The sequence below is a fragment of the Pseudoalteromonas sp. UCD-33C genome, assembly GCF_001306895.1.
Lineage (GTDB): Bacteria > Pseudomonadota > Gammaproteobacteria > Enterobacterales > Alteromonadaceae > Pseudoalteromonas.
In genome coordinates this window covers 57,672-173,014 of the sequence record NZ_LJTB01000007.1, presented here as the reverse complement: position 1 = coordinate 173,014, position 115,343 = coordinate 57,672, and the positions used below count along the sequence as shown (strand labels likewise).

Sequence of the window (115,343 nt, the reverse complement as noted above, 5' to 3'; positions counted from 1 at the left end):
CGGTGGTCGAGTTATATTGAATCGAACCATAGGCACAGTGATGATTTGTGACAACTAAGCCTTTTGGTGAAACAAACGAAGCAGTACAACCACCAAGGCTAATTACCGCGTTCATTGGGAACTCTGTTAATTTTGAAATTGACTCTACATCAATGCTCAAGCCTTTCGCTTTTAACACTGACTCAAGCTCTGGTAACTGGTGAGGTTGCCACATGCCTTCGTCGGCAACAGCAACATTTGCTACAGCGAGACCCACTGCAGCAGCAATAAATTTAAAACGCATAGTCGTCCTTTATATTTGTTATGTTTATCTTTTTAGCGCTCGTATCATTATCATTGTGCTAGCCAATAGCAATAATTTGCGACCGCTAATGTCAAAATTTGTAAACCATTTTAGGTTCATGGCCTAATACTTAGACTCATGAGCTTAATATTTAGATTCATGAACCACAGCATTGTGGCCATGTAAGCTTTCTTGGTGTTCAACCTTAAACTGGTAATCAGCAATACTCGGCATGGTTTCGAAGCACTGCTTCAATCGCCTTGCTGCATCTTCACAAAACAGTAAGTTTTTAGCGTTAAGGGCGGCAAATGCTTGCTCATCTTCACGTTTAACAGCGGTTTGGACTGGAGTGCCAATAGCTTGTTCACATTCTGTGATAAAGCCGCCAATATCTGGCAACTTCCCACTACTAAACGTGACATCAATATACGCATATGAACGCTGGCTATGAGGGGTTGCAATAGAACCTTGTTCACTTGCAAGCCAATTGAGTAAAGATGCTTTATCTATATTCACATCACTAAATTGCTTATCGACTGCTTCGCTCAAAAGCTGCCTCGACAATGCCGCTGAACACGGGCAGGTGCTACTGTAGGCAATATCGACTTTTAAGTTAATGGCAAGCGTTTGCTGCTTTGTAATAGTTAAAACGACAGGGTAAGCATTGTATCCGGCATGGTCGCTAAGTAACGCTGGTTTTAGCTCGGGTAAATCAAAATGCAGCACCAGTTTTGCGCCTTTACTTAAGCCTTTTTGTGATGCTAAAACAGCCTCCATAAACTCATTAACACGCTGAGTCGTTAAACTTTGTTTAGCCAGTAGCTGATTAAGTAGTAAATAAAGACGCGACATATGAATGCCTTTAGCATTGCTATCAAGGCTAACGAACACATCAGCTTTGGCGTTCAGGTGCACATCAACATGAGTTTGTGCAAGCTTCAAAGGCAATGCTATTTTTTCCATACCAACCCATTTTAAAGGCGACTGAAAATCTACATTAGAGTGCGAGGTAATATCGGGTAATTGCATATCGACTTCTTTTAACGATTGAATGTTAAGGCCATAGCGGCCTGTTTGTACGGGGTTACGTGCTGCCCATCAAAGACACACTCACCATTAACAAAGGTATGTGTGATTCGGTTTGAAAAAGTGGTGCCATTAAATGGCGTCCATTGGCATAAATAATGTGTGTTTGTATGCTCGACGTGCTTTTCTGCGTTTGGGTCAACCAGGACTAAATCAGCAAAATAACCTTCTCTGATAAACCCCCGCTCTTCGATAGCAAATCGCTTTGCCACGTTATGCGCTGTTTTTTCAACGACTTGCTCAAGGCTCAACGCACCACGTTTTACCTGCTCAAGTAACGATAGTAATGCATGTTCAACTAGAGGGAGGCCAGCTGGTGCAGCGCTGTATTGTTGCTGCTTTTCTTGCCAAGTATGAGGGGCATGATCGGTGGCAATAATATCAATGCGACCATCGCGTACTGCTGCGAGTAGCGCTTGGCGGTCTTGCTCTGATTTTATGGCGGGGTTACATTTAATTTGATTGCCATAGTTTGCGTAATCGTCTTGGTTAAACCACAAATGATGTACGCAAGCTTCGGCGGTTATGTGCTTTTGCTCTATGGGTGCGTTACTAAATAGTTCTAGCTCTTTTGCTGTTGTTAGGTGTAAAACATGCAGCTGTGAACCATAACGTTTTGCCAGCGACACGGCATACGATGATGATGCATAACACGCTAACTCATCACGAATTAACGGGTGATGTTCTATTTGTAACTCGCCATAACGTTTTTCTATACGGCGCTGATTTTGTTGAATAACCTCCCCTTGCTCGCAATGAGTGGCAATGAGTACTGGGCTTTCCCGAAAAATGGCTTCAAGGGCATGAGGGTGTTCAACTAGTAAATCGCCTGTTGATGCTCCCATAAACACTTTAACGCCACATACCTTTTTGGCATCAAGAGCCTTAATTTCATCGAGGTTGTCTGGGGTCGCGCCAAAGTAAAACGCATAATTCGCAGCGCTCGTTTGCGCTGCTATCGCGTATTTATCAGCAAGTGCTTTTGCCGTGGTAGTCGAAGGTGAAACATTGGGCATTTCCATAAAGCTTGTAATGCCACCGGCCACTGCTGCGGCAGATTCACTGGCAATCGTGCCTTTGTGGGTAAGGCCAGGCTCTCTAAAATGAACTTGATCGTCGATCATGCCTGGTAATAGCAACAAACCGCTTGCATCAATTACTTCATCATTGGCCTTAGCACTAATACCTTTGGCAATTTCAGCGATTCGATTGCCCACAATTCGTACATCGTTTATTTCGCGCTGCCCTTCATTAACGACGCAGGCGTGTTTAATTATGATAGCCATATGACTCCTTGCTTATTCAGCAACATTTGCAACTTATCGTAAAAAAATGCACTCCATGGCAAGATTGATTGCAGAATAAATTGTTACAATATAACATACCACAAAGTTTTTATTTGGACACTGTTATGAGTCAAAAAGATCAATTGGGTCGGGCTATTTAAGCTGTAAAGTTATAAGTGGCTTTCCGATCTTAGAGAATTTTAACGGCTTATCGCAGCCAATAATCACCTTATCGCAACGTATGAGGTCAATTGTAATAAGACACAGTATGCTGGGCTCATTGATCACATGGTGATACCTGCCTCATATAAGTGCTTTTTTAGCATCTTTTTGTAATCCGTTTTAACCGCTATGCAAATCAAGAGCTTATAAAACGTATGTGCAAGGTTATATCGACACAATTTAATTTTAAAAATGACAAGAGAAAAACTATGAAACACCTAATCGCAACCGCGATCTGTTCTGCGCTGTTACTCACAGCCTGTTCAGAACCGCAAACAACAACATCAACGCCTAAATCAGAGCAATCAGCACCTGTTGCTGCAAATGAGCAAGCTAACCCACTGTTTGTGAAAAGCGTATTACAATACGAAACGCCTGATTTCAGTGCGATTAAAGATGAACATTTCATGCCGGCATTTAATAAAGGCATGACTGAGCAAATGGCTGAAGTGCAAGCTATTATCAACAATCCAGCAAAGCCTGATTTTGCCAATACGATTGTTGCGCTTGAGAAAAGTGGTGAGCTATTAACACGCACACGCAGTATTTTTTATAACTTAGCGGGTACGGATTCAAACCCGGCACGTCGTGAATTACAAAAAGAATTAGCGCCAAAACTAGCTGCTCATAACGACAATATTTTCTTAAATAAAGCACTCTTTGAGAAAGTAGCGGCTATTCACAGCGAAGCTGACAGCCTTGCCTTAACTGCTGAAGAAAAGCGTTTATTAGACGTTTACTACAAACGTTTTGTGCGTGCTGGGGCAAAATTAAGTGCAGAGCAAAAACAACAAATTCGTGATATCAATACGAAGCACTCAAGCTTAACAACTCAGTTTTCACAAAACTTATTAGCGCTGACTAAAACAAATGTTGTTTTAGTGGATGACAAATCAGAGCTTGAGGGCTTACCAGCAGGTCAAATTGAGCAGCTTGCCAATGCCGCAGCAGAGGCTGGCCATCCAGGCAAATACCTAATTAAGATCACAAACACCACGCGTCAGCCTATTCTGGCAACACTGAAAAACCGTGATTTACGTGAAAAAGTATGGCGTGCATCGGCTGAGCGTGCATTATCGGGCGAAAATAGTAACCGTGATATCGTGGCAGAACTTGCTCAGTTACGTGCTCAAAAAGCGAAACTATTAGGTTACGACAGCTGGGCTGATTTTGGTTTAGAGTCACAAATGGCGAAAAAACCACAAGCTGTATTTGATATGTTTGCGAGTATGATCCCTGCATTAATGCAGAACGTCAACGCTGAAGCGGCGGCTATTCAAGCTAAAATTGATGAATCAGGTGAACAATTTAAATTGCAGCCATGGGATTGGTTATTCTACGCAGAGCAAGTGCGTAAAGATAAATACAACCTTGACGAAAATGCTGTGAAAGAATATTTCGAGTTCAACCGCGTTTTAGAAGACGGCGTATTCTTCACTATGAACCGTTTATACGGCATCACCTTTAAACCACGTAACGATATTCCGGTTTACCACCCTGATGTAAAAGCCTATGAGTTATTTGATGAAAATGGAAAGAGCTTAGCCATTTTCTTTGCTGACTACTTTGCTCGTGAAGGTAAGCGTGGCGGTGCATGGATGAGCTCATTCGTTAAACAATCTGGCCTTAAAGAACAAAAGCCAGTTGTCGTAAACGTTATGAACATTCAAAAAGGCGCGAATGGCGAACCTACGCTTATCAGCTATGATGAAGCGACAACGATTTTCCACGAGCTGGGTCATGGCTTACACGGCATGTTCTCAAACGTGAAGTACCCGACTCTATCTGGCACCTCAGTATCACGTGACTTCGTTGAGTTCCCATCAACTTTTGAAGAAGATTGGGCAATGTACCCTGAAGTTATCGCTAACTATGCAAAACACCATAAAACTGGCGAGCCAATTCCTGATGAGCTACTGAAAAAAGTAATTCAATCACGTAGCTTCAACCAAGGTTTTGATACTCTAGAATACGTTGCAGCTGCATTACTTGATATGGAGTGGCATTCACTTTCTGCTGATGCACCATTACAAGACATTGAAAAGTTTGAGCAACAAGCGCTTGCAAAACATGGTGTTGATGTACCGTTTGTACCTCCACGTTATAAGTCAGCCTTCTTCTCACACTCAATGGGCGGCGGTTACTCAGCGGGTTACTACGCTTACATGTGGAGTGAAATCTTAGCAGCAGACGCCTTTGCATATGTTCAAGAGCAAGGTGGTTTAACTCGCCAAATGGGTGATAAATACCGCAAAGAAATTTTAGAAGTGGGTAACTCGCGTGACCTAATGGAATCGTACAAAGCATTCCGTGGTCAAGAGCCAGACACCTCAGCGCTATTGAAACGCCGCGGCCTAAAAGCAACGGTTCAATAGCTTACCTTGAGCTTTAAGCTTTAAGCTCTAAGCTGTAAGTCAGAAATGTGGGGTTGTCGAGTGTTTATAACCCCACTACGATAGTAAAAGGAGCTGTCAGCTATCAGCGGTCAGACGCGCGAAACAAGTTTCACGCCTGCAAAAAGGCGCTAGGCTCTAGGTGTTAGGTTCTAGGCTCTAGGCGCTAGGACGCGATGTAAAATCGCTGTTACCTCGTATCTCGCATCTCGCATCTCGCATCTCGCATCTCGCATCTCGTACCTCGCATCTCGTACCTCGTACCTCGGAACTCGCTAACTTAAAAACAAAAAAGCCCTTACAGCGAACTGTAAGGGCTTTGTTATCACTATTTAAAAGTCTTATTTACGTTTACGGCGACGGCCGATAAGCGCTAGTGGTGCAAGTAGTAGTGTTAAGAAACCAAAGCTACCGTTGCTAGATTTAGTTACTTTCTTCTCTTCTACTGGCTCAGCTTCGTTAGTTACGGCAACAGTGAACTGCTCTGATACAGAGTCTGTACCATCGCTTACTGTTACTTCAAATACTAACTCGTCATCGCTTGAGATAGCACCTGGCGTGAAGCCTAGAGTTGCAGTGTCAGCACCTGTAAGTGTTGCTGTTGTGCCGCTTAGTTGCGTCCAGGTGTAGCTTAGCGTGTCATCACTGTTACGGTCTGACGCTGTTGCCGTTAATGTGCCTGAAGCAGACTCAGAAACAGACTCATCACCCGATACAGAAAGTAATGGTAGTGCGTTATCACATGCTAATGCATCACCAGCAATCACGTTTGAGAAGATTGGTGACGTTACATTGCTAACAGTTACGTTATCAATCCACCAGCCGAACTCACGTACTGCGCTGTCTGATGACATACGGAAACGTAATTTTGCACGGTTACCGTTTAGTTCAGTACCGAAACGAATTGTTTCGTAGTTACCATAAACACCGTTACCATCAACATTGTTACCTGTGAAGGTATCGCGATCTTGTAGCGCTTGTGCATCGTTTTCGATTAGTGGGCCATCGTAACCAACATCAAATGTGCCGCCCATTTCAGTAACATCTACCCAGTTACCACCGTTTACGCTGATCTCTACAACACCACCATCCCATTCGTTTTCGATTAGGTAGAAGTGCCAGAATGAAACTTCAAAATCACCAGCAAAACCGATATCAAACTCTCTTGATTCAACCGCAACATCTGACTGGAAGTCATTGTTGTTTAGGTACATGGTTTGCTCGCCAAGACCGAAGCCAAAGCTGTTGAAGAAGTTAACATTACCGCCAGTTGCCATGCTTTGTGTGCCAACAGCTAAGTCATCACCTGTCATTACGTTTTCTTTCCAGTCACGTAATGAAGCGCCTGCTACTTCCATATCGTCAGCAGTTTGTGAGCTAACTGGTGCTTTATCTTCAAAGTCCATGTTCACAAGGTAAGATACTGTATCGCTTGCTGCTTCAACAATCTCGTCATCTGCAGAAAGCTCTGGGAATGACACTTCGATTTCAAGTGTATCAGCAGTGCCTGCATCATTTAGTGTAAACGTGATAGGTGCGCTTGTTTGTGAAGCGTAAGGAGTTGTATCGTCAAAAGTGATTAAACCATCATTTTCGAACGTTACATCGTGACCACTAACAACCGTTAACTGTGCTTGAGTACCAGTTAGTACTTCACTACCTGTGTTCATGATGCTAACTGTTAACGTGCCTGTTTCACCTTTGTCTAGCACGTTATCGTTTGAACAATAACCTAGCTCTGCACCGTTGTAGTTTGGATCCATTGCCACATCTTTGAATGTGAAGCTAGCAAGTTTCATTTTGTCTGATTCAACAACACCTGTTAAATCTTCGCTGAAACGCTCTGGCGCTTTAGCACCTAAGCCCATACCACGCTTAGCAAATGCACCTAAGATTAGTTTGTAATCTTCTGGGTCAACTGCGTACGCAGCAGCCAAGATAGCATCACGTGCTTCTGTGTATAGCGGAGCAACTGGAGTTAGCTTGTAACCAGCAACTAAGTAGTTAGCCATACGGTTTTGAGCTTCTTCAAAGCCGTGCTCGTTGATAAGTGCTACATAGCTTTCCCAAAGCATAGTTGCCCAAATTTCACCTGCTGCGTGTGGTGAACCAACATTAGTTGGAGCAATACCTACATCAGCACCTTCATTTTCAGTAATGTGGCGGAAAGACAGCGGGTTTACTTCCATATTGGTTGAATATGGAACACGACGAATACCATAGTAGAAATCTTCTACGAATGTACCGCTACCGTAGGCTTTTTGGAACTTGTCGTTACCTGGGATGTTAATATCATCAGCTTTAGCAATGAACATCAATGAGTGGAAATCACCCCAACCTTCGCCCATCGCACGGCCTTGGAAGTTGATAAGACCTGATGAGTTACCCACTAAACGGTTACTGATATAGTGACCCCATTCGTGAGCAATAATACCGTTATCTAGCGTACCGTCTTTTAACGTTGCTTTGTTGAACATATTAACAGTAACAGTGTCGCCTGCAGCGATACCATCGTAAAGTGCGTGACCGTCAGCATAGTTCAGACCCATGTTAGGAATGATAACTGCATCATCTTCACCGCCCATTGGCGCTGGTTCATCTGTATCTGGGTTGTTGTTTACAACGATTGCACCAATTGCACCCGCTTCTTGAGCGTGTAGTACTTTTGCTGTGAAGTTACAAGAACCACGATCGACTAGCGCAATTTTACCAGCCAGTTCAGCTGCATTTGTTGCAGGTTCACAGCCGTCTGTTACGCTACCAGAATCTACGTCATTGCCGTCAACTAAACGAACAACTTCGCCTGCGATATCAGCAAATTGCATTTGACCAAAGCCAGATACTTTAGAAGACTCAAGTAGACCAATTGTTTCATCTGATGTTACAACCACACCGAAATCTACACCCACTTTCGCATCTTTCGAGTTGTATAAGTACATTTGCATACGTGGGCTTGCACCGTCAGCAGGTGTTGCCATATTAGCGTTATTTAAACCGCTATTATCTTGCGCTTGTGCTTCGATTGGGTCGCCTTCTACACCACCACGGCCGTAGTTTGATACTTGTGCAACATTTGATGTTTCGTCAAAACCATGGTCATAGAAGAAATCGTGTAAGAAGTTGTTCATGTAGAACAAGTTAACGATCGCCGCTTTACGGTTGTCGTAGCTGTTTGCTACTTGATCAACTTGGTAAGGGTAATCGAATGTGTAATCTGATGTAGTTTCAGCAGTGAAGTCACCTTCTGTGTAACCTTGAGGTGCAATTACATCAGCATAAGCAAATACGTTGTTACCTGATGTTGTTGTAGCGTCATCAGCAAGCCACGGATCCATCGTGCTTAGTTTTTTGTAGTAAGACAGGCTTACAAGTGGTGCATCTAGGATTTCAGTTTCATCAATTTGATCTGGACCATCAGCTGGGATCACGTCACCGTGTGGACCTTCCCACGGGTAACCATCTTCGTCAGCCCATACACGGTAGTTAAAGTCTGCCGCGTGTGCTTTTAAGTCTTTCTTGAAATAAACTTTGCTGTTTTGCGCGCCAATAACGTAGCTGAAGTAATCGCTTTCTAGGCTGTTTTTGTCAGCAACTTCTACTTCAACATAGTATGCAGACTGCAGCTCACCCGCTACTTCAAAGAATACTTTCTTAGCACGAGGCTGACCTAATACAACTTTGTCACCACTTTGGTTAGACACAGTGTACTTAACATAGTCACCTTGCTCAGTTGATTTAGTTAACGACACATTGATGTCAGCAAGTTCTTTAATCGCACGTTTAATGCTTTGCTCAGCACCAACAAACTCAGCAAGTGGCGCGAACGACTGCGTTGCATTTGAACTTGTGTTAGCGAAATAACCAGAACCAGCAACTAGGTTATATTCTTTATCCATGATCAGGTTGTATTCACGGTTGAATACTTCAATGTCATGAACTTTTTGCTTGTATTTAGCTGTAATTGAACCAAGCTTTTGCTCAGATAAATCTGCTAATACAGCGCTTGATACACCTTTTTTAGCTGTGCTAACACCTGTTAAGGCATTTAAATAAAAATCTGCAGCGTAAGCATTACGTTGCTCAGGAAGCACCATTGCCATATCAGGCTTAGCTTGACCTACTGCATTCCATAGGAAAGTAGCTTTACCTAATTGCGCATCGAAAATAGATTTGTGACCCGATACAGTGCGACGCTCAGCTAATGCACGTTGCTGAGATACTTGAGGATTAAATTGTACTTGAGAGCTAACGCTTGAAGCATTATAAAAGCGAGTTTGTTCACTTGCCTGTACTTGAGATGATGCCAAGATAGCCGTTACCATGGTAGCAACTGCTGTTACTTTAAATTGAGACATTCCTTACGTTCCCTATTGTTATATTTTTATTTTCGGTTAACAATCATAACCGCGGCCAATGTACCCAATATGGCAATTAAAAAACAGAATTAATTGTAAACAAAAGTAACAAATAAGCAGGAACATAATGAACCAAACAATTAAGATACAAGCACTTACACTAGCATTAGTACTAGTATCAGGCTGTCAAAAAAATGAAATAAGCGAGCAAAATACAACACAGCAGCCAACAACCAGTTCACAAAAAGAACAAGTTTCAGTTAAAGATGTTAAAAAAGCTGTCGAAATCAACAAGCAAAAATCGACGAACGCTTTTAGTAATAATGGCGAAAAAATTACCTTTGATGCACCGACTTTAACCAAGGGCACAGAAGTCTTTAATCACGCAATGCAAGAGCGCGGAATCGCAACGGGTGCAATTTACTTAACGCTAAAAGAAAACAGCTTACCAGTAGCGCTTAGCAGTCAATATACGCTGAAAAAAATGACCAACAAAAGCTATCGCTACCTTGCTGAAAAAGACACTGATTTATTAAAAGTGCAAAACGCTTTTAAACAAAATGCCAATGTCGATATTGTTGAAATTAAAGTTGATTATTCACCGATAAAAGATGTGATGTAGTAGAAAAGCTGTCAGCCTTCAGCTATCAGCCGTCAGACGCGCGAAACAAGTTTCACGCCTACTTGTAGCAGCGGGTTTATCCCGCGTCATCAGGTTCTGGGGGCTAGGCCCTAGGTTCTAGGACGCGATGTAAAATCGCTGCTACCTCGAACCTCGCTAACTTTACTCTTTCCCCTCGCTAACTTTACTCTTTCCCCTCGCTAACTTTACTCTTTCCCCTCGCTAACTTACTACTCCACCACAAAATCAAAATAGGTGGCGGGATATGCTTGCGGTTGGTAGGTAAAATGCCACCATTCCATTGAATAAGGAGCAAAACCGGCCTCTGTCATCAGGCTTTTTAATTTGTATCGATTGGCTTTTTGCTCTGCACTAATGCGCGGGTCCTCGGTATTAGAAAGAGTGTCGAACATATCAAACGGTGAGCCCATGTCGAGCTCTTTACCTTTCGCATCTACTAAGGTTAAATCAATCGTTGAACCACGGCTGTGACCCGATTTAGCGGCGATGTAATCACCAAGCAGCTTGTCTTTGCCTAAGTTTGGATAAAACTCAGCTTTAGTGCGGGTATCTTCTAAATCGTTAACCCAACGCACAAAGTGATCAACGGCGCGCTGCGGACGATAACAATCAAATATTTTTAAGCTCAGGCCTTGGGTTTGCGCTGCTATTTGCACATTTTTAAGAGCCTTAGCAGCACTGTTGTGCAATAAACATTTAGGTGCGTTGTAACCATCAACTGGTTTGCCAACAAAGTTATGATGACCAAAATAACGGATATCTAACACGGCATTAGGTAGCAAAGAACCTACATCCACAAATTCGCTACGTTTATCATCGCTAGGGTTTGCACAAGCAGCACTTGCACTCATAAGCGCAATACCTAACAGAGAAGTAGATTTAGTTAAACGAGCCAACAAAGTGAATGCCATTTTGATTTTCCATAAATAACTTAATAGCATCCACTATTGCACATTAAATAACTTATTCCAAGATTGAAAGCTCAGAAACTGGAGCAAGATCTTGGCTATATGTGGCATCGACAACTGAGCGGTTACGCCCTGTTTTTTTAGCTTGATATAAAGCTTGATCAGCAAGCTTAAATACTTCATCAATGTTTAATTGCTCAATTGGCCAGCCTGAAATACCAATCGATACATTAATGCAGCCAACGGGGTCTATGTAGCTTTCTGACACCCGCATACGCAAACGCTCAGCCAGTTGATACGCACGTTTTGCTTCAACTCTTGGCATGATCACAATGAATTCTTCACCACCTGTACGAGCAACCACATCACTATCGCGAGTGACATCTAACAAAATTTTAGCCAACGACTGCAGTACCACATCACCAATGTCATGACCAAACTCATCGTTTACCCGTTTAAAATGGTCGATGTCGATAGCCAATACAGCAAAAGGACAACGCTGAGCTATCAAATGGCTAATTTGCATATCAAGGCTTCGGCGATTATGAAGGCAAGTGAGGGGATCAGTTTGCGCTTCTTGACGCAATAGCCCTATTTTACTTTGTAATAGCCCGACCCCTTTTAACATGGCTTTTCTGAGTTCATTACTTTCAAAATACCATGAGCGAATTTGTGTCAGCTCAAGTGACGTTGAAGGGCGATCTAAAGTATTTGCAGTTTCGGCTAACTGCCTCAAAGGCTGAGCAATTAAACGTGCTAATACCCAAATGAATATAAAAGTCAGCAAACCAATTGGGGCAGTTTTTACAAACACTTGCCACATTAAATTATCAAGCGGAGCAAGTGTGTTTTCGAGTGGGCGCTGAGTGACGACCCCCCAAGAAGCGACCGTCATAGGTGCGTAGCCTGCAAGCATCTCAACGCCTTTGCTGTTGGTAACAAGCTGTGTGCCGGCGTTTCCTTTTAATACCTCTTCAATTACTTTGTTATCAAACACTTGCTCTCCAATACGGCTTTTATCTGGGTGATACAGTAAGCGATGATTTTCATCAACCACATACAAATAAGAGCCGTCTTGATAGTAATGAACTTGCAGCAGTTCATTTAAAATACTGGTACGTTTTAAGTATAAGGTGCCGCCTACATAACCAATAAAATTACTTTGTTTGTCGAATAAAGGGTGCGATATAAAGATCAGTAAATTGCCCGCCATCGAAATATACGGCTCGCTGATCATTGGGGTGCGATACGATAAAGCGGCTTTAGTGCCAAAGCTATCTACTTTACGGTTTTGTAGCTTCAATGACTTTGGAGAAACCCCTAGAATATCACCCTGCGCATTAACAATAATGGTCGAATTAAAACTATTAGTTTGTAGCCTTAGTCGGTCTGCCTCAGCATTAATTAAGCCTTGATTATTAAAATCGTCTTCAAGAATTTTTCCAACATAAGCAAGCTGTTGCTGAGCATTAAGTAAAAAATTATCGGTCGCTGACACCAACTTAGCGGCGTATGCTTTATGATTATTAAGGGTTTTATCTATTAGTTGTTGCTTTTGAACTTGGTAGCTCGAGTAATAACTATTTAGAAAGGTTATAAGCGTTGCTGAAAACGCTAACACTAAAATTAAGCGGCGTAGATTTAAACCACGACTAAGACTATTAAGCACGATACTTCTCACATACAGGCCCAAAGTCCATATTGGGAATATCTAATACCTTTATACTAGCAAGATGTTCTGTGTACCTCTATAAAACTTTTGTCATAATTTGATTTAGCGCAAACAAATGAGTGCAATTACTCTAATTAATTAAAGTAACTCTGTTTAATAACTTCAGCTACCAAGCACTCGTTAAACATGAACGGCATCAAAACCACTTACCAACAACCCTCGTTATTTAACATGTTGAATTTAATAAACTATAAAGCTTAGTTCTGTTAAAAGAACAGCTAACAAATAGGATTTCTATTGTTTAAAAAGCAGCTTGCTTTGATGTAATAATTTATTACACTGTAAAAACAAAAAAACAATAAAGTTTTCCTATGCGTCAACACTGTGCTGAAATCATCAACAAACTCCCTTCACATCGCCTCATGGCGTTAGATGTAATGCGGGGCTTGACTATTACTGCCATGATATTAGTGAATAACCCGGGTAGTTGGGGAGCGATGTATTGGCCTTTGAAACATGCACAGTGGCATGGTTGGACGCCTACCGATTTAATTTTTCCGTTTTTTATTTTTATTGTCGGCATGTCTATCACGCTTTCAGTAAATAGCTTGCGTGTTAAAGGAGTCAGTGATCAGAAAATACTAAAAGCGGGGGTTATTCGCACCATTAAACTCATTGCCCTCTGTTGGTTTTTAGCCTTGTTTTATTACAACTTTCGAGACCCTTCTTTTAGTTGGCTTAATGACAAGCTATTGCAGCTGCGCGTGTTGGGCGTGCTGCAACGTATCGGTTTGGTGTATATAATTGCTTTGTGTTGTTTTCTCTATTTATCGCCTAAGAAAATAGCCATTACTTGCATCGCTCTTTTATTGTTTTATGGCGCCGCCATGCTTTATATCCCGTATACCTTACCAAACGGCGAGGTAGTCAGTGGCTTGTGGTTACATGGCAATAACTTAAGTGCCTTCATAGACAATACCGTACTTGGTAGTCATCACCTGTATTATGCCAATGCTAAGCCACTGCCATTTGACCCTGAAGGGCTGTTCTCAACACTGCCAGCCATTGCAAGTGCGCTTAGCGGTATCTTGGCTGCGGTTTATTTAACTAAGCAAACCGACCTTAAAAAACAAGCCCGTACACTTATTTTTCTGGGCACTTTAGCTGTTCTTGTCGGCTATGCTATTTCGCCATTAACGCCTATCAATAAAGCCTTATGGACGCCGAGCTATGTGCTGCTCAGCTCAGGGCTGGCAGCGATTTTCTATGCACTGTGCAGTGCTATTTTAGATATTTATAAGCTGCGCAGCTGGGGCGCTCCGTTTATTGTATTTGGTGCGAATGCAATATTATTTTTTATATTCGCAGGCGTGTTTGCACGGCTATTAATTATGATCCCGCTCGGCGATAGCAGTTTAAAAGGCTATATTTATGGCCTAATACAATTAGTGTTCAGCAATGATTACCTCGCTTCTTTTAGCTTTTCACTGCTGTTTTTAGTGGTGTCTTATGGGGTGATGTACAGCTGCTACCGCAAAGGCATTTTTTGGAAAGTGTAAGCTTTAAAAATAGATGAGCCAGTCAGCAACTGGCTCATCAAATTAGCAATTAAGCCCTGTTATATTGCATGGCTTTGCTTATCGAGTAGATACAAAATTGACTGGTAGCTAATGCCACTGTGTTCAGTTAAACCAATTTCGCAACTACGGCTATTAGACACGCCACGACTACAGTTTTTTGGTACTTGTTGTTTAAGGGTTTTTAACGCGTTGCCATTGAGCGCTGGCAAGTTAAAACCCTTATCACCGGCAAAACCACAGCACTCAATATCAGCTGGAATAATCACCTCATTACTACATGCCTTGGCAAGTGATACTAGGCTTTGCTCTTTACCTAATCGCTTAGAACTACAAGTAACATGGAGCATTACCGGCTCATTCACTGGCGTTACTTGTAAATTAGGCAGTAAATGCTGGGCTGCAAAATCAGCACTTTCAAAAATTGTGAGTGCCGTATTTTGCGCGGCATTTAGAGTAGTAAGCGCACAAGGGCTGGCATCAAAAACAATGGGGTATTGGCCATTATTTGAAAGCCCCCAAAGCTCAGTAAGTAACTGCTCACTTTTGTTTTCAGACTCTTTATTAAAGCCTTTGCTAGCAAATGGCATACCGCAACAAAGTGAATCTGCTTGTGTCGGAAGTATCACTTCATAGCCTGCTTTGGCAGCGAGAGAATAGATAACATCAAGTAGTGGGCGCTTATCATCAGCAAGTTTATCGGCCGCAAAAATTCGGCTTGCGCAGCTTGGCATATACACCAATTTTTTCTCTTGTTGGGGCTGTTGAAGCTTTCTATTAATTGGCTGCTCAGCCCTTGGCCACGCCGAGTAATACAGCGGTGTACCAAGCAACTTATTCGCAGGTTTACTCAGGCTTTTAAGGTTATAACTACCAATTGCTTTTTCGAGCACCTGTATTACGGATAAGCCAAACCGTGCCCCTGTAGCAACAACCGCAAAATGCTTGCTAGCAAAGCGTGATAATGACCGCGAAACCTTGTTTGATGAGACTTGTTCTGCTCTGAGTGATTTTATAAATTCGCCCGTGTTTATCCCCACTGGGCATTTAAGACCACAAAGACCCGTTGCCGCGCACGAATCAATACCAAGGTATTTAAAGTCAGCCTCAATAACACTGAGCTTTTGATTTAACTTCTGTTTGCTTGCTACATCTTCGGTTGTAAGTAATTGATTGTGCAACTCTGTGCGGTGTCGCCATAAAGTAATACGCTGCCTCGGTGTTAAGGTAAGCCCTTTTGATGGGCAAACAACTTCGCAAAAGCCACATTCAATACAGGTATCGATAATATCATCACTTTTTGGCATGACTTTTAAATGCTGAGTGTGAGCATTTTTGTCGTGATTAATAATAACCCCAGGGTTAAGAATATTTTGTTTATCGAATAAGGCTTTAAGCGCAACCATCACCGCAAAGCCATCGTCTCCCCATTCGGTAGCAACAAACGGCGCCATGTTACGCCCAGTGCCATGCTCAGCTTTTAATGACCCTTTTAGTTCAACCGCCACTAAGTTCGCCACATCAGCCATAAATTGTTCGTATCGGCTTACTTGCTCTGGTGTATCAAAAGCTTGGGTGAATACAAAATGCAGATTTCCGGCAAGCGCATGCCCAAAAATAATGGCTTCATCATAACCATATTTAATAAATAATTGATGCAGCGCATTCACGCCCTCAGCTAATTTATCAAGAGCAAAGGCAACATCTTCAATAATTACAGTGGTGCCAGTTTCGCGCACTGCGCCAACCGCAGGAAAGGTGCCCTTACGGATATTCCAAAGTGCCGCATTACGGGCGCTGTCTGCTGAAAACTCAATCGCTGCCAGTTGACTTTGCTTAAACTCAGCAAGAAGTTGCTCGGTGACCTTTGTGAGCGCATCGAGAGCCTGAGCATTTTCAGCTCTTAACTCAATTAGCAGTGCCGCTGATTGCTCAGGGTAGCTGGCCACTTCTTTTGGCATTATAGCGTGCTCAGACACCGACATCAGAGCACGTTTATCGAGTAGTTCAACGGCCGCAACATCAAGCTCACTAAGCCTTTGTACCAGCTCACACACCTTGCTGATATCGTCAAAAATAAAGAAACCTGTGTGTTTGTACTTATGCTCAACCACGGTGTGGTAGGTGATATCGGCGATAAAAGCTAACGTACCCTCAGAGCCAATAATGAGGTGCTTAATGATTTCGATTGGATCAGAAAAATCCAGCAGTGCATTTAAACCATAGCCCGTGGTATTTTTTAAACGGTATTTATGGGCGATACGCTCACTCAAATCGAGGTTTTGCTTTACGCTATCAACCAGGTTCATTAGCTCATCAACCCAAGGGCTATGACTTTGCAAAAAGGCATTACAGCTTTGGCTATCAGCCGTATTAAGCACTGTGCCATCGGCAAAAATGAGGGTCATATCTTTTACTGTATGGTAGCTGTTTTGCGCTACCCCACAACACATGCCCGATGAATTATTTGCCGCCATTCCGGCTATTTTGCAGCTATTAATTGAAGCGGGATCAGGGCCAATTTTTTTACCAAACGGGGCTAATACTTGATTTACTCGAGCACCGATGATTGCCGGTTGTAAGCGTATTGCCTCAGCGTCATCAAGGATTTCAAACTTGCTCCAACTATCGCAAAGTAAAACCAATACCGAGTCGGTAATTGCTTGCCCAGATAAACTCGTTCCAGCGGCGCGAAATGTGATGGGTACGTGTTGTTCGTTGGCGGCAATGATCACTTGCCTTGCTTGATTTTGATTGCTAACTAATACAATTAATTCAGGGATTAATCGATAAAAGCTGGCGTCTGTTCCGTACGCATAGCGGCGCGAGTAATCTTCTATTAATGCTGACTCTGGTAAAAAAGGTTTAATTTGCTGTTTAAATGCGTGTAATCGAGTTAAAGCCATCTCGCCCCCAGGCTTGTCATATTTACGCTGATGATTATGGAATATATTATTACTTTAAATTGTACTAAAAAGCGACCCATTAAATTGATAAATTATCAACTTGCCACGCTTTTAATAAGCATAAAGGTTTGGTTATTTAAGCCTGTTAGCCCTATTTGGTGATCTAACTTAGCTTTTTGCAGTCGAACTCAAAAACCGCTAGGGTAGCAAAAAAATACTGTATTTATATTTAAAAACCCATTAACATCAAGAATAATTTATTCTAAAAACTAAATAAGCGTTTTGCTTTGGAGCTTGCTGTGTTAAATAAGTTTGCACTATCGTCACTGGTTATCGGATTAGGATGTTTCATGCCATTACAATCATCATTTGCTGAGTCTGCATTAACTTTAAAACAACAGTTAGGGCAAAAGCTCATGCTTGACCTACGTTATTACTGCGAGCAAGACCCGGGTGAACAAAAATGCCGTACACCGGTGACAGAGCTGCCAGCCGATTTAGCGAATATCATCACTAAACATAATATTGGTGGGGTGATTTTATTTGCAGAAAATATCGATACCGTGCCGCAAGTGATCAAACTTAATAATGACCTACAAAAAGCCGCTGCTAAGTCAGAGTTAGGCTTACCGCTGTTTATTTCGATAGACCAAGAAGGTGGCCGAGTTGCCCGAATTCCTCGTGATGTTGGTACGTCGTTTACCGGTAACATGTCGATTGGCGCAACCTATAAAGAACATGGTACCCACTTCGCGACTGAGTCTGCCCGCATCATTGCCGACGAGCTATTGGCACTGGGTGTTAATGTTAACTATGCCCCGACGGTCGATGTAAACATGAACCCGGATAACCCGGTTATTAACGTGCGTTCTTACGGTGAAGATCCGCAATTGGTTGCAAAACTGGGCGGTGCCCAAGTGGCAGGGTTTGAAAACAACGGCGTTATTTCGTCGTTAAAGCACTTTCCGGGGCATGGCGATACCAATGTAGATAGCCACACAGGCCTGCCAAAAGTAATGCATGATAAAGAAACCATTTGGCAGCAAGATCTCCCCCCTTTTAAAGAAATTATTAAAAACCAACAACCGGGTATGATCATGACGGCCCATATCCAATACCCTGCCCTCGACGACAGCACGTTTGTTAGTAAAGAAGGCAAAACCATGATCAAACCTGCAACGATGTCGCGCAAAATCATCACCGACTTATTACGTGATGAACTCGGTTATCAAGGTGTGGTGATCACAGATGCCCTCGATATGGCGGGGATCAGCCACTTTTTTGAACCAATTGAAGCGGTAGTAAATACCTTTGCAGCGGGTGTTGATATTGCCCTGATGCCAATCGAAATCAGAAGCCCTAAAGACTTAGCAGTACTTGAGGCTCTGATTGAGCGATTAGAGCAAGAAGTACAACGTGGCACGTTAAATGCCAACGAAATGAGTGCTTCTGCAACACGCATTTTAAAACTTAAAGAAAAGTTTAAACTTACCTCTTCACTTGATGACGAAGCAGCCATCAAAAAAGCGCAGCTTTTACTCGGTGATCAAAGCCATAGAAAAGTAGAAGCCGAATTAGCATTAGCTGCTATCACCGAGGTGAAAAACGAGAAAAACACCCTACCGCTTAACATTAAATCGGGCAGCAAAGTGCATATTATTATGCCTGATACCCGCAAGTGCTATGCTTTGCAGCAGGCGTTAATTGATAACACCGATAAGCTAATCAGCTTTAGCTGCACAAGTTTGCAAGGCTATGAGCCGCTTGCAACATTAAAAGAAATTAACGAAGCCGACATAATCATTGCCGCTAATGCGTCACCAAAACAAAGTGCTGTTGAAGTTGGCGGGATGGATGATTTAGCTGATAACCCTGAGTTTGCAATTGCTAAATCCGATCAATCAGCGGCATTAGAATCATTGCTAAAACAAGCAAAATTAGCTCATAAAAAGACCGTATTTGTAAGCTTGCGTGCCCCTTACGATATTGCCCAATTTGGAAAATTTGGCGATGCTGTACTTGCCACCTATGCTTACAATATAGATGTAGATACAGATGAAAAGATTGCTGGCCCTGCATTTACAGCGCTGGCAAACGTTTTACTAGGGAAAGCCCCTGCTAAAGGGCAGCTGCCCGTTACTATTAATGACCTGAACTGAGTGTTATTGTAGCAACAATGGGCAAGTGTTAATTTCAAGGAGAGTCACATGCAAAAAAATGCATCTTTAACCACTCCAGCGGCTATTCGTAAAATGGTACGCGAGGGTGACTACACTGGCAATACATCGGGCTTTGCACCGGGCTTTGTGCAAGCTAATTTAGTGATTTTACCTAAACAATACGCGTTTGATTTTTTGCAGTTTAGCCAAGCAAACCCGAAAGCTTGCCCAATCATTGCAACTAGCCGCATACCGGGCGTTACCGATATGCCAACGGTTGGTGAAGACATTGATATTCGTAGCGACTTACCTCGTTACCGCATCTTTAAACATGGCCAAATGGTTGAAGAAGTGACCGATATTTCGAGTCACTGGCGCGACGATTTAGTCACCTTTTTAATTGGTTGCTCGTTCTCATTTGAAGAAGCGCTGATTGCCGCGGGTCTTGAGATCAGAAATATCAGCGAGCAAAAAAATGTGCCTATGTATGTGACCAATATGGCTTGTCAGAGTGCGGGGATTTTCCACGCCAATATGGTTGTGAGTATGCGCCCAATGAAACCTGCCGATGCCATTCGTGCCATCCAAATTTGCAGCCGTTTTCCAAGTGTACATGGTGCACCAGTGCATTTTGGCGACCCTGCAGCAATTGGCATTAAAGATATCAACAAACCTGAGTTTGGTGATGCGGTGACCATTAAAGAAGGCGAAGTGCCCGTATTTTGGGCCTGTGGTGTGACTCCACAAGTTGCAATTGCCAACGCGGCACCTGATTTTTGCATCACGCATAGCCCAGGGCATATGCTGATCACCGATATTCCAAATAGTAAAATGGCAGCGTTATAAATGACGATGAAACTAAACTGTGACCTTGGCGAAAGCTTTGGCATGTGGAAAATGGGCTTAGACGAGCAAGTTATGCCACATATTGATATGGCAAATATTGCTTGTGGCTTTCATGCTGGCGATGCCGATGTGATGGCAAACACCCTAGCCCTCGCCAAGCAACACAAAGTAATGGTTGGCGCGCACCCAAGTTACCCGGATAAGCAAGGCTTTGGTCGCCGCTCAATGGCAATGAGCGAAAAAGAGCTGACCAATTGCCTGCATTATCAAATTGCTGCAATTGATGGTATGGCTGCAGTACATGGTTTAACGCTTGAATACGTTAAGCCACATGGCGCATTGTATAACGACATGATGAGTGACGAACAAACGCTGAATATTGTTATGCGCGCAGTGGCAAGTTATGCAAAGCCATTAAAGTTGATGATTTTAGCTACCAACCAAGCAGCCAAACACAAAGTACAAGCAAAAGAGCTTGAACTAGAACTCATTTTAGAAGCGTTTGCCGACCGCCAATACACAGACGAAGGTAAACTTGTTGCACGTTCTTTAGCGGGCAGCGTACACGACAAACCGGCGTTAATGGACCAGGTAAAACAGTTAATTGCACATGGCACAGTTACAACGCGAAGTGGTCAGCAACTGGCACTTAATGCTGACAGCCTGTGTGTACATGGCGATAATGAAGCGGGTATTGCGCTCATTCAAGAGATCAAAGCACTATGTCAGCAAGTCTAAGCGACGCAGCGCTAAGCCAACAAATTGAAACCATGATGGTTGAACAAAACCCGCGTGGTATGCAGCATTTATACGAAAAACAACTAACGGGGACGTATTTACGCGCAGCAAAATACCTTTATAAAGCACAAGGCACTGTGTTGATAGGTACTGGCTTTGCGGTCAACAATACCTTCGAAACCGATGGTCCGGTTGGTGCAATTGCACTTTACAAGGTGCTCGAAAAGCTTGGTAAACAGCCTATTTTGGTTACTGGCAACCCCCTTTACAGTGCCCTAAAAAATGACTTTAACTGTTTTGAGTTACCAATTAATAGCATTGATAATGCGCATACTTTTAGCATTAAAGCCCTTGCGCAGCTAAAGCCTGATTGTGTTTTATCAATAGAACGCCCGGGGCTTAACGAGCATCAGCGTTATTATAATATGCGCGGTATTGATATTTCGGAGCATTGCGGCTGCTTTGATTTTTTTGTGACAGAAGCACCTTGCCCCACCATAGCGATTGGTGATGGCGGTAACGAAATAGGCATGGGTAACCTTGCACAGCATATGCAAGCGCTAAACATCACTCCTTGTTTAACAACCTGTGATGAGCTGTTACTCGCCGATGTATCTAACTGGGCAGCATACGGACTCATTGCCTTTTTAAGTCGCTGGCATAACACCGATTTGCTGGCTGATATTGAGCCACTCAACATTTTGCATTACCTAAGTGAGCGCGGTAGTGTCGATGGCGTCACCCATAAAAATGAGCTCACGGAAGACGGCCTGCATGCTATGCATGGTCAACAATTAATAACTCGGCTTCGCCAACTTGGCGGCTTTACGACAGAGAATGAGGTTTAACTATGGGCACGGTATACCTAAACGGTGAATACCTTGGCGCTGATGAAGCAAAGATTTCACCAATGGATCGCGGCTTCTTATTTGGCGATGGCATCTATGAAGTGATCCCATCATACCAAGGTAAAATGCTAGGCTTTGGCGCACATATTGAACGTATGAATAACGGTTTAAACGAGCTTGAAATTAAGCTCGATTACAGTGCCGATACATGGCGTAAAATCTGTAATGATTTATGCGAGAAAAACCAAGGTGACAACTTGGGGATTTATTTGCACGTGAGCCGCGGCGCCGACACTAAACGTGCCCACGGTTACCCAACTAATATTACCCCGACCGTATTCGCGTTTGCTTTTGAAATTCCAGCAGAGCCAAAAGGCGATATCGACAATGCAACAACTTACACTGTATCGCTTGAGCAAGACCGTCGCTGGCAACGCTGCCATATTAAATCAACGGCACTGCTTGGCAACGTGATCCATTATCAACATGGCGCAGCAGCGGGTAATAAAGAAACCATTCTATTTAACCGCTTAGAAGAAATTACCGAAGCTAGTTCAAGTAACGTGTTTATTGTTAAAGATGGTGTGATCAGTACGCCACCACTTGATAACCAAATTTTACCGGGGATCACCCGCTGGTTAATCCTCAATATTCTTCACATTTACAGTGACTTTAAAGTGCAAGAGCGCATTATTAGTAAAGATGAGTTACTTGATGCCGACGAAGTATGGATCACCAGCGCCACTAAAGAAGTTGGCCCAGTTGTAAAAGTAAATGGCAAGTTAGTTGGCGATGGTAAGCCTGGTGCAGTTTGGCAACAAGTGCAACGCTTGTTTACCAAGCATAAGTTTGATTACTAATTTAATCGTACTCAAAACAAACGCCTACTCAGAGTAGGCGTTTTTGTTTTAGCTTTTATTTGCTTTATAAGGCCAAGCTTGCAATAGGCCGTCACTGGTTTCTGAATATAGTTGCTTACCATCGTAAGCCACACTTAGTACTGACGTACGTTGGCGCTGTTGTTTAGCTTCGTATTCAGCGATTAATTCACCATCTGCAACGCGATATAAACGCATCTTCATTTTTGGTGAGCCCGTTAATAGCCATTTATCTTGATTGATAAATTGCGATGCAGTGAATTCAATAAAGTTAGAGTATGAGGCCACTTCTGATAGCTCTTTTTGATTGGCTAAATCAAAAAATACACGATCATCAACCGAGTCAATTGCAAAGCCCAAGCTTGCTGTTTTATTTAAAGTAACGTGATTCACTCTAGTCGCTAAACGCTCTTCAAAGCGAGTGCTACCATCACTTGTTGACCAAAGCTTAACGTACTTGTCGCTTGAGCCGGTAAACGCCCACTGACCATCAGCCGATAACGCCACGCTATTAATATCTAAACGATGAATATCAAAACGCTTAGTATCACCTGTGCGGGTGTTTATCACCTCAGCCTTGCCGCTACGATAAGCAATAACCAACGTATCGCCTACGGCTGAAATAGCGATGTCTCTAGCGATTTCTTGCCCGGTAAGCCAAGTACCAATACTACGCCCAGTGCGAGTATCGTATAAAGTCACCGATAATCGATTTGAAATGAAAAAACGAGATTTGTTAGCGCTAAAGCCCACAAGCTCAACATGTTCAGCGCCCTGCCCTGTTATACAATCGTATAAACGCGCTTTTAACTGATTATCCCAAACGCACACCTCAGATTGGGTTGCCACTAACGCATGACTAGCATCCTCGGTTAGCGCCGTGGCACTTAGTAGCTCATTGCCATGGGCAAACTCACTACTAGCAGGGGCAGTAAACACCTCACCTCCACCACAGCCCACAAGGCTCAGTGCAAATACACAAGAAAGGGATTTAAGCAGTTTCGACGTCATGATAATTCTCAATTTTTATAATTATTTTGTATAGAAGCAGTGTAATGAAAATAAGCGGAAGTTGGTAGGGGAACTAGCTGTCAGCTTTCAGCCGTCAGCCATCAGTTTTTGTAGGCGTGAAATTTACTTCGCGCGACTTTTTGCGAGTTGTAGGTCGTGCTTTAGCGCGTTTTCTAAAAAGTTCGCTTTGCTTACCATGAGATCTATTGTTCTAGTTAGTGTTTGAAACAGATTCACAATTAACAGTCGATTTTTTTGATGTTTCTCTAATCAGGTGAAAACTCAAAAGCAATGACTACTTCGTTATATTTTAGCTGACTTAAAGTATTAGTAAAAAGTTCTAAATCATCCTCAGTCCCTTTAATTAACGTTACATCATTTTTACTTAAAAAGATCAGTGTTTTAGAAAATAAAAATGCCATACATTCAAAACGAATAGAATTTGAACCAGCCTCCTGGAATGGGCAAAATTGATTAAATATCTTAGCCCCATAAACACCATTTTCATTTTTAGCGTTTAGCCAATCAAAATTTGCACAAATGCACCAAAACTTAGCAACTTTCTTTATTTCAACTGATTCAGCCCCTAAAATTAATGCACCCTCTGCTATATTTGCAGAAATAACTTTTGGACAAGGTCCATTAGTACCAAAATACAAATTGCTTCTCTGAATAACATGCTCTTGCCAACTTAATGATTTGATATCACTCTGCTTATACATCAACCCACCTCTTTGTTAATAAACACATGATATATATCCCAGTGCTCTGCTATTTGTTTCTAGCCCATTATATACGGCCCCAGCTCTTCAGGTATCGAGTTTAAAATATCGAATAAAGGACTTGGCTTACTGAATGTAGAATAGAAGTTGCCAGATATTACACGATGTTACTGGCACGCCATGTAAGCATAGAGCCAAAGTAAAGTTAAGAGTTACTCGGCATAAAGCTACATAAGCTAGGCCCTGTTTCCTAGAGCCTAGCGCCTATTCACTTTACTCTTTCTAACTTTACTCTTTCTAACTTTACTCTTTCTAACTTTCCCCTTGCTAACTTTCTTTACCCATGCGTAAAACAAAACACATTAAGTTTATTACCGTCTAGGTCTCTAAAGTATCCCGCATAAAAGCCGGGCATTTCACGTGGGCCGGGAGCGCCTTCGTCTGTGCCACCTAGTTCTATGGCTTTTTTATAAAAAGCATCTACTTGGGCTGGAGTTTCGACTGCTAGAGCAATCATAGTGCCGTTACCCACTGTAGCTTTTTCATCGTTATAAGGTTTGGTAACCGCAAAACCGGGCTTATCTTGACCTGTGCTCCATGCCACAAAGCGGTCAGTTTCTAAAAAGCGCTCGGCGTTTAGAGTGGCGAACAATTCATCGTAATACTTTACTGCTTTAGCTAGGTTGTTAGTGCCTAACATGATGTAACCTATCATTGTGTGCTCCTTACGTTTAAAAGTGTCTGTACTCAACATAAAAGGGAAATGACCATCTGTCTATTGATTTCTCCATTCATCGCAATGGACTATATTTCTGATGGTTGTTACTTTATAACAGGTTAACACGCCCTAATTACTGCTCACTAACAAGGAAATAAAATGAAGTTTAAAACGTCTTTAGCACTGCTTGCAGCAGCTAGCTTTTACAGCCATGCAGGAGCTAGCAATACCTTTCAACTTGAAAATGTTTTTGATCTTGAATATGCCAACCAAATAGAAATGACAAAAAATGGCGATACAATTTACTTTGTGCGTAATCGCATGGATATCAAAAGCGACCGTAAAGTCAGCAATATTTGGTCAGTAAACCCAGATGGTAAAACCATGCTCCCGCTAACGTCTGGCGTGCATATGGATTACTCTCCTGTATTGTCACCAGATGAAACTCGTTTAGCGTTTATTTCTACCCGAGATGGTAGCAGCCAAATCTATGTAAAATGGTTAAAAACCGGTAACGTAGCAAAAATTAGTAACTTAACGCAAAGCCCTGGCGGATTAACTTGGACGCCAGATGGTAAACAATTGGTGTTTAGCCAGTTTGTGCCTGCAAAATCAGCAAGCCCAGTGTCTTTACCGGGTAAGCCTGAAGGCGCTAAGTGGGCAGAGCCAGCTAAATATATTGACGATACCTATTACCGTGCCGATGGCGGTGGCTACTCTGAAAAAGGTTATCGTCACTTTTTTATCATCAGTGCAACGGGCGGCAATGCACGTCAATTAAGCGCTGGTGATTTTGATCATGGTGGTGCTATTAGCTTTAACGAACAAGGCGATGCGTTTTATTTTTCGGCTAATCGTTATGAAGATAATGAATTACACCCAACTGAATCTGAAATCTATAAACTTAGCTTAGCGGATCGTTCAATTACCCAAATAACAGACCGTAAAGGCCCAGATTCACGTCCTAAAGTCTCTCCAAATGGTCGTTACCTGGCATACACAGGCTATGACGACAAAAAGACTAACTATGAAAACAGCGACATTTATTTACTTGATTTAAAATCAGGTAAAACCTCAGTACTCACTGCTGATTTAGACCGCAGTGTCGAAAGCATTAAATGGGATGATAGCGGCAGAGGTCTTTATTTTAGCTACGATAGCGAAGGCAAAACACACTTAGCTTACCAGCCACGTAGTGGTAAACATAAAGTGATTACCTCAGAGATTGGTAGTGTTGCCTTTGGGCGCCCATATTCAGGTGGTGACTTTGATGTGAGCGAAGATGGTGAAGTTGCATTCACACTCGCAGATACCCAGCGTCCAGCTGATGTAGCATTAATTAAGCGCGGTAAAACCGCACGTTTAACGCAATTAAACGAAGATGCGCTGGGTGACAAAGAGCTGGCTAAGGTTGAAGAAATTTGGGTTAAATCAAGCCACGACGGTTTGGCTATTCAAGGTTGGATTGCTTACCCACCGGGTTTTGATAAAAACAAAAAGTACCCACTTGTTTTAGAGATCCACGGCGGTCCTGTTGCAAACTACGGTCCTCACTTTAGCCCTGAAGTACAATTATACGCAGCCAAAGGTAATGTTGTACTTTATATGAACCCGCGCGGCAGTGACTCATACGGCAAAGAGTTTGCGCAAACAATTCATCATAACTACCCAAGTAATGACTTTGATGACTTGATGACAGGTGTTGATGCTGTCATCAATAAGGGCTTTATTGACGAGAGTAAGTTGTTTGTTACCGGCGGTTCAGGTGGCGGTGTTTTAACTGCATGGATTGTGGGTCATACAGACCGCTTTGCAGCAGCTGTTGTTGCTAAACCTGTTATCAATTGGATCAGCTTTGTACTAACTGCTGACTTCTACCCTTTCTTTGCTGACTATTGGTTCCCAGGTAAACCATGGGACAATATTGAACATTATATGAAGCGCTCACCTATTAGCTATGTGGGCAATGTAAAAACACCAACTATGCTGTTAACCGGTGAATCAGACTATCGTACGCCGATTTCTGAAACCGAGCAGTTTTACCAAGCGTTAAAGCTACAAGGTGTTGATACAGCGATGGTGCGTATTCCTAATGCCTCACATGGTATTACCGCGCGCCCATCAAACCTGATGACCAAAGTAGCCTATATTCAATGGTGGTTTGATAAACATAGTAAGTAGTTGCGAGTTGCGAGTTGCGAGTTGCGAGTTGCGAGTTGCGAGTTGCGAGTTGCGAGTTGCGAGCAATAGTTTAGGTGCGGCTTTATGCCGCGCCATACACAAAACATAAAATAGTTTCACGCTTACCTGTAGCAGCGGCTTTATGCCGCGTCATTTAGTAAAACTATAACGCGGGGTAAACCCGCTGCTACTTTCCCCTTTCTAACTTTCCCCTTTCTAACTTTCCCCTTTCTAACTTTCCCCTTTCTAACTTTCCCCTTTCTAACTTTCCCCTTTCTAACTTTCCCCTTTCTAACTTTCCCCTCGCTAACTTTACTCTTGCTAACTTCTTCCCCTGTAAACCCCCTTTACAGTCAAAATGTGAGTAACTCCTTACATACATTTTTCAAATATCGGACATTAATCCAAAAGCAGTTAGTAAAAAATCGGTTTATAGCCAAAATCAGTAACTTGAGTTAGTAAAAAATCGGTTTGTGCCGCTAAAAACCTAGCTTCAGTTAGTAAAATTTTGGTTTGTGAGGATGTTGAGTTGGTAAAAAATCGGTTTATAGCTTGGGTGAGTTAATAAAAAATCGGTTTGTAAATCACAATATTTTACAAAACAGCATTAAATTGCCGTTTATATGACCTAATTTTAGCCATTCTAGAGGCTGTGCTCTGCCAATAAGCCCTAAATTAAGGCTTATAACACGAAGGTAGTTAAATCCTGATCTAAAATCCTTAGGCTGGTAAATGCGTGATCTGTATTTTTATAAAGCTAGTAAATGGCTGATCCAAGACTTGGTTAAAGAGTGATCCGAGGTGCGAGATGCGAACTGCGAGATGCGAGATGCGAACTGCGAGGTGCGAGTTGCGAGTCTGACGGCTGATGGCTGATGGCTGATGGCTGATGGCTGATGGCTGATGGCTGATGGCTGATGGCTACAAATGAAAAAGGGCCCGAAGGCCCCTAACAACATTATTGAATAGCTATAAAGGAAATTACAACTTGGTTAGAACTGGTTCATGGTATTTGCTTCACCACCGGCTTTAAGCGCATTTTCACCAGAGAAGTACTCTTTATGAGTATCACCAATGTTAGAACCTGCTAGGTCTTGGTGTTTCACTGATGCTTGCTCACGGCGGATTTCTTGACGTTGTACGTCGCGAACATACGCTAGCATACCTAGGTCGCCGAAATAGCCTTCTGATAGAATATCAGTGCTTAGCGCCGCTGTATGGTAAGTTGGTAGCGTGATTAGGTGATGGAAGATACCCGCTTCACGTGCACCATCTTTTTGGAAGTTTTGTACAAGTACGTCTGCTGCCGCTGCAAGCTCTGTGTCATCCATTTCTGGCGCCATTAATGCTTTGTTGTCATCGATGCTTGGGTAAGCAGATAGGTCTTTACCTTGTTCTTGCCACTCAGCATATACTTGCTCACGGAATTTAAGTGTCCAGTTGAACGACGGTGAGTTGTTGTATACCAGCTTAGCATTGGGTACTTGCTCTTTAACGCGGTTTACAAGCTCAGCGATTTGTTTAACGTTTGGCTTTTCTGTTTCAATCCACAGTAAGTCTGCACCTGATTGTAAGCTAGTTACACAGTCTAGAACTACGCGGTCTTTCTCTGTGCCTTCACGGAACTGGTATAAACCATTATCTAAACGTGTTGGTTTGCAAAGCTGACCATTCAGCTTCATTGCTGTGTCGCCTTCATTTAAGTCATCTACACTGTTTACTGGTGTTGTTTCAAGGAACGATGTGTATTGGCTAGCAAGGTCGCCAGGTGTTTTAGATACAGGCACTTTTTGAGTAAGGCTTGCACCTAATGAATCAGTACGTGCAACGATAATACCGTTATCAATACCAAGCTCTAAGAATGCGTAACGAACTGCATTAATTTTTGCTAAGAAATCTTCATGCGGTACAGTTACTTTACCGGCTTGGTGACCACATTGTTTTGCGTCAGATACTTGGTTCTCGATTTGGATAGCACATGCACCCGCTTCAATCATCTTTTTAGCAAGTAGGTAAGTTGCTTCTTCGTTACCGAAACCCGCATCGATATCAGCAATAATTGGCACAACATGGCTTTCGAAGTTATCGATTTTATTTAGTACAGCTTGAACATCACCACCGTTTGCTTTCGCTTCGTCTAGGTCTTTGTAAAGGTGGTCAAGTTCACGTGCATCAGCTTGCTTTAAGAAAGTGTAGATTTCTTCGATTAGCGCTGGAACAGATGTTTTTTCATGCATACTTTGGTCTGGTAATGGACCAAACTCAGAGCGAAGTGCCGCAACCATCCAGCCACTTAGGTAAACATAGCTGCGTTTAGTTGTTTTGTTATGACGTTTAATTGCCATCATCATTTGCTGTGCAGTGAAACCATGCCAACAACCTAATGATTGTGTGTATTGGCTGTGGTCAGCATCATAGGCTGCCATGTCTGCACGCATAATGTCTGCAGTGTATTGAGCAATGTCTAGACCCGTACGAAAACGGTTTTGTAAGCGCATACGGCTTGCGTATTCAGGGTTGATTGACTGCCACGTTTTGCCTTGTGTTTGACATAAAGTAGCTAGGTTATCGGTTTCGCGTTGATATGTTGTCATAATAAAAATCCTTCGAACGGGTTATCTATTTTTTGTTAGTGAGAGTGGCTACTTGGCGTTTGCTTCGTAGCGCTTAATTCAACATTAGGCGGATTTTTTGGATTTAGTAAATTTATAGTTGTTATTGCCACTATATCTTTAGTGAATGGTAAATAGCCTGCTTATTAGCCTTTTTTACGATATGGTTGAACCATGAATGATCAAATTAAGCTCGTTTAAAGGACATTATTATGACCACTCTCTCACTTAACGGTTTAAGCGTTGATCAACAACTTGCACAGTTTGTTGAACAGCAACTTTTACCTGGAACAGGCATTAGCACAGACACCTTTTGGCAAGGTTTTGCTGATATCGTCAATGAACTAACGCCAATCAATCGTGCGCTTTTAGAAAAACGCGAACAACTACAAGCTAAGATTGATGACTACCATAAGCAGCAGCCGGTATGGGATGCAGCTAACTATCAAGCATTCCTTGAAGACATTGGCTACCTCGTTCCTGAGCCAGCTAGCTTCAGCATAGAAACAGACCAAGTAGAGCCTGAAATCGCAAGCACTGCAGGGCCGCAGCTTGTTGTGCCAGTAAGCAATGCACGCTTTGCCTTAAATGCAGCAAATGCTCGCTGGGGCTCTTTGTATGATGCGCTATACGGCACTGATGTGTTGAGTGAAGACGACGGCGCTGAGAAAGGCTCTACATACAACCCTGTACGTGGCTTTAAAGTGATGGCTTATGCCCGCCAGTTCCTCGATAAAGCATTGCCTTTAGCAAATGGCTCACACATCGAAAGCACCAGCTATTCGGTGGTAAATAATGAGCTCTTAATCACATTACGTGACAGCAGTCAGGTTCGTTTAGCAAACCCTGAACAACTTATTGGTTATCAAGGTGAAGCGCAAAACCCAAGCGCTATCTTATTGAAAAATAATGGCTTACATATAGAACTGCAAATTGACCATCATCACCCAATCGGCCAAGCAGATAAAGCAGGTCTTAAAGATGTACTACTTGAAGCAGCCCTCACTACAATTATGGACTGTGAAGATTCTGTTGCTGCCGTTGATGCCGAAGACAAAGTAAACGTATATCAAAACTGGCTTGGTTTAATGCAAGGAAATCTTGTAGAAGCATTTAACAAAGGCGGTAAAACCATTGAGCGCCGTTTAGCACAAGACCGCCAATACCAAGCTTTAAGTGGTGAAACAATCACGCTAAAAGGCCGTAGCATGATGTTTGTGCGTAATGTTGGCCACTTAATGACTAACCCAGCTATCCAAGATAGTGAAGGCAATGACGTGTTTGAGGGCATTATGGATGCCATTATCACCAGCACTGCAGCACTTCATGACTTAAAAGGTACAAGCAGCCTTAAAAATTCAACAGCTAATAGCATTAATATTGTTAAACCAAAAATGCATGGCCCAGAAGAAGTGGCATTTACAAATACTCTATTTACGCGTGTGGAGCAGCTGTTAGGCTTACCAGCAAACACCATTAAAATGGGTATTATGGATGAAGAACGCCGTACATCAGCTAACTTAAAAGCCTGTATTTTCGAAGCTAAAAAGCGTGTTGTATTCATCAATACCGGCTTCTTAGACCGCACTGGTGACGAAATTCATACTTCAATGCAAGCAGGTGTAGTACTGCCAAAAGGCGCTATTAAACTTGAGCCTTGGATCAGCGCATACGAAGACCGCAACGTAGATATTGGTCTTGCAACAGGCCTTAGTGGTAAAGCACAGATTGGTAAAGGCATGTGGCCAATGCCAGATAAAATGGCGTTAATGATGGAACAAAAAAGTGGTCACCCGAAAAGTGGTGCAAATACCGCGTGGGTGCCCTCTCCTACTGCTGCAACACTGCATGCTATGCATTATCACGATATTGATGTATTTGCTTGTCAAAAAGCGCTTATGGACCGCAAAGAAGCAAGCCTTACCAGCTTGCTCACTCCACCGCTTATGAAAGATGCCAGCAGCTTAAGCAAAGAAGATATTCAAGCCGAACTTGATAACAACGCACAGGGTATTTTAGGTTATGTTGTGCGTTGGATTGACCAAGGTATTGGTTGCTCAAAAGTACCAGACATCAACCATGTAGGCTTGATGGAAGACCGTGCCACACTGCGTATTTCAAGCCAGCACATGGCCAACTGGCTATATCATGGCGTTTGTTCTGAAGAGCAAATTAGAAAAACCATGGCACGCATGGCGAAAGTCGTTGATGGTCAAAATGAAGGTGATCCGGCCTACAATAATATGGCTGATTCAGCCGAAACTTTAGCACAAAGCGTTGCTTATCAAGCAGCTTTAGCCCTTGTATTAGAGGGAGTTAAACAACCTAGTGGCTATACTGAACCATTATTGCATGCGTTCCGTATAAAGTATAAGTCGTTAAATTAGCCACTACACAACTCCCCTTCGAGTTTCATGTGTCGTTCATAGCAGCCCTAGGGCTGCTTTTTTTATTAAACTCATAACGACAGTGAATAGCCACCATTCATGGCATAATAAAAATCTATTAAAAAAGGGGCATTTGTTACCAAATGCCCCTTTTTACGTACTAATTCTTTAAAAATTAGTTTTTTACAACCGCATTGTGATAAACGTTTTGCACGTCATCACAGTCATCAAGCATCGAAATAAACTTTTCAAAGTTTGCGATATCATCTGGATCAGTGATGTCAGTATGAACTTGTGGAACAAACGTGATTTCGTCTACTTCAAAGTTAATACCTTCAAATGCTTCTTCAAGAGCAGTTTTTGCTTTGTAGTACTCTGTATGTGGAGCGAAAACTGACACTTTGCCATCTTCTACTTCTACATCCGTTACGTCTACATCAGCCATCATTAGCGCTTCAAGTACAACTTCGTCGTCATCACCTTCAAAGCCTAAAACAGCTAAGTGATCGAACATATGCGCAACGCAACCCGGTGTGCCAATTTTTGAATCTGTTTTAGTGAACGGTAAACGTACATCTTTGATAGTACGGTTAGGGTTATCAGTTAAACAGTCTACAATTACCATACAGTTACCAGGGCCATAGCCTTCGTAACGTGCTGGAGAATAGTCTTCCCCTGCTCCACCGGCTGCTTTTTTGATTGCATTATCGATTACGTGTGCTGGAACTTGGTCTTTTTTTGCACGCTCAATAATACGTTTTAGCGCTTGGTTAACTTCTGGATCTGGTTCGCCATTTTTAGCAACAACGTAGATTTCTTTACCGTACTTAGAATTTACTTTAGTTTTTGCATTGGCTGTTTTAGCCATGGCGTTTTTGCGGACTTCAAATGCTCTGCCCATCTTATGCCTCTATGAATACATTTGATAATTGCCGATATTTTAGCAACTCATGACGGCTTGGGCTAGTACTAGGACATTTTGAAAAATAAAAAACTAACAATTACTCAGGAAAAATTAAAAACAAGGCTATTTAACATAACACCTTATTTTCTTGGAATGAGTCAACCAAAGTAGGTAGTTCTGAAAAATGATGCATTACATAATCGGCCTGATTCGCATACTCAGGAATTTCATCTGGCGCGTACAAGCAAGCACGCATATTGGCATTATGTGCAGCCTGAATATCAAATAAGTAATCGCCAACATAAAGTAACTCTGATTGATCAAGTTCCCATAATGTCGCAATAGCATTTAAAGCACTTGGATCAGGCTTAGCTGGCGCATCAGAGCGAGTCAGCACAGTTTCTATTGGTAAAGGGTTATTCTTTAATTTAATAGCAGCTGCACGGTCGTAGTTACGAGTTACAATCGCCATCGGGATGTTATTTTCTTTAAGCCTAGTAATTGCATCAGCAACACCTGGCAATAAATGAGCGTGTTGTGCATCTATGAGTTCATGCTGATGAACTATGTTCATCGCCTCTTCACGCATGTAAGGCGAAGGTAATGATGCAATATAAGCAAGTAAGTCATTCTCAACAGGACAGCCTACCTGCGCTTTGATAAGCGAAAAATCCAACTCTGATGAAACCAAAGTACCATCTAAGTCAAAGATTACACCACGGATATTGTTGTCATGGATAGTCATATAAATCCCTGTATATGAGAATTGGGAAAATTTTGAAGCCCATTAATAAGATAGTTTACGAAATGGGTTAATTAAAGGATCAAAGGATTAAAAAAGGAACTTTTTTAATCCTTTAGGATTGGAATTACTCTGGATTGATCGACTCAAACCTTGCCTCAAGCCAGGTATCATCTTGGCTAAAGGTCAGTGTTTTTACCTTTCCTTTGCCTTCAATATTTACCATATTCACTTGTGCTGGCCATAGATCACGAAGTGCTCCGTTGCTCATACGAATGCCATGAATTCCCTCAGGTATCGTGACTTCTTGATAAACCCAAAAGAATTTACCATCAACTTGCGCACCCACATCTTTAAGTTCAAGTGGTTTGCCACCTAAAGTTTGTAGAGCAATATGTGACTCAACATAATCAGCAAAACGCTTTTGATCTTCTTTATTACTTAAGATATCAGCATTGCCGTCAAACAAATGTTCAACGGCGTGTTCTGTATCATGTAAATAAAAACGATGCATCAGCTCTATGTTGTTAGTGCGTTTGTTAAATAACACGGTAGTCACAGACGCTTTTAACTGGTGCGCCATGCTTGGCGCACTCAGTAATAAAGCAAAAATAATGGCTGCAAAGCGCATTATTGTTGCTCCTGGGCATCTTTATCGTCGTCTTTTTTCAGCTCAGTTTTAATATCTTGCATGATATCGCGGCTAACTTTCGCTTTACTCTTCTCACGTTTGTACACTTCAATGCGTGATGGAATAATGCGACGCGGGTAGTTGTTGTTTTCTACATCAACATCCGCTGTTTCCCAGCGTGGATCGACTGTAACAGACACTAGGTTTTTACCTTTTTCTGTAACAATTAGCTTTTGTACATGCTTGTGGTTACGACGCCAGATTTCAGCCGGAATGTACTGCTCTTCTTTCGTACCATCTTCATAAGTAAGCTCAAGTAAGATAGGCATGACTAAGCCACCTAAGTTTGAGAACTCAAGTACGTAGTAGTTTTTATCTTCTTTGATTGCACGCTCAAACGTTTTACGTTCCCAAGGCTCTAAACCCTTAAGGAATTTGTTATACGCGTTGCGCTCTTTGTTAGTTACTGTGAAACGGTCGTTTTCGTCGTAGAAGTCAGTTACGTCGGGGTTTTCTTCAACCCACAATTTTTTGCCTTCTTCTTTATTCCGTTTTACGAATAACGGCATTGGCTTGTCAGCTTCGATATCACGTAAACGATTAAAGTCGATATCAGGGTTTTTGGTATCTAAACGAAGTTGGTAAACCTTGTCTAGAGAGATATCAACGTGATCTGTTGTGTAGAACCAACCACGCCAGAACCAATCAAGGTCAACACCTGATGCTTCTTCCATAGTGCGGAAGAAATCAGCAGGAGTAGGGCGCTTGTACTTCCAACGCTGTGCATATTCTTTAAATGCAAAGTCGAATAACTCACGGCCAAGGATCACTTCACGTAAAATGTTAAGTGCAGCAGCAGGCTTAGTATAAGCATTAGGGCCTAAACGTAATACGCTGTCTGACTGTGTCATAACCGGCACTTGGTTTTCAGACTTCATGTATGCAACAACATCGCGAGGCTCAACACCCCAAGGAATTGTGTGGTCCCATTCACGACCAGCAACACCATCTAAGAAGCTGTTAAGACCTTCATCCATCCACGTCCATTGACGTTCATCAGAGTTAACCACCATAGGGAAGTAAATGTGACCTACTTCGTGGATAACAACGCCGATTAAGAAACGCTTTTCTGCTTGTGAGTAAGTACGTGTACCGTCGTCTTGTAGGTCAGTACGCGGGCCATTGAAGGTGATCATTGGATATTCCATACCACCTACAGGACCATTTACAGACTGAGCCACAGGGTAAGGGTAGTCAAACGAGAAGCGCGAATACACTTCCATTGTATGAACAACAGCTTCAGTAGAGTACTTTTTCCACAGGTCGCCACCTTCTTTCGGGTAGAAAGACATCGCCATTACTAACGGCTGATCTTTACCGCCTTGATGATAGCCTTTTGCGTCCCACATAAACTTACGTGAAGAAGCCCATGCAAAGTCACGTACGTTTTCAGCTTTAAAGTGCCATGTTTTAGTTTTGTTTGTGCCTTCTTTCTCGTTTTCTAACGCTTCTTCTTCAGTCACGATGAAAACAGGGCGCTTAGCATCTTCAGCTTGTTCAAGACGCTTACGCTGTGTGCTAGTCAGAACGCTGCTTGGGTTATCAAGCTTACCTGTTGCCGATACGATGTGATCAGCAGGTACTGTAATTTCTACATCATAATCACCAAACTCAAGCGTAAACTCACCGCTGCCTAAGAAAGCTTTGTTAGTCCAGGCTTCATAGTCAGTGTATGCAGCAAGACGAGGGAACCACTGCGCTAATAAGAAGATATCGTTACCATCTTCTTCAAAGTGCTCATAACCTGAACGTGCACCAACGGCGTCTTCTTCAACAATGTTAAAGGCGAAGTCCATGCTGAACTCAACGTCTTTACCCGGTTTAAGCGGCTCGTTTAAGTCGATACGCATTAAGGTATCTACTACAGTAACTTTAAGCTCTTTTCCGTCTTCGTCTTTAACATTGGCGATTTGATAACCCAGCTCGTTGTCGGCCATGAATTGCTGACGACGTAACTGACCTAGACTCAATTTAGTTGATTTTGGCTGAGGGTCACCTTGCAATGTTTTACCATTGAAAGTAGATGTCATTTCAGCAATTGAGTCAGATTTAAAGATATTTTGGTCTAGTTGTAACCAAAGATATTTTAAGGTGTGCGGCGAGTTATTTTTGTATTCGATAGTTTGGCTTGCTGTTAAGCGGCGTTTCTTTTCATCAAGCTTTACATCGATGTCGTAGTTTACTTGCTGTTGCCAATAATTTTCAGCGGGTGCCCCTGCGGCACTGCGGTAAACATTTGGGGTTGGGAGTGCTTCATCTAGCTGACGGAACTTGTCAACGAATGAGCCTTTAGTTTGCTCAACAGATGACGCCATCACAGCTGAAGATACTGCTAAAGGCAATACCAAAGCACTCAATTTGAGAACTGCTTTTTTCATTGTTAATCCTGTAATTAATTTGCCAGCGTACCATCGCAAACTGCTAACAAAGTTGCAATAAAATAACGATAAAGTGCGGGATTTTTCGGGTAGTATTCGATGTTTTAATGAAGACCTATTTCTCACAAAAAAATTGCCTTGATTAACACCATGTAAACCCCCTTTACAAAACACTGGTTAATTTTAGTTCAGCACTAATTCATCCCAAAGTATTACAGTTGATAAGTAGATACTCTGCTTAAATTCTAGTTAATGATGAAAGGGTGATTAGATGAAGTTTTATATTGTAAAAAAAGACTCTCGTTTAGCAGCCATTCCTGCTCAAGAATCAATTCTAAACGAGTACAAAGAACGCGGATTTGAATTTGTCGAAGTGATTGCAGCTTGTGATGAGTCAGATGCATTATCTCGCACGAACCCTAGTGTAAATGGGTCTAAAAAGTGGCTAATTTACCCGACTGCACTGGTAATTTTATCCTTAATTGCCATTATTTTTGCAATAAATTAAATTTTGCGACATTTGCTATTGAAATTTACTGCCATTTGTATTTAAAATCGCCCACTTTTTTGATTTTGGGGTCTGCGAAGCATGCATTTTAAACCCCAAAATGTTTGGTAATCAGCATAGAATTCGGTGAGCGTATGGATTTCTATATCCTAAAAAAACAACAAGAACTAATTGCAATTCCAGCGGACGAACAAAATTGTAAACAGTACCTAGATTCAGGGTATTTTTATATCGACAAAGTAGCGGCATGTAATGAAACAAATGCCCTTAAGATTTTACAAGCTAAGCAAACCAAAGCGCTTAAAGTTCCTATGATAATGGCATTGTTAGCATTGCCTATGGTGGTTTTTGCTTGGTATAGCTTAAGTTAACAAACCAGGCTGGGCATCTTGGCTCAGCTTAGGTATATTGACGCTCTTAATAAATAATAAGAGCGTTTAATGAAAGTCCTTCATACATCTGATTGGCATTTAGGCCAACAATTCTACGAGCATTCCCGATTCGATGAGCATCAAGCATTTCTAGCTTGGTTAACCGATACGCTTGTGTCAGAACAGATCGACTTACTACTGGTTGCGGGTGACATTTATCATACGGCAACGCCACCTGCCAGCGCAGAAAACCAACTCTACCGATTTATTAAAACCACTAAGCAACATTGCCCCGACTTACACATAGTGATTATTGCTGGCAACCACGATTCAGCAAATCGTATTATGGCAGCAAAACCTTTATTGGCTCAGTTTGATACCCATGTTGTTGGCCGCTTTGATAGCAACGCTCCTCATGAAGTGGTCCTGCCAATCAGCACAAAAAATGGCGATGCGAATGTTGTTGCTATGCCATTTTTACGTAGCAGTGATTTAAGCAGTTATAACCGCCAACAAGAGCAACCGTTAAGTTACAACCAAGCAGTTGCCCTTGCCTACAAAGATGCATTGCAAGCAGCAAGCGAATTACCAAGCGCGCCATTAATTGCCATGGGCCACCTGCATGCAAAAGGTGGAGACATCTCATCTGATTCTGAACGCAATTTAGTCATTGGCGGTGAAGATGCGATATCGGCAAGCATATTTACTGATCAGCCTGATTATGTCGCGCTAGGGCATCTTCATAAAGCTCAGACTGTCGCGAAGAAAGAGACCATTCGCTACAGTGGCACGCCAATGCCGATGTCATTTTCTGAAAGACGCTATCAGCATCAAGTTGTGATAGTAGAGATTAGTGACTCAGGTACATCTGTAAACCCCCTTTACATTCCTAGCTTTTGTAAAGTCATGTTGCTACCAGAAAAAGACTGTGTGCCTCTGAACGAACTCTGTGAGCTTATAAAGCAACTCGATTTAACGGATGAAGATTTAGCGCCCTATCTGCGGGTTAAATTGAGCGCCCACGACACTGACACCACTTTCAGAGAACAAATAGAACAAGCCCTTGAAGGTAAGCAGGTTAAGTTTTGTGGCATTGAAAGAGTACGTCAGCAAAGCAACCAGCAAGACGATGAACAAACCCTATTTGAAGATGTATCGCAGATTGAAGCGCTAAACCCACATTCACTTTTAGAGCAAGCATTTGCAAACAATAAAGATATGGCAGGGCAGGCGGTGCCAAAAGAATTAGAAAGCTTACTAAGCCAAGTGATCGATGAGTTGAATGCAGAGGACCTACTATGAAAATTTTAGCGATTCGTGTTCATCAACTAGCCTCTATCTTAGACGCCGAAGTCGACTTTAGCGCTTCACCGTTAAAAGAAGCAGGGTTGTTTGCCATCACCGGTGATACTGGCGCCGGTAAAAGCACATTACTCGATGCCATTTGCTTAGCGCTTTATAATAAAACCGCAAGGTTACGCGGCGATACAGGCAATAAAATTGACTTTAACGGCGACAATATAAAACTCAATGACTCGCGAAACTTATTACGCCGCGGGGCAGGGCAGGGCTATGCCGAAGTCGACTTTATTGGCCAAGATAAACAACAGTACCGAGCAAGGTTAAGCTTTAGCCGAGCGCGTAATAAAGCCGATGGCAAGTTACAACCTGCACAACATAGCCTGCACTCTTTACCTGATGAAACCCTAATCGCTGATAGGAGTGCTGCAGGTAAAGAAATCGAGCGTATTATTGGTTTGAGCTTTGAGCAATTCTCAAGAGCAGTACTTCTTGCGCAACATGAATTCGCGGCATTTTTAAAAGCAACAGGGGATGAGCGTGCGCAACTACTTGAATGCTTAACAGGCACCGATAAATTCAGCCGTATTGGTCAGCGAATTTTTGAACGCCATCGTGATCAGCTGCAAACATTAGAGCAGTTAAAGTTAAGTTTAAGTAATTATCAGGTTTTAAGCCCTGAACAGGTCGAAACGAAACAAGCAGAACAAAAAGCGCTTGAGGCAAAACTTGCTGAGTTGCAAAAGCAAATAAAACAATTTGAACAGTACCAAGGGTGGTACAAGCAAGCATCTCAGCAGCAACAACTGCTAAACCAGGCAGAGCAAGCAAAGCAAGAGTTACAGCAACAAATGCACGCGCTTGCTGAAAAAGCCACCGAAGCGAAACAAGCCCAGCAATGCCTAGAAATAAAAGATAACCGCGAACGCGTCACTTCGATTGCTGCTCAACATGGGCAACTTATTAAAAACCGTGAGCAGCTTTTAAATGTTGACCATGAAACACTGATCAAAGACGCTGAGCAAACACTTGAGAAGCAAACCGCACAACTAAACCAAGCAAAGCAAGCACAAAAAGACGCACAGCCTATTATTAGCCAGGCCCGAGAGTTAGATAAGCAACTTGCTGTATTAAACCAGCAAACAGCGGCGCAAAAAGTACAAGCAGAGAAAGCTAAGCACCATCATCAAGAGCTGACTAATACACTAAATAGCCATAAAGCAGAGCAGCAAAAACAGCTCGATCAACAAGCACAAATAAATAGCTATTTAGAAACACATGCACAATGGCAACCATTAGCAAAAGACTGGTCATTCTTTAAAAGTGAGTTAACCCGCTTTAGCCAGCAACAGCACACAATTAGCCAATCACAGCAAAACATAAAAGCTCTTCAACCTAAGATTGATGAGCAGCAAACAGCCGCGCAGCAGTGTAAAACTCAATACCAAGCCCTTGAGCAAGAAATTAAGCGCCTAAATGAGCAAGATACTGCCTTTAAATCGAGTTTAAACACCCAATCAATGGCGGATATTGATGCGGGGCTTGAGGCGATTAAACACCTGATTGAAAAGCGCCAAGTATGGCAAACTAATCATCAGCAGTTAAAAAATTGGCAAACCCAGCTAAACACATTAAGCCAAACTGAGCAGCAACTACAAACAGGATTAAAAGATGCGCAGCAAGGGGCAGAGCAAGCGCAGCAGCAGGTTTCGCTTTGTGAGCAAAGCTTACAACAAGTGCAATTAAGAGCTAGTGAAGGGGTCAGCCAGTTACGTGCCACTTTAAAAGCAGGGGAGCCATGCGCGGTATGCGGCTCAAAAGAGCACCCCTTTATGCATGAAGAAATGGTAAACGAGCAATTTAGTCAACTTATTAACGACTTTACCAACCAACTAACTAACGCCAAACAGCACTTAAAAGTTCAGCAAGCATTACAGCAAGCTAAAAGTAATGAGCTGGCGGCATGCAGCCAACAGATAAGCTCGTTAACTGGGCAAATCTCAGAACTGAGCGCTCAACAACAGAGCCTCAAAGAAACCATGGCAGCTAATCGTACGGAGCTAAATGATTTAACCGAAGATCAGTTAAACGAGCGTCAGCAACAGCTCAGCTTGCAAAAACAGCAATACTACAAAACCCTCGAGCAGCAACAGCAGCTGCAAAACACGCTTGCGACTAAGCAAGCTGAGTATAATCAGCAAGGGCAAGCGCTACATAGCAAAGAGCAGCAGTTAAACGAATTACAGCAACAGCTGAATAATCAGCAAACACGTTTAAACGAGCTCAATGATGAGCATCAGCAGCTTTATACGACACTGAATCAACAGTTCACTAGTGCACCTTGGTGGCAGGCACTCAATACACAAAGCATTTCTTTAGAGAACATTGCAGAACACGTTGAAGCTTATCAAGCTTCGCTGCAAACGGCAGATGAGCTTAAAACTAGCTTAAAAGCCATTGAGCAGCACCTTGCACATGTAACGCCGCAGCTTAACGAAGCACATACCTCTTTAACTCAGTGCAACGAGCAACTAAGCCAAACTCAAAACGAATTAACGCAGATACAATCAAAGCGCGAGGGCTTATTTAGTGACGCAGCAATATCGGTAGATGAGTTTATTGCAGAGCTTGAAAAGTCGATAGATTCAGCGCAGCAGGCACTGCAACTTGCCCAGACAAACCATAGTAATGCAGTGAAGGCGCGTGACGAACAAGCCATTCAAATCGCCAATATTGAAGAACGTGAAAAAGAGCTCACCGCTGAGCAAGCAGCGCTTAATGAGCGATTTAGCCTGTGGTTTAACGATTTTAAAGCGCAGCACCCAAGCTTGGATGAGCAAGCAGTTAGTCAGCTATTAACGATAAACCACGCTGAAATAAAACAAACTCTGGCAGATTATCACACCGCCGAGAGTAGCTTAAAAGACGCAGAGGCGCTTTTAAAACAACGACAGCAGGCTTTGGCTCAGCATCAAAATGATAAGCCAGCTCTCGGTGAAGATGAGCTGCAATTACAGCTTAATCAAGCCACAGAGCAACAAGTACAAGCGAATAACGCATTATTGCAAGTTGCGACTGAGCTTAAAACCCATCAACAAAATAGCGAAGCGCTGGCTGATAAGCAAAAGCAATTGGTTGAACAGCAAAAAAGCTATGAGCACTGGCATTTACTCAATAAGGTGCTCGGGGATGCCAGCGGTAAAACCATGCGTAATTTAGCGCAAACACAAACTTTAAAAATACTGCTGCACTACGCGAATAGTCACTTACAGACACTAAATAAACGCTACAAATTAACAGCCATAGGGCAAACGCTCGATATCGCAATTATCGATAAAGACATGGCCGATGAGCAGCGCTCTGTTAATACGTTATCGGGCGGCGAGTCATTTTTAGTGTCGTTAGCACTGGCATTAGGGCTTGCTTCGTTGTCGTCGAATAAAGTGCAAATAAACTCTTTGTTTATCGACGAAGGGTTTGGTACGTTGGACAGTGAAACGTTAAGCATCGCGATGGATGCTCTTGATTCACTACAAGCACAAGGCCGCAAAGTAGGGGTTATTTCTCACGTATCAGAAATGACCGAACGTGTTGCCACGCAAGTGCATGTAGCGAAAAAACCAGGTGGTTATTCGACCATCTCAGTTATTTAAAGGATTAGCATGCCAACTTTTAATCACGAAGAAGCAAATCACTACGACGAACGCATTTTGCGCCTAGTTCCAGGTTATGAGCTATTACATCAAGCAACCGCAGCCCAATTAGCAACCACGCTGAGCGATGATGCGTGCATTTTAGTAGTTGGTGCCGGAACTGGTAAAGAAATCATCGAATTAGCGGCGCTAAAACCAAGCTGGCAATTTATTGCTCAAGATATTTCACAAGACATGCTCGATATTGCCGAGCAACAGTTTGGCCAGCATAACATTAGCGATCGCGTAACAGTACACTGCGGTGATATCAAGGACATCGACACTCAATGTGACGCCGCACTGTGTTTACTGGTAATGCACTTTGTTGAAGATAACGGCGATAAAAAAACGCTATTAAAAGCGATTCACAGCAAGCTTAAGAAATCGAGCGACTTATACATTGCCGATTTAATGCGCCCAGAAACCACTTTTGAGCGCGAATCTCAACTACAGCTGTGTACACAGTTAGGTTTAACCGAAGTCGGCGTAGAACGCATGCGCCACAACCTAGAGCACGAGTTTTACCCATTAGACCGAATTCGTTTTGCAGAGTTAATGAATGAAACCCGCTTCAGCACCCCAAAACAGTATTTTAAAGTGCTTGGTTTTGCAGGGTATGTGGTTGGGAGTTAGGGAATAACCAGAGCTGTCAGCTTTCAACCGTCAGCTCTCAGATTGAAACCAACAAGTTAGCGAGCTACAAGGGGAAAGAGTAAAGCTACAACACGTAGGAGTGAAATTTATTTCGAGCGATGGTTCTTACTCTACACTTTGGACTCGCTAACTTAACTTAATAGTTGAGCTTAATCTTGCCTTGAATATCAGCTTTGTGCCTTGAGTCAACAACATATCTGAACTTTAGGTCGTCGGCTGTAATAGTTGAATTTCAATAAATTCCTATTAGCTAAAACCTCAAGCCTAGGCGCAACTTTGCTGCGCCCCTTGCCTTGACTTGTTAAGTTGCTTTGCTTTCTTTTTATCTCGAATCCATAAAACAGAGCCATTAGTTTTCTTCATTTCAAAGAGGTCTATAGCTTGAAACAAATCGCTTAACTTCTTATATCCATAATTTCGTTGATCAAAAGAAGCATGATTAGAAATGTGAGTGCCAATAGGCCCCAGCATAGCCCAACCGTCGTCTTCTTCTACTGCCTCAATTGCCTGTCTCAGCAAATTGATTAGCTTGGTGTCACTTTTTATATTCTTTCCTTGCTTTTGGATAGGCAACTCTTTGCCAGTGTCTTCGTCTAAGTATAAGAAGCGAGAGCAACTATTAACGAAAGCTAATGGTGCTTTACGTTCACCAAAACCAATCACGAACTTGCCATCTGCTAATGAACGAGTTACCAGCGGAGTAAAGTCACAATCAGATGATACTAGACAAATAATATCAATATCTTTTGTGTATAAAACATCCATGACGTCAATGACTAATGCCATATCAGTAGCATTCTTGCCCTTAGTAAGGTCAAACTGTTGAATGGGTTGGATTGCGAACTCGTGGAGTACATCCTCCCACGGTTTCAGATTCTGATTTTTCCAGTTTCCATACGCCTTTCGAATATTGACTACACCATAACGAGCCAACTCGGAAAGTACCTTTTCTATTTTCTGGGCAGGCGCATTATCAGCATCAATGAATACTGCAATTTTTTCTTTATCCTTCATAGTGCCTCCTTGCAACTTAACAGCGTATTACCGAGAATTCCCGTTAACACTCATGTGTCAATTTCCAGAATTATCAATATACGGTTATTAATAATCTAATTTTTAATAACTTACACATAGCCAAAAGGAATTACAATTGTTTAGGCTACTCTATACCCGTAAATTTACTTACTCGATAATGGATAGAATTACATTACGAGAAATAATTATTTATACATTTACACTTTGAATACCAGCTTCTCTCAAAGCTTATTTTTTGAGCAGCCACGTTAACTAATCTTGGGGCAAAAAAGTTTTAGGTCGTCTGTATTAGGTGAATTTCGCATAAGAATTTCAATGGAGCAACGCCGTTCCAAACCACACAAACGCTTGGCTAAAATTATCGAGGAACGAACGTAAACCAAGCTTTAGCCCCCCGCTTAAACGGCTTGTTATTATGGCTACTTACTCTTTGTTTTTATTAAATAGACTATATATCGATAACTGAAAAGCAGAGCAAATACTATTAAACCAAATTTAAATGGAAGCCACTCCAAGCCTGTTTCTGCAAGACTGGCTAAAATACATAGTCTATAAAGAGGCTCCCAAACGATACAAACTAGAGAATAAGCAAAAGCATCTGGCGCAAGTAAAATAGCAAATTTTAGCTTCTCTTTTAGTAAATTAAACATCAACTCTCGATATACACGCCCCCATAAAGGGCTAAAATTGTTGGCCTAAATTAGCGATGAAGCAGCGCCGTGTTTTTGTCCGTATGGCCGAAGGTAACGAATTCATACGTTTGTTATATGGCATTTTGTAAAAGTGCTCGTTTAATTTTGGCATGTATTTCAACACCTTTTGTGCAGGTTATTGAATAGGCAGAAGCTAACTCCCTATTTACCAAGCTATAGAGGTGTTGAAACACAAGAATAGCTAATTCGTCTTGAGTTATAATGCCTTTTTCCATGCAAATATAGCTTTCCCGGTTAACCAGAATTTCCGTTAATTTATCTACTACGTCGTTTGGTTTTGGCTTTGGAACACCTAAGTCTTCCGCAATCAAATTGCAACATTCAATAAGTGCTTTTTCTGAGTAACTGATAGAGACTTCCTCATAGCAGACAAAAATTTTACAATGTATGCATCTCGCATATTTCTAGCGACGTCACGCTAATGTATTTAGTAAATCTACTATAAACAAATAACGTAATACATTGCTAACTTTACTCTAGTAATTCGCTACCAAAGCCTCAAGAGGGGCCACTTTAAAGCCTGGCTAAAATACGGAGCTAAAAGACTGAGCCCAGGTGTTTATGTTCTTGGGAACACAGTGAACGGCACATTTGTTTGTTATATTTCGTCTTCAAAAAAAGCTAAAACAAATGGCTCAACTGTTTCATCCAGTTTGGCTAATTCAGCTTTACATACATGGTTTGCGAAGCCTGATTGTGCTACACCTCCATTTAATGCCAGCTCACGTAATACTTCTTTTACCATGCGTCGTTTGGTTAGACCACGAGAAAGTACGTTTAACCTGCGACTTATTGAACTATGAATTACTGGTCGATCAAAGCGAGAGTTTTCGAACAACTCGGAGCTCAAAACAACCTGATCGATAGCCATTTTCCACTCTTCAGGAACCAAAGAAAAAATACGTTTTATATCTTTTTTATTAAGAGAGTGAAAAGGTTCAATATTTAATTTTGCAGAGATAACTTTCATACCCTACCTCCAAAAAATATAACGTCGCAATATGGGCCATATTAAGCTTGGCTATAATTAGTTAAGAATGAGCGCCAACCAAGCTTAAGACGTTCATTAATTAATGCGTTTTTTTAGGCATGCTTACTATTCGGCAATTGCTTTGCGCCCAAATGTTAAACACAATTCGGTTTCCCACATTACAGAAATTTCGACGGAATAGTTTTCTTGCTCCATGATTTGAATCTCTCCTTCGTACAAATTATTATTTGATAGCCAGTCAATTGCCTTTTTCCAAGTGCTATTTAGAGTTAATTCTTCACGATTTTCTTCTTGAGGAAGACATAACAGTTGAGTTCCATCACTAAGAATTTTTTCTTTACAATCTTTGTCTAAATCATGAGAAGTATAGATCAACGTTACAGTTGGCCAACCACTAGAGTTTTCAATAACTCGAGGAATCGAGATACGATAACTGTTTTCACTCTCTAACTTTTCAAGTTTAATTAACGAATCATACTCTTCACCTTGATTCGGTAACATACAAGCGCAAACCAATCGAGGAAGAAACAAAAATAATAAAAAACTCAAACGTTTAGCCATCCGCACCTAACCCCTGTTAATATGCAAATTTTTTGGTTATGAACTGGAGCGGAGCCAAATCAGCCAACTGAATTTTGTTCACTATTAAACAGTTAGTTATATGCTTTCACATCGGAGTGTGCCAAATACTGAGGCTGGAATAACTTCGCATTTTTGTCCGTTTCTATTAACTCTTAGTGCATCTCCACATTGAGTTTCCTTTTTTAATAACTGCGAATTTTTATAGTTTTTTGAGCCACATATCTCTTTAGCTTTCCGATGCCAATATGGAACTAATTGTTTAGGATCACTAGCCGTAGCTCTTACGCTAAGACCGTAACTTGACTTGCTATTTGCTACTTCTGTTATTCGATATTCTATATCAATTGTCGCATTGCAAGCCCAGCTTACACTCAACAGCAAAAGTAAAATTAGGATACTATTCTTCATGACATAACGCCGTGTTAAGCATCACAAAACCCTTGGCTAAAATTTGCGACGAAGGAGCTCAAGCCAAGCTTAAGACATCCTTTCATGCGCTTGTTATAGGTTTTTACTACCGATAATGATGTTGCAAGCTTTAACAACATTAGCCCGATAATATTCGATAGTTTCTTCTAATTCTTTGTCAGCTTTGGCCAAAAACTCATCTGAACACTTCGATCTAACATGATTTATAGGCAGATGGTCTGTTTCAGATTCAATTTCACCAAAGATGTGAAATTCAGAATCCCAGCACTGACCATATTTTTGATTTCCAATGCGCCAAAGTGCAATTACGTTATCTAAGTAATTTTCATCGCTTTTCAGTAATTTTTCCGCAAGCATAATTGCTTCTTCAGGCACTTAATTCACTCCTACTCTAGAAACTTATATCCCCGCATAACAGGCAACGAGTGTTTATAAGTTTGTTACGTGACGTTTTCACAAATGGGTGCTTGTCCAAGCTTGAGTATCATTTCCTTTTTATCAGTTAACACTACTAGAGTTTTATCAATTTCATTCCAAGCAATGTCTATAACACCATTTATTAGGTCGTCATCGTAGTCTTCATCCACTGTATTTTCAGAATATGAAAGAACGGATTTACAGACAAATTTCAACAATGGCTTGAAGTCATTCACGTTATTTACAAATTCAATCGTAAAAGTTCGGTTATCGATGTCATAGAGCATTCTCGATATGTAAGGAGAACAGTTTGGAATCCAATAGTCTAGGTTGTTCATATGACACTCTTAGCCACCTAACAATTTTATTGTGCGCTTCGCGCGTATTTCAGCTGATATCACGCTCATATACTTAATAAATCTATTATTAACAAATAACGGAATGCATTGCTAACTGTAAGTTTTTATTGATACTAAAGATGTTCAGAAAGAAAAATGGCTCAGCGCTGATTTTTATCATATTTGCAGGGTATGTGGTTGGAAGTTAGCGAGCTATGAAGCATCGCGCGAAATAAATTTCACGCCTACGCGATGTAAAATCGCTGCTACCTCAAAACTCGCTAGCTGATGTTTTTGAGTCTGAGAGCTGACGGCTGATAGCTGACAGCTCTTTTAACTCGCTAACTTTACTCTTGAAACTCGCTAGCTTGTTGGGTTTCGCTTCGCTCTATCCAACCTATGAGCTATTAACCATCGCGCGAAATAAATTTCACGTCTACGGTAACTAATCCATGTCAGCAGCGAGTAGGCATCAACGACTTAAAGCTTATGACTTACAGCTTAAAGCGCCTTTACTCTTTCCCCTTGTAACTCGCTAACTTTACCTAAGTTTGTTGGGTTTCGCTCCGCTCTACCCAACATACGGGCCATAAACCATCGCGCGAAATAAATTTCACGCCTACGCGATGTAACTTTACTCTTTACTCTTGAAACTCATTAGCTGATGGTTTTGAATCTGAGAGCTGACGGCTGATAGCTGACAGCTCTTTTAACTCGCTAACTTTACTCTTGAAACTCGCTAACTTCCGAGAGCCTAATACCCCGCGGCCTGTCCGTCTTTACGGGTTTCTGATGCGCCGTAATAAACGCCGGTTTTTGGGTCTTTCAATATAGCTTGATAACCACCGTATGGGCCAACGGCGTCTTGTAAGGTGTGACCTTTTTTCATTAACTCACGGCGGGTTTCCATTGAAAAACCTGACTCTAAGCTAACAAAACCGCCGTCTTCCATGATCTCACCGGTTGGCTGCGATGAACCTGTGTGCAGAATACGTGGTGCATCACCAGCTTCTTGCAGGTTCATGCCAAAATCAATCATGTTGATAAGTATTTGAGCGTGCATTTGTGGCTGTGTTGCGCCGCCCATTACGCCATAACTCATATATGGCTTACCATCTTTGGTAACAAACGCAGGAATGATTGTATGGAATGGTCGTTTGCCTGGCTCATATTGGTTCATGTGGCCTTTTTTAAGGGCGAACATTTCGCCACGGTTTTGCAATACAAAACCTAATTTTGCAGGTGTCATACCTGAGCCCATGCCACGGTAATTACTTTGAATAAGCGAAACCATGTTGCCGTCTTTGTCGGCGGTCGTCATATAAATGGTATCGCCTTCTACTGGGCCTGCGTGGTCACGTTTTGCAGCTTTGTTAGGGTCTATCAGTTTGCGTCTTTGGTCAGCATATTGCTGCGAAATAAGTGTTTGTACGGGAATGGTGTTAAACGCTGGATCGGCGTAATACTTTGCACGATCTGCAAACGCGAGTTTTTTCGCTTCAACAAAGGTGTGTACGTATTCTGGGCTATCAAAGCCCATAGCTTTGATATCGTAACCTTCAAGAATATTCAGAATTTGCTGTGCAGCAATACCTTGGCCATTTGGTGGCAATTCCCAAAGCGTATACCCTCTATAATCGGCGCTCACAGGCTTAACCCATTCACTATAGTGCGCAGCTAAATCTTCATACGATAAGTAGCCGCCGTTTTCTTTCATATAGCGACCAATTTCTTTAGCAATATCGCCTTTGTAAAAGGCATCGCGGCCGCCTTTGGCAATTTTGCGATAGGTGTTTGCAAGGGCAGGGTTCTTAAAGATTTCCCCTTTTTCTGGCATTGCCCCATCAGGCATATAAACATCTTTAAAGCCTGGGTATTTACCTCGTGCAGCCACACTTTTTTGCATGTAATAAGCAATCAGTTCAGACACAGGGAAGCCATTTTCAGCGTAGTCGATAGCAGGTTGGAGTAAGGCTTTCATTGGTGTTTTGCCAAACTTTTTATGTAACTCAAACCAACCATCTACTGCACCTGGTACCGACACAGGCAATGGCCCATAAGCAGGAATGTAGTCACCTTGTGCTTTTAAAGTATCAAAAGACAAGCTTTGTGGTGAACGACCAGAGGCATTTAAACCGTAAAGTTGCTTGCTTTTGTTATCCCAAACAATGGCAAATAAATCGCCACCAATTCCACACCCAGTCGGTTCAACCAGACCAAGCACTGCATTTGCCGCAATAGCTGCATCAATGGCATTACCACCGTCTTTTAATACTTGTAAGCCCACTTGCGTAGCCAACGGCTGTGATGTTGCAACCATACCTGATTGTGCGATTACTTCAGAACGACTAGCAAAGTTATGGCCTGTGATTCGATCGTAAGCTTGAGAGGCGCCTGTTGCGCCTAAGCATACTGCTAGCACTAAGCTTTTAAATAGTGGAGTTGGTTTCATAATTTTTTGCCCTTTTTGTTATTTTTATCACTATAAAAAGCAATTAAAGATGAGGCAATGGCTTTGCGTTCTAGCGCGAAAAATCACGATTGACTTCAAGTATAAGAAAAACAGCGGCTAACTTACCTAAAACCACTCCAATTTAGTAAATAGCAGAACCATTTAAGCACTGCTGTGCAACTGTCAATGTTTCGCCGTGAGAGTGCATATCCTCTGCTACAAACTGATCAACAAGAGAGTCAATCAGGTTTTCTTCCTTCATGGTATCGAGGGCGTGTTGCAGCTTAGTTACCACCTCTGGCGATGTGTTTTTGTTAAGTGCTAAGTAATTACCCACTAAGGCAGGATGCTTTAACTCAAATACCGGCGTGACTTGGTCTGGGTTCATACCTACATTCATCAACTGTGATGAAAGAGTGAGAGAGGAGCCAATCAGCAAGTCATGCTTACCTTGCTTAAACATTTTTAGCTCTTCAAACTTTTTTGAGTAAGTTAAAAATTGCTGGCCTTCAGCAAGGTTAAAATCAGCAAGAACTGTTTGATAAACATCACCACGAGATACGCCAATGGTGTAGTTTTGCAACGACTGTGTACTCGTTACTTTAATGTCGTTGCGATTATTTAAACGGTATAAACATGAATGCCCAGATACCAAAGGGCCAACCCAGTAAAATTGAGTTTCTCGCTTTGCGGTGCGTGAAGTAGAATAAATTCCAGCATTGGGTTGGGCGAGTGTTAGTGACATGGCGCGCTTCCAAGGCAATACACTAAACGTACAGCTCAACTTGGCTCTTTCACACAAGGATTCCATGATTTTGGTGTTAATACCGGTGAGTTGATTGTGCTGCACAAAGTTATAGGGAGGGAATACTTCGGTATATAAAGTCAATTGTTCAGCACTCGCCATGGCAATGCTGGCAGTGAATAAACTCACTATTGTTAAATGCTTAAACATCGCTCTTAACTCCAGTTGTTGCAGGTTATTCTGATTTAACAATTCGACTTAACTGCTTTTGCAGTGTATTTAAACAAAAAGGCTTAATAATAAAACCGTTCACTTTTGCTGTGATCATCTCGCTTACTGTTTGTTTACTGTCTTCGCAGGTTACCATCAATACAGGTAAATCACTTAGGACTGGGTTTTCGCGAATATGATTAAGCAAACATTTGCCATCCATTTTCGGCATATGCAAATCAGTAATCACCAGATCAAAGCAGTGTTTTTCGAGTAAATCAAACGCTTGAGCGCCATCTGTCGCCTCCGTTATATCCTTATATTCAAGCCTACGCAACATGTTTATCAACACGTGGCGCATAAGTGGCATATCGTCAACGACCAATATTTTCATCTAGAGTACTATTAAGTTTTACAGTATTTAAAGCTTAGTTTGCTAACTCAATAACGCAATAAACCAGAAACTAAGAAAAAATATCTGCAACTAGCTGGCTAAGTCGTGCAATTTTAATGTTGCTCAACTGGCGGTAATCAAAATAGGGGCAAACAATCACTTTATCAGATTTACTAATAGCAAATTCATCATCAAGCCATATTAATTGGCAATCCAAAAACCCGTCATTTATAAGCTGCTTAGCATGGGTTCGCCCTGCAATTATATGTAATTGCTCTGGTTTGCCTAATATCGGTGGGCTAAACAGTAATGCAGTTTGGCTATGTACTTGCAGTAGTTGTCCATCGCGAAAGCTCTGCCAATCAGCCGCTCTTTTAGCAAAATCATAATATTCACTTGGTAGTGCAAAAAGTACTTTGCCATACACATTAAAAACTTTGCGCCAACCATTGCCACATGCTTGGTTTATTTCGTTTATTTGGCCGGGTTGCATTGCATGTAAATGGTCAAGTTGTTGCCAAGCAGGCATCGGCGGGCGCTTTTCTAAATAAACAGCGACTTTAAACTCCTCATCACCAAAACCTTGCAGTGGCCCACTATTATCGATACTCATGACTTTTTAGCGAGGATTCTGTCTAAGTTATTTGCAAAGTTTTGGCGGTCAGCTTGGCTTAACGGCGGAGGGCCACCGGCCATTTCAACGCCACTTGAGCGCATTGTTTCCATAAAATCACGAACGTTTAAACGTGAGCGAATATTTTCGGTCGTATATAACTCACCGCGCGGATTAAGCGCTTGTGCGCCTTTTTCGATAACTTCAGCTGCTAAAGGAATATCACCGGTGATCACCAAATCATTTGGCTCGATACGTTTAACGATTTCGTTGTCGGCAATATCAAAACCAGAAGATACCTGTAAACGGCTAATATACTTTGAAGGGGGTACTCGCATCGCATGGTTCGCCACTAATGTGGTAAAGGTTTGCGTGCGCTCTGCGGCACGAAATAATATTTCTTTAATAACGACGGGGCAGGCGTCTGCATCAACCCAAATCTTCATGCTGTTCTCAATCTTTAATTTTAGACATTAATAGTTTACCGTAATTGAACTAAATTAGTGCTATTAACGTATTAATTTGTTTAATTTTTTAGAGGGAGTAAAAACGTGCAAACATCATTAAAGTTAATCGGGGTTTTATGCATCACAGCCATTTTATCTGCGTGTACAGGCGTGCCAGACAACATCAAACCTGTCGATAATTTTGAGTTAAACAAATACACAGGGACCTGGTACGAAATTGCACGTTTAGATCATTCATTTGAACGCGGCCTTGAAGGCATTACCGCTGAATACTCTATTAACCCTGATGGCAGTGTAAAAGTTATCAATAAAGGTTACAGCGCTGAAGATAAAGAATGGCAGCAAGCTGAAGGTAAAGCGAAGTTTGCAGAGCAACAAGACATAGGTCACCTAGAGGTATCATTCTTTGGGCCATTCTATAGCTCATATGTAGTGTTTGAATTAGATAAGCAAGACTATCAATACGCTTATATTACTGGCTATAACAAAGAGTATTTATGGTTTTTGTCGCGCACTCCTAACGTTACAGAACAGCAAATGCAGGACTTTATAAACACAGCAAAACAATATGGTTTTAAAACAGACGAGCTTATTTATGTTGACCATGAGAGCTTGTAAAGGGGCTTTACAACTGTCTTTAAACTATCACGAATGTGCAACACAACTGTAATGGATACTAGGCAAACTTAGCGTCGTTAATTTGAAACAACATGTGATCCCCCAATTTAATCCCCTGCTTGGGTAGGCATTGCCTACCCATTTTTTTACTATTTGCTCAATTAAGCATTATTGCAAATTGGTATCAGATCAGTTTTTTACTAACTACACTACAAAATCATCACCGAAAAGCCACTCAACAGCAAAACAGACATAGTTAATACACTGACATGCTTTACCCATGAAACAGTAAAACTGTATAAAATCATGAGCATAAGTACACTTAAAGCCATATAACCGCAAAATAGCAATGCGCCGTACCCAGCATCTGACAGCACGCAAAGCACCAAACTTAGTAAAATACTGATCCAGCCGCTGAATAAAAAGCTACTTCGCTGTTTTTCGGTTAATTTCTTTTTAAATACATCACGAAAGTGATTGAATTTTGCAAGAGCAAAACAATTAAACCCAAAAAAGCAGAGACTAAATTGCAGTAACTCCATCATCCTTGTTGCTCCTTTAACAGCTTGTTTTTATTTAATTTAGTCTTATTTGTAGCGGTTTTATGCCTAGGTATTTTTTTGCTTTGTAGTAAAAACAGCAGCCCAGCACAAATAAACGCACTATCAATACCGAATAAGTCCCACTGCTGAGTTAGTAAATATGTGATCCAATTGCCATCTGTTGTCAGCGCATTTACCACAGGTACTAATAAACAAGCAGCAGCGTTAAGCCATGCACAATAGCGCCAATGATGTTTTTCTATAATACTCACAGCCGGAAGCGCAACCGCAAGCCAAGTTAAGAAAAACACGAGTATTTCTTTATCGGCACGCCCAGCTAACTCTAAAGGCAATAAACGATTAGCAATGAAGAACGCTGAAGTTGCTAGCGGTAAGCCCATTAAAGTTATTAAATTAAGACTTTCAACAAGCTTTAAACCAAAGCTTGGTTTTTGCTCTGCTTTGAGCCTCTCGCGTAAGCGCCTTGCCCACATGATGCAGCCTGTAGCTATCATTGCACAGCCAGCTACGCCACAGAAAAAATACAACCAACGCAGCAACGGCTCGGCTAAACGACCGCTATGCAATGCCGTCATTGAGTCATAAAACTGCGCCGAAGCGCTCCAATCTTCCCCAGAACTCGCTTCAAGCTCACCTGTTACACCACTAAATAAGTAGCGTGGTCCGTTATCTACAACCTCTTTGCCAGTTGCCAAATAAACCACTATTTGTGAGGTCGCTGTATTGGCATTTCTAACAAACACGTAGCTAATGTCGGCATTCGGTGACTTAGTATAAATCTGATCTAACACATCTTTGATTGCCACCATAGGGCGCTGCTCTTCACTGGGCTTTGCACGTTTATTAATAGGCAATGCCTCATCAAACAATTGCCTTAAGCCATTTTCATATACAGTCTCGGCAGGATAGGGGAACAGCATAAATATCAGCGTGATAATCCCCGTGTAGGTGATCATGATATGAAATGGCAGTGCCAGCACTGACGAAACATTGTGTGCATCGAGCCAGCTTCGGCTGCCTTTGTTTGCTCTAAAGCTAAACATATCTTTAAAAATACGTTTGTGGATCACGATGCCTGTTATAAGCGCTACCAACATAAATAATGAGGCTAAACAAACAATTATCCGTGCAGTAAATACATCTATGTAATGTAAATCAAAGTGTAAGCGATAGAAAAAGTTACCCCCCTTAGTTTCCCGAGGTTCGGGTAATTGCTCTAAGGTATTAGGGTCTAGATGTGTATAGTTGAAAGGTGCTCGGCGCTGGCCTGGCTGTTTAGGCTCAGCATACCCATAGCTTAAAACAGGGTTACGTGGCTCAGGTAAGTTTATCCGCCAAGATAATGAATTAGGTGCCTGTTGCTGTAATTGCGCAAACACATAATTAATTTGCTCGGCTTGAGACTGAACCCGTTGTGCTTGATGCTGCACATAGTGCGTTTCAGGCTTGGCCCAAATAGTGATTTCATCTTTAAAAAAGCTGATGGTGCCAGCAAAAAAGATTAAGAACAGTAACCAGCATACCAGCAAGCCAACCCAGGTATGAAGCCAAGTCATTGAGCGGAAAAAGCTCTCTTTCATAACCAATCCTTAATCAATGAAAGGGCCAGCAATTGCCCACCAGTTGTTAGTAAAATAGTGATCCAAACAGTCTTTAAAGACTTAACTGCAAACACCCAAATAAATACACAACAGTAAAAAAATACCGATAGAGTCGTGGTTAACAGCACGCTGTCGAGTTTATTAAGTGGTAATAACACAGCTAGTAATGAAATAAGCACACTGGTAAAGGCGTAACCACCAATGATGGCTGCAACGAAACGCAAAAACACAGCAACACGATAAGATAGGCTTACAGAGCGCTTTTTAGCTGTATTTTTAGGGCGATTGGTAGTCACTGCATCTAATGATTGAGAATGCATGATAATCCCTTAAAAAATAACACGAGAAGAAAACCCCGTATTATATCGTCGACAAACAGAAAAGATAGTAGTTATCATTTGCATGCACGTATTAAATAATGAAACACAACCAACTAAATCGATCTGTTAGTAAAATAATGATCTGCTAGCTTTGTTCTGTGCAATATCATATGGTGTTAAGTAAATAAAAAGGGAGCTGCAATGAAAACAATAGGCTTAATCGGTGGCATGAGTTGGGAGTCTACACAAAGTTACTACCAGCTTTTAAATCAAGGTGTTAAAAACAAACTTGGGGGGCTGCATAGTGCCAAGATAGTACTCGTTAGCCTCGATTTTGCCGAAATAGCTGTGCTTCAACAGCAACAAGATTGGCCACAGATGGCCGAGATACTGATTAAAGCCGCTAAGCAAGTTGAAGCCGCTGGCGCTGATTATTTATTAATTTGTACCAACACAATGCATAAACTCGCTGAGCAAGTACAAGCAACTGTTACAATTCCTTTGTTACACATTGCAGATGCAGTTGGTGAAAACCTGATCCAACATAACTTTAAAAAAGTGGCTTTGTTGGGCACCCAGTTCACTATGGAACAAGACTTTTACAAGCAACGCCTAGCTGATAAATTCGCCATAGATGTGTTAATTCCTGATACACAGGGGCGTGAAACAGTGCATCGTGTGATTTATGATGAACTATGTAAAGGCATCATCAGCCCAGAATCTAAAGCTGAGTATTTAACCATTATTGATGATCTAACTCAGCAAGGTGCTGAAGCCATTATTCTTGGTTGCACCGAAATAGCGCTGTTAGTTCAACAATCAGATACATCTGTTCCATTACTTGATAGTACAACACTTCATTGCGCTATGGCGCTTGAGAATAGTTTAAATTAGGAGCACACCATGTCGAACCACCATAGCTTAAATTATGTTGAATTTGCTGCTAAAGATTTAGCCGCAACAAAGGCATTTTTTCATCAGGTTTTTAAGTGGCAATTTACCGACTATGGCCCTGAATACACGGCCTTTAGCGCTGAATCAGCGGGCCTTGATGGCGGTTTTTATCAAGCCCCATTAACTAGCTTAACCAATAATGGCGGCGCGCTACTGGTGCTTTATTCAAATAATATTAAAGAGACTCAAGCACAGGTAGAAAAACACGGCGGCACAATTATTAAGTCCTTGTTTGATTTTCCTGGAGGCTGTCGTTTTCACTTCACAGAGCCAAGTGGTAATGAGTTAGCAGTTTGGTCAAAGCAAGCATAGATCATCTTTTTACTAACTTATGAGTACTCAATCATTATTAGAACAAGTTAGTAAATGCGTGATCTGCGAACCTCATTTACCACTCGGAGCGCGGCCCGTTATTCAGTTTAATCCACAGGCTCGCATTTTAATTGCTGGTCAAGCACCGGGAATTAAAGTACATGAAAGTGGCAAACCTTTTAATGATGCAAGCGGGCAAAGGCTTCGTTCTTGGCTTGGTGTAACAAGCGATGAGTTTTACGATGAGCGCAATTTTGCTATCTTGCCGATGGGCTTTTGTTACCCGGGCAAAGGAAAATCAGGTGATTTACCGCCAAGAAAAGAGTGCGCGATTGCATGGCGTGAAAAGCTCTTAGCGCAACTAAATAATATTGAGCTCACCATTATCTTAGGTAAGTACGCGCAGGCATATCATTTACCCCACACTAAGCAGCTACCCTTAACTGAGTTAGTAAAATCGTGGCGTGAATATTGGCCAAATTACTTGCCACTTCCTCACCCAAGCCCTCGCAATAATATCTGGCTAAAGAAAAATCCGTGGTTTGAGCAACAAGTATTGCCTGAGCTTAGTAGTAAAATACGTGCAATTTTAGCAAGGTAAAAAATGGAAAATAACTTTTTTGCTGAAAACGGCTACTACCATGTAAAGGGCCTTTACACAGAGAGTGAGCTTAGCAAGGTAAGGGCAATTCTCAATAAATTTCATCATCACTGGTTGCAAGAAAACCAATCTTTTTACCAATCCAGAGGGATTAATAGCTCAGGTTTGACTGGTGCTGCATGTTTAAGTATTGAGGAAAAGTTTACTCTTTTTGAGTTTGTCAGCGCCAACACACTATTGAAACAGGTTAAGGGCATTGTTGCTGAGCCCCAGTTTATGAATACTCAACTATTCTTTAACCCTTACAACCCTAAACAGGCAAATTATTGGCATCGCGATATGCAGTATCACTTAGAGCTTGATGCGCAAAAGGCCGCTCTTAGCGGCCCTGAAGTGTTACATTGCCGCGTTGCTTTTGAAGATGAACCGGGAATAGAACTAATACCAGGCAGTCATAAAAACTGGGATTCTGATGAAGAGTTAACAGTTAGATTAGAACAGCAGGGCGCTCGAAATAGTGACTCACTAACTCGTGGTAAAAGTGTAGCACTCAAAAAAGGTGACTTACTCATATTTTCGGCAAATATGATCCATCGGGGCTTGTACGGTATGAATCGTTTTGCCCTAGATATTTTGTACTTTGAACGTCACCCAAGCCTTAATGAATTTGTACAAACTGGATTTTTACCAACTGCACAACAAAAGCAGCATCTAAAAAACGCTATGGTATTCAAGTAAGCATAAAAAAAGCGGCTCACTCGCCGCTTTCTTTATTTGATAGTGCTGTTACTGCAACATTGCGAACAGTTCTTTTAACTGCGGCATATACTGCTTAACTAAGTTAACGTTACTTTCGCTAACATCTGCTGTTGCAGTACTTGCTTTAACACCTTCTAAAGCACCTGCCATTGAGCGAGTACCCGCATCAGATGATGATGCCGTAAGGCTTTGTAAACCACTCATTGCTTGGTTTACACGTTGCTTGTTCTCTTCTGACATACCCGCTTTAAGGTTTTCTAAATACGCCATTGATACCTCTGAGCCAACAGTAACTAACTGCTCTGGCGTGAAACCATATTGTTTGGTAAGGGCTTCGAACTCAGTATAAAGCTCATGCTTTTTGATGTGACCCAGCGCATCCATAACTGACGAACTGTCAACACCATCAGAACTACCTAGCATACCACCAAGGTTTACAGTATCTAACTCAGATTGGCTTTGTGACCAATTAACGACTGCAGGAAGGGCTTTAATGTAACGCTGTAGCTGATTTTCAGAAATATCTTCTGCGAAGCTAGAAAAACTCATCGCAAGTAGGCTCATAGAAATAAATAGTGCTTTCATCGTGATCTCCTTTCTTTCAAAATGGTTAGCAACCGGCGCAAATAGTCGAGCTATTATGTTTAGCCAATTACAAATGTTACAATACCTTTTTTACCATAGCTAACTGAACCTGATGTTAATTATTTCTAATACCGTCACAATTGATGAATGGGAACTCGACTTTAGTGCGATCCGCTCGCAAGGCGCAGGCGGGCAGAACGTCAATAAAGTAGCTACAGCTATTCATCTTCGTTTTGATATTAATCGCTCAAAGTTACCTGACTTTTACAAACAACGTTTACTTAATTTAAATGATTCTCGAATTACAAAAGAGGGCGTTATTGTCATAAAGTCGCAAAGTCATCGCACGCAAGAAATGAACAAAGAAGATGCGCTTAATCGTTTGAAAGAATTAATCATTAATGCAACACAAATACAAAAGAAACGAAGAGCAACAAAACCAAGTAAAAGTTCTCAGAGAAAGCGCATGGACTCTAAAACAAAAAGAGGACAAACAAAAGCATTAAGAAAAAATGTAAAATTCTAACTTTCACATCAGAAGAACGTGTCAAAAATAAGCAGAACTGTAAAGAAGTGTAACTTGTTAACAAAGTTAATTGATGGTTAATCCTGCTGCGTCTATAATAGTAATACAATTTCACTGCTAATTAAGGAGCCGGGTATGGGCCAGAAATCACGCATTGTTGCCGCTGCAATGATAACGCTGTCAGCTTTGCCTATGTCGAGTTTTGCTGTAGATTCATGGCAAGCCGGAAGCGCGTATCCGCAAGGTAGTGAAACCTGTTATAACGAAATTCTTTATAAAGCCAGATGGTGGGCAACCCCAGGAGAAGAGCCGGGCAGTTCACAATGGGGCGCTTGGGTTGCAGATGTCGCCTCAAAAACGTGTGTACAGAGTGTCGTAAAAAAACAAGACGATTTACTTAAGTCTTTACCCACGATTTTCGAACCAAATAACAATAAAAAAGGGAGTTCTGATTAACTCCCTTTTTTAATCTTTAATCAAACGTGTGATGCCTAGTCATTGCAAAGCGATTTAAGATGTGATGCATTATATACACCGCACATAAGCTCAATAGTATGGCCACAGACACCGACGAAAAACGATAGAGCGCACTGTAAACCAGATCTTGCCCCGGCCCTAATGACTGGCCAAACAAAATACCAAATGTGGTGATAATACCAAAGCCAACACCCGGAATACCGCCACCAATTATGTGATAACGACTAAAGATAAAGGTCAAAATCCACAGAATTAACGCAGGAAATATCAAAATATCTGTATGGTTATACAAAAATAACTGTGCCACTAACGCTAAGTTACAACCAATTAAGGTGCCTATCGCGCGCTGCCATGCAGCCATACCTGCCGCTTTCCAGCACAATGAAAACAATATCAGTACCGAGGCCGCTTGAGCAGAGATAGAATCTTGTAAATCAAATACCTGAAATACAACAAATGATAAAGTCGCTACGGTTGAACAAAGTAAGACTTCATGGCGCACACTTTCTTTTGCTTTCTCTGGCATTACCCGACCTTGGCGTGGTGCAACATCAGGGAATAAACCATGCATTAGCATCGAAAACAGCACAGTAACCACAACGGCAACAGCGTTACTAATGATCAGCGGATAAATACTGACACCACCGCCGGTGTAGGTCGAAAAATGCAATTGAATCGACAAGCTCACCACGGTTGTGGCGCCAAATAGAAAGTTAGCACCACGGCTCATTTGATAAAACAAAAAGGCAAAGGCTATAAAGCTCATCATTGTCATTACAACAGGCAAGTGTGCAAACAATCCTTGTACAACCAATACAAATAGCGCACTGAACACCGCGCCTGCGTAAAACTGACGAATAATATGCATGTTAAGCACAGGCACTAAACCAAGCAGTAGCATAGGGTAAACAGTGAAAAAGATGCCATTCGGCCAGTTCATCAATTTTGCCAGTGAAAACCCTAATGCTGAGCCCGTAGCAATGCGTAGCGCTTGGCGTAAGCCATTACCATCGAGTTGCAATACAGACATAACTCACCCAGCCTTAGTAAATGAAGTGCAGAACACTAATGAAGCGAATTTGCATGCTTGCAAACCAGCTGCCAATACTAGAGTCAGGCAGAAGTTGGACAGTTGCACGCGCACCACTTGGAAATTTTGCCAGCATCTGGTGTTCATCTAGCTGAATATGGATACGTTGACGCTGTGCATCTCGTACCCAACGGTTACTGCTTTCAGTGGCACTGAGTAAACCGTTAGCATTAAGCTGGCCATCACTCACACCCGCTTCAAAACTAACAATTTTGCCTGTAAACACTTTGCCCGGTAGCGCATCAAAGCTGACTTTTGCAGTGCTACCAACTTGTACGTGAACTAAAGACTTTTCACGAAAATCAGCCACTAAATCAGCTTTATTAGCAACAATCGCCATTAACGGCTGGCCCTTATTAGCATAAGTACCCGGTGTTACTTGTAAGTTTGCAGTTTTACCGTCGGTATCGGCTTTCACAGTGGTGTACGACAGATTTAGTTTCGCTTGTTCAAGCTGGTTTTGAGCATGGCGAAGCGCTAAATTGTCATCCCCTATTTTACCGCGCGCTAATTTAGCCTCGCTGAGCTGTGCTTCAATTGCAGCCACATTCGCTTTGCTTGATTGATAGTTCGCATTGATTGTTTCGTACTCTTGCTCTGAAATAGAACGTTTTTTCAATAGCGACTCACCGCGTTCGAACAGTAATGTTTGCTCATGTAGCTTAGCTTGAGCAGCAGCAAGTTGTGCTTCTATTGCCTTCACACTGCTATCTAAACGTTGGTTTTGTAGTTTTGCATCATCATAAGCAAGTTCAGCTTGTTGAACGGCAAGCTCAAACGGCTCGTCGTTAATCTTAAACAAGGCTTGCTGTTTTTCGACAGCTTGATTGTTGGTCACTAATACGTCAGTCACGCGACCACTTACTTGCGGGGTCACTTGCACGACAGGGTGATAAACACGAGCCTGCGGTGTGACAGGCATATACAAATCGGCAATCACAAAATATAAAAATAAAACAATAAAACCCGCTAAAGAGATTTTAACGTAACGGGCAAACTTTTGATCTGGTGTCATAACGTTACTTATCTCCTGAATAATGACGGATACACTGACGGGCGTTTTGCTCCATCTGAATTAAACCATGCGCCATGGTATCGAGTTGCTCAGTGGTTAAATCAGCATAAAGATGCTGTTTCACATCGGCAATAATCACCTGCAATGTGTCTAACAATTGTAGACCTTGCTCAGTGAAGTACAGACGTTTACTGCGTTTATCTTCAGCATCAGCTTTACGAGCAATAATCTCTTGCTGCTCAAGCTGCTTAATAGTGCGAGTTAGTGAAGGCATTTCAATGCCTAAGCTATTTGCTAACTCTTGTTGCGTACAACCTTGGTTTAGATGAAACAGGTGCATCATCGCGGTCCAGCGAGATTGGGTAAGACCCAAAGGCTCAACCGCCAAAGTGACAGCATCGCGACATAAACGATGCACACGGCCCATACTGCCGCATAATGTTAAATCAAGAGTTTCGTGAAAAGGGGGAGTGGAAGACATGATGCGCTCCATTTACTTAGCATGCTAACTATTTTAATGTAGTTAGCATGCTAAGTAAATATTAGTGCAATTAATAAAATAGATAGCTGTGTTCGATAAAAGCGAACAACTGCAAAAGTTATCTACCTAACCACATTATTTAGCAATTAACTCTTTGATATGGCTTTCATAGAGGTCTAATTTATCAGCTACAAAGCCTGTGTGTTGGAACCTGACTACGCCTTCTTTATCGATTAAAAAGCTGCTCGGCATCCCTTTGAGTTGATATTGCTTGCCAATAACAGCGTCTGGGTCGTAAATAATATTAAAGTTCACTGCAAACTCAGTTAAAAAAGCATCGGCATCACTGCGCTCAACATCAATGTTTACAGCAATTACTTTAAGCCCTTGCTGTTGATACTTGCTCTGCATGGCTATAAACCAAGGAAACGAGCGTCGACACGGGCTGCACCAAGACGCCCAGAAATCGAGTAACACGACTTGCCCTTTGTATTGATTCAATAGTTTAGACAACTGCTGCTGACTTGCAGCTAAAGGTGGGGGGGAAGGGGGCTCTGCCATAGCAGCAGAGCTCGTAATTAAAAGAAATGCAATTAAGGCGTATTTGATCATTGGTAATTTAATAAATTCGCTGGTGAATATTGGTCAGTGAGCACCTTAGTATCCGCTGGCCAATCTTGATTACCCTTAGTATAAAACAAATGCTCGCTGAGTAACTGCAAATCAACATCGTAAGGGGTTAACTTATTTGCGAGTTTGTTGACGCGTTCGGCTAACTGTTGCTGGCTAGGCATAGTCTCGAAGCCAGCTAAAATAATGCGATTAGAGTTTTCATCGGTCACAACATTAACAAAGTCACCAAACACATCGAAGTAAGTTGCCGACTCATGCTGGTACAATTTACTCGATGAAAAAGTATTTGCCGCGACAATTCCGCCATCAGCTAAAACACTTTTTACTTCCGCAAAAAATTCCTTAGTGAGAAGGTGCTCAGGGATATAATCGCCGTTAAAGGCATCAAGAATAATCCAATCGTACTTTTGTTTTTTAAGTGCGGCACGTTTAATAAAAATACGGCCATCTTGCACCTTAGACGTTACGTTATCAGTTTCTACAAAGCTAAAATAATCACGGGCAACTTTTATTACCGCGGGATCAATTTCGACATTTTCGATATGAGCGCTAGGGTAAAGCTCATGAATGGTATTAGAGAGCGAACCTCCCCCTAAACCTATGATCAGTACATTTTGAGGGTTATCAATAAATAGTAAGCTTGCAAACGTCATTTTGGTGTAATTAAACACCAGCTTTTTAGGCTCACTCTTATACATACAACTTTGCGTGCTTTTACGGGTTTTTTCGTTAAATTTTAAACACAGTAAATCGCCAGACTTCTCCACTAAAATATTTCGATAAAGCGAACGCTCTTTATGTATTACTTCGGCTAAGCTGCTAAAAGGCAATGTCATGATCAAACAAAGTGTTAAGACTCTAAACATACAGTACGCTCCTTCGTTTTTATTTGACTAACAGCAATAGCAAGCAAACCAAGCGCGCCTAATACCGCTGCAAAGGTTTTAATGATGTCGTTAACATCAAACGCTAACACCATATAAAAAGAGGTAATAATCGTGCCAAGGGCGCTTCCTAGGGTGCTCACAAAATACAAACCACCGGCAACCTGACCACTTTTTTCATGATCGGTAACCAATAATCGCACTGAGTAAGGTGAGATCATGCCGAGTATTGTTGTAGGGATAAAAAACAACGCCGTTGATGCCAGCAACGAGCCGTAACGACTGTCTTCAATATGGGTGAAAATAAAGGTCATAATTGGCTCAGCAAACAATACTATTGGCACTACCATAATGCTTGCTACAAAGAAAATGAGACCATATTTAGTTAACGAAGGATTGCGGGTTGAGAGCTTACCGCCAAGTAAATAGCCGAAAGATAAGCTCAACATAAATACAGTGATAATACTGCCCCATATATGCACACTGCTACCAAAGTACGGCGCTAAAATTCGCCCGCCTAAAAGCTCAATTCCCATAATACAAAAGCCGCTACTAAAGGCTAAAAAGTAGATAAGCGCATTGATTTTATTCATTAAACACCCGCTGATTTTGTTGTTATTTTACCCATCTTAACCTGATGCAGATAAGGATGCCATGACTGTTTTTTAAGCTGTAAAGGCCGTTGACAAAATATAGTTTTTTTAAAATAAATAATTAAAAAGGCTAGGTTAAAGTACGCATGCTCTGGTATTTTACTGGGAACAAAATAAGCAAGGAAAAATGCAATGGATCAGCAAGTAACGAAGATCAATATAGACAACCCAACAACTTTATTTGGCCTCAAAGTTCGCACCAGCAATATGAAAGAAATGAGTGGGGAAGGTGCCAAAATCGCTGGCTTATGGCAGCAATTTTACACAGACATAGCGCCAAATTTAACGCCATCTAGCCAAGTTTATGGCGTGTATACTCATTATGAATCTGATGTCACAGGAGAGTTTGATGTATTTGCATGTACTGACATGCAAGTCACGTCATCAGAGGTAGAACAAACTACACTCGCTACAGGTAACTATCTTCGCTTTAGCGGCAAAGGTGCAATGCCACAAACCGTTATCGATGTTTGGGGCCAAGTTTGGCAGTACTTTAGTAATGAACAGTGCCCGCATATTCGAGCATATAAAACTGACTATGAGTTTTATAAAAGCAGTGAAGAAGTTGAAGTATTCATTTCAGTTGAATAACGCCAAACCCTATTTTTAGTGTAAAGCCCCATTACAGATAAAGCCGCTTATTGCGGCTTTATCTGTAATGGGGCTTATTGCGGCTTTTTCTTTGCTAAAAGGTATATTAATCTTTGTTGTTATCTTCAAGAATAAGATTCTTTAAAATGGGTCGTACAACGACCAAGATTAAAGTAATGAGTACTATCGCGGCCGTTATTATGCGAACTAATCGGAGAAACCATTCAGTTTGATGAATAGGCCTATTTTCCTTTGCTTCTTGTGATTCAAGTAAGGCACATGCTTGCGGTATTGAACTAAATGTATCTTTATTTGGATAATCAAAGACGAAACCTACTTTAGCAAGTGCTAGCCTTGCTTGGTCTGAATGAAGAACATCAACGTACAAAATATGATTTTTAATATCAGCCTTGTAAGGGATCTCTTCAACGTCCAGTACATCAACTATCTTGACGGCATTGACTAAGCGCATATCTTGTACCAAAGGCCGGTATTCAGGAGCTCGAGACCATATAATTACAAATATAGCGAATACCAAGGATAAGCATAATAACCCCCACAAGGTGTAACGCTTAGGCAGAAACTCTAATATATGCGGCGGTTTATTGCTCATTATGACTTCCAATTCAATAAGTTAACTTTCATAATATAAAAGTTTTGATACGTAAAAAAGTAGTTATATACAAATAACCATCATTTAAGTTACTGTGGTTTAGTAACTTTTAGTCACCAATAAGGATGTTGTTGTGTATAAATTACTACTCTTTGCCAGCCTATTTCTCGCTGTTTTTTCTACCAGCGCAGCGAAAATTATCGATGATGAACACGTCATAAAAGAAACAGACTGCTTTACAGGTATCTTTGCTGACTATGATTCGTGGCATCAATTTATTGCGCAAAAGAATAAACGCAAAGCTAAAAACGAAGAAGCATACTTAAAGCGCATTAAAGCCTTTGAAGAAACCTTTCCACAAGATATGTTCGATAACTTTAAAACAAATTTAACCTGCCATAATTTTAAATATCAGGTCGATGATGTTGAGGTGCTTGGTTATATCATCAAACCTAAAGTCATCAAGAATAAGCTACCTGTGTTAATTTATAACCGCGGCGGTAACGGTAATTTTGGCAGTGTTTATTTTGCTGCAATGATGCGCAATTTATTTCCTTTAGCAGAGCAAGGTTTTGTGGTTATCGGCAGCCAATACCACGGTACATCAGCTAAAAATGATGACTTAGATGAATTTGGTGGCAGAGATGTTAACGACGTACTTGCGCTTATTGATTTTATTCCGCACATAGCAAGTGCAGATGAAAACCGTATTGGTATGTTAGGAGTAAGTAGAGGCGGCATGCAAACCCACCTTGCCATGCAACACACAAACAAGGTTAAAGCCATTGCAACCATTGCGGGGGCGACCGATTTAGTCAAAGAGCTTAAGTTTAGACCTAACATGGAAAAAAACGTGTATGTGCGTCGTATTCCCAATTATAAAGAGAACAAACAAGCAGAGCTTGAAGCACGCTCCGTGATGAACTGGGTTGATAAGCTATCGCCTAAAGTGCCCATATTACTTATTCATGGCAGTGACGATAAACGAGTATCGGTCGATAACTCAATTCAATTTGCCAAAGCGCTAGATAAGTATCATATCCCCCATAAACTTGTGGTGTATGAAGGTGATAACCACTTTTTAATGAACCATAAAGAACAACTTGAATCAGAGCTAGTTAATTGGTTTAACACCTATTTGTAACTTTGTTTTGAAAGTAAAAAGGGCTAAATAAGGCCCTTTTCATTACACGCTTCGCTCGATAATCCAATAACTCGCAGCCGCCATAGCCAGCACTGATAATGTAATTCGAATAGCACTATAAAAATAAGTTCTGGCAAGCATTACTAGCACGGGTACAACGCAAATAACGATCAGTAACTGCACAGTTTCAATACCCAGATTAAATGCAACCAATGCGACGATGATGGCCTGCGTATCAAACCCCATATGGCTCATTTCAATTGCGAATGCTTGACCATGGATAAGCCCAAAAATAAATGCTATCCACATAGCTGACTGCGAAAAAATCGGCCTGATTGCATTCAATGCCGAAACTAAAATAGAGGTCGCTACCAAAATCTCAATTGGCTTTGCAGGAAATGAAATATACCCGAGCGTCGTCAGGGCTAGCGTTAATGAGTGTCCGAGTGTAAAAAAGGTGACAATTTTAGCTACCGACATAACACATTGGCGCACAGGTGCCACTGATTGCCAGCGCTTATTGGCACTAACAAGAGGGGCTGGCAAAATTAAGCACAGTAAAAACAGCAAGTGATCTATACCGGCTGTAATATGGCTCATACCATTTAAAAACATCAGCTTAAACTGAGACCATGCAGTGATTTTTTCAGGCTCTATAAATAGGGTTTCGCGCTGATAGCGGATCAGGCCTATGGTTGCTATGTCTTGGCTTGCTTTAAGTACTTCATGCATATCGTTGCGATACGAAACATAAATTTTGTGAGTAACAACTCGGTGTAAAATGGCATTGTAATGCAAAGAAAAACCGCTGTTATCAAAATTATCTGGTTTGATAAAGTGCATCTTCATTACCATGAACAGTACGTTATCAAATTCATGAATAGCAAAATCATCAACCTTTTGCGCTGTTAACGGCTGAGAATTTTGTGTTGTGATACTCACATGTGTTTGCATGTAGTCTTGTAAAGCCGAGAAATTAACCTGCTTTAGATCATCATTTTGTGAAGGAAATAGGCTTTCATCAGCTAAACGTAATTGATCGAGGGGTAAATAAATTTCGAGTTCAATCTGTGGTTTATGTGTATCAATAAACACAGCACTCGTTGAAGCAGAATGAGCAAAGGCTTTTGTACAAAAGAGGCTGACCAAAAAGGTCAGCCCAAATAGGAGATTAATTACTGTTTTCATGGCTTATAAATTATTACCATAATCCCAGCTCTTATCCCTGAACATTGTATGGTAATGAGTTTCATCACTGATAATCACCCCATTTTGACACGCCACCTCAATCCAAAGGTTAGGGCCATCAATACGCATATAAGTCCCGGCAACATCCACATCAACACCTGCCGATTCAGTGCCAGCCCAAGCAATATAGGTATCTGCATAAGCAGAACTCGTTACATAGCTAAGCGTTAAGTTTTCAACCACTTCTTCAGGGTAGTCGTTGATCCACTGCTCAATTGCCGCTGTAACCAATGCTTGTTGATCCTGCGTTAAACTTGAAACAAGCAACCCTTTGCGATTATCACCTGTAGGGTAATCAGTTGGTAACGTACCACTTCCATTATCTGGACCTACTAATACATCAGAATAGCTTTCACCGCTTAAGTAGGCTTCTTCAAGTTCTGATTCACTTAATGAATCAAACATAGCAACGAGGGCGTCACCTTCATCCGCAAGTGGAGCATAGCTTGCTGAGTCTATTTCAAAGCTGACTTTAGGTTCAGTACCAATATGGTTTGGCACAGGGTAACCGTCACCATTTAAATAAGTAATGTTATAAGCTAAGTGGTGACCACCTAATTGCAACATCCAGTCACCGCTCACATCTGGGTCGCCAAAAAACGCTAGATAATATTTACCAGATGAGTAAGCTGAACCGCCACCTAACTCATTTAAGTAATCATCCGCAGCAATAGTACCTAAGAAATCTTGGTAGCCATCATCACTCAGTGCCGCTCTTGCAACCATCATCGCCGCTTCGAGAGATTCATCATCTAATGCGCCAAGTTCAATACCATTACGACTTACATTGCCCGTCGGTAAGTTTGACCATACAGTTCTTGCTTCAGAGTCTGAGTAATCAAGCTGTAAATCAGCAAGTTCATCTTCATCTAATGTGTCGATTAATGCATTTGCAGCACATACCAGTGATTCAAGGCTGGTATCAAGCTCACAGTCGCCTAAACTGATATCGCTGAAATCACTGACACTAAGTGAGCCTGAACTGCTATCACTACCGCTGCTATCATCGCCACTATCGTCACTTCCGCTGTTATCAGAACCACTGCTATCACTGCTACTATCGCTTGTCGATGTATCTGTATCTGATGACGATGATGAGTCACTGTCACCACAGGCAGCTAAGTTTGCTAATAACGCAAGCACTACCAATGATTGAAAAAAGTTTTTTCCTAATTTCATAACCAAATTCCCTACATGAATTATTGATTAAAAAATTACCATATAGCCAAGATTGAAAAGTGTAGAAAATGTGTAGATCAACAAGCAGATTATGGGGTTTTATTCATGAATTAAGCCCATCTAATGAAGCCTAAGGTCTAGTTTCATACTTTTAAATTGGTGCGAGTTATTTTGTGTTGCTCAATGCGAGTAGCCCAAAAAGTATCGCTTTTTATCTGTAACGGGGGTTTACAGTTTGCATAAAAAAACCGCAGCTTAATGTCTAAGCTGCGGTATTTTTTAATAAAGCATATTTACTTGTTAAGTAAATGCTTTTCGAAGAAGTTAGCCATCATAGTGTGATAGTGCAGGGTAGTGCCTTTACCTTCTCGTAGGCTGTGAGAACGGTTCGGGTAAGAGAAAAACTCGAACTGTTTATTGTGCTTAACTAATTCGTTAATTAAACGCTCTGAGCCTTGGTAGTGCACGTTATCATCTCCGGTACCGTGGATCAGTAGCAACTTACCTTGCAGATCTTTTGCAAAGGTGATCGGAGACGTGTTGTCGTAACTTTCAGGATCGGTATTTGGGTTACCTGCATAGCGCTCTTGGTAGATAGTATCGTACAAGCGAATATCTGGCACTGGGGCTGAGGCAATACCCACTTTATATTTATCACCATGGCGGAATAACAAATTAAGCGTTGAACTACCACCACCTGAGTGACCCCATACACCAACACGGTCGGTATCAATGACATCCCAACGTTTTGCCATTGCATCAAGGGCGTCAACTTGGTCACGCACGGTAATAGAGCCTATTTTTTTATAGATAGATTTACGCCAATCTCTGCCCTTTGGTGCGCGCGTGCCGCGGTTATCAACTGAAGCAACAATAAAGCCTTGCTGAGTTAGATACGACTTGTATAAGTAACTGTTACCTTCCCAGCGATCTTGTACTGTTGAGCCCCACGGCTCACCGTAAACATAGAAAACGATTGGGTATTTTTTACTTTTGTCTATATTCGCTGGGAACATGATGTAGCCATCAAGCTCAACACCATCGCGCGCATTAACCGTAAAGAACTCGTGAGTCGGTAATTGCTCAGTCGCTAATTTCTCTTTTAATGCTTTGTTCTCAACTATGGTTTTCACATTACTGTGATCGCTTACTTTAATGATCTCTTTCATTGGTGGGGTGCCAAATTTAGAGAAAGTATGCATTGCCCAAGAGGTATCTTTAGACATGTAGTAGCTGTTTGAACCATCGAATGACTCAGGCGTTACGCGCATCGGTTTAGAGCTGCCATCAAGCGAGGTACGGAATAAATAACGCTGACCAGGATCATCCGGTGATGCAGTAAAGTACATAACGTTTTTATCTTCGTTGAGCGCTAACATATCAATGATGTCGTACTCGCCCGGTGTTAAATCAACAACCGTTTTGCCATCGCGAGATACACGGTACAAATGACGCCAGCCATCACGCTCACTGTGCCAAATAAAGAACTTACCGTCTTTTGACCAGTTTGCTTTATAAAACCACTCAATAAAGGCATCGTCTTTATCTTCAAGAATTTTAGTCAGTTGCTGTTTTTGCCAGTCGAATAACCAAACCTTGTTGTGGCTTTGCGGACGGTTAAGATCTTGGATCATCAAAGATTCACCAGTGCCTGCCCAGCTAATACGTGGAATATAACGATCGCGATTATCACCACCTAGTTCAGCCCAACGGGTTTTCTTGTCATTAAGACTAACCACTCCCACTTTAACCGCTGAGTTCATCTCGCCGGCTTTTGGATACGGGAATTCTTTAAGGGTAGGGTAGAGATCATCGGTGTTATTGATCATGGTGAAGTATTTCACGCCACTGGTATCAAGCTGCCAATAGGCAATTGATTTGTTGTCTGGACTCCAGCGGAAACCATCACGAATAGTAAATTCTTCTTCGTATACCCAGTCAAAATTACCATTAACAATGGTGTCGTTACCATCAGTGGTTAAGGCAGTCACAGCCTTGCTACCCACTTTTTCCATGTAGATATTGTTATCACGCACGTAAGCTACTTTTGAGCTATCAGGTGAGAACTTGGCAAACATCAGCTTTTTCGCTTCGATGTTTTCGCCACCTAACTGATATAGCGAATCAGTTTCGAGGTTTAAAAGCCAAAAATCACCACGGCTACGTGAGCGCCACACTTGCTCGCCATTGGTAAAAACCATCAGCCATTTACCATCTTTAGACCATTGATAGCTTTCAACGGTGAGTGGCTCTTTATCACCTTTGGGAATTAATTTTTCGTAACTAACAAGTACCTTACGACCCGTCCCATCGGCGTTATAAAACACAATATCATTGCCTTTTACGCCGTGCTCATCGTCTTTAGCTTTGTCGTCTTGAGTATTTTTATCGCTTTCGCGCTCTTCAAGTACTGTGTAGCCAGTACCATCATCGAGCCACGTAAAATAGGTGCTACGCTCAGCTTTAAAGTCTTTTTCTTTATAAATTTGTTCAAGCGAGAGCGGGTTAGCCGTTGCGTTCACTGTTGCTGATGGGGTGCTAACTTGCTCTGTAGTTGAGCATGCCTGCAAACCTAAACCCGCAACCACAGCAAACGCAAGGGTTGATGTTTTTATTAAGTTCATTTTGTTGTTCCTAGGTTTTAACTTACCTAGCGTACCAAATTAGATGAATAAAATCTGAGCCTTTATCGTGTTATCTGGGGGGTTGAACTTAAACTTAATCGTCCCACAAGAACATACTGGCTTGCTTGTTGGCAATACGTAGTTCGTAGATATCACTACAAGGGCGCATCGCCGCACCATAGCAAACATGTAACGGCAATAAGTGCTCCTCTCGAGGATGGCTAAAACGCGCCGCAGGGGCCATTTGCCATTCTAATAGTTTAGCTTGTCGCTGCTGTTCACTCAGCTCAGTATTGCCACATACATCAACTAGCCATTGCTCAAAAGCCATATTTTGCGCTTTAATTTCAGCGGTTTCTGGCGTGAAAAATGCGCGCATATTATGAAAAGTAAAGCCAGAGCCAATGATCAATAAATTATCGTAATCAAGCTGTTGTAAAGCCTCACCTATCGCTACGTGTAAGCTTGGCTCAAGGCTTGGATGTAACGACAATTGCACACAAGGTATATCTGCTTTTGGATACATAATCTTCAAAGGCACATACATACCGTGATCAAAGCCACGAGATGGGTTTAATGCGCTATCGATATTAGCTTTTGCCAATGCATGATGTACTTTTTCGGCAAGGGCAGGTTCACCTGGGCTTGGGTACTCAATGCTGTAAGCAGGCTCAGGAAAACCATAGTAATCATAAATTAGCCCAGGAGCAGAGCTCGAAGTGATACTAATTGGGTTCGCTTCCCAGTGTGCACTCACCATCAAAATAGCAGATGGCTTTTTAATTTTTGCGGCAATAGACTGTAAACAAGTGACCATATCGGCATGACTTGGATCGCCCAGTAAAGGCATAGGACCGCCGCCATGTGAAACAAAGAAAACGCGTGGCTTTTGCATAAATGTACTCCTTAAATACGCTAATCACTATAGTGCACGCACAGAGGTACAATAACTAGCCACAAAAACGCACAGCTAGGGTGTGAATTTACACACCACTAGTTTGTAAGTACTAACTTAAATGCCAAGCTACGTTCATGGCAGGGACTTGCCCTTTTAAGCCACCTTCGAGAGGTTCTTTGCACAGTAATGTTAGTTGATAAAAAGCATCGTAGTGCTGATGTAGTTCATCGGAGACCACACTAAACGGCGGACCCGAAAACTCACTTTGCTGATATTCAAATACCACCACTAACTGCGTTGCTCTATTGGTTAATTCAAGTAAATGCTGGGTATAGCGAATGCGCACTGGCTTTGGTAACGCAACTAAGGCGGCACGGTCATAAACCGCGTTGATAGTGCCAAGTTCATTCGCGGTAAGTGCAAAAATATCACCCACCCAAACGGTTAGATTTGCGCCTTGGTAACGTAATAGTTCACCGTGTTGGCTAACTTCGGGTTCTAGCTTTAACTCATCAAATAACTGCTTAATGGCAATCTCACTAAGTTCTGCCCCAACAACACGCATACCTTGCGCTAGCAAATAATGAATGTCGTGAGTTTTTCCGCACAGTGGTACAAAAACAGTATCGCCTTGCTGTAAATTCAAGTTAGTAAAATACTGATCTAGATAACGGTTTACGTCTCCTTCATGAAAACCAATTTCGTTATTTTCCCAACGTTGATGCCAATGCTTTGCGTCCATTACATACTCCTAAATAAATTGAATGAATTGAGCTGATAAATATATTCCGACACCAAAAAGTAGGTGAGTTACAGCACTTTTTAAACGGGCTTGGAGTGGTTTTGCGGTTTTCGTAGCCATTATCCCCATCCCTAAAGCGGGCTGCATAACAAAAAATGGCATACATACGCTAGCTAATCCAAATATACATGCAGCGATTAAGGTGGGCTGTTCAAGCCAAGCAATACCGACCAGTAATATAAATAGAAACGAAAATAAAACACCAATAAAGTAGTGTAAACACCAGCCAAACACGCACTCAAACTGCTTAACTGGACTAGTTGCTATATTCAGGTGCTGAAACTTTCCATCTAATAAACCCAAGCCCCAACGGCCAACTAAACAAAAGTCTAATGACGGTATCTTAAACACTTTAGCCAGCACAAAAGCATAAAGATCAATGAACAAAGTCGCCGCTATGCCTACAAAAGTTATCACATAAATATCATTAACACTCATAATTAGATGCTCTTAAATGATTTAATAAAAGACATGATATCTAATTGCAAAAATGCTAAAAATAGCAAGATAAACAAACTATGATTGCATAAATGAGAACATGATTGACGATATTGCCCTATTCATACAGATTGTTAAACAAGGCGGCCTACGTAATGCGGCTGAGAGCTTGTCGTTGCCTACCGCAACTGTATCGAGACGCTTGCAACGACTTGAGCAACGCCTAGGCGAGCAGCTTTTGAATCGCTCAGCAAGGCAATGCACGTTAACACAAGCAGGAGAGGTATACTTTCAAAGTTATGTTGAATTAATTGAGCAATTTGAACAAACTCACCGTCAGCTTAATGATCAAAAAGCACAATTATCAGGAAAGCTTAAAGTTTTAGCACCTCTGAATATTAGTCATGGTTTCTTAAAGCCGATGTGGCTCGCATTTACTAAACAGTACCCTGATATTCAACTTGAGCTATTGCTTAATAATAAACTTGAAGATCTGAGTAAAAGCCAAGCTGATATAGCAATAAGAGTCGGGCCGCAGGCTGACTCTATGCTCCATCAAAAAAAGTTAGGCAGTGTTGATACCTTATTTGTAAGCTCAAAAGCATACCTTGATTCGGCACCTGCCATAGAAGAGCCAACTGATTTAAAACAGCATAGGTTAATTGGTACCACGTTGCGAAATAAGTGGCAGCTAACCAATACGCAAACGAATGCAACTTATACTCACATGTGCCGATTTGCTTCTACTTTTAACGATACCGGATTTGTAAAATACTTAGTTTGTGATGAGCAAGGTATTGCTTTGTTACCTAGGTTTGAGGTTATAGATGAACTAAAATCTCAGCAGTTAGTTCAAGTACTGCCACACTGGCGAGGGGAAAACCGCGACATTTATGCTATCTGGCCAAGCGCACGTTTACTGAGTAAAAAGGCTGTCTGTTTAAAACAGTTTATAACCGACTATATTGCTGAACAATTATAAAGTCTGCCATTGATATTCCATCTGTTTAGCAGTTAGTAGGGCGTGCTCGTAACTAATAAACTCAGCGACTAACGCTAGGCTCATATCAATGCCAGCAGAAATTCCCCCAGAGCTGGTAAACTTACCATCGGTGACCCAACGAGTATCTGCAATCACATTGAGCTCAGAAAACAAAGCAGCCAACTCTGGTTGATCTTGCCAATGAGTCGTGACATTTTTACCGTTCAAAAGCCCTGTTTTAGCAATCAAAAATGCCCCCGTACAAACAGAGGCAACACGCTTGGTGTTAGTGGCTGTGTGTTTTAACCAAGTAATAACCTCTGCTTTTTCCAGCTCTCGTGTATGGTCGCCACCAACCACAACAAGGAGATCAAGCGAAGGGCAGTCAGCAAAGCTGTAATGGGGGTTTACACTATAACCGCCGCGGGCAAGTACAGGACTATCACTTTCGGCAATTAAACTCACTTGCCAATCATTATTCGCTAGGCGCTTAGCAGTACTAAACACCTCAAACGGACCTGAGAAATCGAGTACTTCGGCATCATCATAGATGTAAATTCCAATATTCATACAATTGTTCCTATTATGTGGATTTATTTCTCAAGTAAAAAAACGTACTATGCCATTTTTGCAGTTCGTTAATGACATATTATTAAATTGCGCACTGTATACAAACAAAACTTCAAGGCATTGTTAATGCGTTTTTTATTCTTATTGAGCGTGCTGCTGGTTGGTTGTAAAACAACACAGCAAAGCGTTGCTGAAATTAGTGAAGTATCGCCGGGCACTATTTATTTTCAGGGCGAAACATCAAAGCAAAATGTTGAAAAGTTCGAACAGTTATTAGTAAGTAGCGATCAACAAATCAACACCTTGGTTATTAATAGCCAAGGTGGTGATGTGATGGCGGGTTTACATTTAGGTGGCTTAGTTCATGAATATCAACTCGATGTTGTGGTACACGAGCTTTGTGCATCGTCTTGTGCCAACTATGTACTTACCGCAAGCCCACATGTCCTCGTTGAAGAGCAGGCCGTTATTGGCTGGCATGGGGGCTCATTACAGCCATTATACGTGCCCATGGAGCAACCACCTGAGGTCGCTAGCTATATAGCAAAATGGCAAGCCGCAGAGCGACAATTCTTCGATATCATTAATGTTGAACAGGCGGTTACTATCATAGGTATGATGCCTGGTATTACAGAGAAACGTGATTCTGCTATTTATAGTTACGACGCTCAAACCCTGAAGCGTTTAGGGTTGCATATTGAGTTTGCTGGTGCGCAAACAGGGATGTCAGCAAGTGGCGAAAAACTAGCGCAGGTTTTCGAACTTGAAGAGTCTGTACTTAACCACTTTTTGATGCTCAACGATATTGTTTCAGCAGAACTTATTAACTAATAAAAAGCCCACATGACGTTGGCTTTTTATTAGTTATGTTGGCTAAGCCAAGAGTGGATTTGTTTAGCACTTCTTGGTGACACTATTTCAGCACGACGTTTTAATTCTTTATGCCACGTCAGATCATTTAAAGCCGCATCACTTAATGGTGCATTTCTATCTGTGTTTTTTAGCACATAATAAGCATCTGCAACATCCGCAAGGCTTACATTGTTATTTGCCGCAAAGCGCTTAGACATTGACGCTAAGGGCATATTCAACGAACTATTAGCCGATAAAGGGATCAAGCTGTCCGCAGGGTATGATGATGCAATACCATCGTTTTTCATCGCTGGCCAAACAGTGTATGTGGAGCCCGGTTTTTGCTGCTCAAGTAATGCAATAACAGAACTAAAAGGTGAAGTTTGATTGCTTATAACTACCGGCTTTTTAAACGTGTGAAATGCACCAAAGAGTAAGATTGCACGGCGATGCTTAGCGACAACATGCTGATTTATTGCCTCTAAATAGCCAGTTTCACGGCTACTTTCTACCTTTTGCCAATCCTCTTTAGAGAGGGTTTGCCAGTTCATTGTAGGCTCAGCAAGGACAAGACGAACTTTATGTTCACGGGTACTATTAAGCAGTTTTAACTTTAAAACTAATTGCTCATAAACATCATATTGCCATGCCATAAAATACAAGGTGTCGCGCCAAATGTGCCTTACGTCATCAAAGCTTATATTCTGTTTGCTCAACAAATATTGATCAGCTAAATCTTGATACCGCGCATTACCAAACTCAACGACAAGATCATCAAGCTGCTGCCAGTTACTAGGCTCATCTAAGTATTTAATAAGCCTAGTAACAACATGCTCGCTGCCATGAACATCACCAATTGCAACGAGTTTATTAGCGTGTAACGCTTTATTAAGTTGGCTATCGTAATCATAATTTGCAGCTTTGACAGTACTTGCAAAACATACATATGCGAGGACAACAAACCCGATGCGATTTAAAGCCTGCATATTAATCTAACTCTAATTGGGCCTTTTCAACAGTTTCCGCGGGTAACTCTTTTTGAACAGAAACCCCCAACTCTTTGAACTCAGAGGCCTGCTTAATCAAGTTTCCTTTACCGCGGTACAGCTGAGAAAACGCTTTATCATAGCTTTCTTTGGCGCGGTCTAATTGCTTACCAACCCCTTCCATACTGGTTAGGAAACCATTGAGCTTGTTGTAAAAACGCTCAGCACGGGCGGCAAGCTCTTTTGAGTATTTAGTTTGCTCTTCAAAACGCCACAATTGTTTTACGATGTTCAAGCTAGTCAATAAGGTCGTTGGAGTTGCAACTAAGATATTTTTTTCGATTGCTTGCTGATAGATATCACTCTGGTACTTAAGCGCTTCAACAAATGCTGACTCTATTGGTACAAACATGATCACCACTTCAGGTGAGTTAATACCTGGTAGTCTGTCGTAGGCTTTGCTTGCTAACTCGTTTATACGTGATTGCACCGCAGTGACATGCTCTTTAAGCGCTTGCTCCGCCTCAAGCTCTGTATCGGCATTTACATAGCGCGTATACGCGTTTAAAGAAGTTTTAGCATCGATAACTAAATGACGTTGCTGAGGTAAATACACCACAACATCTGGGCGTAAACGGCCATCTTCGGTGTTAAACGACACTTCACGTTGATAATCCACTCCAGCACGCAGCCCTGCGCTGTCTAGTACATTTTCAAGCATTAACTCCCCCCAATTACCTTGGGTTTTCTTTTGCCCTTGTAATGCGGTGCTCAGCCTATCAGCTTGTTCGGTGATGGCTTGGCTTTTAGCCTGTAAATGCAATAACTCAGTTTTTAGTGCTGCACGCTGCTTTAGATCTTCCACGTGGATCAATTCCATCTTATCGCGAAAGCCTTTTAGCTCACCCTGAACCGGTTTTAAAAGTTGCTCAATACTCTCTTGGTTTAAGGTTTTGAAACGTTGTGATTTTTCTTCAAGGATTTGATTAGCGAGGTTTTCAAACTCTTTTTTGAGTTGCTCTTTGCTTTCTTTGATATGACTAAGCTGCTCTTTAAAATGCAGTTCTTTTTGCTCTATAGTGCTTCGTAAGGTACTTAAATCAACATCGCGCTGATTAAGTGCAGCTTTAGTATCAGCAAGCTCAGCTTCAACTTGACGCCAAAACTGGTTGTATTGTTGTGCTTGCTTTTCTTGTTCTACAAAGCGGGTTTTAAAGTGTTGAGACTCATCACGTTGCTCAGCGTAATCTTGCTGTAACTGCGCAAGCGTAAGTTGGCTTTGTTCAAGTTGCAGCTGCTTTTGTTCTAAATGATTTTGCTGGATTTGCTGACTATTTTGCAGTTCGGTTAACTGATTTTTTAAGCGACTTTTTTGTAAGGCAAAAATAACACCACTTGCAACAGCACCTACAGCAGCACCAAGCACGCCACTTTGCCAATTAATCTGTGCAATCAGCTCTGTAATCATAACGAAAACTCAATAACTTAAAGACACATCATCATAACGAATTAGTGCTCAGCAGAGTAGGGGGTTTAGGCATAAAAAAAGCCAGCTCAAAGTGAGCTGGCTCTAACATTACTAAAATTTAGTAACCAAATGGGAAATCAACATAATGCTTATGTAAACTGCAATTTAACAACAAGCATAATAATAGACGCCCCAAAATTTGATTAGTTCAAAAAAACTTTAAAAAAATTTAATTTTTTATCAGAGCAAGCATTTGCTCTTCATCAAATTGAGTAAAACTCATTGATTTTTCTGTAAATAATGCATCAACAAGAGCTTGCTTATGCTGCTGCATTTTAAATACTTTTTGTTCAATTGAGTTAGCCATAATCAATTTATAAACAAACACAGGGTTAGTTTGGCCAATACGGTAGGCACGATCTGTCGCTTGTTTCTCAACAGCAGGGTTCCACCAAGGATCAAAATGAATCACAGTATCGGCTTGAGTTAGGTTTAGCCCTGTACCACCGGCTTTAAGGCTAATTAAGAATACGGATGTATCACCTTGAGTAAACTCTTCGATAACACGGTCGCGGTGTCTTGTTTGCCCGGTAAGCATACTAAAACTGATACCTAATTCATTTAATCGCTCTGCTATGACATCAAGTGCCATGGTGAATTGACTGAATATAATCACCTTACGACCTTCGCTAAGCATGATAGGCAAATGCTTAGATAACCATTCAAGTTTGGCGCTGCCAGCCTGTGAACTAGGGTCGATCAATTTTGGATGACAACAGATTTGTCTGAGCTTTAATAATGCATCTAAAAAGGCTAGCTTACTTTTTTGTACACCTTGCTGTGCAAATAGGTCGACTAATTTCTGTTCTAAAGATTCAGTTATACCGGTGTAAATTTCCTTTTGTTTGCTCTCAAATTCAAACTCTTTAACTAGCTCAGTCTTCTCTGGGAGCTCTTGCGTTACCTGTGCTTTAGTACGACGCAAGATAAATGGCATGATCAACGACTTAAGTTCATCAGCTCGGGCAACGTCGTTATCACGCTCAATAGGCGTTTGAAAATAGCTCTTAAAATGTGCTTGCGAACCAAGTAAAGAAGGCATTGCAAAGTCGAGCAAAGATTTAAGCTCAAATAAGTTATTTTCTATAGGCGTGCCGCTTAAGCAGAGCTTAAAGTCTGCATTAAGGCGCTTAACCAAGCGTGAAACCTGCGCAGCGTCGTTTTTAATATATTGCGCTTCATCAAGAATGATGTTTTCAAAATACAGCGGCGAATAAAAGGCAATATCACGCTTCAATAGAGGATAAGTTGTTAAAATACAATCTGCTTGCGACAACTGTTGTAATTGGTCGCTGCGCGCAGCACCGAAGACGGTGGTAATTTTTAAGTTACTCGCAAATTTATTAATTTCACTTTGCCAGTTACCAACCAAGCTGGTTGGGCAAACAATTAACGTTGGGCCTGCTTGTGGTGATTGCTTGGCATTAGCTAAAAAGGCAATAACTTGTAGGGTTTTACCTAGCCCCATGTCATCAGCCAAAATACCACCAAGCTGGTGACGTTTTAAAAAGTTAAGCCAATCAACACCGTGTTGTTGATACTCACGCAATTGCACACCCTGGTTTAAGCCTTGAATATCGGACTTTTTAATAAGCTGTTGTGAGCTATTTAATTCCGATAGATAAGCATCTAGAGCATCGTCAACAATATTAACCTTAATTGCTTTTTGCTCGATGAGCTTAGGCAAAAACGACAAAGGCATTAAGATTTCGTCACGGGTTTTAATATGCTCAAAACGTTCACGATAATCATTAAGCTGCATCATCGCGGCCTTTTCAACCACAGCAAAGCGTTTTCCTACAGTAAAGTAATAAAAGCGCTCACTTTGTCGATTAAGCGATTGATAAGTATTGTTATCAGTAACAAACAATTGTTGAGTTTTAACACCAGAGATCACGATTTTACTAACTATCTGATGACCTTTACCACGCTCAATTTGCAGTGAAAGTTGTTTAAGGACTTTGCCGACAGCTAACTCATCATTAATTTTCCAACCACGTTTTAATAAGTTTGGAATTATTTCAAACTTTAACCAATGTTCATGAATAACTGATTGTTTATTAAAGATAAACTCTGTTTGTAAAGCCCCTTTACATAATTCAAAGCCAAGGTTAGTTAATTCATTTACAACGGTATTTTCTAATGATTGGTTTAGTATTTCAGCTGGCGCCTGGCTTAAATCATACAAAGAGTTTTGATAATTAAACTGCAATCCTAAGCGGATTGTGCCCTCGTCATTATTGATACTGATGACAGGGAATACAGTTCGAGCTAGGCTTTTTTTGCTTTCCTTAAATGCATGAGGGATCACACCTTCACCAAAATTATCATTCAGCTGTTGATAAACGCGGTCAAAGTTCTCTGTGTGAATAGCAGGCATATTGGTAAGTAACGCTATTTCATCAGCCGTTAACGGAGTACGAATTCGGCCTACTTTTAGCTTCTCAGGGTCAAGGTAAGTAGGGGGTGTTGTTTTTAACAATAACCAATTATCTTGCCCAGCAAGCGTCATGCTCAATGACGTTAAGTCTTTGTTTTGTTTCCAATCAAACTCTAACGCTTGCATACTGTCAGCTTTAATTGCTTGGCGCGAACGGCCTAAAAACAAACGCTGGGTGGCAATTAATTGCTGTAGTGCTGCAAAGCCCCATTGACCTTTAAGCTCTAGTTTACCAAGGGCATTCTGAGAACGGATCCAGCTATATAACCGAAAGTCAGATTCTAATAAATCAGTAGGGGTTACAAAACTATTTAATTGCTGCTCGGTAAGGTTACGACCAAGAGTATAGTTATGCTCAGCGTCATAATTAGCTATTTTAGGGGTAAGGGTTACAACAGATTTCTCTACATCAAGAACAAATAATAGAACCTGTTTGGCATTGTCATTAGTAACTTGCTTAAGGGTTTTTAGCTCACTAAACCAATCGTTAATGATGTAGTCTTCGCCGTAGTCACCTGAATGTTCAATTTTGAGTTTTAGGAGCACAGCTGCAATATGGCGGCATTTAGTTTTAGAACCACAAGTACAATGCGAATCGACCGAAAAACCACTTGGTAATTTACTGATCTCAATATGCTGAGTAAAGGTATTTCCTTCGTTACCAAACATAGATGCATCAATAACGCTAAAATCACTGTTATGTTCTAACCAGTTGATTTGGCCGTTCTGGTGATACTCTTTTGCTTTACTTAACACATGCGGCTTAAATAGCTGTTTGATGAAGCGCTCAGACAGAGGAAACTGAGTTTCTTGCTCTTGTTTGATTTCTTCAAAGATAGCTAATAAGTCATTTTTGGATAAGTTAGCAGACATAACGCTTTTGGCAGTAAAAACAAAAAATAATTCTGCCAGTATATGATCTATCGGCCCAGAGCTAAAGCACTATTGAGCAATATTGGACTGGTTGGAGCTGATAACTTGGTAAAAATCTGCTTTAAAATAAAATCAAAGCTGAAAACTGACATACTGAGCATTTAACAAACAACAATCGCACAAGATATAAACAGGTTAATAACAAGGTAGGGGCTTTACAGATCAATTTTTTACTAAGCAATCTAATTATGAAACGAAAAACCCTGTAAAGGGGTTATTAGTTGGTAAAAAACTGATCTGAGAGTGTAATAAGTACCAATTTTACTGGTAATAGATCACTATTTTACTAACGAAAGGGAAGGGGAGATCACGCTTTTACTAACAGTAAAAGCGTGAGAGATCATTCTTTTACTAACTAATTAAAGCTATTTAATAGCTTAGTTAGCTGCTCTAAGCGTTTGTCTGTCATCACTTTATTATCGATTTTCACAGATAAATCACCGCTTTTGATGTTACGTTGTACGCTCACAAATTCACTATCAATAAGGGCTTCACGACGGCTTGGCGCTGCTGGCTCAGCAGTTAATAGCTTGGTAATTGCAAGAGCACGTTTATCATCGCTGCTGATTTGCGCTATTTCGCTATCACTACTTACGTCATTTACAAGCTTGGTAAACAGCTGCTCGTCACGCTCTTTGGCACTGATAAGCTTTTTAGCTACTTCACGGCCAACATGATTCGCAGTAGGGTAAAGACTTAAAACCTCAGAAGGTAGATTCTCATAAGCTTTGATAGCGTCAGCAATCGCAGTGTGTGATACACCTTCAATTGCCGCAATCTCACGATAAGAGCCTTTTTTACCATCAGCAATAAGCTCATCACGGGTCTGTTGATATGCTTGACCTAGCTCCCATAGACTTGGGGCAATGTATTGATCAGATGATACAGCAAGAATTTTAGCATCTTGATCTGTGAAATCTTCAGAGCTTAAAACTAAGTAATCAGAGTTACTTAAGATACATGCTTTTCGACGACGAGAGCCTGCTAATACAAGCATTTCATCACCTTTATCCCAACATAGGGCAGGGTGCTGGTTACGGCCGTCTTCGGCAATTGCAGGAAGGATATCGGCAACTGACTTTTCATTTAGTAATGATTGTACACGGCGGTTTTTACCATAGACCTTTGTTTTAGCTTCAATTTCTGAGCTTGGAATAACCTTACACACCAAAGTAATTTGACGTGTAGGATCGCTTGGAGCAGGCATACTGATAACATCACCAGCTGAAGCTTGCTCTAGCAAAGCATCTAAACTGCTACTTTCGATAGACGTTGAAAAAGGGTCTAAGCTGGTATCATTTTTACGTTTTTTAGCCATTTTTATTAATTACCTTACTTAGCTGTATTTAGAGACGATTGAGTTGACTGCCAATTAGAACGGATCAGCATTTCAAGTTCATCAACAACATCTTTGATATTTTCTTGCGCACGAAGTAGTGACTCACGACTAGCTAAGCTATCTGACGTTTTTTGATCAAAAATGGTATTAAAAGAAGATGAGCTGGCGGTAATTGCCGAGCTATGATTGATTGGGTAACTCATTACTTGACGACCAAATGCACTACGAACATCTTTAACGATGTCGCGCTGTGAATGATTCCCTTTAACATAGTTAGTTACTAAGAATTGCATGAAGTCCCAACCTTGGTGGCCAAGGGCAGCAACTGTATGGTAAATCTCGCCTAATCGCTTTAAGTATTTATTATTTGCATCAAAGTCTACAGCTTCAGGATGAACTGGAATAAGCATCGACGTAGAGGCCATTAATGCATTATAAAACATAAAGTTAAGTGATGGAGCTGTATCAATTAGAATAATATCAAATTGATCTTTTACCGGTTCAATAACTTTTTCGAGCAATTTATGATAGTGACGAGTTTTATCATAACTAGAGCTATCTTTTAATAAAGTTGCAGTTTCATGCTCGAAGTAAAAATCATCCATACCTGAAGGCAAAATACGAATATTAGGTATATGGGTAGGTAAGAAAGAGTTCGATACTAACTCATCCCAGGTTTCGTTTTCATCGAGTTCGATACAGTCACGCATTAAGTCACCCACAGTAATTGGGTCTGGCTCACTAGGTGGGAAAAAGCTTGATGAAGAACCTTGTGGATCAAGGTCAATAATACCAATTCTGTATCGTTTAATATTGGTAGTAGCAAGTGCAGCGGCAATGTTTACCATGCTGGTAGTTTTACCACAACCACCTTTTAACGAGTTAATAACGATAACTTGTAATTTATCATGAACTGTACGGTGATCAGGCTTAATATCCATGATATCAGCCATAGCAAAGATATTTACCAAGGTATAAGCGTAGTGGCCATTTGCACCACGTTTGATATCAAGTGCATCAAAGTCACCATTATCATGACGTCGTTTTAAGGTACGATTATTACAGCCTAATAAGTCAGCGGCTGCTTTTTGCGTATAAGTACGAAGTTCTTTTTCTTCAGACTTTAAATGGGCACGATAATGTTGAATACGTCCTTCTAGCGATTTTTCAGCAACTTCTGCTGTCGCTTTTAGTAACCTATAAGTGGCTAGCGCATTATTATTGATAGACATACTTTCTTCCTCAAAGTTATGCTTTAAGTATAATGTCCATTCAAATTGCTGTAAACAAGTATTTAAGGCGACATACCTTTTATTTATAAGACATTTAATAAAAATTTGTAACTTTACTGATGCTAAGTATAAATAAGAAAGTTTAATATCGGTTAAGTATATAGGTATATAAGGTTAAGATGCTAAAATAGTGAAATATATGTCTGATTTCGTTGAATATTTAGTAAAAAGCCAGATCGTGTTTTTACTTGGTAAAGATCAGATCTTTAATGACTCGCAGATCAGCCAATTACTAAGCAAAAAATGAGCTTTCGACTTATGCACAGTTTAACCACTGCTTTACTCACAAAAATAGTGGTGTAGATCAACTTTTTACTAACTAAATTATAAAGTTATGCACCGAGAGCATGACTAAAATGCACAATAAGTTAGTATGGATCTGATCTATAGTTGGTACAGATCAGATCTATGCTAACTTAAGAGCTGTTTATCCACATGGAGTTTTAAAAAAGCGATTTATGTCGTGTTAAATCGCTTTAAAAAGGTGATTAACACGACATAATTTGAACTGAGTTAGTAAAATCGCGACCTATCAACTATAACTTAGTAAAAATCTGATCTGAAAATCAGCAATTACGAAACAGTTAGTATAAAACTGATCCGAAGAAATAAATTATGATCGGATCAAGTTTATACTAACTTAAACATTTAACTTTTGAAGTTTTATGTGTTGTTATTAACTGTCGAAGAAAAATTGGAAATAAGAACAATGAGCCGAAAGGTCAACATCTCGGTAGATAACTTACCCGATACATTACGCGGGCAGATCCACGGGGTGGAAAGTGCAATAGATAATGAAAGTCTTGCACTATTTACAGACAACAAAGATGTGCGTGTTTCAATTGAAAATGCTGCACATGGTTTGAGAGCTTACTCAAATACATTTAATCATTATGATCTATGGGGACGATTTGTCCGTTCTGGTCATAAGAAGCTTCCGGTTGAAGAAGCACCAAAGAAAACCATCGTTACACGAAAAATCTCTGAAAAAGTAGACGGCATTCTATATGATGGTGAAATCAAAATTACACCTGCGGTAGTAAGCACAAGAAAAGATGGTGAAGATGTTGAATATCTTGTTTGGCCATCTGATCGTGAAGAAAAAGTCGAACGTGCCTTAATTCGTTTAGCCTCTAAAGGGAAAATTGTAAAAATCAATTTTAAGTCTGGTATTCAATACGCAGTTGTTTTTTCAATGAATGAATTAGCACAAGAGCTGAAAGCTGTTGGCCAGTCGATGCCTTATCCGCAAATCAAAGAATCATTAGAAGCATTACAAGGTTCTAAGCTTTCTTTTAAATATTCAGCAACAGATACTCGTAACTCTGATATTGATGACTCATTTTACGAATCGAACATGAACTTTTTATCGTCACTTCATTTTAGTGGCAAAAAAGGTCAGGGTGGTAACGTAAAATGTGTAGCTTGTTTAAATGCCTTCGTTCATAACATGATCGATAATCTTGAATACAAAGGTTACTACTTTAATAGTGCTCAAGAATTAAAACGTGGTTTATCTCGTTGGATGATGCTTCGTTTATATCATTTATGGCGTTATGCGGCACCGGGTAAGACCTACCATTTCCGACTATTATCGATTATGGAAAAATATGGCTCTATTTATTCAACAGACGAAATTACCGAGAATAAATTAAAAGCTTTGCGTCGTGATATGACAACGACAATGAAAGACTTAATTGAGAAAGGTGCAATCTCTGAATATAACATTACCAATGTCAAAGATGACAAAACGGGTAATATTATTGATTACACATATGAGATGCATCCATCTGATCAATTTTGTGATGAGATTCTTACGCTTAATAAGCATAACAAACGAATCGAAATTCAAGGTGGTAAGCGCATTGTTGAAAATGCTGTTTTAATCGATGAAGATAAAATTGAAGAAATAGTAGAAGACTAAATTTTTAAATACTGCTAACTATAAAGAAAAGGCCACATATGTGGCCTTTTTAACATAATCAATCTGTTACTTGTTCTAAGTAAAGTCTATCAACTAAGAAATCATATTCTCTTTTTCGAGGATGACTTTCTGGTTTTTGATAATCAGATAATGTACCAAGTTTTACATCTGGTTCTGGGTTTATCAAAATAAAAGGTAAAGCAGCACTAACATGATATCGGTTTTGAGCTGTATACCTTACATTAACTTGTGGACTAACTCTTGTTGGTCTACGAATTCGTAATTTTTCTTTATCACCTAAACTTGCAACACGACTTTGCTCTTGTGCAACTAGTGCTTGCCAAGAGTGTTGGTCTATCATTCTTGGATTAGAATAACTAGCCGATTTATCGAGCATTGCTAAGGCCATTTTTTTAGTTAGCGTTTTAGTTGCGTGTTTGTGCATCCAAGTAAAACGAACAGAGTAGGGCGATTCAGTTTCAAAATGGATCTTACGATATGCAGCAAGTGTAATGAGATTAGGCACAGCATTATGAACCGCTTCAAATCGCGCATCATTATTATCGATAGCTATTACACTATTTTTAAAATCAGCTTTTGCTTTATTTAACTGATTTATCCTTGCAATGAAATGTTGCTTATCGACATCTTTTAAAACTAATAAACCAGGATGTCTTTTTAATACTCGACTACTTAATCCTGTCTTTTTATAAAAATCACCAAATGAATTTAGAATTAACTTATGAGCATCATCACCTTCAATTTTTTGTACACTAATTGAAGAAGGGACTTTCTTTTCGTCGTTTATATCGATATCTGGCAATTGATAATATGATGCCTTATGAAAACCCACTTCCTTTAATTCTTCACAAAACAAATGAGTTAACTCACTTACTAAATCAAACTGACTGCGTATTTCTAACTTCGTACTCATAGGAACACATCTTACTTATTGTTAGTTCAATTGTAACCTTATCTTCTGATCTTTTGTAGTTTAATTTTCTTAAATTGCCGACCTTACTATTTAGTTAAATCAAGTATGATGTGTTCCTTACCTCTATTAGTACAAGTTTTAAATTTGATCAATGTAGGAACTTAAAAAGTAAATTTTAAGGATGTAAAGCTGAGGTTACAGTAAGGCTTTAACTAGGTAAGATGTGTTCTTAAACTGTACGGTAACGAATTAGGTGGTCAAAAAAGTGTAACTGACTGGTTTGAAACAATAAAATATTGGAACCCTAATTGTTAATATCGAAACTATTTATCAAATAACGAAATAATCGTAAATAGCTGAATATTGTCCTTGAACTTAGTACGTGCAATAAGTTAGTTTTCGTTAACGGTCTATGTTAGGAATGAGGAAAGAACATGCAATCGTGGAACCCAGACAGCTGGAGAAAACTGCCGATACTTCAGCAGCCAGAGTACCCAGATCAAGAAGCCCTTAAATCTGTTGAAGGGCAATTAAAAAGCGCACCACCTTTGGTATTTGCCGAAGAGACGCGTAGCTTATACAAACAACTAGAAGCTGTATGTGAAGGTAGAGCCTTCTTATTACAGGGTGGTGATTGTGCAGAGTCATTTAGTGACTTTAATGCCGCAAATATCCGCGATACATTTAAAACACTTTTACAAATGGCCGTTGTTTTAACTTATGGTGGTAAATGCCCTGTAGTTAAAATTGCGCGTATGGCAGGTCAGTACGCTAAGCCTCGCTCATCAGATTACGAAACAATCGATGGTGTTTCATTACCTTCGTACCGTGGCGATATCATCAATAATTTTGAATTCACAGAGCAAGCCCGTGTACCTGATCCACAGCGATTGATGACTGCATATCATCATAGTGCTGCAACGCTAAATTTATTACGCGCATTCGCGCAAGGTGGTTTAGCCGATTTACATCAAGTAAATCGCTGGAACATGGGCTTCGTTGCTGCAAATCCACTTAAAGAGAAATACCAACAGCTAGCTGACAGAATTCAAGATGCGCTTGAATTTATGGAAGTGTGTGGTATCGACTCAACCGTTGCGCCGAGCTTAAAAGAAACAGACTTATTTACATCACACGAAGCGTTGTTATTAGGCTATGAAGAAGCTCTAACACGCCGTGACCACTTATCAGGTGATTGGTACGATTGTTCTGCACACTTTGTCTGGATTGGTGAACGTACACGTCAACTTGATCATGCACACATCGAATTCTTTAAAGGCATTAAAAATCCAATTGGTGTGAAAGTTGGCCCAGGTATGGACCCAGATGAGCTAATCAAACTTATTGATGCAGTTAACCCAGATAACATTCCAGGTCGCTTAACGTTAATTACACGAATGGGCGCTGATGTTCTTCCAGAGAAACTACCGGCACTTGTACGTAAAGTACAACAAGAAGGCCGTAAAGTTATTTGGAGCTCAGATCCAATGCATGGTAATACTGAGAAAGCGAGCTCAGGTTATAAAACACGTAGCTTTAATAATATTCTTCGTGAAATTAGCCAGTTCTTCGCAGTACACAAAGCTGAAGGTTCATACCCAGGTGGTGTTCACCTTGAAATGACTGGCCAGCACGTTACTGAATGTACTGGTGGTGCGTATGGCTTGTCTGATGAAGATTTAGCACAACGCTACCGCACACAGTGCGACCCACGCTTAAATGCGGATCAAGTATTAGAACTAGGTTTCTTAGTTGCTGACTTATTAAAAGACGCTCGTAAGTAACACTAAGTTATCCAAAAAAAGGCTGCACATTGCAGCCTTTTTTAATGTCCGATACTAAAATAAGTTAGTACTTACGTCTTTCAAGTCCAGTATCAGATATAATCTTTGCAGAAATTTCTTCTACTGAATGATGAGTTGAATTTAAAAATTGAATCTTCTGCTTTTTATAAAGCATTTCTACTTCACGCACTTCAATACGACACTGTTTTAAAGACGCATATTTTGAATTTGCCATTCGACGCTGGCGAATATCGGCAAGGCGAACAGGGTCAATCGTTAAACCAAATAGTTTATGTTTGTAAGCTTTTAAACACTCAGGCAGGGAGCCTCTTTCTAAATCATCTTCTGTTAGCGGGTAATTCGCCGCTTTAATACCATATTGTAATGCAAGGTATAAACTAGTCGGTGTTTTACCGCTTCGGCTAACACCCACTAAAATAATGTCGGCTTCAGAGTAGTTTTTAATGTTAGCGCCATCATCATTGGTCAACGCATAGTTAACCGCATCAATACGAAAATCATAACTTTTCTCGTGCATTGAATGCGTTCTATGAACCTTAGGTACCGGCGCAACTTTTAACTCTTGAGAAATTTTATCACTGTATTGAGATAAAAAGTCATAACACACCGCGCAAGACGATTTAATAATTTCACTTAGCTCGTGGTTTACAAAAGTGAAGAACACGAGTGGCTGTTCACCATCACGTTGAGCTGTTGAATTAATCAAGTTTTTAACTTCAGTTGCTTTTTTTTCTGTTTCAACAAAAGGAATTGTTTTGTGATTAAAATCAACAGGAAACATAGATAAGGTCGCATGACCAAAGACTTCAGAGGTGATTGCTGTTCCATCAGAAATATAAAATGCAGTTCTCATATTTAACCTTTTTATTACCTTTATCTGCAAAATAGGGGCTTCACGGTTTACGTGAGGTCTGTTGCCAGTGTAGAATGACTATGACCTTTTTAGAAGGTTTTCTTTCTTAACTCTCACAGTTAGTACTACAATTTGTTTATGGAGAAAGATCCGTGCAAGAATACGTTCTCTGGTATCAAGAGCTTGGTATGCAAGATGTTCCTCGTGTTGGCGGTAAAAACGCTTCACTAGGTGAAATGATCTCTAACCTAGCTAACGCTGGTGTTCAAGTGCCAGGTGGTTTCGCTACAACCGCTGATGCATTCAATGAGTTTCTAGAGCAATCTGGTTTAAACTCAAAAATCCACGATATTTTAGACACATTGGATGTGGATGATGTAAATACACTCGCTAAAGTCGGTGCCGAAATCCGCCAATGGATTATCGATACACCATTCCAACCAAACCTAGACCAAGCCATCCGCGACGCATATAGCCAACTACACGGCGACGCATCACAAGATGTTTCATTTGCAGTTCGCTCATCTGCTACAGCAGAAGACATGCCAGACGCTTCATTCGCAGGACAACAAGAAACGTTTTTAAACGTACGTGGTATTGATTCAGTAATGACTGCAATCAAACACGTGTTTGCCTCACTATTTAATGACCGCGCTATTTCTTACCGTGTTCACCAAGGTTATGACCACCGTGGTGTTGCACTTTCAGCTGGTATCCAACGCATGGTTCGTTCAGATAAAGCAGCTTCAGGTGTTATGTTCAGTATTGATACTGAATCTGGCTTTGAAGATGTTGTATTTGTCACTTCAAGCTATGGCCTAGGTGAAATGGTTGTACAGGGTGCTGTAAACCCAGATGAATTTTATGTTCATAAACCAACTCTTGCTAACGGTAAACCAGCGGTAGTTCGCCGTAACATTGGTTCAAAAGCAATCCAAATGATTTACTCAGCGGATGAATCACATGGTAAGCAAGTTGAAATTGTTGACGTAGATTCGTCACTTTCAAACAAATTCTCAATCACAGATGCTGAAGTTCAAGAACTTGCAAAGCAAGCTGTTATTATTGAAAAGCACTACGGTCGTCCAATGGACATCGAGTGGGCAAAAGACGGCAACGACGGTAAACTTTACATCGTTCAAGCACGTCCAGAAACAGTTCGTTCAAACGAAGACGCTAACGTTATGGAGCGTTTCCAATTAAATGGTACAAGCACAGTTGTTGCTGAAGGCCGTGCAATTGGTCACAAGATTGGTTCAGGTACTGTACGCGTACTAGATTCAATCGATGAAATGGACAAAGTACAACAAGGCGACATTCTAGTTACTGACATGACTGACCCTGACTGGGAGCCAATCATGAAACGTGCCGCTGCGATTGTTACAAACCGTGGTGGTCGTACATGTCACGCGGCAATCATTGCTCGTGAATTAGGTATTCCTGCAGTTGTTGGTTGTGGTAATGCAACTGATTTAATTAAAGCAGGCCAAGATGTAACTGTATCGTGTGCCGAAGGTGACACAGGTTATATCTACGAAGGTATTTTAGATTACGAAGTACTTACTTCACGTGTTGATGAAATGCCAGAGTTACCAATGAAAGTTATGATGAACGTAGGTAACCCTGATCGTGCATTTGACTTTGCACGCTTACCTCATGCAGGTGTTGGCCTTGCGCGTGTTGAATTCGTAATCAACCGTATGATTGGTGTTCACCCTAAAGCACTTCTTAACTTTGATGCTCAATCTGACGAGCTAAAAGCTGAAATCTCAGAAATGATGGCAGGTTATGAATCACCTGTAGAATTCTATATTTCTAAGCTTGTTGAAGGTATTGCAACACTAGGTTGTGCGTTTGCACCTGAGCGTGTCATTGTTCGTATGTCTGACTTTAAGTCAAACGAATATGCAAACCTTGTTGGCGGCCAGCAATATGAGCCGGAAGAAGAAAACCCAATGATTGGTTTCCGTGGTGCAGCACGTTATATCTCTGAAGATTTCCGTGACTGTTTCGCGTTAGAGTGTGAAGCGATTAAACGTGTTCGCAACGAAATGGGTATGACTAATATTGAAATCATGATCCCATTTGTTCGTACGCTTGAAGAAGGTAAGCGCGTTATTGAATTACTTGAAGAACATGGCCTTAAACGTGGCGAAAATGGTCTGAAAGTAATCATGATGTGTGAATTACCATCAAACGCGTTACTTGCAGATGAGTTCTTAGAATATTTTGATGGTTTCTCTATCGGTTCAAACGACTTAACTCAGTTAACATTAGGTCTTGACCGTGACTCAGGTTTAATTGCGCATCTATTTGATGAGCGTAACCCTGCAATCAAGAAACTATTATCAATGGCTATTCAAACTGCTAAAGCAAAAGGCAAATATGTAGGTATTTGTGGTCAAGGTCCTTCAGATCATGAAGACTTTGCAGCTTGGTTAGTTGAGCAGGGCATTGATTCTGTTTCTCTAAACCCTGATACAGTATTAGAAACTTGGTTATATCTTGCTAAGAAATTAGCCGACTAAGTACTTTATTTAATTAAAATAAAGATTCTGATATAAAAAATGCCAGCACTTAGCTGGCATTTTTGTAACTCAATTAGAAATCAGCGAGCAAGTTTTTTATCGATATAAGCACATGACTTAGTCAGAGCCTTTTGGCACAAGCTTAAATAATCACGCGCTTTAGGATAGTAAAAAGATAAACAGAAAAGTCCTGCAATAAAGAAGATCAGCGACGGTCCGGGAATAATGACAAAAACTAAACCCAATAACATGCACAAGGCACCTAAACTGATTAATGCAATTTTTTTCATCTGACTATCTCATTTGCTGCTTTAATACACAGTATAAAAGTATTGCCCCCGAAATCGATAAAAAGAGTGTTACAAACTGTAAAATCTTCAATTTATCTTAGCTATTAGCATGATATAATTTGCAAAATGCCTTAATTTATCACCGTCATGATAGCAACAATAAGCCAACAACAAGCCACCACAGAACTCGTTTCTAATTACTTAGATACAATACAAAAACAAGGTTTTAGTGGTGATACCGATGCAAGCTTTTCTACACGTTTAAGTTTATCGACCGATAACAGCGTTTACCAACAGGTACCTCAAGGTGTCATCTTTCCAAAGTCAGCAAAAGACATACAACTTGCTATGCAAATTGCTTCTCGTGATCCGTTTTTATCACTGACTTTTGGTCCACGCGGAGGCGGTACAGGTACTAATGGACAATCGCTAACCCCGGGTATAGTTGTTGATTTATCTCGCTACATGCGTGAAATCTTAGAAATCAATGTCGAAGAAAACTGGGTGCGCGTACAAACGGGTGTAATAAAAGACCAATTAAACGACTTTTTGCGTCCTTACGGTTTTTTCTTTGCGCCAGATTTATCAACAAGTAACCGTGCAACAATCGGTGGAATGATAAATACAGATGCATCAGGTCAAGGCTCTTTGGTTTATGGCAAAACAAGTGATCACGTTTTAGGCCTAACAACTTATCTTGTTGATGGCACTGAAATGTCAACAACCCCTATGCCTGTTGAAAAAGCAAAAGTAATTGCTGAACAAAACACAACAGTAGGAAAGTTATATAAAACAGTTCTTGATATTGGCCTTGAGAATCGAGACGCTATTTTAGAAAAATTCCCACGTTTAAACCGTTTTCTGACCGGCTACGATTTAGAACATATTCTTTCTGATGATTTACAAACCTTTGATATGAGCCGATTAATTACTGGTTCTGAAGGTTCATTAGGTATTGTAACTGAAGCAAAACTAAATATTACGCCCATTGCTGAATTTAAAACATTAATAAATATTAAATACGATAGCTTTGATTCTGCACTTCGTCATTCACCATTTCTAGTTTCAGCAAATGCAACTTCTGTAGAAACAGTCGATAGCAAAGTACTTAACCTTGCTCGAGAAGATATCATTTGGCATTCAGTATCGGACTTAATAACCGATGTTGAGAATAAAGATATGCAAGGGCTCAACATGGTTGAGTTTAATGCGGTTTCACCTGAAGACATTAAAGATAAAGTAGACACTCTTTGTAAGCTACTCGATGAATGTGTTGAAAAACAAACTAATGGGGTGATCGGTTATCAGTTAACGAATGACAAAGCTGATATTTTAAAAATTTATGCAATGCGAAAAAAGTCAGTAGGCCTTTTAGGTAATGTAAAAGGCAGTCAAAAACCCTTAGCTTTTGCTGAAGATACTGCAGTACCACCAGAAAACTTAGCAGATTTTATAGTCGAGTTTCGTGAACTTCTCGATAACCACAACCTTCAATATGGTATGTTTGGCCATGTTGATGCTGGTGTTTTACACGTACGACCTGCACTCGATATGTGTGACCCTGAACAAGAAAAATTGCTTCGCCATATTTCAGATGAAGTCGTTAAACTGACTGCAAAATATGGCGGATTGATGTGGGGAGAGCATGGCAAAGGTTATCGAAGTGAATATGGCCCTGAGTTTTTCGGCGAGCATTTATTTACACAACTTCGAAAAATCAAAGCAGCATTTGATCCAAATAACAGAGTAAACCCAGGTAAAATCTGTACGCCAATTGAAAGTAAAGACTCTCTCGTTTCTGTGGACGATCAAAAGCGTGCCTGGTTCGACAAACAAATTTCTATCGATGTTAAAACAGAATTTAATAACGCGATGACCTGTAATGGTAATGGTCTGTGTTTTAACTACGATGAAAAATCACCAATGTGCCCATCTTATAAAGTAACAGGTGACCGCCGTTATTCACCTAAAGGTCGCGCAAGTTTAATGCGTGAATGGTTGCGACTTCAAGAGTCTGAAAATATTGATTTACTTAATGTCGAAAAAGAATTAGTTAATGGTGAAGTAATCACTTGGTGGGAGCGCTATCAACATAGTCGCGATAAGAAAAAAGGTGTTTATGACTTCTCTCACGAAGTGAAAGAATCAATGGATGAATGTTTAGCTTGTAAAGCATGTACAACTGCATGCCCAATTAAAGTTGATGTACCAACATTCCGTTCACGCTTTTTAAATTTCTACCACAGTTATTATGCTCGTCCCGCTAAAGATTACTTAGTTGCAGGCATCGAACAAACTGCGCCGGTGATGGCAAAGTTTGCTAAAGTGGTAAATCCAATTGTAAATACAAAGCTTGTTTCAGGTCTAATTAAAAATACCATTGGTTATGTGGATACGCCAAGCTTAAGCGTCCCCCAACTTTCTAAACGTATTTCTAAAGATCAGCAATTTAATTTTGAATTACTTAATTCGCTTTCAAAAGAACAACAAGCCGAGTATGTACTAATAGTTCAAGATCCATTCACTAGTTTTTACGAAGCTGAATTAGTAGAAAGCTTTATTAAAGTGATTAAAGCGCTAGGCAAAAAACCAATGCTATTACCGTTCAAACCAAATGGTAAAGCTCAGCATGTAAAAGGTTTTTTAAATGAATTTAAAACAACAGCAAAAAATGCAGCTGAGTTTTTAAATTCACTGAGTGAAATTAACGCTCCTTTAGTTGGGCTCGATGCATCTTTGGTTATGTGTTACAGAGATGAGTATGTCTCAATATTAAAAGATGAGCGTGGTGACTTTAAAGTTGAATTAGCTCATGAATGGCTTCAAACGCAAAACTTTAAACAAGTTACTCTTACCACTAAAACGAGTTCGCCATTTAAATTGTTAAGTCATTGTACTGAAACAACAGCCATGCCGAATGCTTCTAAAGTTTGGCAAACCATTTTTGCTGATCTAAATTTACAGCTTGAAACTACCAGTACGGGTTGTTGTGGTATGGCAGGAACGTACGGCCACGAAAAGCAAAACCAAGAAAATTCACGGGCTCTTTATGAAATGAGTTGGCAACCAATTATTTCTGATAATGAACCTGAAACTGTTTTAGCAACTGGCTTTTCTTGTCGTAGCCAAGTGAAACGCTATGAAAAATTTAAACCAAAGCACCCACTGCAATTAATTGCAGAGTTACTTTAATTTTTTTGAAAATTATAAAGGCGCTTAACGCGCCTTTATTTTTGGTAACTTTTTGCGATGGGTTTGGTACTCATGCCATGAATGAAAACACTAAATAAAATGGTTGTTAATGTTACCGTGGCAATTTGTTCTTTGTTTGCAATTGCTGTATCCATCACCATTAAAGTGAAAACAATAGACGCCAAACCTCTTGGACCAAACCAGGCAAATGTAAATTTGTCTTTGAAATTTAGATTAGTAAACATAAGTGAAAGTAGTACTGGCACAATTCTAAAAATCGTCACACTTAATAACGCATAAAAAACAATTGGCCAAGTGATATCATTCACAATCAAGTGACCACATACAAAACCAAATAAACACCAAATTAGTAGCGCAACAAATTCGGCGATATGCTCAGAGTCTTTAACTAATGTTGAACGTATTTTTTTAGGTGCTAAATAATCAAATAAAAGTCCCGCAACAAAAACAGCAATAAAACCACTGCCATGAAAATTTTGTGTTAAAGAGAAAATAGCCATGACTAATCCAATCAATAAAAATGGACTGCTATTATTTGCAAAGTAATGCCGTGCTAATGCTATTTTTAAAAGTGGAATAAACACGGCCATCGACACGCCTGCAATAACAAGTGCAACACCTAACTCTCTTGCAAAAACAAGTAAAGTATCAATTGTCGTTACAGCACTTTCTGGATTTTGAGCTAATAAAAGTAAAATTAAAAAGATGGGTACGCAAAGGCCATCGTTCAACCCGCTTTCCGTATTTATTCCTTCGCGAACTTTCTCTGGAACCGATGTGCATTCTAAAATTCCTTTGCTAAGCGCAGCATCCGTTGGTGTTAAAATAATCGCGATCAAGGCAGATTGAAAAAGTGATAACTCAGAAAAGAAAAACAACCCACCAGCTACACCTAACACTAATGTCATCGGCAAAGCCACAAAAAGTAACAGGCTAGGGTACTGATAACTATGTTTTAATACGGGAAGTTTTGATTTGGCGGCATCGGTAAATAAAAAAATACTTAAGGTTAATTCAACCAAAGGTAAAATGTCACTGAGTCCGGCTTCGCCTAACTTAAACTCACTCGGCAAAAAGTAAGACATTGCAATTCCGACCAACACAAAAAACATTGGCCCGGTAATTTCTGTTCGCTCTAATTGCCGAATCGTCAGTGAGTAAAATAATAAAGCTAAACCGACTAACGCCAGTATTGTATATTCCATTAAACTTTCCTTTTTATTCCAGACTTTGCACGTTCTTTGATATTTGTTTGAATATAAATTTGATCTGTCGTAGCAATTTTTGCATGACCTAAATCTTCAGATAAATGTTTTAGCGGTCTTGTTTGAGCATCGTGTGTTGCACCAGTATGCCTTAACCAGTGAGCAGTAGCTGCTTCAAGTTGTTCTGCATCATCTTTAAAGCCGTCTTGTAAAAGAGATTGTTTTGCTAAGTCAAAACTTTGTTGTACCAAACGACGAATTTGACGAACAGTCATTCCCCCTTTGCCACGAATTTTGTGAACTAGCGGCTCAGCTTCATCAACACGGGGCAGGGCAGGTAAACCTCGGTAAAGCCTATAACGTTTTAGATAAGATATAAAATCTTCACTTAAGGTAACATCACGTAATTTGTTACCTTTACCCATAATTCTTAAAAACCAAAAACCATCATTATCTTGCCAAAAATGTGACATAACCGGCGACCACTGAGGGCGCTCGGATAACTCAGAAATTCGTAGATACAATCCTTTTAAGCAAGCGAGAGTGAATAAATTTCTTTCTAAATCAGGTTGTTGCTCACATAAATCTCGAGTAACGCCAAATACATACTCCCATTGAATATCACTGAGTGTATCGGGGATTTTAATTTGCGATTGCACAACTAAGTAAGGGCTATTCTTTTTAACAACCGGTACAAAGTTAGCAAAGGTTTTTTCTTCTAAAATTGCAAACTTATAAAAAACATTGAGCGCCGTAAACATAGCGGCGAGTGTTTGTTGGCTAGCTATATTTTCTTTATTGATGAAAGGGCGCCAATTTGTATTAAGCCGTCTTATGCCTTGTTCATCTTTATAACGCCATTGCACTGAACTTGATAACCAGGCCGAATCTGGTTCAACCATAAAATCAACATAGGCTTCAATATCTTCACGTTTTAGATCAAAAACTGATTTTTCAGCAACTAACCATGACCATAAACAGAACCGCTCAAGCTCATTTCGAAATCGATTAAATGTAGATTCTGATTTTCGGCCATACACATATAAAAACTGATAAAGAAAACCTAAGTCATTTTTTGATTCAGCAACAGTCAATCCAACATGATGTATAAAGTTATCAAGTTCTGGATATTCTGTTGCAAGAGTATCATCTTCAAGATGGGCAATTTGGTAACGCAGTTGTTTAAGTGTATCAACGAGAGCAACGAGCATAATGATGTAATATCTTGTAAAATAACTAGTTATAAGGTTACCATAAAGTCCGATACTGTCTAGTATTGGACTTAATATATCTTTAGTATTTGCAACATTAACTAGATTGCCATACTAATATTCAAGGAATATGTATGAAAAAGTTTATCGCTATTAGTTTAGTTTTAATCACTACAATTTTAACCGGTTGTGCTACAACAGGCAGTGCATCTCCCGATGAAAAACGTGCTTTAGTACAAAGCATGAAAAACAATACATTAAGTGAGCTTTACACTCAAAAACCTGATGTTAAACAACAAATTGCTAACTCTGCTGGTTATGCGGTTTTTGATAATGCCAATGTAAATGTTGTTTTAGCCAGTTTTGGCGGTGGTTATGGTGTTGTTAAAAACAACCTAACCGGTAAATCAACTTACATGAATATGGGTGAAGCGGGTTTAGGTCTAGGTTTAGGTGTTAAAGACTTTAATGTTGTGATGGTTTTTCATAACCAAGCAGCAGTAAATCGCTTTATTGAACATGGTTGGGCATTCGGTGGAAATGCAGATGCAGCAGCAAAATATGAAGATAAAGGTGGCGCTTTAGTTGCCGAAGCAATTGCAGACCAAGTAACTGTTTACTCTTTAACCGAAAATGGCCTTGCGTTACAAGCGGTACTGAAAGGCACTAAGTTTTGGGTAGATTCTGAGCTAAATTAAGCTATTTAAAACCCTTCTAAAAGTGGGCTAGTTAGCAACCTAACTCCCGCTTTTAATTATTTTACCTAATTTAACATAACGTAATTTATGGGTGGTTGTTATATTTTTATCTTTAAGTATAGACTATTAAATTGTCTAGTTTTCTAAATCCACATTTCTAATGATTTAATACTTAAAACTTCTGTTCATTTAAAACTTTTGATTCATCTTCGCTATCAGAAATTTCGTATTTCATTCATAAGCCACTAATTTTACTTAATATTATTTCTTCACCTTATTATAGTAAGACTTTCGGGTTGGGCCATAAGGCTTAGGGCTCAATACCGCTCACGATTCACATTAGTCTAAACAATAATAACAAGGATTCATCATGAGGAAGTTTTTTCTAATCATCATAATTGGCTACTTCGCATGGGATTATTATGCAGTTAATTATGGGGGTATCTCACCAACACAAACGCTTCAAACAAAAATTATTGATCCCGTAAAATCAAATTATAGCCATAATCGAGATATCACAATATCTGATTATGAAAAGCCAGAGTATGAATGTGATGGCCGTCAATATTGCAGCCAAATGAACTCTCTAGAAGAAGCGTTATTTTTTACTAAAAATTGCCCTAACACAAAATTAGATCAAAGCCCTGGTGAAGCCCCCTGCCAGAGTGATTTCATATTACGTGATTAGATTGTATAAATCCTTATGTGAAATAGTAGTTTTTTATATACACTAATTTGTTGATTTAACACATGAATCAGCCTAATAAATAAGATGGAAGATAGGTAAGTTTTGACTATACTAAATTAGTAGTAGCTATATGTAGCTTGTTTCTTTTTAGTAAGGAGTTCTCTTGCCGGTTCCAGGATATAGTTTAGTTGATTTTATCGACAATAGTGGTTACTTCTTACTTCATAGTGCTAAGTCACTAAAAAACGGTGACTTAGTTCTTATAAAATCACTAAAAGAAGTAAGTAGAGACAAAGATACAATAAACAAGCTCTTACTTGAGCATGCATTTTCAGATAAATTAGACCATCCTAATATTTTAAAACCTATTAATTTCATTAACGAAGATGACTGTACAGCCATCATTTATGAATATTTTCCTGCCAAGCTTCTTTCTAAACTTTTACAAAAAGCCCCTATTTCAGTAAATGAGTTTCTGCCATTAGCTGTTAAGCTGGCAGAAACAGTCAAATATTTGCACTCTAAAAAATTAATTCATAAAGATATTAACCCCCATCACATTTTGATTAGTGATGATTTATGTAGCTTTAAATTATTTGGTTTACATATTGCGACCTCACTTTCGAAGTCTTCACAAAACTTAACTAGCCCAGCAGTTTTAGAGGGTACCCTCGCTTATTTATCACCAGAACAAACCGGGCGTATTAATCGAAAAATAGATTGCCGCAGTGATCTTTATTCTTTAGGCGCCAGTTTTTATGAAATGCTAACTAGTAAACCTCCTTTTAGTGAACAGGATCAACTAGCACTTGTGCACTGTCATATTGCTAAAAAAGTTGTGCCAGTTAATAAAATTAATACAAACATTCCCGATGTTATTGCTGATGTTATTAGTAAGCTACTTCAAAAAAATGCAGAAGATCGTTATCAATCAGCTTGGGGGTTAGCTAAAGATTTGCAACTAATTTCAGCTCAGTTTGAGAATGCTCCATCTCTCACTAACTTTGAATTACCAAATGTAAACTTCTCAGCATCAGAGCAATTTAATATTCCGCAGAAGTTATATGGTCGTGACAAAGAAATAGATGATTTATTGCAGTCTTTCGAGCGAGTCGCCCAAGGTAGTTGTGAAATCTTTTTAGTATCTGGTTATTCTGGTGTCGGAAAGTCTGCTCTGGTGAAAGAAGTCTATAAACCAATGACTGGAGAATATGGATATTTTAGTTCTGGTAAGTACGATCAGTATCAGAGAAATATCCCTTATTCTGCCATCACTGATGCCTTAAATAAATTTTGTCGTTACATTTTAACAGAACCTAATGATGAATTAATTCTTTGGCGCGATATTTTTAACAACCACCTCACTGATAAAGCAGTATATTTGTGTAATATAATTTCTGACTTAAACCTAATTCTGAAAATTAAAGATGTAGATATACCGAAAAAAAACATAGATAAAAGTCTATTACACAGTTTATTTTTAAGCCTTATGACTGCAATTTGCAGTAGAAACCGCCCTTTAATTTTATTTTTAGATGATATGCAATGGGCTGACTTAGCATCTTTAGAGTTATTAGCATCTTTATTTGATAATGTACAATTACATCATTTATTAATAATACAAGCATTTCGAGATAATGAGGTTGACACCCAACACCCATTCACTAAATTTATCACCGAAATTAAAGATAAAAACGTACCTGTAAACCAGGCTTTTTTGAATAACTTACCACAAGATGTAATAAATACTCTAATCAGTGACACAATAAACACCCCTGAAATAGAATGTACCCCTTTAAGTGAACTAATATTTAAGAAGACATTAGGAAACCCCTTTTTTGTTTTACAATTTACGACAGAGTTATATGAAAAAGGTCTTCTATATCACAACCTAGAAAAAGATTGTTGGTGCTGGGATAAAGAAACTATTTTGGCAGAAAAAATCACCGATAATGTTGTTGATTTTATGGCAGAAAAAATTAATGAGCTACCAAATCAAGCCTGTGATTTACTTAAGTATGCTGCAAGTGTTAGTAATACATTCGACACTAATATGTTAGTAGCGCTTTCTGATAATCAATACACAGCCAAGCAGATAATTAATAATTTGATCCCTGCTATCGATAGAGAACTTATTTTAACTCCGCAATCCATTTCACATGTCATTCCTTCACAAGTGGCCGTTGATGAAAATGTGCAATTAAAATTTTTACATGACCGTGTGCAGCAAGCCGCATACTCACTTATCCCTGAAAATGAGCGTCAGCAAGTTCATATTAATATTGCCAGACTGCTTTATCAGTATGCACTTAACAATAACATTCTAGATAAAAGTTTATTTGATCTAGCAAACCAATTTAATAAAGCAATAGAGCTTATATGTAACCCTCTTGAAATAAAGCAAGTTATTGAAGTCAACTATTTAGCTGCAAGAAAAGCGTTTGACTCGGCGGCATATAGCTCCGCTTATAATTATCTTATCTTTGCTAAGAGATTATTAAAAATAGAACATTTTAACGTTAACTATAGTGTAACGTTTGAGACCTTAATGTTGTTATGTAAAGTAAATTGTATTTTAAATAAATATAATGAATCCGATGAATTTTATACTCTATTACTAAAATATAAACATACAGCTTTAGATCATGCGCGGGTACTGCTGGTGAAAATGGATGATTTCCACCAACAAGGTCTCTATCAAGAAGCGCTAGATACACAATATCTAGCGTTAAAAGTATTAAATCTAACGCCGCCTTCTGAGTTAGAGAACTTAGATGCTCAAATTGTTAACGAGATTACGCTCATAGATACATACCTTGCACAGCATTCTATTGATAGTCTCTATGATTCTAATAACTTAGAAGATGAACAGATTTTATTATTACTCGATATTCTGACCAGCCTTTGGATCACAGCATATTTATTATCTGATGAGGATGTTGTGCAATGGGCATCAGTAAAAATGTGTAGCCTTTGCCTTGAACATGGTAGGTGCGAACAATCTTCCTTTGCTTATATTCTTTATGGTTTTGTTTGTGTTAATCGGCTGAATGAATTCAAAAAAGCGGATGAATTTGGCAAAGTTGCACTAAAAATTGCTGATAACTATCCAAACCTAGCGTTACGCGGCAAAGTGTACTTTATGTATGGCTTAACAATTTGCCATTGGAGTAATCACCTTTCCTTCTCTACTAAAAGCTTTCGGCAAAGCTATCAATTCAGTTGTCAAGCTGGAGATTGGACATACGCAAGCTACGCAGCAGTTAATATTATTTCAAACTTAATAATAGAAGGCCTGCCCTGTGATGACGTTTTAACGGAAGCCAATAAGTACTTAAGTTTTTTAAAAGAAAAAAATGAAGAATCAACTAAAAGCTTTTTCATACCTGGTGCATATGTCCCATTACTGCACTTAATGGGTAAATGTGATAGCCATAATAGCTTTGACTGTGATGTTTTTGATGAACAGGAACACCAACTTTATGCCAAAGACTCACCGATTATTCAAGCTTGGTATTATTATGCAAAAATTAGAGCGCTCTATTTAATTGGCCTATATGACGAAGCTCTAGCAATTATTGACCATATTCATATCATCCCAATGGGTGTGCCAGGACAAATAAAAACACCTGAAGCTTATTTTTATTCGTGTTTAGTTCTGCTCGCTAAACCAGAAACTTATTTAGATTCGAGTAAATATCAGGGCATGTTTAAGCACATGTTTGAACGCTTGAAAACGTGGAGTTACTCGTGTGAAGGTAACTTTCTTCATAAGGTAAAATTGATAGAGGCTGAATTAGCAAGTTTGAATAATCTACCTTTCTATGAGGTATTTGCTCTTTACCATCAAGCAATCGAGCTTGCTAAAGCTACCGATTACAAACTGATTGAGGCATTAGCAAATGAGTTACTCGCAAATTACCTAATGAAGCAAAGTAAACTTGAATATGTCATGCACCACCAGCAAAATTCTCAGACTATATATAATCATTTATCAGTCAATGTAAAAACAGCAAACTCATCTTCAATAAACGATGGAATTTCTATGCTACCCACTAATGCATCTTTAGAAGTGTCGACTAGTTCAATTGCGCTTCATTCTATGATGCAGGCAGCTAATGTACTTTCAGAAGAAATGGTTATAGATAAATTACTGAATAAATTAATTGCCATTGTTATGGAGTTTTCTGGCGCCTCAAAAGTTGCTTTATTACTTAAGAAAAATTCAAAATGGTGGGTAGAAAATATTGGTATTTTGAATAATCAAAATTACCAATTTGAGCCTTCACCTTACGTTAAATCCACTGATATACCTGCTAGTGTTATACGATATGTGATTCGCACACAAAGTATGGCTTTAATTGGTAATGTGTCTGTCGATTCGGTTTTCACCAACGACCCTTACATTGAGAAGCATCAACCAAAATCTATTTTATGCTTACCACTTATCTACAAGAATCGAATCAACAGCATTGTCTATTTAGAGAATGAACTCACTACTGATGCCTTTGGCCAAAACCATTTAGACATGCTCAATTTATTGATTGGTCAAATGGCAATCTCAATCGAAAATTCAGTCCTGTATAGCCAAATGGAAGAAAAGGTCATTGCACGAACTAATGATTTAGAAGAATCACTAAAACAATTAAAACAAACGCAAAATCATTTAGTCGAATCAGAAAAAATGGCTTCATTAGGTCGATTAGTTGCAGGTGTTGCCCATGAACTTAATACCCCTTTAGGTGTGAGTGTCACAGCCTCTTCAAATCTACTTGAATTAATCGAACAACTCCGTATCGCTTTCGAAGCACAAACTCTGACTCGAAAAGATTTTGTCTCTAGTATTACGAATATCAATGAGGCAGGTTCTATTGTTTACCGTAACTTAAATAGAGCAGCCGAACTGGTTGCCAACTTTAAATTAGTCGCTGTTGATACCAGTAACGATGAAGAGCGTGAAATTAATCTAAAAGAATACTTAACAGATTTAGTCAGCAGTTTATCTCCTGCTCTTAAAAAGAGTCATCATACTATCCAAATTGATTGTAGCGATGACTTAGTGATCAAGGTTGACCCTGGTGTTATCGCACATATATTCACCAATCTTATTTTAAACTCTTTAATACATGCTTTTGAAGATACACAAGAAGGTCAGATAACGATTACTGCAGACCTTGAAGGCTCAAAACTTAGAGTTGATTTTCAAGATAATGGTAAAGGCATGACGAAAGAAGTACAGAGTAAGATATTTGAACCCTTCTACACGACTAAACGTGGGGCTGGCGGTAGTGGTCTTGGAATGAATATTGTTTATAACCTTATCGTTCAGAAGCTAAAAGGTACAATCAGTTGTCACTCTGAGGTTGGAAATGGCACTAAATTTACAATTTTTTCTAACCTTTAACCCGCCATCTAGCTTATTTCAGTTAAAAGGTATTAACTTTTTTAACATAAAACCTGAATTTTCCTAGTTCTTTTTCACGAATTTATCGCTAAATTATTTATAAACATTAGTGATCAAATTAACACTACCTCTTTCTGGTTCAGACTGTTTTTACTCCGCTAATTTACTTTCTGAATTTAAAGCTGTACTTGGGTGATTTTAACGTGAAACATAGAATTAATACCGATACCGAAGTTAAATTTTCTGAATCTGATATCCTCCTATCGACTACTGATTTGCAAAGCCATATTACCTATGCCAATGATGAATTTTGCAAAATAGCTGGTTTCACGCTAGACGAAATGGTAGGTAAGCCTCATAACCTTGTTCGCCACTCTGATATGCCGAAACTGGCTTTTGCAGATTTATGGCAACATCTCAAAAATGGTCAATCTTGGATGGGGCCTGTTAAAAATCGCTGTAAAAATGGTGATTATTATTGGGTGAATGCCTTTGTAACACCGATTAAAGATAAAAGTGGTCGTACTTTTGAGTTCCAATCAGTTAGAACTAAACAAAGTGATGAGGTCGTACAAAGAGCGACCGCTGAGTATGCAAAAATAAACAATAATCAAAAATCTCATGCTACAGCAGCTAAGTTCGATGCCACTCTGTACATAAGTGCCCTATTATTCATAAGTTTTTTAGGTTCGCTGGCTTCCGCTTTTAGTTCTGGGTTTGATATTTTTAATTGTCTACTAGTCCTATTTTTAGCATCAGCTAATGGGCTTATGTATTTTTGGCGTCAAAAATATTTAGCGCTTATAAGCAAAGCAAAACAAGTTTTTGATAACCCTTTAATGGCTTATCTGTATTCTGGTACTAATGACCAATCTGGCTTTTTACATCTTGCCCTTGAGATGCAACAAGCTAAATTAAAAGCCGTTGTTGGCCGTGTTAATGATGTGACTATGGGCGTTAATCACAACGCGCAACAATGTGCTGAGTCTGGTCATAACGTGACTGAACTTTTAAATAAACAAACAGATGAAGTCTCTCAAATTGTTGTTGCCACAGAGCAAATGACGGCCTCAATCAATGAGCTTTCATCTAGCACAATGCAATCTAATCAAGCTGCTGAAGAGTCAAACCAAGCAACCGAAGAAGGCTCACTTGCGGTCAAGCAAACGATAACTTCAATCAGTGAGCTTGATGAAAAACTCAAAGCAGCGAGTAGCCAAGTAGAAAACTTAATTGAAGGCAATCAACACATTGTGGCAATTTTATCTGAGATAAATGCGATTGCTGATCAAACTAATTTACTTGCTTTAAATGCGGCCATCGAAGCTGCCCGTGCGGGTGATCATGGCCGTGGCTTTGCCGTTGTTGCTGGTGAAGTACGTGCATTAGCCTCACGAACTCAGCAATCTACAGAAGAAATAAACAATGTATTAAATCAGCTCACTCACGCTTCGAAACAAGCACAACTTGCCATGAAAGATGGACTTAATTTGTCGGCTAAAAGTGTTGAGCTTGCACATCAAAGTGGTGATAGTTTAGACCATATTAAAGCTCAGTCTATCAAACTAAGTGAACTCAATAGCATCATAGCGCATGCAATGAACGAACAACTAACAGCAAGCCAAGTTATTGCTACCAACTTAACGTCAGCACAAGACTTTGCTCATGAGTGTACAAAGCTTGGCCATACTTCGCAGCAACTTTGCGAAGCGCTCCTCAGTAAAGTGACAGAGCAAACTTCCTTGATTAATCAGTTTAAGTAGCGAAAGCAATACTATTTAATAAGGTTTATTTTCGGTGTGTGCTTATTAGTACACACCGCATCGAATGCTTCTGCTAGCCGTTCTGTTTCTTTGAATACCTGCTGCCAATATTTAATGCGTGTATCAGCATCAAGTTCTGTAAAGTCTTTACGATCAGGGATTTTGCCATAAGGTAATGAAGCAACAAAGTCAGCTGATGGAGTGATCATCACTACGTTATCATAGTTACTCGGGGTAATTCCACGCTTTAGGCTCTTATCAAACCAACCTGCTTTAGGGCTGTTATTAAAATGCGGATATAAAATAAGCCCGTCATTATGAATACTTAAGTCAAAGTGATAATCGATAATACCGCCATCGCGATACATACCAGGCGGTGTTCCTGTTATATTTTTAATACCCTGCATGACTAATGGAATAGAACCTGAAGCAAGTAACGCATCCGCTAAATTATCTTCGCTTAGCTCAATAGTATGGGTATTAAAGGTATTATTATCGGAAAAAGATAACTGACTATCCGCAGGCTGAAATACATAACGTTCATATTGCTTACTTAACAAGCGTCTATTCATTCGATTGACTAAGTAGCTTTTAGATAACCCCATTAGCTGCATCACTTTATTTTCTGATGCTGTAAAGCCATTCGATTTTGCAACTATAAAGTGGGCTTTAAAAATAGGGTTGTTAATGATTTCTTGAATACCATTTTCAGCAAAAACTGTGCTTAATAACTCTCGCGCTTTTGTTGTTATTTCTTCTGGTTTTGCTTTATTCGATGAATAGCGTGTTTCAGAGTAAGACTTTGCTAATCGAGATATCGCAGCAACAGGGTCATTTTGTGCAAAACAGGCAGATCTAAATGCCCCAGCACTTGACCCTAATAAGTTTAAAGGTGTGGTACGGTCTTTAAAAAATTCACCAAATAGATATTTATCCAAACCAAATAATGTAAACCACTTGGGCCCGCCGCTTGCTCCTAAAAAGGTATTAAACAAATCGGCAGACAGGCCTTGCTCTTGAATTACTTTTGCAGCACTAGGCCCTGCGTAAATATCTATCATGGTCACTTTTCTCGTTATTGTTTTTGATTATTTGCGCCAAATTCCTTGTTCTGTTTGACCTTGAACCTGCACTTTTTCAGAATCAAAACTTGGTTCTTGCCCAGCTTCACGTTGACTATGGTAGTCTTTTGTCACAGATAAGATGGTTGGCGTTAAGCGTATAATAGCGATAACGTTCACCACTGTCATTAAACCTAAAGCAATGTCTGCAAGATCCCACACTTGTTTAATGGTGGCCGATGCACCCCAAATCATCATTGATAAATATAAACAGGTGTAAATTCCACGGCCGAGTTTATTATCTAGTTTGAATAAATGTAGGTTACTTTCTGCGTAGGCATAGTTTGCAACCACAGAAGTAAACGCGAATAAACAAATTGCTGCCGCTACAAAGTAAATGCCACCAGCAGCCATATGCGCTGTCATCGCAGATTGAGTTAAGCGGATCCCTTCCATTTCGCCGCTAATATCAATATCAGCCAATAAAATAATCACCGCCGTACAACTACACAGCACAATGGTATCGAAAAACACCCCTAGCATTTGAATATAGCCTTGAGTGACTGGGTGATTTGGTACGGGTGATGCACAGCCAGATGCATGTGGCACACTCCCCGCTCCGGCTTCATTCGAATATAGCCCTCGCTGAATACCATTTTTAATTGCGGCGCCCATTGCCCCTGCGCCTGCTTCTTGTAAGCCAAAGGCAGAAAGTAAAATATCTTCAATCATCGCAGGCACTTTACCGATATTCAATAAAGTAATAATAATGGCGGCGAGTACAAATAAAATGCCCATAACTGGCACAATGCGTTCAGCAAAGCGGGCAATAGCTTTAAAGCCACCTAAAATAATAGAGCCTGCCAGTATCGTGATCACAATACCTGAATACAGTGTTGGAATTTCAAATGCGTAATTGAGGGCATCGGTAATGGTATTCGTTTGCATGGCACTAAACGTAAAGCCATAACCAAGGAACAAGCAAAAGGCAAAACATACCGCTAGCGCTCTGCTTTCCAAGCCTTGCTGAATATAATAAGCAGGCCCGCCCCTAAACTCGCCATTAGCATCCCTAACTTTATAGACTTGACCAAGTACGCTTTCGGCAAAACCTGTGGCCATGCCCAAAATGGCAATCACCCACATCCAAAATATTGCACCGCTGCCCCCTAACGAAATAGCAACTGCAACCCCTGCAAGGTTACCGGTACCTACACGGGCTGAAAGACCAGTACATAAAGCTTGAAATGAACTAATTGAGTTTTTATCGGTGCTGCTACTCGACTTTAATAAGCTAAACATATGGCGAAACTTAACCAATTGAATCGCTTTTAACCTGACCGAAAACCAGATCCCAGCAAACAGAAGAATATAGATAAGAATTTGGCCTTCTCCCCAAAGAAGACCATTGATTGTCGATACAGCACTGTTAAACATGGCAAGCCTTTATTGTTCTTGTAGATAAAAAATCACAAAAAGTGAATAGCTAACCACTTTAACTCTATTTACAAATATCTCAAGTGGGCAATGGGATTAATTGCCCGAGCCTGCTCCCAACTAATTTAGCAGTTGTTGCTGTAAAAAGGCACGACCTGCCGCTAAACCTAATTTGTGATCATAGCGCAGATCTGAATCTGTACTACCCAGTAGCTTACTGCGTAATTTACCACCTGCAAAAATTTGTGTGATACGGGCATCACTTGGCGGGTTGGCAATGAAATCGAGTTCTTCTTGATAAGCTTGTTCGTGTTGAACCAAGTAATCAATGGTTTTAGGGCAATAACCTGATACACAAACTAGTGACTTTAACTTATTTACCCATTCAGATTGTACTTGGAAGTTTTCATCAACAGTTCTAATAACCACAATATCACGAGCACCACGGTTATAAGCTTCTTTCACAGGTAAAGGTGCAGCTAAGCCACCATCTAAATACATATCATGCACTAAATCAGTATTAGAGCTTTGAATAATGGCATCGTTTGCGGCCTTTGTTGTTAACCAAGGTGTTAAGTTAACGCCGTCTTTATATAAAAAGGGTAATGCGCTTGATGCTTTTAACAAGGCCAACCATTGTGTATCTTCACCATTTGGGCTCAAATAATACGGTTTACGGTCAGCCGCGTTTGTGGTTGTGATCAACAGTTCGCGTTTACCTAGGCTTTGTGTTGCTGTTTTAAAATCAAGGGCACGGTTTACCTCTTTGGTTTTATCAAAATACCAATCAAGGTCAACAATGCTTTTACCAAACAGCCCGCGGCCAAGTTGGAAAAAACGTTTATGACGAGAAAGGCCTCTGATCAAACGTTTTGCATAGCCTTTTTGACGCGCTAAATAACTTGTTAAGTTTTGTGAGCCTGCCGATGTGCCAATGAATAAATCGAATGGATCGTAATTATTTTCTAACCACGCATCGAGTACACCTGCGGTAAAAATCCCTCGTTGCCCACCACCCTCAGCGATTAATGCTGTTTTTGTTTGTGGTTCTACTGCGGCAATTGATTGAGATTTCACGGTGCACCTTCCTAGGGTAATGGTTAATAAATGTATTGTATAAAGTTAAATTCAATCCTTAAAACGGATTATATAAATTGATTTAATCTATAAAACCGTTTAATAAATGAGTGTCAGGGCTTAAGCAATGCGCATAAAAACTCATTACACGCATTCACTATTTGCTAAACCGTATTAGTGCATGATGCTTGCTAATATTTCCAGCGCATGTTGTCTGTCACTCAATTCATACAGGTCATTTGTAAAAATAAACTCATCAACCTGTAGCGTTTGTTTAATCATACTCAGCTTATGCTTAACGCTCGCTTGACCGCCAACAACAGAAAGCCCTAAAAAGCTTTCAACTTGCATTTTTTCTTGCGCTGTCCACAATCCTTCCATTGTTGCAACAGGCTCTTTAAGCCAAAGTGGCTTGCCGCGCATAAGTGCTAAGATACGTTGTTTCGCTGTGGTTGCTAAAAACTGTGCTTGTTCGTCGGTGTCAGCTGCAACAACAGGTAAGCCAAGCATGACGTATGGCTTATCTAATACCTCAGATGGTTGAAATTCTCTGCGATACAATGCAATGGCATCTTCAACAAAGCGCGGCGCAAAATGACCCGCAAATGCGTATGGCAAACCTTTTTTAGCAGCAAGCCCAGCACTATAAAGGCTTGAGCCCAGTAACCAGATTGGTACATTTGTATCTTCACCTGGGATTGCGCGTACTGGAGAGTCACCTTTATATGGGCCAAGTAAAGCTTGCAGCTCCGTTACCTCATCATTGAAGTGTTCAGCGCGTTGTTCGTCACGGCGTAAAGCACGGCTGGTAATTGGGTCACTACCTGGAGCTCGGCCTAAACCTAAATCAATGCGACCGGGGTATAAACTCTCTAGGGTGCCAAATTGCTCAGCAACCACCAGCGGTGGATGGTTAGGTAACATCACCCCACCTGCACCTACGCGGATATTCTGAGTTTTACCTGCGATATGACCTATCAGTACTGAAGTTGCGGCACACACGATACCGCGCATATTATGATGCTCTGCCATCCAAAACCGATTAAAACCCAGTTTGTCGGCTGTTTGTGCATAGGTAACAGTGTTAGCTAGTGTTTGCGAAACGGTTTCGTGCTCTTTCATTGGGCTCAATTCAAGCAATGAAAAAGGTGTGTTGCTAAGATCTGACATTCGCTCTCCAAAATTTAATTCTTTATAATTAGTTAATGAGAGCGAATGGCTATTTTTCAAATGCTAATTAGGCACGGCTTTGTTGCTGTTTTTCCACCTTTAGGCCATCGGCATCAATACCACGCTTCCAATAAGCTGATGCAACAATGTGTTCACGATCAATTTCAAAACTGCTTGTTATTAAACGGCGAATTGCCTTCACCAAGTTTGCTTCTAATGCCATAAACACCATAGGTTGCGTGTTATAGCCAGCACATAAGCGTGTTACTTGGTCGAGTAAATCTGTTTCTGGCTCATCTGTAACTAACCATTCAACACTGTGTTGGGTATGTGTTTTAATTTGCTCAAGTTCAATGATGTCGGCTTTATCAGCAACATGAATAATAACATCGACACTGGCATCTTGTGGCAGGGCTTGTAAGTAGCCATTGATTGCATTTACAGAGGTTAAATCTGCCAGCATTAAATAATGTGTTTGCGTAAAATCAGTGAGTTTTTTAGGGCCTGGGCCTGCTATACCTACCTCGTCGCCTACACATGCATTTTGTGCCCAGTTGGTTGCCACACCTTGATGTTGGTTAACCACAAAATCGAGGGTAATTGCACCGCTAATGGGGTTGATATCACGAATAGTGTAAGAGCGCATTAATGCTGGGTGCTCAGCGTGTAAATTAAGTTCAACCTTAGATTCACCGGCATGCGGGAGTAATACCTTTACGTACGCACCTTTTGCATCTTGTGGGAAATCGGCAAACTCTTCTGAGCCAACAACAATTCTTTGTAGATGCGGGGAAATACGTGTAGTACTTAATACGTTTGCACGACGAACTTTTCTAGCCATCTTGGTCTCCTAGCTGGTTAAATTGCACAACGCCCCAATAGTTGATATAGTCAACTATACGCCTTTAATTGACTTTGTCAACTAATGCAAACTTGCTTAACTTAGGTGAACCATGCCACAAACCTCTCTTTCTTCAGCTTTATTTACATTGGCACAAAGTTACCGTGTCACTGTACGCGAAGCCATTAACGCCAACGAGCTTGGTCTTAACGCTCTGCATGTACGCTGTTTACATATTATTGCCGAAACACAGCACTGTACTGCCAATGATATTGTTGCCAAAACCGGTCGTGATAAAGCACAAATAGCACGCTTAGTAAAAGAGCTTATAAAGCTTGAACTGGTTTCTAAATGTGCCGACGAAAACGATAAGCGCTGTTTAATTTTATCCTTTACTGATCAAGGTAACGCCCTGTTCTCGCGTTTAGAAGTTGCAGAGCAAGAGGTTGATGCCAAACTTTGCCACGGTTTAACTGATCAGCAAGTACGTGATTTTATCGCTATTGCCACAACCATGATCGAAAATATCAATCACAACACCCCGTGATCTTATTGGCAAGATAACCACAAACCACTATACTGTATAAATGTACAGTATAGTGGTTTTGTTATGCGTGTTATTCCTATTTATATCGAAGCTGGCGTATGTGGTTTTGAATCACCGGCAGCACAATACAAAGAGCTAGGTTTATCATTAGATCAGCTATTGATTAAACACCCTGATGCAACATTTATTGGTATTGCCTCTGGCGAATCAATGCAAGGTGTGGGGATTTTTGATGGTGACTTGTTACTGGTTGATCGCGCCGAAGACGTTAAAAATGGCGATGTCATTGTCGCGAATCTAAATGGTTTATTTGTTTGTAAGCTATTAGATAAACACAATGCACAGTTATTATCAGCCTCACCTAAATACCCCGCAGTGCAACTACGCCAATCTGATGAATTTCAATTAGAAGGCGTGGTCACTCGCTCAATTCGCTTACATCGCAGTAGTAAAGAGCTATTAGCATGTACGCCTTAGTCGATGCGGTGGCCTTTTATGCCAGCGCCGAAAAAGTATTTGATCCGGCTATTCGTAGTAAACCGGTTGTGGTTCTTACTAACAACGATGGCTGTATTTGTGCTGTGTGCCCTATTGCACGAAAGCTGGCTATTCCAAAATTTCAGCCCTATTTTCAAGTAAAGAAAATACTCGAAGATAACCAAGTGGTGATCCGCTCATCTAACTATGAGCTGTATGCGGATTTAAGCGAGCGGATGATGAACGTGATTGGCCGCTTTTGCGATAATCAGCACATATACTCTATTGATGAATCATTTTTAAACTTTACTGGTTTCAAAAAACTTATTCATGATTGGCATCGCTATGGCCATGATATTCGCCGTACCGTATGGCGCGAAACAAAGCTACCTGTTGGGGTTGGATTTGGCCCAACAGCAACCCTAGCCAAAGCCGCCAATCATGCAGCGAAAAAACTCCCCGGCTTTGATGGCGTTGCAGTGATTGACTCTGAAACTTCACGGGTAGCCATTCTAAAAGCCATGGACGTACAAGATGTTTGGGGCGTTGGTCGGCGTTTAGCTAAAAAACTCAAAGCAATGAATATCAATACGGCCTTTGATTTAGCCGAACAAGAACCACGAAAAATAA

97 protein-coding genes (2 of these 97 cut by a window edge) are annotated in these 115,343 nt (G+C 40.5%); 37 read left to right on the top strand and 60 right to left on the bottom strand.

Annotated elements, in window-relative coordinates; translation table 11 throughout:
• The 3 genes from AOG26_RS14630 to AOG26_RS14620 form a co-directional block, all read right to left on the bottom strand.
• Positions 1-283, bottom strand: the 5' end (the start) of a protein-coding gene (locus AOG26_RS14630) for a S46 family peptidase (protein WP_054563174.1). Its footprint begins 1,877 nt before the window's first position; 283 of the gene's 2,160 nt are visible here — the first part of the coding sequence; it begins with the start codon at positions 281-283; its stop codon lies beyond the left edge, outside the window.
• Positions 284-427: 144 nt separating this feature from the next.
• A complete protein-coding gene (gene folE2, locus AOG26_RS14625; protein WP_054563173.1) occupies positions 428-1,312 on the bottom strand; it encodes a GTP cyclohydrolase FolE2 in 885 nt (294 codons plus the stop codon).
• 11 nt (positions 1,313-1,323) lie between these two features.
• Entirely contained in the window at positions 1,324-2,655 is a 1,332-nt protein-coding gene (locus tag AOG26_RS14620) for a dihydroorotase (RefSeq protein WP_054563172.1), read from the bottom strand.
• Positions 2,656-3,086: 431 nt separating this feature from the next.
• Here AOG26_RS14620 and AOG26_RS14615 point away from each other — a divergent pair, with 431 nt between their 5' ends.
• Entirely contained in the window at positions 3,087-5,252 is a 2,166-nt protein-coding gene (locus tag AOG26_RS14615; RefSeq protein WP_054563171.1) for a M3 family metallopeptidase, read from the top strand.
• Positions 5,253-5,611: 359 nt separating this feature from the next.
• On the opposite strand, the gene AOG26_RS14610 is transcribed toward AOG26_RS14615, so the two are convergent.
• The gene (locus AOG26_RS14610; RefSeq protein ID WP_054563170.1) at positions 5,612-9,625 is read right to left on the bottom strand and encodes a rhombosortase-dependent M36 family metallopeptidase; all 4,014 of its coding nucleotides are present in this window, start codon (positions 9,623-9,625) and stop codon (positions 5,612-5,614) included.
• 127 nt (positions 9,626-9,752) lie between these two features.
• On the opposite strand from AOG26_RS14610, the gene AOG26_RS14605 reads away from it, so the two are divergent.
• Positions 9,753-10,247 carry a hypothetical protein gene (locus AOG26_RS14605; RefSeq protein WP_054563169.1) on the top strand — a complete coding sequence of 165 codons (495 nt, stop codon included), beginning with the start codon at positions 9,753-9,755 and terminating at the stop codon, positions 10,245-10,247.
• Positions 10,248-10,477: 230 nt separating this feature from the next.
• Here the strand turns inward: AOG26_RS14605 and AOG26_RS14600 are convergent, their stop codons facing one another.
• Positions 10,478-11,179 carry a M15 family metallopeptidase gene (locus tag AOG26_RS14600; protein WP_054563168.1) on the bottom strand — a complete coding sequence of 234 codons (702 nt, stop codon included), beginning with the start codon at positions 11,177-11,179 and terminating at the stop codon, positions 10,478-10,480.
• 52 nt (positions 11,180-11,231) lie between these two features.
• Positions 11,232-12,845, bottom strand: coding sequence for a sensor domain-containing diguanylate cyclase (locus AOG26_RS14595; protein WP_054563190.1), 1,614 nt, complete (start codon positions 12,843-12,845; stop codon positions 11,232-11,234).
• A 374-nt stretch (positions 12,846-13,219) separates the two neighbouring features.
• On the opposite strand from AOG26_RS14595, the gene AOG26_RS14590 reads away from it, so the two are divergent.
• Entirely contained in the window at positions 13,220-14,407 is a 1,188-nt protein-coding gene (locus AOG26_RS14590; RefSeq protein ID WP_054563167.1) for an acyltransferase family protein, read from the top strand.
• Between the two features lie 59 nt (positions 14,408-14,466).
• Here the strand turns inward: AOG26_RS14590 and AOG26_RS14585 are convergent, their stop codons facing one another.
• Complete coding sequence (locus AOG26_RS14585) at positions 14,467-17,331, bottom strand: FAD-binding and (Fe-S)-binding domain-containing protein (protein ID WP_054563166.1); 2,865 nt, start codon at positions 17,329-17,331, stop codon at positions 14,467-14,469.
• A 350-nt stretch (positions 17,332-17,681) separates the two neighbouring features.
• On the opposite strand from AOG26_RS14585, the gene AOG26_RS14580 reads away from it, so the two are divergent.
• From AOG26_RS14580 to AOG26_RS14560, 5 genes are read left to right on the top strand one after another with little or no spacing between them, the layout of a single operon-like run.
• Positions 17,682-19,490 (top strand): glycoside hydrolase family 3 protein, encoded by a 1,809-nt coding sequence (locus AOG26_RS14580; protein ID WP_054563165.1) that lies wholly within the window; start codon positions 17,682-17,684, stop codon positions 19,488-19,490.
• A 48-nt stretch (positions 19,491-19,538) separates the two neighbouring features.
• Entirely contained in the window at positions 19,539-20,336 is a 798-nt protein-coding gene (locus AOG26_RS14575) for a putative hydro-lyase (RefSeq protein WP_054563164.1), read from the top strand.
• Positions 20,337-20,342: 6 nt separating this feature from the next.
• Positions 20,343-21,074: a 5-oxoprolinase subunit PxpA gene (locus tag AOG26_RS14570; protein ID WP_054563189.1), complete on the top strand. Its 732-nt coding sequence runs from the start codon at positions 20,343-20,345 to the stop codon at positions 21,072-21,074.
• On the top strand, positions 21,059-21,922 hold the full coding sequence (locus AOG26_RS14565) for a glutamate cyclase domain-containing protein (RefSeq protein WP_054563163.1): 864 nt from the start codon (positions 21,059-21,061) through the stop codon (positions 21,920-21,922). The genes AOG26_RS14570 and AOG26_RS14565 overlap by 16 nt, the downstream gene beginning before the upstream one ends.
• Positions 21,923-21,924: 2 nt before the next feature.
• The gene (locus AOG26_RS14560) at positions 21,925-22,782 is read left to right on the top strand and encodes an aminotransferase class IV (protein ID WP_054563162.1); all 858 of its coding nucleotides are present in this window, start codon (positions 21,925-21,927) and stop codon (positions 22,780-22,782) included.
• Between the two features lie 48 nt (positions 22,783-22,830).
• On the opposite strand, the gene AOG26_RS14555 is transcribed toward AOG26_RS14560, so the two are convergent.
• The 3 genes from AOG26_RS14555 to AOG26_RS14545 form a co-directional block, all read right to left on the bottom strand.
• The gene (locus AOG26_RS14555) at positions 22,831-23,811 is read right to left on the bottom strand and encodes a WD40 repeat domain-containing protein (protein ID WP_054563161.1); all 981 of its coding nucleotides are present in this window, start codon (positions 23,809-23,811) and stop codon (positions 22,831-22,833) included.
• Between the two features lie 266 nt (positions 23,812-24,077).
• The gene (locus AOG26_RS14550; RefSeq protein ID WP_054563160.1) at positions 24,078-24,533 is read right to left on the bottom strand and encodes a hypothetical protein; all 456 of its coding nucleotides are present in this window, start codon (positions 24,531-24,533) and stop codon (positions 24,078-24,080) included.
• 337 nt (positions 24,534-24,870) lie between these two features.
• Entirely contained in the window at positions 24,871-25,248 is a 378-nt protein-coding gene (locus tag AOG26_RS14545; RefSeq protein WP_054563159.1) for a VOC family protein, read from the bottom strand.
• A gap of 162 nt (positions 25,249-25,410) precedes the next feature.
• Here AOG26_RS14545 and AOG26_RS14540 point away from each other — a divergent pair, with 162 nt between their 5' ends.
• Complete coding sequence (locus tag AOG26_RS14540) at positions 25,411-27,432, top strand: S9 family peptidase (protein ID WP_054563158.1); 2,022 nt, start codon at positions 25,411-25,413, stop codon at positions 27,430-27,432.
• Positions 27,433-28,424: 992 nt separating this feature from the next.
• Here AOG26_RS14540 and AOG26_RS14530 read toward each other — a convergent pair.
• Positions 28,425-30,026 (bottom strand): isocitrate lyase, encoded by a 1,602-nt coding sequence (locus AOG26_RS14530; protein WP_054563156.1) that lies wholly within the window; start codon positions 30,024-30,026, stop codon positions 28,425-28,427.
• A gap of 230 nt (positions 30,027-30,256) precedes the next feature.
• Here AOG26_RS14530 and AOG26_RS14525 point away from each other — a divergent pair, with 230 nt between their 5' ends.
• A complete protein-coding gene (locus AOG26_RS14525) occupies positions 30,257-32,431 on the top strand; it encodes a malate synthase G (protein WP_054563155.1) in 2,175 nt (724 codons plus the stop codon).
• Positions 32,432-32,606: 175 nt separating this feature from the next.
• On the opposite strand, the gene AOG26_RS14520 is transcribed toward AOG26_RS14525, so the two are convergent.
• The 4 genes from AOG26_RS14520 to AOG26_RS14505 all read right to left on the bottom strand — a co-directional run bounded on the left by AOG26_RS14520 (position 32,607) and on the right by AOG26_RS14505 (position 37,146).
• A complete protein-coding gene (locus tag AOG26_RS14520) occupies positions 32,607-33,332 on the bottom strand; it encodes a YebC/PmpR family DNA-binding transcriptional regulator (RefSeq protein ID WP_054563154.1) in 726 nt (241 codons plus the stop codon).
• Positions 33,333-33,462: 130 nt separating this feature from the next.
• Positions 33,463-34,080, bottom strand: coding sequence for an HAD family hydrolase (locus AOG26_RS14515; protein WP_054563153.1), 618 nt, complete (start codon positions 34,078-34,080; stop codon positions 33,463-33,465).
• Positions 34,081-34,204: 124 nt separating this feature from the next.
• Positions 34,205-34,708 (bottom strand): DUF6702 family protein, encoded by a 504-nt coding sequence (locus AOG26_RS14510; RefSeq protein ID WP_054563152.1) that lies wholly within the window; start codon positions 34,706-34,708, stop codon positions 34,205-34,207.
• Positions 34,708-37,146, bottom strand: coding sequence for a M1 family metallopeptidase (locus AOG26_RS14505; RefSeq protein ID WP_054563151.1), 2,439 nt, complete (start codon positions 37,144-37,146; stop codon positions 34,708-34,710). Before AOG26_RS14505 ends, AOG26_RS14510 begins: the two co-directional genes overlap by 1 nt.
• A gap of 271 nt (positions 37,147-37,417) precedes the next feature.
• Between AOG26_RS14505 and AOG26_RS14500 the strand changes: the two genes are divergently transcribed.
• The 5 genes from AOG26_RS14500 (at position 37,418) to AOG26_RS14480 (ending at position 43,649) form a co-directional block, all read left to right on the top strand.
• On the top strand, positions 37,418-37,654 hold the full coding sequence (locus AOG26_RS14500; protein WP_054563150.1) for a hypothetical protein: 237 nt from the start codon (positions 37,418-37,420) through the stop codon (positions 37,652-37,654).
• A 134-nt stretch (positions 37,655-37,788) separates the two neighbouring features.
• Positions 37,789-38,025, top strand: coding sequence for a hypothetical protein (locus AOG26_RS14495; protein ID WP_054553375.1), 237 nt, complete (start codon positions 37,789-37,791; stop codon positions 38,023-38,025).
• A gap of 69 nt (positions 38,026-38,094) precedes the next feature.
• Positions 38,095-39,327 (top strand): exonuclease SbcCD subunit D C-terminal domain-containing protein, encoded by a 1,233-nt coding sequence (locus AOG26_RS14490; RefSeq protein WP_054563149.1) that lies wholly within the window; start codon positions 38,095-38,097, stop codon positions 39,325-39,327.
• The gene (locus AOG26_RS14485) at positions 39,324-42,977 is read left to right on the top strand and encodes an SbcC/MukB-like Walker B domain-containing protein (RefSeq protein ID WP_054563148.1); all 3,654 of its coding nucleotides are present in this window, start codon (positions 39,324-39,326) and stop codon (positions 42,975-42,977) included. Before AOG26_RS14490 ends, AOG26_RS14485 begins: the two co-directional genes overlap by 4 nt.
• A 9-nt stretch (positions 42,978-42,986) precedes the next feature.
• A complete protein-coding gene (locus AOG26_RS14480; protein ID WP_054563147.1) occupies positions 42,987-43,649 on the top strand; it encodes a class I SAM-dependent methyltransferase in 663 nt (220 codons plus the stop codon).
• A gap of 285 nt (positions 43,650-43,934) precedes the next feature.
• Here AOG26_RS14480 and AOG26_RS14475 read toward each other — a convergent pair whose 3' ends face one another.
• The 12 genes from AOG26_RS14475 to AOG26_RS14415 all read right to left on the bottom strand — a co-directional run bounded on the left by AOG26_RS14475 (position 43,935) and on the right by AOG26_RS14415 (position 53,035).
• Positions 43,935-44,684 carry an NYN domain-containing protein gene (locus AOG26_RS14475; protein ID WP_054563146.1) on the bottom strand — a complete coding sequence of 250 codons (750 nt, stop codon included), beginning with the start codon at positions 44,682-44,684 and terminating at the stop codon, positions 43,935-43,937.
• 784 nt (positions 44,685-45,468) lie between these two features.
• The gene (locus tag AOG26_RS14465; protein WP_054563144.1) at positions 45,469-45,729 is read right to left on the bottom strand and encodes a hypothetical protein; all 261 of its coding nucleotides are present in this window, start codon (positions 45,727-45,729) and stop codon (positions 45,469-45,471) included.
• Between the two features lie 287 nt (positions 45,730-46,016).
• Positions 46,017-46,388, bottom strand: coding sequence for a hypothetical protein (locus AOG26_RS14460; protein WP_054563143.1), 372 nt, complete (start codon positions 46,386-46,388; stop codon positions 46,017-46,019).
• 126 nt (positions 46,389-46,514) lie between these two features.
• On the bottom strand, positions 46,515-46,970 hold the full coding sequence (locus AOG26_RS14455; RefSeq protein ID WP_152966972.1) for a hypothetical protein: 456 nt from the start codon (positions 46,968-46,970) through the stop codon (positions 46,515-46,517).
• 96 nt (positions 46,971-47,066) lie between these two features.
• On the bottom strand, positions 47,067-47,399 hold the full coding sequence (locus AOG26_RS14450) for a hypothetical protein (protein ID WP_054563141.1): 333 nt from the start codon (positions 47,397-47,399) through the stop codon (positions 47,067-47,069).
• Between the two features lie 93 nt (positions 47,400-47,492).
• On the bottom strand, positions 47,493-47,795 hold the full coding sequence (locus AOG26_RS14445; RefSeq protein ID WP_200907869.1) for a hypothetical protein: 303 nt from the start codon (positions 47,793-47,795) through the stop codon (positions 47,493-47,495).
• 65 nt (positions 47,796-47,860) lie between these two features.
• Positions 47,861-48,175 (bottom strand): hypothetical protein, encoded by a 315-nt coding sequence (locus AOG26_RS14440; RefSeq protein WP_054563140.1) that lies wholly within the window; start codon positions 48,173-48,175, stop codon positions 47,861-47,863.
• A 754-nt stretch (positions 48,176-48,929) separates the two neighbouring features.
• Positions 48,930-50,627 carry a gamma-glutamyltransferase gene (gene ggt / locus AOG26_RS14435; protein ID WP_082401685.1) on the bottom strand — a complete coding sequence of 566 codons (1,698 nt, stop codon included), beginning with the start codon at positions 50,625-50,627 and terminating at the stop codon, positions 48,930-48,932.
• Between the two features lie 142 nt (positions 50,628-50,769).
• A complete protein-coding gene (locus AOG26_RS14430) occupies positions 50,770-51,582 on the bottom strand; it encodes a substrate-binding periplasmic protein (protein ID WP_152966971.1) in 813 nt (270 codons plus the stop codon).
• Positions 51,583-51,607: 25 nt separating this feature from the next.
• Positions 51,608-51,976 (bottom strand): response regulator, encoded by a 369-nt coding sequence (locus AOG26_RS14425; protein ID WP_054563138.1) that lies wholly within the window; start codon positions 51,974-51,976, stop codon positions 51,608-51,610.
• A 70-nt stretch (positions 51,977-52,046) separates the two neighbouring features.
• Entirely contained in the window at positions 52,047-52,589 is a 543-nt protein-coding gene (locus tag AOG26_RS14420; protein WP_054563137.1) for a DUF6942 family protein, read from the bottom strand.
• Positions 52,586-53,035, bottom strand: coding sequence for a YaiI/YqxD family protein (locus AOG26_RS14415; RefSeq protein ID WP_054563136.1), 450 nt, complete (start codon positions 53,033-53,035; stop codon positions 52,586-52,588). The genes AOG26_RS14420 and AOG26_RS14415 overlap by 4 nt, the downstream gene beginning before the upstream one ends.
• 105 nt (positions 53,036-53,140) lie before the next feature.
• Here AOG26_RS14415 and AOG26_RS14410 point away from each other — a divergent pair, with 105 nt between their 5' ends.
• Complete coding sequence (locus AOG26_RS14410; RefSeq protein ID WP_054563135.1) at positions 53,141-53,674, top strand: lipocalin family protein; 534 nt, start codon at positions 53,141-53,143, stop codon at positions 53,672-53,674.
• 209 nt (positions 53,675-53,883) lie between these two features.
• On the opposite strand, the gene AOG26_RS14405 is transcribed toward AOG26_RS14410, so the two are convergent.
• From AOG26_RS14405 to AOG26_RS14395, 3 genes are read right to left on the bottom strand one after another with little or no spacing between them, the layout of a single operon-like run.
• On the bottom strand, positions 53,884-54,219 hold the full coding sequence (locus tag AOG26_RS14405) for a DUF3325 domain-containing protein (RefSeq protein ID WP_054563134.1): 336 nt from the start codon (positions 54,217-54,219) through the stop codon (positions 53,884-53,886).
• Positions 54,216-55,817, bottom strand: coding sequence for a PepSY-associated TM helix domain-containing protein (locus tag AOG26_RS14400; protein WP_054563133.1), 1,602 nt, complete (start codon positions 55,815-55,817; stop codon positions 54,216-54,218). The genes AOG26_RS14405 and AOG26_RS14400 overlap by 4 nt, the downstream gene beginning before the upstream one ends.
• On the bottom strand, positions 55,814-56,158 hold the full coding sequence (locus AOG26_RS14395) for a hypothetical protein (RefSeq protein ID WP_206004023.1): 345 nt from the start codon (positions 56,156-56,158) through the stop codon (positions 55,814-55,816). Before AOG26_RS14395 ends, AOG26_RS14400 begins: the two co-directional genes overlap by 4 nt.
• Before the next feature lie 201 nt (positions 56,159-56,359).
• Between AOG26_RS14395 and AOG26_RS14390 the strand changes: the two genes are divergently transcribed.
• The 4 genes from AOG26_RS14390 to AOG26_RS14375 are packed head-to-tail and all read left to right on the top strand — an operon-like array spanning position 56,360 to position 58,763.
• Entirely contained in the window at positions 56,360-57,052 is a 693-nt protein-coding gene (locus tag AOG26_RS14390) for an aspartate/glutamate racemase family protein (RefSeq protein ID WP_054563132.1), read from the top strand.
• A 9-nt stretch (positions 57,053-57,061) separates the two neighbouring features.
• Positions 57,062-57,424, top strand: a complete 363-nt coding sequence (locus AOG26_RS14385) for a VOC family protein (RefSeq protein ID WP_054563131.1) — start codon at positions 57,062-57,064, stop codon at positions 57,422-57,424.
• 19 nt (positions 57,425-57,443) lie between these two features.
• Positions 57,444-58,025, top strand: coding sequence for a uracil-DNA glycosylase family protein (locus tag AOG26_RS14380; RefSeq protein ID WP_054563130.1), 582 nt, complete (start codon positions 57,444-57,446; stop codon positions 58,023-58,025).
• A gap of 3 nt (positions 58,026-58,028) precedes the next feature.
• The gene (locus tag AOG26_RS14375) at positions 58,029-58,763 is read left to right on the top strand and encodes a phytanoyl-CoA dioxygenase family protein (protein ID WP_054563129.1); all 735 of its coding nucleotides are present in this window, start codon (positions 58,029-58,031) and stop codon (positions 58,761-58,763) included.
• A 48-nt stretch (positions 58,764-58,811) separates the two neighbouring features.
• Here the strand turns inward: AOG26_RS14375 and AOG26_RS14370 are convergent, their stop codons facing one another.
• Entirely contained in the window at positions 58,812-59,369 is a 558-nt protein-coding gene (locus AOG26_RS14370) for a hypothetical protein (RefSeq protein WP_054563128.1), read from the bottom strand.
• Positions 59,370-59,481: 112 nt separating this feature from the next.
• On the opposite strand from AOG26_RS14370, the gene arfB reads away from it, so the two are divergent.
• On the top strand, positions 59,482-59,895 hold the full coding sequence (gene arfB / locus AOG26_RS14365; protein WP_054563127.1) for an alternative ribosome rescue aminoacyl-tRNA hydrolase ArfB: 414 nt from the start codon (positions 59,482-59,484) through the stop codon (positions 59,893-59,895).
• Between the two features lie 135 nt (positions 59,896-60,030).
• Positions 60,031-60,351: a hypothetical protein gene (locus tag AOG26_RS14360; RefSeq protein WP_054563126.1), complete on the top strand. Its 321-nt coding sequence runs from the start codon at positions 60,031-60,033 to the stop codon at positions 60,349-60,351.
• 16 nt (positions 60,352-60,367) lie between these two features.
• Here the strand turns inward: AOG26_RS14360 and AOG26_RS14355 are convergent, their stop codons facing one another.
• The 6 genes from AOG26_RS14355 to AOG26_RS14330 form a co-directional block, all read right to left on the bottom strand.
• Positions 60,368-61,402 (bottom strand): DUF2955 domain-containing protein, encoded by a 1,035-nt coding sequence (locus AOG26_RS14355; RefSeq protein ID WP_054563125.1) that lies wholly within the window; start codon positions 61,400-61,402, stop codon positions 60,368-60,370.
• 13 nt (positions 61,403-61,415) lie between these two features.
• Positions 61,416-62,477 carry an HlyD family secretion protein gene (locus AOG26_RS14350; protein ID WP_054563124.1) on the bottom strand — a complete coding sequence of 354 codons (1,062 nt, stop codon included), beginning with the start codon at positions 62,475-62,477 and terminating at the stop codon, positions 61,416-61,418.
• 4 nt (positions 62,478-62,481) lie between these two features.
• Positions 62,482-62,958, bottom strand: a complete 477-nt coding sequence (locus AOG26_RS14345; protein ID WP_054553355.1) for a MarR family winged helix-turn-helix transcriptional regulator — start codon at positions 62,956-62,958, stop codon at positions 62,482-62,484.
• A gap of 135 nt (positions 62,959-63,093) precedes the next feature.
• The gene (locus AOG26_RS14340) at positions 63,094-63,519 is read right to left on the bottom strand and encodes a TlpA disulfide reductase family protein (RefSeq protein ID WP_054563186.1); all 426 of its coding nucleotides are present in this window, start codon (positions 63,517-63,519) and stop codon (positions 63,094-63,096) included.
• Between the two features lie 47 nt (positions 63,520-63,566).
• Positions 63,567-64,457 (bottom strand): spermidine synthase, encoded by an 891-nt coding sequence (locus AOG26_RS14335; protein WP_054563123.1) that lies wholly within the window; start codon positions 64,455-64,457, stop codon positions 63,567-63,569.
• Positions 64,442-65,068 (bottom strand): fused MFS/spermidine synthase, encoded by a 627-nt coding sequence (locus AOG26_RS14330; RefSeq protein WP_054563122.1) that lies wholly within the window; start codon positions 65,066-65,068, stop codon positions 64,442-64,444. The genes AOG26_RS14335 and AOG26_RS14330 overlap by 16 nt, the downstream gene beginning before the upstream one ends.
• 192 nt (positions 65,069-65,260) lie before the next feature.
• On the opposite strand from AOG26_RS14330, the gene AOG26_RS14325 reads away from it, so the two are divergent.
• Complete coding sequence (locus AOG26_RS14325; protein WP_054563121.1) at positions 65,261-65,719, top strand: GyrI-like domain-containing protein; 459 nt, start codon at positions 65,261-65,263, stop codon at positions 65,717-65,719.
• A gap of 106 nt (positions 65,720-65,825) precedes the next feature.
• On the opposite strand, the gene AOG26_RS14320 is transcribed toward AOG26_RS14325, so the two are convergent.
• Positions 65,826-66,332 carry a hypothetical protein gene (locus AOG26_RS14320; RefSeq protein ID WP_054563120.1) on the bottom strand — a complete coding sequence of 169 codons (507 nt, stop codon included), beginning with the start codon at positions 66,330-66,332 and terminating at the stop codon, positions 65,826-65,828.
• 133 nt (positions 66,333-66,465) lie between these two features.
• Between AOG26_RS14320 and AOG26_RS14315 the strand changes: the two genes are divergently transcribed.
• Positions 66,466-67,476, top strand: coding sequence for an alpha/beta hydrolase family protein (locus tag AOG26_RS14315; RefSeq protein WP_054563119.1), 1,011 nt, complete (start codon positions 66,466-66,468; stop codon positions 67,474-67,476).
• Between the two features lie 42 nt (positions 67,477-67,518).
• Here AOG26_RS14315 and AOG26_RS14310 read toward each other — a convergent pair whose 3' ends face one another.
• The 6 genes from AOG26_RS14310 to AOG26_RS14285 all read right to left on the bottom strand — a co-directional run bounded on the left by AOG26_RS14310 (position 67,519) and on the right by AOG26_RS14285 (position 74,665).
• The gene (locus AOG26_RS14310; RefSeq protein ID WP_160316771.1) at positions 67,519-68,571 is read right to left on the bottom strand and encodes a HupE/UreJ family protein; all 1,053 of its coding nucleotides are present in this window, start codon (positions 68,569-68,571) and stop codon (positions 67,519-67,521) included.
• 96 nt (positions 68,572-68,667) lie between these two features.
• Entirely contained in the window at positions 68,668-69,903 is a 1,236-nt protein-coding gene (locus AOG26_RS14305; protein ID WP_054563117.1) for a DUF3500 domain-containing protein, read from the bottom strand.
• 293 nt (positions 69,904-70,196) lie between these two features.
• A complete protein-coding gene (locus AOG26_RS14300; protein ID WP_054563116.1) occupies positions 70,197-72,527 on the bottom strand; it encodes a S9 family peptidase in 2,331 nt (776 codons plus the stop codon).
• A gap of 94 nt (positions 72,528-72,621) precedes the next feature.
• Positions 72,622-73,422, bottom strand: coding sequence for a DODA-type extradiol aromatic ring-opening family dioxygenase (locus AOG26_RS14295; RefSeq protein WP_054563115.1), 801 nt, complete (start codon positions 73,420-73,422; stop codon positions 72,622-72,624).
• A 112-nt stretch (positions 73,423-73,534) separates the two neighbouring features.
• On the bottom strand, positions 73,535-74,167 hold the full coding sequence (gene tmpT, locus AOG26_RS14290) for a thiopurine S-methyltransferase (RefSeq protein ID WP_054563114.1): 633 nt from the start codon (positions 74,165-74,167) through the stop codon (positions 73,535-73,537).
• A 9-nt stretch (positions 74,168-74,176) separates the two neighbouring features.
• Positions 74,177-74,665, bottom strand: coding sequence for a DUF2938 domain-containing protein (locus tag AOG26_RS14285; RefSeq protein WP_054563113.1), 489 nt, complete (start codon positions 74,663-74,665; stop codon positions 74,177-74,179).
• A gap of 100 nt (positions 74,666-74,765) precedes the next feature.
• On the opposite strand from AOG26_RS14285, the gene AOG26_RS14280 reads away from it, so the two are divergent.
• Positions 74,766-75,647, top strand: coding sequence for a LysR family transcriptional regulator (locus AOG26_RS14280; protein ID WP_054563112.1), 882 nt, complete (start codon positions 74,766-74,768; stop codon positions 75,645-75,647).
• On the opposite strand, the gene AOG26_RS14275 is transcribed toward AOG26_RS14280, so the two are convergent.
• Positions 75,642-76,217 (bottom strand): DJ-1/PfpI family protein, encoded by a 576-nt coding sequence (locus AOG26_RS14275; RefSeq protein WP_054563111.1) that lies wholly within the window; start codon positions 76,215-76,217, stop codon positions 75,642-75,644. The two genes, AOG26_RS14280 and AOG26_RS14275, sit on opposite strands and share 6 nt — an antisense overlap.
• A 126-nt stretch (positions 76,218-76,343) precedes the next feature.
• On the opposite strand from AOG26_RS14275, the gene AOG26_RS14270 reads away from it, so the two are divergent.
• Positions 76,344-77,048: a hypothetical protein gene (locus tag AOG26_RS14270; protein ID WP_054563110.1), complete on the top strand. Its 705-nt coding sequence runs from the start codon at positions 76,344-76,346 to the stop codon at positions 77,046-77,048.
• Between the two features lie 29 nt (positions 77,049-77,077).
• On the opposite strand, the gene AOG26_RS14265 is transcribed toward AOG26_RS14270, so the two are convergent.
• From AOG26_RS14265 to AOG26_RS14245, 5 genes are all read right to left on the bottom strand, one after another.
• Positions 77,078-78,055 carry a hypothetical protein gene (locus tag AOG26_RS14265; protein WP_054563109.1) on the bottom strand — a complete coding sequence of 326 codons (978 nt, stop codon included), beginning with the start codon at positions 78,053-78,055 and terminating at the stop codon, positions 77,078-77,080.
• Between the two features lies 1 nt (position 78,056).
• Positions 78,057-79,523 (bottom strand): DNA recombination protein RmuC, encoded by a 1,467-nt coding sequence (gene rmuC, locus AOG26_RS14260; protein ID WP_054563108.1) that lies wholly within the window; start codon positions 79,521-79,523, stop codon positions 78,057-78,059.
• A gap of 229 nt (positions 79,524-79,752) precedes the next feature.
• Positions 79,753-82,896, bottom strand: a complete 3,144-nt coding sequence (locus tag AOG26_RS14255) for a DEAD/DEAH box helicase (RefSeq protein WP_054563107.1) — start codon at positions 82,894-82,896, stop codon at positions 79,753-79,755.
• A gap of 415 nt (positions 82,897-83,311) precedes the next feature.
• Positions 83,312-84,274 carry a hypothetical protein gene (locus AOG26_RS14250; protein ID WP_054563106.1) on the bottom strand — a complete coding sequence of 321 codons (963 nt, stop codon included), beginning with the start codon at positions 84,272-84,274 and terminating at the stop codon, positions 83,312-83,314.
• 14 nt (positions 84,275-84,288) lie between these two features.
• The gene (locus AOG26_RS14245) at positions 84,289-85,527 is read right to left on the bottom strand and encodes an AAA family ATPase (RefSeq protein WP_054563105.1); all 1,239 of its coding nucleotides are present in this window, start codon (positions 85,525-85,527) and stop codon (positions 84,289-84,291) included.
• Positions 85,528-86,296: 769 nt separating this feature from the next.
• Here AOG26_RS14245 and AOG26_RS14240 point away from each other — a divergent pair.
• Positions 86,297-87,511, top strand: a complete 1,215-nt coding sequence (locus AOG26_RS14240; protein WP_054563104.1) for a hypothetical protein — start codon at positions 86,297-86,299, stop codon at positions 87,509-87,511.
• A 58-nt stretch (positions 87,512-87,569) separates the two neighbouring features.
• Here the strand turns inward: AOG26_RS14240 and AOG26_RS14235 are convergent, their stop codons facing one another.
• Entirely contained in the window at positions 87,570-88,445 is an 876-nt protein-coding gene (locus AOG26_RS14235) for a DNA replication terminus site-binding protein (RefSeq protein ID WP_054563103.1), read from the bottom strand.
• 434 nt (positions 88,446-88,879) lie between these two features.
• On the opposite strand from AOG26_RS14235, the gene AOG26_RS14230 reads away from it, so the two are divergent.
• Positions 88,880-90,229: a class II 3-deoxy-7-phosphoheptulonate synthase gene (locus AOG26_RS14230; protein ID WP_054563102.1), complete on the top strand. Its 1,350-nt coding sequence runs from the start codon at positions 88,880-88,882 to the stop codon at positions 90,227-90,229.
• Between the two features lie 64 nt (positions 90,230-90,293).
• On the opposite strand, the gene ppsR is transcribed toward AOG26_RS14230, so the two are convergent.
• The gene (gene ppsR / locus AOG26_RS14225) at positions 90,294-91,103 is read right to left on the bottom strand and encodes a posphoenolpyruvate synthetase regulatory kinase/phosphorylase PpsR (RefSeq protein WP_054563101.1); all 810 of its coding nucleotides are present in this window, start codon (positions 91,101-91,103) and stop codon (positions 90,294-90,296) included.
• Between the two features lie 152 nt (positions 91,104-91,255).
• Here ppsR and ppsA point away from each other — a divergent pair, with 152 nt between their 5' ends.
• Entirely contained in the window at positions 91,256-93,631 is a 2,376-nt protein-coding gene (gene ppsA, locus AOG26_RS14220) for a phosphoenolpyruvate synthase (RefSeq protein ID WP_054553332.1), read from the top strand.
• 80 nt (positions 93,632-93,711) lie between these two features.
• Here the strand turns inward: ppsA and AOG26_RS14215 are convergent, their stop codons facing one another.
• On the bottom strand, positions 93,712-93,921 hold the full coding sequence (locus AOG26_RS14215; RefSeq protein ID WP_054563100.1) for a PGPGW domain-containing protein: 210 nt from the start codon (positions 93,919-93,921) through the stop codon (positions 93,712-93,714).
• 147 nt (positions 93,922-94,068) lie between these two features.
• Between AOG26_RS14215 and ydiJ the strand changes: the two genes are divergently transcribed.
• The gene (gene ydiJ, locus AOG26_RS14210; protein ID WP_054563099.1) at positions 94,069-97,113 is read left to right on the top strand and encodes a D-2-hydroxyglutarate dehydrogenase YdiJ; all 3,045 of its coding nucleotides are present in this window, start codon (positions 94,069-94,071) and stop codon (positions 97,111-97,113) included.
• A gap of 35 nt (positions 97,114-97,148) precedes the next feature.
• Here the strand turns inward: ydiJ and AOG26_RS14205 are convergent, their stop codons facing one another.
• Both AOG26_RS14205 and AOG26_RS14200 read right to left on the bottom strand, forming a co-directional pair.
• The gene (locus tag AOG26_RS14205; RefSeq protein ID WP_054563098.1) at positions 97,149-98,339 is read right to left on the bottom strand and encodes a cation:proton antiporter; all 1,191 of its coding nucleotides are present in this window, start codon (positions 98,337-98,339) and stop codon (positions 97,149-97,151) included.
• A complete protein-coding gene (locus AOG26_RS14200; protein WP_054563097.1) occupies positions 98,339-99,550 on the bottom strand; it encodes a tyrosine-type recombinase/integrase in 1,212 nt (403 codons plus the stop codon). The genes AOG26_RS14205 and AOG26_RS14200 overlap by 1 nt, the downstream gene beginning before the upstream one ends.
• A gap of 134 nt (positions 99,551-99,684) precedes the next feature.
• Between AOG26_RS14200 and AOG26_RS14195 the strand changes: the two genes are divergently transcribed.
• The 4 genes from AOG26_RS14195 (at position 99,685) to AOG26_RS14180 (ending at position 108,103) form a co-directional block, all read left to right on the top strand.
• Entirely contained in the window at positions 99,685-100,248 is a 564-nt protein-coding gene (locus AOG26_RS14195) for a YSC84-related protein (protein WP_054563096.1), read from the top strand.
• A gap of 370 nt (positions 100,249-100,618) precedes the next feature.
• On the top strand, positions 100,619-100,936 hold the full coding sequence (locus tag AOG26_RS21105) for a hypothetical protein (RefSeq protein ID WP_054563095.1): 318 nt from the start codon (positions 100,619-100,621) through the stop codon (positions 100,934-100,936).
• A gap of 163 nt (positions 100,937-101,099) precedes the next feature.
• Positions 101,100-106,340, top strand: coding sequence for an AAA family ATPase (locus AOG26_RS14185; protein WP_054563094.1), 5,241 nt, complete (start codon positions 101,100-101,102; stop codon positions 106,338-106,340).
• Between the two features lie 203 nt (positions 106,341-106,543).
• Complete coding sequence (locus AOG26_RS14180; protein WP_054563185.1) at positions 106,544-108,103, top strand: methyl-accepting chemotaxis protein; 1,560 nt, start codon at positions 106,544-106,546, stop codon at positions 108,101-108,103.
• Between the two features lie 11 nt (positions 108,104-108,114).
• On the opposite strand, the gene AOG26_RS14175 is transcribed toward AOG26_RS14180, so the two are convergent.
• The 5 genes from AOG26_RS14175 to AOG26_RS14155 all read right to left on the bottom strand — a co-directional run bounded on the left by AOG26_RS14175 (position 108,115) and on the right by AOG26_RS14155 (position 113,689).
• Positions 108,115-109,164, bottom strand: coding sequence for a patatin-like phospholipase family protein (locus tag AOG26_RS14175; protein WP_054563093.1), 1,050 nt, complete (start codon positions 109,162-109,164; stop codon positions 108,115-108,117).
• A gap of 27 nt (positions 109,165-109,191) precedes the next feature.
• A complete protein-coding gene (locus AOG26_RS14170) occupies positions 109,192-110,601 on the bottom strand; it encodes an alanine/glycine:cation symporter family protein (protein WP_054563092.1) in 1,410 nt (469 codons plus the stop codon).
• Between the two features lie 120 nt (positions 110,602-110,721).
• Positions 110,722-111,678, bottom strand: coding sequence for a patatin-like phospholipase family protein (locus tag AOG26_RS14165; RefSeq protein ID WP_054563091.1), 957 nt, complete (start codon positions 111,676-111,678; stop codon positions 110,722-110,724).
• 174 nt (positions 111,679-111,852) lie between these two features.
• Complete coding sequence (locus tag AOG26_RS14160) at positions 111,853-112,848, bottom strand: LLM class flavin-dependent oxidoreductase (protein WP_054563090.1); 996 nt, start codon at positions 112,846-112,848, stop codon at positions 111,853-111,855.
• Between the two features lie 67 nt (positions 112,849-112,915).
• Positions 112,916-113,689 (bottom strand): siderophore-interacting protein, encoded by a 774-nt coding sequence (locus AOG26_RS14155; protein WP_054563089.1) that lies wholly within the window; start codon positions 113,687-113,689, stop codon positions 112,916-112,918.
• 112 nt (positions 113,690-113,801) lie between these two features.
• On the opposite strand from AOG26_RS14155, the gene AOG26_RS14150 reads away from it, so the two are divergent.
• The 3 genes from AOG26_RS14150 to AOG26_RS14140 form a co-directional block, all read left to right on the top strand.
• Complete coding sequence (locus AOG26_RS14150) at positions 113,802-114,236, top strand: MarR family winged helix-turn-helix transcriptional regulator (RefSeq protein ID WP_054563088.1); 435 nt, start codon at positions 113,802-113,804, stop codon at positions 114,234-114,236.
• A 63-nt stretch (positions 114,237-114,299) separates the two neighbouring features.
• Positions 114,300-114,713, top strand: coding sequence for a LexA family protein (locus AOG26_RS14145; protein ID WP_054552219.1), 414 nt, complete (start codon positions 114,300-114,302; stop codon positions 114,711-114,713).
• On the top strand, positions 114,701-115,343 hold the 5' portion of the coding sequence (locus tag AOG26_RS14140; RefSeq protein ID WP_054563087.1) for a Y-family DNA polymerase. 614 nt of this gene lie beyond the right edge of the window; the window shows 643 of its 1,257 coding nt (coding positions 1-643); the start codon lies at positions 114,701-114,703; the stop codon falls past the right edge of the window. The genes AOG26_RS14145 and AOG26_RS14140 overlap by 13 nt, the downstream gene beginning before the upstream one ends.

Coding starts and splice junctions, on each gene's coding strand:
- folE2 (WP_054563173.1), bottom strand. CDS start 1,312: ATGCAATTACCCGATATTACCTCGCACTCTAATGTAGATTTTCAGTCG.
- AOG26_RS14620 (WP_054563172.1), bottom strand. CDS start 2,655: ATGGCTATCATAATTAAACACGCCTGCGTCGTTAATGAAGGGCAGCGC.
- AOG26_RS14615 (WP_054563171.1), top strand. CDS start 3,087: ATGAAACACCTAATCGCAACCGCGATCTGTTCTGCGCTGTTACTCACA.
- AOG26_RS14610 (WP_054563170.1), bottom strand. CDS start 9,625: ATGTCTCAATTTAAAGTAACAGCAGTTGCTACCATGGTAACGGCTATC.
- AOG26_RS14605 (WP_054563169.1), top strand. CDS start 9,753: ATGAACCAAACAATTAAGATACAAGCACTTACACTAGCATTAGTACTA.
- AOG26_RS14600 (WP_054563168.1), bottom strand. CDS start 11,179: ATGGCATTCACTTTGTTGGCTCGTTTAACTAAATCTACTTCTCTGTTA.
- AOG26_RS14590 (WP_054563167.1), top strand. CDS start 13,220: ATGCGTCAACACTGTGCTGAAATCATCAACAAACTCCCTTCACATCGC.
- AOG26_RS14585 (WP_054563166.1), bottom strand. CDS start 17,331: ATGGCTTTAACTCGATTACACGCATTTAAACAGCAAATTAAACCTTTT.
- AOG26_RS14580 (WP_054563165.1), top strand. CDS start 17,682: ATGCCATTACAATCATCATTTGCTGAGTCTGCATTAACTTTAAAACAA.
- AOG26_RS14575 (WP_054563164.1), top strand. CDS start 19,539: ATGCAAAAAAATGCATCTTTAACCACTCCAGCGGCTATTCGTAAAATG.
- AOG26_RS14570 (WP_054563189.1), top strand. CDS start 20,343: ATGAAACTAAACTGTGACCTTGGCGAAAGCTTTGGCATGTGGAAAATG.
- AOG26_RS14565 (WP_054563163.1), top strand. CDS start 21,059: ATGTCAGCAAGTCTAAGCGACGCAGCGCTAAGCCAACAAATTGAAACC.
- AOG26_RS14560 (WP_054563162.1), top strand. CDS start 21,925: ATGGGCACGGTATACCTAAACGGTGAATACCTTGGCGCTGATGAAGCA.
- AOG26_RS14555 (WP_054563161.1), bottom strand. CDS start 23,811: ATGACGTCGAAACTGCTTAAATCCCTTTCTTGTGTATTTGCACTGAGC.
- AOG26_RS14550 (WP_054563160.1), bottom strand. CDS start 24,533: ATGTATAAGCAGAGTGATATCAAATCATTAAGTTGGCAAGAGCATGTT.
- AOG26_RS14545 (WP_054563159.1), bottom strand. CDS start 25,248: ATGATAGGTTACATCATGTTAGGCACTAACAACCTAGCTAAAGCAGTA.
- AOG26_RS14540 (WP_054563158.1), top strand. CDS start 25,411: ATGAAGTTTAAAACGTCTTTAGCACTGCTTGCAGCAGCTAGCTTTTAC.
- AOG26_RS14530 (WP_054563156.1), bottom strand. CDS start 30,026: ATGACAACATATCAACGCGAAACCGATAACCTAGCTACTTTATGTCAA.
- AOG26_RS14525 (WP_054563155.1), top strand. CDS start 30,257: ATGACCACTCTCTCACTTAACGGTTTAAGCGTTGATCAACAACTTGCA.
- AOG26_RS14520 (WP_054563154.1), bottom strand. CDS start 33,332: ATGGGCAGAGCATTTGAAGTCCGCAAAAACGCCATGGCTAAAACAGCC.
- AOG26_RS14515 (WP_054563153.1), bottom strand. CDS start 34,080: ATGACTATCCATGACAACAATATCCGTGGTGTAATCTTTGACTTAGAT.
- AOG26_RS14510 (WP_054563152.1), bottom strand. CDS start 34,708: ATGCGCTTTGCAGCCATTATTTTTGCTTTATTACTGAGTGCGCCAAGC.
- AOG26_RS14505 (WP_054563151.1), bottom strand. CDS start 37,146: ATGAAAAAAGCAGTTCTCAAATTGAGTGCTTTGGTATTGCCTTTAGCA.
- AOG26_RS14500 (WP_054563150.1), top strand. CDS start 37,418: ATGAAGTTTTATATTGTAAAAAAAGACTCTCGTTTAGCAGCCATTCCT.
- AOG26_RS14495 (WP_054553375.1), top strand. CDS start 37,789: ATGGATTTCTATATCCTAAAAAAACAACAAGAACTAATTGCAATTCCA.
- AOG26_RS14490 (WP_054563149.1), top strand. CDS start 38,095: ATGAAAGTCCTTCATACATCTGATTGGCATTTAGGCCAACAATTCTAC.
- AOG26_RS14485 (WP_054563148.1), top strand. CDS start 39,324: ATGAAAATTTTAGCGATTCGTGTTCATCAACTAGCCTCTATCTTAGAC.
- AOG26_RS14480 (WP_054563147.1), top strand. CDS start 42,987: ATGCCAACTTTTAATCACGAAGAAGCAAATCACTACGACGAACGCATT.
- AOG26_RS14475 (WP_054563146.1), bottom strand. CDS start 44,684: ATGAAGGATAAAGAAAAAATTGCAGTATTCATTGATGCTGATAATGCG.
- AOG26_RS14460 (WP_054563143.1), bottom strand. CDS start 46,388: ATGAAAGTTATCTCTGCAAAATTAAATATTGAACCTTTTCACTCTCTT.
- AOG26_RS14455 (WP_152966972.1), bottom strand. CDS start 46,970: ATGGCTAAACGTTTGAGTTTTTTATTATTTTTGTTTCTTCCTCGATTG.
- AOG26_RS14450 (WP_054563141.1), bottom strand. CDS start 47,399: ATGAAGAATAGTATCCTAATTTTACTTTTGCTGTTGAGTGTAAGCTGG.
- AOG26_RS14440 (WP_054563140.1), bottom strand. CDS start 48,175: ATGAACAACCTAGACTATTGGATTCCAAACTGTTCTCCTTACATATCG.
- ggt (WP_082401685.1), bottom strand. CDS start 50,627: ATGAAACCAACTCCACTATTTAAAAGCTTAGTGCTAGCAGTATGCTTA.
- AOG26_RS14430 (WP_152966971.1), bottom strand. CDS start 51,582: ATGTTTAAGCATTTAACAATAGTGAGTTTATTCACTGCCAGCATTGCC.
- AOG26_RS14425 (WP_054563138.1), bottom strand. CDS start 51,976: ATGAAAATATTGGTCGTTGACGATATGCCACTTATGCGCCACGTGTTG.
- AOG26_RS14420 (WP_054563137.1), bottom strand. CDS start 52,589: ATGAGTATCGATAATAGTGGGCCACTGCAAGGTTTTGGTGATGAGGAG.
- AOG26_RS14415 (WP_054563136.1), bottom strand. CDS start 53,035: ATGAAGATTTGGGTTGATGCAGACGCCTGCCCCGTCGTTATTAAAGAA.
- AOG26_RS14405 (WP_054563134.1), bottom strand. CDS start 54,219: ATGATGGAGTTACTGCAATTTAGTCTCTGCTTTTTTGGGTTTAATTGT.
- AOG26_RS14400 (WP_054563133.1), bottom strand. CDS start 55,817: ATGAAAGAGAGCTTTTTCCGCTCAATGACTTGGCTTCATACCTGGGTT.
- AOG26_RS14395 (WP_206004023.1), bottom strand. CDS start 56,158: ATGCATTCTCAATCATTAGATGCAGTGACTACCAATCGCCCTAAAAAT.
- AOG26_RS14390 (WP_054563132.1), top strand. CDS start 56,360: ATGAAAACAATAGGCTTAATCGGTGGCATGAGTTGGGAGTCTACACAA.
- AOG26_RS14385 (WP_054563131.1), top strand. CDS start 57,062: ATGTCGAACCACCATAGCTTAAATTATGTTGAATTTGCTGCTAAAGAT.
- AOG26_RS14380 (WP_054563130.1), top strand. CDS start 57,444: ATGAGTACTCAATCATTATTAGAACAAGTTAGTAAATGCGTGATCTGC.
- AOG26_RS14375 (WP_054563129.1), top strand. CDS start 58,029: ATGGAAAATAACTTTTTTGCTGAAAACGGCTACTACCATGTAAAGGGC.
- AOG26_RS14370 (WP_054563128.1), bottom strand. CDS start 59,369: ATGAAAGCACTATTTATTTCTATGAGCCTACTTGCGATGAGTTTTTCT.
- arfB (WP_054563127.1), top strand. CDS start 59,482: ATGTTAATTATTTCTAATACCGTCACAATTGATGAATGGGAACTCGAC.
- AOG26_RS14360 (WP_054563126.1), top strand. CDS start 60,031: ATGGGCCAGAAATCACGCATTGTTGCCGCTGCAATGATAACGCTGTCA.
- AOG26_RS14355 (WP_054563125.1), bottom strand. CDS start 61,402: ATGTCTGTATTGCAACTCGATGGTAATGGCTTACGCCAAGCGCTACGC.
- AOG26_RS14350 (WP_054563124.1), bottom strand. CDS start 62,477: ATGACACCAGATCAAAAGTTTGCCCGTTACGTTAAAATCTCTTTAGCG.
- AOG26_RS14345 (WP_054553355.1), bottom strand. CDS start 62,958: ATGTCTTCCACTCCCCCTTTTCACGAAACTCTTGATTTAACATTATGC.
- AOG26_RS14340 (WP_054563186.1), bottom strand. CDS start 63,519: ATGGCAGAGCCCCCTTCCCCCCCACCTTTAGCTGCAAGTCAGCAGCAG.
- AOG26_RS14335 (WP_054563123.1), bottom strand. CDS start 64,457: ATGTTTAGAGTCTTAACACTTTGTTTGATCATGACATTGCCTTTTAGC.
- AOG26_RS14330 (WP_054563122.1), bottom strand. CDS start 65,068: ATGAATAAAATCAATGCGCTTATCTACTTTTTAGCCTTTAGTAGCGGC.
- AOG26_RS14325 (WP_054563121.1), top strand. CDS start 65,261: ATGGATCAGCAAGTAACGAAGATCAATATAGACAACCCAACAACTTTA.
- AOG26_RS14320 (WP_054563120.1), bottom strand. CDS start 66,332: ATGAGCAATAAACCGCCGCATATATTAGAGTTTCTGCCTAAGCGTTAC.
- AOG26_RS14305 (WP_054563117.1), bottom strand. CDS start 69,903: ATGAAATTAGGAAAAAACTTTTTTCAATCATTGGTAGTGCTTGCGTTA.
- AOG26_RS14300 (WP_054563116.1), bottom strand. CDS start 72,527: ATGAACTTAATAAAAACATCAACCCTTGCGTTTGCTGTGGTTGCGGGT.
- AOG26_RS14295 (WP_054563115.1), bottom strand. CDS start 73,422: ATGCAAAAGCCACGCGTTTTCTTTGTTTCACATGGCGGCGGTCCTATG.
- tmpT (WP_054563114.1), bottom strand. CDS start 74,167: ATGGACGCAAAGCATTGGCATCAACGTTGGGAAAATAACGAAATTGGT.
- AOG26_RS14285 (WP_054563113.1), bottom strand. CDS start 74,665: ATGAGTGTTAATGATATTTATGTGATAACTTTTGTAGGCATAGCGGCG.
- AOG26_RS14280 (WP_054563112.1), top strand. CDS start 74,766: ATGATTGACGATATTGCCCTATTCATACAGATTGTTAAACAAGGCGGC.
- AOG26_RS14275 (WP_054563111.1), bottom strand. CDS start 76,217: ATGAATATTGGAATTTACATCTATGATGATGCCGAAGTACTCGATTTC.
- AOG26_RS14270 (WP_054563110.1), top strand. CDS start 76,344: ATGCGTTTTTTATTCTTATTGAGCGTGCTGCTGGTTGGTTGTAAAACA.
- AOG26_RS14265 (WP_054563109.1), bottom strand. CDS start 78,055: ATGCAGGCTTTAAATCGCATCGGGTTTGTTGTCCTCGCATATGTATGT.
- rmuC (WP_054563108.1), bottom strand. CDS start 79,523: ATGATTACAGAGCTGATTGCACAGATTAATTGGCAAAGTGGCGTGCTT.
- AOG26_RS14255 (WP_054563107.1), bottom strand. CDS start 82,896: ATGTCTGCTAACTTATCCAAAAATGACTTATTAGCTATCTTTGAAGAA.
- AOG26_RS14250 (WP_054563106.1), bottom strand. CDS start 84,274: ATGGCTAAAAAACGTAAAAATGATACCAGCTTAGACCCTTTTTCAACG.
- AOG26_RS14245 (WP_054563105.1), bottom strand. CDS start 85,527: ATGTCTATCAATAATAATGCGCTAGCCACTTATAGGTTACTAAAAGCG.
- AOG26_RS14240 (WP_054563104.1), top strand. CDS start 86,297: ATGAGCCGAAAGGTCAACATCTCGGTAGATAACTTACCCGATACATTA.
- AOG26_RS14235 (WP_054563103.1), bottom strand. CDS start 88,445: ATGAGTACGAAGTTAGAAATACGCAGTCAGTTTGATTTAGTAAGTGAG.
- AOG26_RS14230 (WP_054563102.1), top strand. CDS start 88,880: ATGCAATCGTGGAACCCAGACAGCTGGAGAAAACTGCCGATACTTCAG.
- ppsR (WP_054563101.1), bottom strand. CDS start 91,103: ATGAGAACTGCATTTTATATTTCTGATGGAACAGCAATCACCTCTGAA.
- AOG26_RS14215 (WP_054563100.1), bottom strand. CDS start 93,921: ATGAAAAAAATTGCATTAATCAGTTTAGGTGCCTTGTGCATGTTATTG.
- ydiJ (WP_054563099.1), top strand. CDS start 94,069: ATGATAGCAACAATAAGCCAACAACAAGCCACCACAGAACTCGTTTCT.
- AOG26_RS14205 (WP_054563098.1), bottom strand. CDS start 98,339: ATGGAATATACAATACTGGCGTTAGTCGGTTTAGCTTTATTATTTTAC.
- AOG26_RS14200 (WP_054563097.1), bottom strand. CDS start 99,550: ATGCTCGTTGCTCTCGTTGATACACTTAAACAACTGCGTTACCAAATT.
- AOG26_RS14195 (WP_054563096.1), top strand. CDS start 99,685: ATGAAAAAGTTTATCGCTATTAGTTTAGTTTTAATCACTACAATTTTA.
- AOG26_RS21105 (WP_054563095.1), top strand. CDS start 100,619: ATGAGGAAGTTTTTTCTAATCATCATAATTGGCTACTTCGCATGGGAT.
- AOG26_RS14175 (WP_054563093.1), bottom strand. CDS start 109,164: ATGATAGATATTTACGCAGGGCCTAGTGCTGCAAAAGTAATTCAAGAG.
- AOG26_RS14170 (WP_054563092.1), bottom strand. CDS start 110,601: ATGTTTAACAGTGCTGTATCGACAATCAATGGTCTTCTTTGGGGAGAA.
- AOG26_RS14160 (WP_054563090.1), bottom strand. CDS start 112,848: ATGTCAGATCTTAGCAACACACCTTTTTCATTGCTTGAATTGAGCCCA.
- AOG26_RS14155 (WP_054563089.1), bottom strand. CDS start 113,689: ATGGCTAGAAAAGTTCGTCGTGCAAACGTATTAAGTACTACACGTATT.
- AOG26_RS14150 (WP_054563088.1), top strand. CDS start 113,802: ATGCCACAAACCTCTCTTTCTTCAGCTTTATTTACATTGGCACAAAGT.
- AOG26_RS14145 (WP_054552219.1), top strand. CDS start 114,300: ATGCGTGTTATTCCTATTTATATCGAAGCTGGCGTATGTGGTTTTGAA.